The sequence below is a fragment of the Lelliottia sp. genome (assembly GCF_045627565.1).
Taxonomy (GTDB): domain Bacteria; phylum Pseudomonadota; class Gammaproteobacteria; order Enterobacterales; family Enterobacteriaceae; genus Enterobacter.
In genome coordinates, this window is record NZ_JAZQNX010000024.1 from 56,730 (window position 1) to 172,072 (window position 115,343).

Annotated in this window: 97 protein-coding genes, 1 tRNA gene and 1 pseudogene (2 of these 99 cut by a window edge); 60 read left to right on the plus strand and 39 right to left on the minus strand. The window is 53.5% G+C overall.

Annotation, left to right across the window (positions count from 1 at the left end):
- The 11 genes from nuoC to nuoN all read left to right on the plus strand — a co-directional run.
- Positions 1-974: the 3' portion of an NADH-quinone oxidoreductase subunit C/D gene (nuoC, locus tag ACKI5T_RS13360; protein WP_407438038.1), read on the plus strand. The gene continues 826 nt to the left of window position 1, outside the view; 974 of the gene's 1,800 nt are visible here — the last part of the coding sequence; the start codon falls outside the window, past its left edge; its stop codon occupies positions 972-974.
- Positions 975-976: 2 nt separating this feature from the next.
- Positions 977-1,477, plus strand: coding sequence for an NADH-quinone oxidoreductase subunit NuoE (gene nuoE / locus ACKI5T_RS13365; protein ID WP_015959827.1), 501 nt, complete (start codon positions 977-979; stop codon positions 1,475-1,477).
- Positions 1,474-2,811, plus strand: coding sequence for an NADH-quinone oxidoreductase subunit NuoF (gene nuoF, locus ACKI5T_RS13370; protein WP_407438040.1), 1,338 nt, complete (start codon positions 1,474-1,476; stop codon positions 2,809-2,811). Before nuoE ends, nuoF begins: the two co-directional genes overlap by 4 nt.
- Before the next feature lie 56 nt (positions 2,812-2,867).
- Positions 2,868-5,594, plus strand: coding sequence for an NADH-quinone oxidoreductase subunit NuoG (nuoG, locus tag ACKI5T_RS13375; RefSeq protein WP_407438042.1), 2,727 nt, complete (start codon positions 2,868-2,870; stop codon positions 5,592-5,594).
- Positions 5,591-6,568 (plus strand): NADH-quinone oxidoreductase subunit NuoH, encoded by a 978-nt coding sequence (gene nuoH, locus ACKI5T_RS13380; RefSeq protein WP_015959824.1) that lies wholly within the window; start codon positions 5,591-5,593, stop codon positions 6,566-6,568. The genes nuoG and nuoH overlap by 4 nt, the downstream gene beginning before the upstream one ends.
- 13 nt (positions 6,569-6,581) lie before the next feature.
- Positions 6,582-7,124, plus strand: a complete 543-nt coding sequence (nuoI, locus tag ACKI5T_RS13385; RefSeq protein ID WP_015959823.1) for an NADH-quinone oxidoreductase subunit NuoI — start codon at positions 6,582-6,584, stop codon at positions 7,122-7,124.
- A gap of 11 nt (positions 7,125-7,135) precedes the next feature.
- Positions 7,136-7,690, plus strand: a complete 555-nt coding sequence (gene nuoJ / locus ACKI5T_RS13390; RefSeq protein WP_015959822.1) for an NADH-quinone oxidoreductase subunit J — start codon at positions 7,136-7,138, stop codon at positions 7,688-7,690.
- Complete coding sequence (gene nuoK, locus ACKI5T_RS13395) at positions 7,687-7,989, plus strand: NADH-quinone oxidoreductase subunit NuoK (RefSeq protein ID WP_015959821.1); 303 nt, start codon at positions 7,687-7,689, stop codon at positions 7,987-7,989. Before nuoJ ends, nuoK begins: the two co-directional genes overlap by 4 nt.
- On the plus strand, positions 7,986-9,827 hold the full coding sequence (gene nuoL, locus ACKI5T_RS13400; protein ID WP_407438045.1) for an NADH-quinone oxidoreductase subunit L: 1,842 nt from the start codon (positions 7,986-7,988) through the stop codon (positions 9,825-9,827). Before nuoK ends, nuoL begins: the two co-directional genes overlap by 4 nt.
- A gap of 152 nt (positions 9,828-9,979) precedes the next feature.
- A complete protein-coding gene (nuoM, locus tag ACKI5T_RS13405) occupies positions 9,980-11,509 on the plus strand; it encodes an NADH-quinone oxidoreductase subunit M (protein WP_015959819.1) in 1,530 nt (509 codons plus the stop codon).
- A gap of 6 nt (positions 11,510-11,515) precedes the next feature.
- Positions 11,516-12,973: an NADH-quinone oxidoreductase subunit NuoN gene (gene nuoN, locus ACKI5T_RS13410; RefSeq protein WP_015959818.1), complete on the plus strand. Its 1,458-nt coding sequence runs from the start codon at positions 11,516-11,518 to the stop codon at positions 12,971-12,973.
- A gap of 111 nt (positions 12,974-13,084) precedes the next feature.
- Here nuoN and ACKI5T_RS13415 read toward each other — a convergent pair whose 3' ends face one another.
- Together ACKI5T_RS13415 and rnz are read right to left on the minus strand one after the other, a co-directional pair.
- Positions 13,085-14,077: a chemotaxis protein gene (locus tag ACKI5T_RS13415; RefSeq protein ID WP_015959817.1), complete on the minus strand. Its 993-nt coding sequence runs from the start codon at positions 14,075-14,077 to the stop codon at positions 13,085-13,087.
- A gap of 64 nt (positions 14,078-14,141) precedes the next feature.
- Positions 14,142-15,059 (minus strand): ribonuclease Z, encoded by a 918-nt coding sequence (gene rnz / locus ACKI5T_RS13420; protein WP_407438048.1) that lies wholly within the window; start codon positions 15,057-15,059, stop codon positions 14,142-14,144.
- Positions 15,060-15,130: 71 nt separating this feature from the next.
- Here rnz and ACKI5T_RS13425 point away from each other — a divergent pair, with 71 nt between their 5' ends.
- The 10 genes from ACKI5T_RS13425 to ACKI5T_RS13470 all read left to right on the plus strand — a co-directional run bounded on the left by ACKI5T_RS13425 (position 15,131) and on the right by ACKI5T_RS13470 (position 25,148).
- Positions 15,131-15,595 carry a GNAT family N-acetyltransferase gene (locus ACKI5T_RS13425; protein ID WP_407438050.1) on the plus strand — a complete coding sequence of 155 codons (465 nt, stop codon included), beginning with the start codon at positions 15,131-15,133 and terminating at the stop codon, positions 15,593-15,595.
- A 50-nt stretch (positions 15,596-15,645) separates the two neighbouring features.
- Complete coding sequence (gene elaB, locus ACKI5T_RS13430; RefSeq protein WP_015959814.1) at positions 15,646-15,951, plus strand: stress response protein ElaB; 306 nt, start codon at positions 15,646-15,648, stop codon at positions 15,949-15,951.
- Between the two features lie 97 nt (positions 15,952-16,048).
- On the plus strand, positions 16,049-17,344 hold the full coding sequence (gene menF / locus ACKI5T_RS13435; RefSeq protein WP_407438052.1) for an isochorismate synthase MenF: 1,296 nt from the start codon (positions 16,049-16,051) through the stop codon (positions 17,342-17,344).
- Between the two features lie 88 nt (positions 17,345-17,432).
- On the plus strand, positions 17,433-19,103 hold the full coding sequence (gene menD / locus ACKI5T_RS13440) for a 2-succinyl-5-enolpyruvyl-6-hydroxy-3-cyclohexene-1-carboxylic-acid synthase (RefSeq protein WP_407438054.1): 1,671 nt from the start codon (positions 17,433-17,435) through the stop codon (positions 19,101-19,103).
- On the plus strand, positions 19,100-19,876 hold the full coding sequence (gene menH, locus ACKI5T_RS13445; RefSeq protein ID WP_407438056.1) for a 2-succinyl-6-hydroxy-2,4-cyclohexadiene-1-carboxylate synthase: 777 nt from the start codon (positions 19,100-19,102) through the stop codon (positions 19,874-19,876). Before menD ends, menH begins: the two co-directional genes overlap by 4 nt.
- Positions 19,873-20,730, plus strand: a complete 858-nt coding sequence (gene menB / locus ACKI5T_RS13450) for a 1,4-dihydroxy-2-naphthoyl-CoA synthase (RefSeq protein ID WP_015959810.1) — start codon at positions 19,873-19,875, stop codon at positions 20,728-20,730. The genes menH and menB overlap by 4 nt, the downstream gene beginning before the upstream one ends.
- Positions 20,730-21,695 (plus strand): o-succinylbenzoate synthase, encoded by a 966-nt coding sequence (gene menC, locus ACKI5T_RS13455; RefSeq protein ID WP_407438059.1) that lies wholly within the window; start codon positions 20,730-20,732, stop codon positions 21,693-21,695. The genes menB and menC overlap by 1 nt, the downstream gene beginning before the upstream one ends.
- Positions 21,692-23,053, plus strand: a complete 1,362-nt coding sequence (menE, locus tag ACKI5T_RS13460) for an o-succinylbenzoate--CoA ligase (RefSeq protein WP_407438061.1) — start codon at positions 21,692-21,694, stop codon at positions 23,051-23,053. Before menC ends, menE begins: the two co-directional genes overlap by 4 nt.
- Before the next feature lie 171 nt (positions 23,054-23,224).
- Positions 23,225-23,767: a YfaZ family outer membrane protein gene (locus tag ACKI5T_RS13465; protein ID WP_015959807.1), complete on the plus strand. Its 543-nt coding sequence runs from the start codon at positions 23,225-23,227 to the stop codon at positions 23,765-23,767.
- A 181-nt stretch (positions 23,768-23,948) separates the two neighbouring features.
- Positions 23,949-25,148: a nicotinamide mononucleotide deamidase-related protein YfaY gene (locus ACKI5T_RS13470; protein ID WP_407438063.1), complete on the plus strand. Its 1,200-nt coding sequence runs from the start codon at positions 23,949-23,951 to the stop codon at positions 25,146-25,148.
- Between the two features lie 31 nt (positions 25,149-25,179).
- On the opposite strand, the gene glpC is transcribed toward ACKI5T_RS13470, so the two are convergent.
- From glpC to glpA, 3 genes are read right to left on the minus strand one after another with little or no spacing between them, the layout of a single operon-like run.
- The gene (gene glpC / locus ACKI5T_RS13475; RefSeq protein WP_407438065.1) at positions 25,180-26,370 is read right to left on the minus strand and encodes an anaerobic glycerol-3-phosphate dehydrogenase subunit GlpC; all 1,191 of its coding nucleotides are present in this window, start codon (positions 26,368-26,370) and stop codon (positions 25,180-25,182) included.
- The gene (gene glpB, locus ACKI5T_RS13480; protein ID WP_407438067.1) at positions 26,367-27,626 is read right to left on the minus strand and encodes a glycerol-3-phosphate dehydrogenase subunit GlpB; all 1,260 of its coding nucleotides are present in this window, start codon (positions 27,624-27,626) and stop codon (positions 26,367-26,369) included. The genes glpC and glpB overlap by 4 nt, the downstream gene beginning before the upstream one ends.
- Positions 27,616-29,244, minus strand: a complete 1,629-nt coding sequence (gene glpA, locus ACKI5T_RS13485) for an anaerobic glycerol-3-phosphate dehydrogenase subunit A (protein WP_407438069.1) — start codon at positions 29,242-29,244, stop codon at positions 27,616-27,618. Before glpA ends, glpB begins: the two co-directional genes overlap by 11 nt.
- 252 nt (positions 29,245-29,496) lie before the next feature.
- Between glpA and glpT the strand changes: the two genes are divergently transcribed.
- Complete coding sequence (gene glpT / locus ACKI5T_RS13490) at positions 29,497-30,849, plus strand: glycerol-3-phosphate transporter (RefSeq protein ID WP_015959802.1); 1,353 nt, start codon at positions 29,497-29,499, stop codon at positions 30,847-30,849.
- Between the two features lie 23 nt (positions 30,850-30,872).
- Here the strand turns inward: glpT and yfaE are convergent, their stop codons facing one another.
- The 4 genes from yfaE to ubiG all read right to left on the minus strand — a co-directional run bounded on the left by yfaE (position 30,873) and on the right by ubiG (position 35,674).
- On the minus strand, positions 30,873-31,127 hold the full coding sequence (gene yfaE / locus ACKI5T_RS13495) for a class I ribonucleotide reductase maintenance protein YfaE (RefSeq protein ID WP_059179300.1): 255 nt from the start codon (positions 31,125-31,127) through the stop codon (positions 30,873-30,875).
- The gene (gene nrdB, locus ACKI5T_RS13500) at positions 31,127-32,257 is read right to left on the minus strand and encodes a class Ia ribonucleoside-diphosphate reductase subunit beta (RefSeq protein WP_407438071.1); all 1,131 of its coding nucleotides are present in this window, start codon (positions 32,255-32,257) and stop codon (positions 31,127-31,129) included. Before nrdB ends, yfaE begins: the two co-directional genes overlap by 1 nt.
- A 51-nt stretch (positions 32,258-32,308) precedes the next feature.
- Positions 32,309-34,594: a class 1a ribonucleoside-diphosphate reductase subunit alpha gene (nrdA, locus tag ACKI5T_RS13505; protein WP_407438073.1), complete on the minus strand. Its 2,286-nt coding sequence runs from the start codon at positions 34,592-34,594 to the stop codon at positions 32,309-32,311.
- A gap of 351 nt (positions 34,595-34,945) precedes the next feature.
- On the minus strand, positions 34,946-35,674 hold the full coding sequence (gene ubiG / locus ACKI5T_RS13510; RefSeq protein ID WP_407438075.1) for a bifunctional 2-polyprenyl-6-hydroxyphenol methylase/3-demethylubiquinol 3-O-methyltransferase UbiG: 729 nt from the start codon (positions 35,672-35,674) through the stop codon (positions 34,946-34,948).
- Between the two features lie 146 nt (positions 35,675-35,820).
- On the opposite strand from ubiG, the gene gyrA reads away from it, so the two are divergent.
- Positions 35,821-38,487: a DNA topoisomerase (ATP-hydrolyzing) subunit A gene (gene gyrA, locus ACKI5T_RS13515; RefSeq protein WP_407438077.1), complete on the plus strand. Its 2,667-nt coding sequence runs from the start codon at positions 35,821-35,823 to the stop codon at positions 38,485-38,487.
- Positions 38,488-38,616: 129 nt separating this feature from the next.
- Positions 38,617-41,466 carry a two-component system sensor histidine kinase RcsC gene (rcsC, locus tag ACKI5T_RS13520; protein ID WP_407438078.1) on the plus strand — a complete coding sequence of 950 codons (2,850 nt, stop codon included), beginning with the start codon at positions 38,617-38,619 and terminating at the stop codon, positions 41,464-41,466.
- A 51-nt stretch (positions 41,467-41,517) separates the two neighbouring features.
- On the opposite strand, the gene rcsB is transcribed toward rcsC, so the two are convergent.
- Positions 41,518-42,168 carry a response regulator transcription factor RcsB gene (rcsB, locus tag ACKI5T_RS13525; protein ID WP_015959795.1) on the minus strand — a complete coding sequence of 217 codons (651 nt, stop codon included), beginning with the start codon at positions 42,166-42,168 and terminating at the stop codon, positions 41,518-41,520.
- Between the two features lie 15 nt (positions 42,169-42,183).
- Positions 42,184-44,856 carry a phosphotransferase RcsD gene (rcsD, locus tag ACKI5T_RS13530; protein ID WP_235133739.1) on the minus strand — a complete coding sequence of 891 codons (2,673 nt, stop codon included), beginning with the start codon at positions 44,854-44,856 and terminating at the stop codon, positions 42,184-42,186.
- Positions 44,857-45,597: 741 nt separating this feature from the next.
- Here rcsD and ACKI5T_RS13535 point away from each other — a divergent pair.
- The 6 genes from ACKI5T_RS13535 (at position 45,598) to mgtE (ending at position 52,996) form a co-directional block, all read left to right on the plus strand.
- The gene (locus tag ACKI5T_RS13535) at positions 45,598-46,716 is read left to right on the plus strand and encodes a porin OmpC (protein ID WP_407438080.1); all 1,119 of its coding nucleotides are present in this window, start codon (positions 45,598-45,600) and stop codon (positions 46,714-46,716) included.
- 115 nt (positions 46,717-46,831) lie between these two features.
- Positions 46,832-47,887 carry an FAD:protein FMN transferase ApbE gene (gene apbE, locus ACKI5T_RS13540; RefSeq protein WP_407438082.1) on the plus strand — a complete coding sequence of 352 codons (1,056 nt, stop codon included), beginning with the start codon at positions 46,832-46,834 and terminating at the stop codon, positions 47,885-47,887.
- A gap of 72 nt (positions 47,888-47,959) precedes the next feature.
- Complete coding sequence (ada, locus tag ACKI5T_RS13545) at positions 47,960-49,024, plus strand: bifunctional DNA-binding transcriptional regulator/O6-methylguanine-DNA methyltransferase Ada (protein ID WP_407438184.1); 1,065 nt, start codon at positions 47,960-47,962, stop codon at positions 49,022-49,024.
- Positions 49,024-49,674 carry a DNA oxidative demethylase AlkB gene (gene alkB / locus ACKI5T_RS13550; protein WP_407438083.1) on the plus strand — a complete coding sequence of 217 codons (651 nt, stop codon included), beginning with the start codon at positions 49,024-49,026 and terminating at the stop codon, positions 49,672-49,674. The genes ada and alkB overlap by 1 nt, the downstream gene beginning before the upstream one ends.
- 76 nt (positions 49,675-49,750) lie before the next feature.
- Positions 49,751-51,394 (plus strand): multidrug ABC transporter permease/ATP-binding protein, encoded by a 1,644-nt coding sequence (locus tag ACKI5T_RS13555; RefSeq protein ID WP_407438085.1) that lies wholly within the window; start codon positions 49,751-49,753, stop codon positions 51,392-51,394.
- A gap of 165 nt (positions 51,395-51,559) precedes the next feature.
- Positions 51,560-52,996 carry a magnesium transporter gene (mgtE, locus tag ACKI5T_RS13560; protein WP_407438087.1) on the plus strand — a complete coding sequence of 479 codons (1,437 nt, stop codon included), beginning with the start codon at positions 51,560-51,562 and terminating at the stop codon, positions 52,994-52,996.
- Here the strand turns inward: mgtE and ACKI5T_RS13565 are convergent.
- Positions 52,959-54,259: pseudogene (locus ACKI5T_RS13565) on the minus strand (SulP family inorganic anion transporter). The gene mgtE and the pseudogene ACKI5T_RS13565 overlap by 38 nt on opposite strands.
- Before the next feature lie 188 nt (positions 54,260-54,447).
- Here ACKI5T_RS13565 and mqo point away from each other — a divergent pair.
- Entirely contained in the window at positions 54,448-56,103 is a 1,656-nt protein-coding gene (gene mqo / locus ACKI5T_RS13570) for a malate dehydrogenase (quinone) (RefSeq protein WP_407438186.1), read from the plus strand.
- A gap of 38 nt (positions 56,104-56,141) precedes the next feature.
- Here the strand turns inward: mqo and eco are convergent, their stop codons facing one another.
- A complete protein-coding gene (eco, locus tag ACKI5T_RS13575; protein ID WP_407438089.1) occupies positions 56,142-56,651 on the minus strand; it encodes a serine protease inhibitor ecotin in 510 nt (169 codons plus the stop codon).
- Between the two features lie 207 nt (positions 56,652-56,858).
- Here eco and ACKI5T_RS13580 point away from each other — a divergent pair, with 207 nt between their 5' ends.
- Positions 56,859-57,119: a DUF2534 family protein gene (locus ACKI5T_RS13580; protein WP_041689699.1), complete on the plus strand. Its 261-nt coding sequence runs from the start codon at positions 56,859-56,861 to the stop codon at positions 57,117-57,119.
- A 55-nt stretch (positions 57,120-57,174) separates the two neighbouring features.
- Here the strand turns inward: ACKI5T_RS13580 and ACKI5T_RS13585 are convergent.
- The 3 genes from ACKI5T_RS13585 to ACKI5T_RS13595 form a co-directional block, all read right to left on the minus strand.
- Positions 57,175-57,252 (minus strand) — tRNA-Pro (locus ACKI5T_RS13585).
- Between the two features lie 74 nt (positions 57,253-57,326).
- Positions 57,327-59,087 carry an LPS biosynthesis-modulating metalloenzyme YejM gene (gene yejM / locus ACKI5T_RS13590; protein ID WP_407438091.1) on the minus strand — a complete coding sequence of 587 codons (1,761 nt, stop codon included), beginning with the start codon at positions 59,085-59,087 and terminating at the stop codon, positions 57,327-57,329.
- A gap of 19 nt (positions 59,088-59,106) precedes the next feature.
- Positions 59,107-59,334 (minus strand): YejL family protein, encoded by a 228-nt coding sequence (locus ACKI5T_RS13595; RefSeq protein WP_015959781.1) that lies wholly within the window; start codon positions 59,332-59,334, stop codon positions 59,107-59,109.
- A 141-nt stretch (positions 59,335-59,475) separates the two neighbouring features.
- Here ACKI5T_RS13595 and yejK point away from each other — a divergent pair, with 141 nt between their 5' ends.
- On the plus strand, positions 59,476-60,483 hold the full coding sequence (gene yejK / locus ACKI5T_RS13600; RefSeq protein ID WP_015959780.1) for a nucleoid-associated protein YejK: 1,008 nt from the start codon (positions 59,476-59,478) through the stop codon (positions 60,481-60,483).
- 51 nt (positions 60,484-60,534) lie between these two features.
- Here yejK and rplY read toward each other — a convergent pair whose 3' ends face one another.
- Together rplY and ACKI5T_RS13610 are read right to left on the minus strand one after the other, a co-directional pair.
- Positions 60,535-60,819, minus strand: coding sequence for a 50S ribosomal protein L25 (gene rplY / locus ACKI5T_RS13605; RefSeq protein ID WP_015959779.1), 285 nt, complete (start codon positions 60,817-60,819; stop codon positions 60,535-60,537).
- A gap of 124 nt (positions 60,820-60,943) precedes the next feature.
- Positions 60,944-62,704, minus strand: coding sequence for a DEAD/DEAH box helicase (locus ACKI5T_RS13610; RefSeq protein ID WP_407438094.1), 1,761 nt, complete (start codon positions 62,702-62,704; stop codon positions 60,944-60,946).
- A 151-nt stretch (positions 62,705-62,855) separates the two neighbouring features.
- On the opposite strand from ACKI5T_RS13610, the gene rsuA reads away from it, so the two are divergent.
- From rsuA to ACKI5T_RS13625, 3 genes are all read left to right on the plus strand, one after another.
- Positions 62,856-63,563: a 16S rRNA pseudouridine(516) synthase RsuA gene (gene rsuA, locus ACKI5T_RS13615; protein ID WP_407438096.1), complete on the plus strand. Its 708-nt coding sequence runs from the start codon at positions 62,856-62,858 to the stop codon at positions 63,561-63,563.
- A 15-nt stretch (positions 63,564-63,578) separates the two neighbouring features.
- Entirely contained in the window at positions 63,579-64,775 is a 1,197-nt protein-coding gene (locus tag ACKI5T_RS13620) for a Bcr/CflA family multidrug efflux MFS transporter (RefSeq protein ID WP_407438098.1), read from the plus strand.
- A gap of 332 nt (positions 64,776-65,107) precedes the next feature.
- Positions 65,108-65,452 (plus strand): YejG family protein, encoded by a 345-nt coding sequence (locus ACKI5T_RS13625; RefSeq protein WP_407438099.1) that lies wholly within the window; start codon positions 65,108-65,110, stop codon positions 65,450-65,452.
- A 3-nt stretch (positions 65,453-65,455) separates the two neighbouring features.
- Here ACKI5T_RS13625 and yejF read toward each other — a convergent pair whose 3' ends face one another.
- From yejF to ACKI5T_RS13670, 9 genes are all read right to left on the minus strand, one after another.
- On the minus strand, positions 65,456-67,045 hold the full coding sequence (gene yejF / locus ACKI5T_RS13630) for a microcin C ABC transporter ATP-binding protein YejF (protein WP_407438100.1): 1,590 nt from the start codon (positions 67,043-67,045) through the stop codon (positions 65,456-65,458).
- A gap of 1 nt (position 67,046) precedes the next feature.
- Positions 67,047-68,072 (minus strand): ABC transporter permease, encoded by a 1,026-nt coding sequence (locus ACKI5T_RS13635; protein WP_186752536.1) that lies wholly within the window; start codon positions 68,070-68,072, stop codon positions 67,047-67,049.
- Positions 68,072-69,166 carry a microcin C ABC transporter permease YejB gene (locus ACKI5T_RS13640; protein ID WP_015959772.1) on the minus strand — a complete coding sequence of 365 codons (1,095 nt, stop codon included), beginning with the start codon at positions 69,164-69,166 and terminating at the stop codon, positions 68,072-68,074. The genes ACKI5T_RS13635 and ACKI5T_RS13640 overlap by 1 nt, the downstream gene beginning before the upstream one ends.
- Before the next feature lie 9 nt (positions 69,167-69,175).
- Positions 69,176-70,978, minus strand: coding sequence for an extracellular solute-binding protein (locus ACKI5T_RS13645; protein ID WP_407438101.1), 1,803 nt, complete (start codon positions 70,976-70,978; stop codon positions 69,176-69,178).
- An 89-nt stretch (positions 70,979-71,067) separates the two neighbouring features.
- Positions 71,068-72,624 carry a cyclic di-GMP phosphodiesterase gene (locus ACKI5T_RS13650; RefSeq protein ID WP_407438102.1) on the minus strand — a complete coding sequence of 519 codons (1,557 nt, stop codon included), beginning with the start codon at positions 72,622-72,624 and terminating at the stop codon, positions 71,068-71,070.
- Positions 72,625-72,820: 196 nt separating this feature from the next.
- On the minus strand, positions 72,821-73,390 hold the full coding sequence (gene mepS / locus ACKI5T_RS13655) for a bifunctional murein DD-endopeptidase/murein LD-carboxypeptidase (protein ID WP_015959769.1): 570 nt from the start codon (positions 73,388-73,390) through the stop codon (positions 72,821-72,823).
- A gap of 410 nt (positions 73,391-73,800) precedes the next feature.
- Entirely contained in the window at positions 73,801-74,517 is a 717-nt protein-coding gene (locus ACKI5T_RS13660; protein WP_407438188.1) for a phosphatase PAP2 family protein, read from the minus strand.
- Positions 74,518-74,549: 32 nt separating this feature from the next.
- Entirely contained in the window at positions 74,550-75,536 is a 987-nt protein-coding gene (locus ACKI5T_RS13665; RefSeq protein WP_407438104.1) for a CobW family GTP-binding protein, read from the minus strand.
- A 121-nt stretch (positions 75,537-75,657) separates the two neighbouring features.
- Positions 75,658-77,124 carry a mannitol dehydrogenase family protein gene (locus ACKI5T_RS13670; RefSeq protein WP_407438106.1) on the minus strand — a complete coding sequence of 489 codons (1,467 nt, stop codon included), beginning with the start codon at positions 77,122-77,124 and terminating at the stop codon, positions 75,658-75,660.
- Positions 77,125-77,329: 205 nt separating this feature from the next.
- Here ACKI5T_RS13670 and uxuA point away from each other — a divergent pair, with 205 nt between their 5' ends.
- Positions 77,330-78,520, plus strand: a complete 1,191-nt coding sequence (gene uxuA / locus ACKI5T_RS13675) for a mannonate dehydratase (protein ID WP_407438107.1) — start codon at positions 77,330-77,332, stop codon at positions 78,518-78,520.
- Positions 78,521-78,583: 63 nt separating this feature from the next.
- On the opposite strand, the gene yeiP is transcribed toward uxuA, so the two are convergent.
- Positions 78,584-79,156 (minus strand): elongation factor P-like protein YeiP, encoded by a 573-nt coding sequence (yeiP, locus tag ACKI5T_RS13680; RefSeq protein WP_015959764.1) that lies wholly within the window; start codon positions 79,154-79,156, stop codon positions 78,584-78,586.
- Positions 79,157-79,321: 165 nt separating this feature from the next.
- On the opposite strand from yeiP, the gene ACKI5T_RS13685 reads away from it, so the two are divergent.
- The gene (locus tag ACKI5T_RS13685) at positions 79,322-79,576 is read left to right on the plus strand and encodes a YkgJ family cysteine cluster protein (RefSeq protein WP_133629774.1); all 255 of its coding nucleotides are present in this window, start codon (positions 79,322-79,324) and stop codon (positions 79,574-79,576) included.
- On the opposite strand, the gene setB is transcribed toward ACKI5T_RS13685, so the two are convergent.
- Positions 79,573-80,754 carry a sugar efflux transporter SetB gene (gene setB / locus ACKI5T_RS13690; RefSeq protein ID WP_407438108.1) on the minus strand — a complete coding sequence of 394 codons (1,182 nt, stop codon included), beginning with the start codon at positions 80,752-80,754 and terminating at the stop codon, positions 79,573-79,575. The genes ACKI5T_RS13685 and setB overlap by 4 nt on opposite strands.
- Before the next feature lie 365 nt (positions 80,755-81,119).
- On the opposite strand from setB, the gene fruB reads away from it, so the two are divergent.
- Genes fruB through fruA form a run of 3 tightly spaced genes read left to right on the plus strand, consistent with a single transcriptional unit; the run spans position 81,120 to position 84,896 of the window.
- Positions 81,120-82,250 carry a fused PTS fructose transporter subunit IIA/HPr protein gene (fruB, locus tag ACKI5T_RS13695; protein WP_407438110.1) on the plus strand — a complete coding sequence of 377 codons (1,131 nt, stop codon included), beginning with the start codon at positions 81,120-81,122 and terminating at the stop codon, positions 82,248-82,250.
- Complete coding sequence (gene fruK, locus ACKI5T_RS13700; RefSeq protein ID WP_015959760.1) at positions 82,250-83,188, plus strand: 1-phosphofructokinase; 939 nt, start codon at positions 82,250-82,252, stop codon at positions 83,186-83,188. The genes fruB and fruK overlap by 1 nt, the downstream gene beginning before the upstream one ends.
- 16 nt (positions 83,189-83,204) lie before the next feature.
- Positions 83,205-84,896 carry a PTS fructose transporter subunit IIBC gene (gene fruA, locus ACKI5T_RS13705; RefSeq protein ID WP_407438111.1) on the plus strand — a complete coding sequence of 564 codons (1,692 nt, stop codon included), beginning with the start codon at positions 83,205-83,207 and terminating at the stop codon, positions 84,894-84,896.
- Positions 84,897-84,944: 48 nt separating this feature from the next.
- Here the strand turns inward: fruA and nfo are convergent, their stop codons facing one another.
- Together nfo and ACKI5T_RS13715 are read right to left on the minus strand one after the other, a co-directional pair.
- Positions 84,945-85,802: a deoxyribonuclease IV gene (gene nfo, locus ACKI5T_RS13710; RefSeq protein ID WP_407438113.1), complete on the minus strand. Its 858-nt coding sequence runs from the start codon at positions 85,800-85,802 to the stop codon at positions 84,945-84,947.
- A gap of 64 nt (positions 85,803-85,866) precedes the next feature.
- On the minus strand, positions 85,867-86,913 hold the full coding sequence (locus tag ACKI5T_RS13715) for a YeiH family protein (RefSeq protein ID WP_407438115.1): 1,047 nt from the start codon (positions 86,911-86,913) through the stop codon (positions 85,867-85,869).
- A gap of 98 nt (positions 86,914-87,011) precedes the next feature.
- Between ACKI5T_RS13715 and yieE the strand changes: the two genes are divergently transcribed.
- From yieE to cirA, 3 genes are all read left to right on the plus strand, one after another.
- Entirely contained in the window at positions 87,012-87,878 is an 867-nt protein-coding gene (gene yieE, locus ACKI5T_RS13720; RefSeq protein WP_015959756.1) for a DNA-binding transcriptional regulator YeiE, read from the plus strand.
- 158 nt (positions 87,879-88,036) lie between these two features.
- Complete coding sequence (gene lysP, locus ACKI5T_RS13725) at positions 88,037-89,506, plus strand: lysine-specific permease (protein WP_015959755.1); 1,470 nt, start codon at positions 88,037-88,039, stop codon at positions 89,504-89,506.
- 292 nt (positions 89,507-89,798) lie between these two features.
- Complete coding sequence (cirA, locus tag ACKI5T_RS13730; RefSeq protein ID WP_407438118.1) at positions 89,799-91,769, plus strand: catecholate siderophore receptor CirA; 1,971 nt, start codon at positions 89,799-89,801, stop codon at positions 91,767-91,769.
- A 49-nt stretch (positions 91,770-91,818) separates the two neighbouring features.
- Here cirA and fghA read toward each other — a convergent pair whose 3' ends face one another.
- A complete protein-coding gene (gene fghA, locus ACKI5T_RS13735; protein WP_407438120.1) occupies positions 91,819-92,655 on the minus strand; it encodes an S-formylglutathione hydrolase in 837 nt (278 codons plus the stop codon).
- 138 nt (positions 92,656-92,793) lie between these two features.
- Here fghA and ACKI5T_RS13740 point away from each other — a divergent pair, with 138 nt between their 5' ends.
- The 7 genes from ACKI5T_RS13740 (at position 92,794) to mglC (ending at position 100,991) form a co-directional block, all read left to right on the plus strand.
- Positions 92,794-93,942, plus strand: a complete 1,149-nt coding sequence (locus tag ACKI5T_RS13740; RefSeq protein ID WP_407438121.1) for a YbfB/YjiJ family MFS transporter — start codon at positions 92,794-92,796, stop codon at positions 93,940-93,942.
- 104 nt (positions 93,943-94,046) lie between these two features.
- The gene (gene folE, locus ACKI5T_RS13745) at positions 94,047-94,715 is read left to right on the plus strand and encodes a GTP cyclohydrolase I FolE (protein WP_015959751.1); all 669 of its coding nucleotides are present in this window, start codon (positions 94,047-94,049) and stop codon (positions 94,713-94,715) included.
- Between the two features lie 16 nt (positions 94,716-94,731).
- Positions 94,732-95,889, plus strand: coding sequence for a DUF418 domain-containing protein YeiB (yeiB, locus tag ACKI5T_RS13750; protein ID WP_407438123.1), 1,158 nt, complete (start codon positions 94,732-94,734; stop codon positions 95,887-95,889).
- 155 nt (positions 95,890-96,044) lie between these two features.
- Positions 96,045-97,067 (plus strand): HTH-type transcriptional regulator GalS, encoded by a 1,023-nt coding sequence (galS, locus tag ACKI5T_RS13755; protein WP_186752521.1) that lies wholly within the window; start codon positions 96,045-96,047, stop codon positions 97,065-97,067.
- Between the two features lie 297 nt (positions 97,068-97,364).
- Positions 97,365-98,363, plus strand: a complete 999-nt coding sequence (gene mglB / locus ACKI5T_RS13760) for a galactose/glucose ABC transporter substrate-binding protein MglB (protein WP_407438124.1) — start codon at positions 97,365-97,367, stop codon at positions 98,361-98,363.
- A gap of 81 nt (positions 98,364-98,444) precedes the next feature.
- On the plus strand, positions 98,445-99,965 hold the full coding sequence (mglA, locus tag ACKI5T_RS13765; protein WP_235133716.1) for a galactose/methyl galactoside ABC transporter ATP-binding protein MglA: 1,521 nt from the start codon (positions 98,445-98,447) through the stop codon (positions 99,963-99,965).
- Positions 99,966-99,980: 15 nt separating this feature from the next.
- Positions 99,981-100,991 carry a galactose/methyl galactoside ABC transporter permease MglC gene (gene mglC, locus ACKI5T_RS13770; protein ID WP_015959746.1) on the plus strand — a complete coding sequence of 337 codons (1,011 nt, stop codon included), beginning with the start codon at positions 99,981-99,983 and terminating at the stop codon, positions 100,989-100,991.
- Between the two features lie 51 nt (positions 100,992-101,042).
- On the opposite strand, the gene sanA is transcribed toward mglC, so the two are convergent.
- The 4 genes from sanA to ACKI5T_RS13790 all read right to left on the minus strand — a co-directional run bounded on the left by sanA (position 101,043) and on the right by ACKI5T_RS13790 (position 103,993).
- On the minus strand, positions 101,043-101,762 hold the full coding sequence (gene sanA / locus ACKI5T_RS13775; RefSeq protein WP_407438127.1) for an outer membrane permeability protein SanA: 720 nt from the start codon (positions 101,760-101,762) through the stop codon (positions 101,043-101,045).
- 127 nt (positions 101,763-101,889) lie between these two features.
- A complete protein-coding gene (gene cdd, locus ACKI5T_RS13780) occupies positions 101,890-102,774 on the minus strand; it encodes a cytidine deaminase (protein ID WP_407438128.1) in 885 nt (294 codons plus the stop codon).
- Between the two features lie 128 nt (positions 102,775-102,902).
- Complete coding sequence (locus ACKI5T_RS13785) at positions 102,903-103,598, minus strand: CidB/LrgB family autolysis modulator (RefSeq protein ID WP_407438130.1); 696 nt, start codon at positions 103,596-103,598, stop codon at positions 102,903-102,905.
- Positions 103,595-103,993: a CidA/LrgA family protein gene (locus tag ACKI5T_RS13790; protein ID WP_407438132.1), complete on the minus strand. Its 399-nt coding sequence runs from the start codon at positions 103,991-103,993 to the stop codon at positions 103,595-103,597. Before ACKI5T_RS13790 ends, ACKI5T_RS13785 begins: the two co-directional genes overlap by 4 nt.
- 215 nt (positions 103,994-104,208) lie before the next feature.
- Between ACKI5T_RS13790 and ACKI5T_RS13795 the strand changes: the two genes are divergently transcribed.
- The 5 genes from ACKI5T_RS13795 to ACKI5T_RS13815 all read left to right on the plus strand — a co-directional run bounded on the left by ACKI5T_RS13795 (position 104,209) and on the right by ACKI5T_RS13815 (position 109,907).
- Complete coding sequence (locus tag ACKI5T_RS13795; RefSeq protein WP_407438134.1) at positions 104,209-104,472, plus strand: hypothetical protein; 264 nt, start codon at positions 104,209-104,211, stop codon at positions 104,470-104,472.
- Positions 104,473-104,559: 87 nt separating this feature from the next.
- Positions 104,560-105,492 (plus strand): tRNA dihydrouridine(16) synthase DusC, encoded by a 933-nt coding sequence (gene dusC / locus ACKI5T_RS13800; RefSeq protein WP_407438136.1) that lies wholly within the window; start codon positions 104,560-104,562, stop codon positions 105,490-105,492.
- 174 nt (positions 105,493-105,666) lie between these two features.
- Positions 105,667-106,500 (plus strand): transcriptional antiterminator BglG, encoded by an 834-nt coding sequence (gene bglG, locus ACKI5T_RS13805; protein ID WP_407438138.1) that lies wholly within the window; start codon positions 105,667-105,669, stop codon positions 106,498-106,500.
- A gap of 137 nt (positions 106,501-106,637) precedes the next feature.
- Positions 106,638-108,497 carry a PTS beta-glucoside transporter subunit IIABC gene (gene bglF / locus ACKI5T_RS13810; RefSeq protein ID WP_407438140.1) on the plus strand — a complete coding sequence of 620 codons (1,860 nt, stop codon included), beginning with the start codon at positions 106,638-106,640 and terminating at the stop codon, positions 108,495-108,497.
- 12 nt (positions 108,498-108,509) lie between these two features.
- Positions 108,510-109,907 (plus strand): glycoside hydrolase family 1 protein, encoded by a 1,398-nt coding sequence (locus ACKI5T_RS13815; protein ID WP_407438142.1) that lies wholly within the window; start codon positions 108,510-108,512, stop codon positions 109,905-109,907.
- A gap of 45 nt (positions 109,908-109,952) precedes the next feature.
- On the opposite strand, the gene yohP is transcribed toward ACKI5T_RS13815, so the two are convergent.
- A complete protein-coding gene (gene yohP / locus ACKI5T_RS13820; RefSeq protein ID WP_150099619.1) occupies positions 109,953-110,036 on the minus strand; it encodes a small membrane protein YohP in 84 nt (27 codons plus the stop codon).
- A gap of 220 nt (positions 110,037-110,256) precedes the next feature.
- Between yohP and mdtQ the strand changes: the two genes are divergently transcribed.
- Together mdtQ and ACKI5T_RS13830 are read left to right on the plus strand one after the other, a co-directional pair.
- On the plus strand, positions 110,257-111,675 hold the full coding sequence (mdtQ, locus tag ACKI5T_RS13825) for a multidrug resistance outer membrane protein MdtQ (protein WP_407438144.1): 1,419 nt from the start codon (positions 110,257-110,259) through the stop codon (positions 111,673-111,675).
- Positions 111,676-111,726: 51 nt separating this feature from the next.
- Positions 111,727-112,500, plus strand: a complete 774-nt coding sequence (locus ACKI5T_RS13830; RefSeq protein WP_407438146.1) for an SDR family oxidoreductase — start codon at positions 111,727-111,729, stop codon at positions 112,498-112,500.
- Between the two features lie 48 nt (positions 112,501-112,548).
- Here ACKI5T_RS13830 and ACKI5T_RS13835 read toward each other — a convergent pair whose 3' ends face one another.
- Positions 112,549-113,115: a DedA family protein gene (locus ACKI5T_RS13835; protein ID WP_235133708.1), complete on the minus strand. Its 567-nt coding sequence runs from the start codon at positions 113,113-113,115 to the stop codon at positions 112,549-112,551.
- Positions 113,116-113,289: 174 nt separating this feature from the next.
- Here ACKI5T_RS13835 and ACKI5T_RS13840 point away from each other — a divergent pair, with 174 nt between their 5' ends.
- Positions 113,290-113,877 (plus strand): Yip1 family protein, encoded by a 588-nt coding sequence (locus ACKI5T_RS13840; protein WP_407438148.1) that lies wholly within the window; start codon positions 113,290-113,292, stop codon positions 113,875-113,877.
- Positions 113,878-114,045: 168 nt separating this feature from the next.
- Complete coding sequence (gene pbpG, locus ACKI5T_RS13845; RefSeq protein ID WP_015959732.1) at positions 114,046-114,993, plus strand: D-alanyl-D-alanine endopeptidase; 948 nt, start codon at positions 114,046-114,048, stop codon at positions 114,991-114,993.
- Here pbpG and ACKI5T_RS13850 read toward each other — a convergent pair whose 3' ends face one another.
- Positions 114,994-115,343, minus strand: partial view of a GNAT family N-acetyltransferase gene (locus ACKI5T_RS13850; RefSeq protein ID WP_015959731.1) — the 3' portion only. 205 nt of this gene lie beyond the right edge of the window; 350 of the gene's 555 nt are visible here — the last part of the coding sequence; its start codon lies beyond the right edge, outside the window — the gene reads right to left on this strand; the stop codon is at positions 114,994-114,996.

A 115,343-nucleotide genomic window follows, 5' to 3' on the forward strand; every position in this document is an offset into this window, starting at 1 on the left:
ACCTCGGCGGCTGCGTGAACGAAATGCCGTACGTGCTGGCGGTTGAGAAACTGGCGGGTATTACTGTTCCGGATCGCGTGAACGTCATTCGTGTCATGCTCTCCGAACTGTTCCGCATCAACAGCCACTTGCTGTATATCTCTACGTTCATTCAGGACGTCGGTGCGATGACGCCGGTCTTCTTCGCCTTTACCGACCGTCAAAAAATCTACGATGTCGTCGAAGCCATTACCGGTTTCCGTATGCACCCGGCCTGGTTCCGTATCGGCGGTGTTGCACATGATCTGCCGCGCGGCTGGGATAAACTGCTGCGTGATTTCCTCGACTGGATGCCAAAACGTCTGGACTCTTACGAGAAAGCCGCGCTGCGTAACAGCATTCTGATTGCCCGTTCTAAGGGTGTTGCTGCCTACGGTGCAAAAGAAGCCCTGGATTGGGGTTGTACCGGTGCTGCGCTGCGTGCGACAGGAATTGATTTCGACGTGCGAAAAGCGCGTCCATACTCAGGCTACGAAAACTTCGACTTTGAAGTCCCGGTTGGCGGCGGTGTTTCTGACTGCTACACCCGCGTGATGCTGAAAGTTGAAGAGCTGCGCCAAAGCTTGCGCATTCTTGAGCAGTGTCTCAACAACATGCCGGAAGGCCCGTTCAAGGCGGATCACCCGCTGACTACGCCGCCACCGAAAGAGCGTACGCTGCAACATATCGAAACCCTGATCACCCACTTCCTGCAAGTTTCGTGGGGCCCGGTTATGCCGGCCAACGAATCCTTCCAGATGATTGAGGCGACCAAGGGTATCAACAGTTATTACCTGACCAGCGATGGCAGCACCATGAGCTACCGTACTCGTATTCGTACCCCGAGCTTTGCGCATTTACAGCAAATTCCGGTGGCGGTACGCGGCAGCCTGGTGTCCGACTTGATCGTCCATCTGGGTAGTATCGATTTTGTTATGTCAGATGTGGACCGCTAATTATGCACGAGAATCAACAACCACAAACCGAGGCTTTTGAGCTGAGTGCGGCAGAACGTGCGGCGATTGAGCACGAGATGCACCACTACGAAGACCCGCGTGCGGCGTCCATTGAAGCGCTGAAAATCGTTCAGAAACAGCGCGGTTGGGTGCCAGATGGCGCGATTTATGCGATTGCTGAAGTGCTCGGCATTCCGGCAAGTGATGTGGAAGGGGTGGCAACGTTCTACAGCCAAATCTTCCGCCAGCCGGTTGGCCGTCATGTGATCCGCTATTGCGACAGCGTGGTATGTCATATCACGGGTTATCAGGGGATTCAGGCTGCGCTCGAGAAAAAACTCGATATCAAGCCGGGGCAAACGACGTTTGATGGCCGCTTTACTCTGCTGCCGACCTGCTGCCTGGGTAACTGCGACAAGGGGCCGAGCATGATGATTGATGAGGACACTCACAGCCATCTGACGCCGGAAGCGATTCCTGACCTGCTGGAGCAGTACAAATGAAAACTGTAATTCGTACTGCTGAAACTCATCCGCTGACCTGGCGTCTACGCGATGACAAACAGCCGGTATGGCTCGATGAATATCAAAGCAAAAACGGTTACGAAGGTGCTCGCAAAGCCCTTGCTGGCATGGCGCCGGATGAAATCGTGAATGCGGTGAAAGACGCTGGCCTGAAAGGGCGCGGCGGCGCGGGCTTTTCCACGGGGCTTAAGTGGAGTCTGATGCCGAAAGACGAATCCATGAACATCCGTTACCTGCTGTGTAATGCCGATGAGATGGAACCCGGCACCTATAAAGACCGCCTGCTGATGGAACAACTGCCACACCTGCTGGTGGAAGGCATGCTGATCTCCGCGTTTGCGCTGAAAGCTTACCGCGGCTACATCTTCCTGCGCGGTGAGTACATCGAAGCGGCAGAAAATCTGCGTCGTGCGATTGCCGAAGCAACTGAAGCAGGTCTGCTTGGCAAAAATATCCTCGGCACCGGTTTTGACTTCGAACTGTTCGTGCACACCGGGGCAGGGCGTTATATCTGCGGTGAAGAAACCGCTCTGATTAACTCCCTTGAAGGCCGCCGTGCGAATCCACGCTCCAAGCCACCGTTCCCGGCAAGTTCCGGCGTGTGGGGTAAACCGACCTGTGTGAACAACGTCGAAACCCTGTGTAACGTTCCGGCTATTCTTGCTAACGGCGTGGAGTGGTATCAAAACATCTCTACCAGTAAAGACGCTGGCACAAAGTTGATGGGCTTCTCTGGTCGCGTCAAAAATCCAGGTCTTTGGGAATTACCTTTCGGTACCACCGCGCGCGAAATCCTTGAAGACTACGCTGGCGGTATGCGCGATGGACTCAAGTTCAAAGCCTGGCAGCCGGGCGGCGCAGGTACAGACTTCCTGACCGAAGCGCATCTTGACCTGCCAATGGAATTTGAAAGCATTGGTAAAGCGGGTAGCCGTCTGGGTACTGCGCTGGCGATGGCCGTTGACCATGAAATTGGGATGGTGCCGCTGGTCCGCAACCTGGAAGAATTCTTCGCTCGCGAGTCTTGTGGCTGGTGTACACCTTGCCGTGATGGCTTGCCGTGGAGTGTGAAGATCCTGCGTGCTCTTGAGCGTGGCGAAGGCCAGCCTGGTGATATCGAGACACTTGAGCAACTGTGTCGATTCCTTGGTCCGGGCAAAACTTTCTGTGCCCACGCACCTGGCGCCGTTGAGCCTCTGCAAAGCGCGATTAAATATTTCCGCGAAGAATTCGAAGCAGGCATCAAGCAGCCGTTCAGCAATACCCATGCGATCAATGGGATTCAGCCGAACCTGCTAAAAGCGCGCTGGTAGCGATATTGAATTTTGATTAACGCTCGAATTTATTCGAGCCAACTGGAAGCATGCTAATGGCTACGATTCATGTAGACGGCAAAGAATACGAAGTCAACGGGGCGGACAACTTGCTAGAAGCTTGTCTGTCTCTTGGCCTTGATATTCCGTATTTTTGCTGGCACCCGGCGCTGGGAAGCGTCGGTGCTTGCCGCCAGTGTGCGGTGAAGCAATATCAAAACGCGGAAGACACGCGTGGTCGCCTGGTGATGTCCTGTATGACACCAGCAACCGAAGGCACCTTTATTTCTATCGACGACGCAGAAGCGAAACAGTTCCGTGAAAGCGTGGTGGAATGGTTAATGACCAACCACCCGCACGACTGTCCGGTCTGCGAAGAGGGCGGTAACTGCCACCTTCAGGATATGACCGTGATGACGGGTCATAGTTTCCGTCGCTATCGTTTTACCAAACGTACCCACCGTAATCAGGATTTGGGGCCGTTCATCTCTCACGAAATGAACCGCTGCATCGCCTGTTACCGCTGCGTGCGTTACTACAAAGATTACGCCGATGGCGAAGATCTGGGCGTCTATGGCGCACATGACAACGTCTACTTTGGTCGTCCGGAAGACGGTACGCTTGAAAGCGAATTCTCCGGCAACCTGGTAGAAATCTGCCCGACCGGCGTGTTCACCGATAAAACGCACTCCGAGCGCTACAACCGTAAATGGGACATGCAGTTTGCACCAAGCATCTGCCAGCAGTGTTCCCTTGGCTGTAACACCAGCCCGGGCGAGCGTTACGGTGAACTGCGTCGTATCGAAAACCGTTATAACGGTACCGTTAACCACTACTTCCTGTGCGACCGTGGTCGTTTCGGCTATGGCTATGTAAACCTGAAAGACCGTCCGCGTCAGCCGGTTCAGCGCCGTGGCGATGATGTCATCACCCTGAACGCCGAACAGGCAATGCAGGGCGCGGCAGACATTCTGCGTCAGTCTAAGAAGGTCATCGGTATCGGCTCTCCACGTGCAAGCGTTGAAAGCAACTTTGCTCTTCGTGAGCTGGTGGGTGCAGAAAACTTCTACACCGGTATTGCTAACGGTGAGCAAGAACGTCTGCAACTGGTGCTGAAAGTGCTGCGCGAAGGCGGTATTCGTACCCCTGCGCTGCGCGAAATCGAATCCTACGATGCTGTTCTGGTGCTGGGTGAAGATCTGACACAAACGGGCGCGCGCGTTGCTTTGGCGGTTCGTCAGGCAGTGAAAGGTAAAGCGCGTGAAATGGCAGCCGCCCAGAAAGTGGCTGACTGGCAGATTGCGGCGATCATGAACATCGGCCAGCGTGCCAAACATCCGTTGTTTGTCACCAACGTCGACAACACGCGTCTCGACGACATCGCTGCGTGGACCTATCGCGCACCGGTAGAAGATCAGGCGCGTCTTGGCTTTGCGATCGCGCATGCGTTGGATAACAGCGCGCCGGCCGTTGACGGTCTGGATCGCGATTTGCAGAACAAGATCGACGTGATCGTGCAGGCGCTGGCGGGGGCGAAGAAACCACTGATTATTTCCGGTACCAACGCCGGGAGTGCTGACGTGATTCAGGCTGCAGCAAACGTTGCGAAAGCCCTGAAAGGCCGTGGTGCAGACGTTGGCGTGACCATGATTGCTCGTGCGGTGAACAGCATGGGTCTGGGTATGATCGGCGGCGGTTCTCTGGAAGAGGCCCTTAGCGAACTCGAAACTGGCGCCGCCGATGGCGTCATCGTGCTTGAGAACGACCTGCATCGTCATGCCTCTGCTGCACGCGTTGATGCTGCACTCTCCAAAGCGCCGCTGGTGATGGTTATCGACCATCAGCGTACGGCGATTATGGACAAAGCACACCTCGTGCTGTCTGCGGCAAGCTTTGCTGAAAGCGATGGTACGGTCATCAACAACGAAGGCCGCGCACAGCGTTTCTTCCAGGTTTATGACCCGTCATATTACGACAGCAACATCGTGATGCTGGAAAGCTGGCGCTGGCTGCACTCGCTGCATAGCACCGTTCAGAGCCGCGAAGTGGACTGGACGCAGCTTGACCACGTTATCGACGCGGTGGTGGAAAAACTACCTCAGTTGGCTGGCATTAAAGAAGCTGCGCCAGATGCAAGCTTCCGTATTCGCGGTCAGAAACTGGCCCGTGAGCCGCACCGTTACAGTGGCCGTACTGCGATGCGCGCCAATATCAGCGTGCATGAACCGCGCCAGCCGCAGGATAAAGACACGATGTTTGCCTTCTCAATGGAAGGTAACAACCAACCGTCTGCTCCGCGCTCTCAGGTTCCATTTGCATGGGCACCGGGCTGGAACTCCCCGCAGGCATGGAACAAATTCCAGTCTGAAGTAGGCGGTTCTCTGCGCCACGGCGATCCAGGCGTACGTCTGATTGAAGCTAGCGAAACAGGTCTGGATTACTACACGACCGTTCCGGCAAGCTTTGAGGCTCAGGAAGGCAACTGGCGTATCGCGCCGTACTACCATCTGTTTGGTAGCGATGAGATGTCCCAGCGTTCCCCTGTGTTCCAGACGCGCATGCCGCAGCCCTACATCAAACTCAATCCGGCGGATGCCGCGAAGCTTGGCGTAAACGCGGGCAGCCAAATCTCCTTTAGCTACGAAGGCCAGACAATCAGCTTGCCGCTGATTATCGCCGAAGGTCTGACAGCAGGACAGGTGGGTCTGCCGATGGGATTACCGGGTATTGCACCGGTCCTGGCGGGCGCGCGTCTTGATAATCTGCAGGAGGCACAAGCATGAGTTGGTTAACGCCGGATCTTATCGACATTCTGTTAAGCATTCTCAAGGCGGTGGTCATTCTGCTGGTGGTTGTCACCTGCGGTGCGTTCATGAGCTTTGGCGAACGTCGTCTGCTCGGTCTGTTCCAGAACCGTTACGGACCGAACCGTGTTGGCTGGGGTGGTTCACTCCAGCTAGTCGCGGACATGATCAAGATGTTCTTTAAAGAAGACTGGATCCCGAAATTCTCGGACCGCGTCATCTTTACTCTTGCGCCGATGATCGCGTTCACGTCGTTGCTGCTGGCATTCGCCATCGTTCCGGTTAGCCCTACCTGGGTTGTGGCTGACCTGAATATCGGGATTTTATTCTTCCTGATGATGGCTGGCCTGGCGGTTTACGCGGTGCTGTTCGCCGGTTGGTCCAGTAACAACAAATACTCGCTGCTGGGTGCGATGCGTGCTTCCGCGCAGACGCTGAGCTACGAAGTGTTCCTCGGACTCTCCCTGATGGGCGTAGTGGCGCAGGCCGGTTCATTCAACATGACCGACATCGTCAACAACCAGGCCGACATCTGGAACGTGATCCCGCAGTTCTTTGGTTTTGTCACCTTTGCTATCGCGGGTGTGGCTGTGTGTCACCGTCACCCATTTGACCAGCCAGAAGCCGAGCAGGAACTGGCCGACGGTTACCACATTGAATATTCCGGTATGAAATTCGGTCTGTTCTTCGTGGGCGAATACATCGGTATCGTCACCATTTCTGCGCTGATGGTCACGCTGTTCTTTGGTGGCTGGCACGGTCCGTTCTTACCGCCGTTCATCTGGTTCGCGCTGAAAACCGCGTTCTTCATGATGATGTTCATTTTGATTCGCGCCTCATTACCGCGTCCGCGTTATGACCAGGTAATGTCCTTCGGCTGGAAAGTGTGCCTGCCGCTGACGCTAGTCAACTTGTTGGTAACGGCGGCTGTCATTCTCTGGCAGGCGCAATAGGGGCGAATAGATCATGACCTTGAAAGAATTACTCGTAGGCGCCGGCACCCAGATCCGCAGTATCTGGATGATCGGGCTGCACGCGTTTGCTAAACGCGAAACCCAGATGTATCCGGAAGAGCCGGTATATCTGCCGCCGCGCTACCGTGGCCGTATCGTGCTTTCTCGCGATCCGGACGGCGAAGAGCGTTGCGTTGCCTGTAACCTGTGTGCGGTAGCGTGTCCGGTAGGCTGTATCTCTCTGCAGAAAGCAGAGACCAAAGATGGCCGCTGGTACCCTGAGTTTTTCCGCATCAACTTCTCGCGCTGCATTTTCTGCGGTCTGTGTGAAGAAGCGTGCCCAACCACGGCGATTCAGCTGACTCCCGATTTTGAAATGGGTGAGTACAAGCGCCAGGACCTGGTGTACGAGAAAGAGGATCTGCTGATTTCCGGTCCGGGCAAATACCCGGAATATAACTTCTACCGGATGGCGGGTATGGCAATCGACGGCAAAGATAAAGGCGAAGCAGAGAACGAAGCTAAGCCTATCGACGTCAAGAGCCTGTTACCGTAAGGAGAAGGGCAATGGAATTCGCTTTTTATATCTGTGGCCTCATCGCCATCCTGGCCACGCTGCGAGTGATCACGCACACCAACCCGGTGCATGCGCTGCTGTATCTGATCATCTCGCTGCTGGCTATTTCCGGCGTGTTTTTCGCGCTTGGTGCGCACTTTGCGGGCGCACTGGAAATCATCGTCTACGCGGGTGCCATTATGGTTCTCTTCGTGTTCGTCGTGATGATGCTGAACCTGGGCGGTGCTGAAATCGAACAGGAACGTCAGTGGCTGAAGCCGCAAGTGTGGATTGGTCCGGCTATTTTATCGGCCATCATGCTGGTAGTTATCGTTTACGCCATTCTGGGTGTTAACGACCAGGGCATTGACGGTACGCCAATTAGCGCTAAAGAAGTGGGTATTGCGCTGTTCGGCCCGTACGTTCTGGCGGTTGAACTGGCGTCGATGCTGCTGTTGGCGGGTCTGGTTGTGGCATTCCACGTTGGCCGCGAAGAGCGTGCTGGCGAAGTGCTGAGCAACCGGACTGACGATCGCGCGAAAAGAAAAACGGAGGAGCGCGCATGATTCCTTTAACACATGGACTGATCCTCGCCGCGATTTTATTCGTTCTCGGGCTGACGGGTCTGGTTATCCGCCGCAATCTGCTGTTTATGCTGATCGGTCTGGAAATCATGATTAATGCTTCCGCGCTGGCCTTTGTGGTCGCCGGTAGCTATTGGGGTCAGCCTGATGGTCAGGTTATGTACATTCTCGCGATCAGCCTTGCGGCTGCCGAAGCGAGTATTGGCCTGGCGCTGTTGCTGCAGCTCCATCGTCGCCGCCAGAACCTGAACATCGATTCAGTAAGTGAGTTGCGTGGATGAACATGCTTGCCTTAACCATTATTTTTCCATTGATTGGCTTTGTGCTGCTGGCATTTTCCCGCGGCCGCTGGTCGGAAAACGTGTCCGCAACGGTGGGCATTGGCTCAATCGGCCTTGCTGCGCTGGTCACAGCGTATGCGGGAATTGACTTCTTTAACAACGGCAAGCAGGCCTTCAGCGTCCCGCTGTGGACCTGGATGTCGGTCGGTGATTTCAACATTGGTTTCAACCTGGTCCTGGATGGTCTGTCACTGACCATGCTGTCGGTTGTCACTGGCGTCGGTTTCCTGATTCACATGTTCGCCTCCTGGTATATGCGCGGTGAAGAGGGGTACTCCCGCTTCTTCGCGTACACCAACTTGTTTATCGCGAGCATGGTGATTCTGGTGCTGGGCGATAACCTGCTGCTGATGTATCTCGGCTGGGAAGGCGTGGGGCTGTGTTCCTACTTGCTGATCGGTTTCTATTACACCGATCCGAAGAATGGCGCAGCGGCCATGAAAGCGTTCGTCGTGACCCGCGTGGGTGACGTGTTCCTCGCTTTCGCGCTGTTCATTCTTTACAACGAACTGGGCACGCTGAATTTCCGCGAAATGGTGGAACTGGCTCCGGCTCACTTCGAAGCAGGTAACAACATGCTGACGTGGGCGACGCTGATGCTGCTGGGTGGTGCTGTGGGTAAATCCGCTCAGCTGCCGTTGCAGACCTGGCTTGCCGATGCGATGGCCGGTCCAACGCCTGTCTCCGCGCTGATCCACGCTGCTACCATGGTAACTGCAGGTGTCTACCTGATTGCCCGTACGCACGGCCTGTTCCTGATGACGCCGGAAATTCTGCATCTGGTCGGTATCGTGGGTGCGGTAACGCTGGTAATGGCGGGCTTTGCTGCGCTGGTTCAGACCGACATCAAACGCGTTCTTGCGTACTCCACCATGAGCCAGATCGGGTATATGTTCCTGGCGCTGGGTGTGCAGGCGTGGGACGCGGCGATTTTCCATCTGATGACGCACGCGTTCTTTAAAGCGCTGCTGTTCCTCTCGTCTGGCTCGGTGATTCTGGCCTGCCACCACGAGCAGAACATCTTCAAGATGGGCGGTCTGCGCAAATCCATTCCGCTGGTGTATGTCTGCTTCCTGGTGGGTGGCGCAGCGTTGTCAGCGCTGCCAATCATCACCGCGGGCTTCTTCAGTAAGGACGAAATCCTTGCAGGTGCTATGGCGAATGGTCATATCAATCTGATGGTGGCAGGTCTGGTCGGTGCGTTTATGACCTCTCTGTACACCTTCCGTATGATTTTCATCGTCTTCCACGGCAAAGAACAAATTCACGCTCATGCAGGAAAGGGGATTACCCACCATCTGCCGCTGATTGTGCTGCTGGTGCTGTCTACTTTCGTCGGCGCAATGATTGTTCCGCCATTGCAGGGCGTGCTGCCAGATACCACCGAGCTTGAGCACGGCCGCGTTCTGACGCTAGAAATCACCTCGGGTGTGGTCGCGATTGCGGGCATCCTGATTGCTGCATGGCTGTGGCTGGGCAAACGTACTCTGGTGACGTCGATTACCAACAGTGCGCCAGGGCGTCTGCTGAGTACCCTGTGGTACAACGCATGGGGCTTCGACTGGCTGTACGACAAGATTTTCGTCAAGCCATTCCTGGGTATTGCGTGGCTGCTCAAACGTGACCCGATGAACTCAATGATGAACATCCCGGCGATTCTTTCCCGCTTTGCAGGTAAAGGCCTGCTGTTGAGCGAGAACGGGTATCTGCGCTGGTATGTCGCATCGATGAGCATCGGCGCGGTTGTGGTGCTGGCTCTGCTGATGGTGTTGCGTTGAGTTTGATGGTTGTGTGAATAGGCCTGGTGAAATCCCGGGCCTGTGAACTAAGAATACATTTAGATTACTTTCCTGAAGTACAGGCTTTTCGACGTTGAGTATGACGAGCGAAACAGCTTGGGCAGGAGTAAAAATAAGGGACATACTTAGCTATGTTATTGCCTTGGTTGATATTAATTCCCTTCATTGGTGGATTCCTGTGCTGGCAGACTGAACGCTTTGGCGTGAAGATGCCGCGCTGGATTGCGCTGATCACCATGGGATTGACGTTTCTGCTTGGCCTGCAACTCTGGTTGCAGGGCGGCTATTCTTTGACCCAATCTGCGGGCCTTCCGCAGTGGCAATCTGAATTTATCCTGCCGTGGATCCCACGTTTTGGCATCACAATCCATCTGGCAATCGACGGTCTGTCGCTGCTGATGGTGGTGCTGACGGGTCTGCTCGGTGTTCTGGCGGTACTGTGCTCCTGGCGAGAAATCGAAAAATACCAGGGCTTTTTCCACCTGAACCTGATGTGGATTTTGGGCGGCGTCATCGGCGTGTTCCTGGCCATCGACATGTTCCTGTTCTTCTTCTTCTGGGAAATGATGCTGGTGCCGATGTACTTCCTGATCGCGCTGTGGGGCCACAAGGCATCCGACGGTAAAACGCGTATCACGGCGGCAACCAAGTTCTTCATCTACACCCAGGCGAGTGGTCTGGTGATGTTGATTGCGATCCTGGGACTGGTCTTTGTGCATCACAATGCGACTGGCGTCTGGACCTTCAACTACGAAGAGTTGCTGAAAACGCCAATGTCACACGGTGTTGAATACCTGCTGATGCTCGGTTTCTTCATCGCGTTTGCAGTGAAAATGCCGGTTGTTCCGCTGCACGGCTGGCTGCCAGATGCGCACTCCCAGGCACCAACGGCGGGTTCTGTTGACCTGGCGGGGATTTTGCTGAAAACCGCGGCCTACGGTCTGCTGCGTTTCGCACTGCCGCTGTTCCCGAACGCTTCTGCTGAGTTCGCCCCGATTGCGATGTGGCTGGGTGTGATCGGTATTTTCTACGGCGCATGGATGGCATTCACGCAGTACGACATTAAACGTCTTATCGCGTACACCTCCGTTTCTCACATGGGCTTCGTACTGATTGCGATCTACACCGGCAGCCAGCTTGCGTACCAGGGGGCGGTTATCCAGATGATTGCACACGGTCTGTCTGCGGCAGGTCTGTTCATTCTGTGTGGTCAACTGTACGAACGTCTGCATACCCGTGACATGCGCATGATGGGCGGTCTGTGGAGCAAAATTAAATGGTTGCCAGCGCTGTCCATGTTCTTCGCGGTTGCGACGCTGGGTATGCCGGGCACCGGTAACTTTGTCGGCGAATTCATGATTCTGTTCGGCAGCTTTAAAGTGGTTCCGGTTATCACGGTTGTCTCCACTTTCGGCCTGGTCTTCGCGTCCGTTTACTCGCTGGCGATGCTGCACCGTGCTTACTTCGGTAAAGCGAAGAGTGAAATCGCGGCGCAAGAACTGCCGGGGATGTCTCTGCGCGAGCTGTCCATCGTTCTGTTGCTGGTCGTACTGCTGGTGCTGCTGGGCTTATATCCGCAGCCAATTCTGGATACCTCGCATTCCGCGATGGGTAACATCCAGCAGTGGTTTGTTAATTCTGCTTCTACTACAAGGCCGTAAATCGCCATGACAATAACTCCACAACAACTGATCGCGCTGCTACCGCTGCTGATCGTCGGATTGACGGTGGTGGTTGTGATGCTCTCCATTGCGTGGCGACGCAATCACTTCCTGAATGCCACGCTGTCGGTTCTGGGTCTGAACGCTGCGTTAGTCTCCCTCTGGTTTGTTGGCCAGGCGGGCGCCATGGATGTCACCCCGCTGATGCGTGTTGACGGCTTTGCCATGCTGTACACCGGACTGGTGCTTCTGGCGAGCCTGGCAACCTGCACTTTTGCGTACCCGTGGCTCGAAGGCTATTACGACAACAAAGAAGAGTTTTATCTGCTGGTACTGATCGCCTCACTGGGCGGTATTTTGCTGGCAAACGCTAACCATCTGGCAGCGCTGTTCCTCGGTATTGAGCTGATCTCTCTGCCGCTGTTCGGCCTGATTGGTTACGCGTACCGTCAGAAGCGCTCTCTGGAAGCGAGTATCAAGTATACGATTCTGTCTGCTGCGGCCTCGTCCTTCCTGCTGTTTGGTATTGCGCTGCTGTACGCACAGTCTGGTAATCTCTCTTTCGTCGCACTGGGTAAGAGTCTTGGCGACAACATGCTGCATGAACCGCTGCTGCTGGCGGGTCTGGGCATGATGATTGTGGGTCTGGGCTTCAAGCTTTCTCTGGTTCCGTTCCACCTGTGGACGCCGGACGTATACCAGGGCGCACCGGCTCCGGTTTCCACCTTCCTGGCGACGGCGAGTAAAATCGCTATCTTCAGCGTGGTGATGCGTCTGTTCCTGTACGCTCCAGTGGGTGACAGTGAAGCCGTACGTGTGGTGCTGGGCGTGATTGCATTCGCTTCCATCATCTTCGGTAACCTGATGGCGCTGAGCCAGACTAATATCAAGCGTCTGCTCGGTTACTCCTCTATCTCCCATCTGGGCTACCTGATGGTGGCATTGATCGCGTTGCAAAACGGCTCAATGTCGATGGAAGCAGTCGGTGTTTATCTGGCAGGTTACCTGTTCAGCAGCCTCGGCGCGTTCGGTGTGGTCAGCCTGATGTCCAGCCCGTACCGTGGCCCGGATGCCGATTCACTGTTCTCCTACCGTGGTTTGTTCTGGCACCGTCCGATTTTGTCTGCGGTCATGACCGTGATGATGCTGTCTCTGGCCGGTATCCCGATGACGCTGGGCTTTATCGGTAAATTCTACGTGCTGGCAGTCGGTGTACAGGCGGGTCTGTGGTGGCTGACCGCTGCGGTGGTTATCGGTTCCGCAATTGGTTTGTACTACTACCTGCGTGTAGCGGTCAGCTTGTATCTGAGCGCGCCGCAACAGCTTAACCGCGATGCGCCAACCAACTGGCAATACAGCGCGGGCGGTATTGTAGTGCTGATTTCTGCGCTGCTGGTGCTGATCTTCGGTATCTATCCGCAACCGCTGATCACGCTCGTGCAACACGCGATGCCGTTGATGTAAGCGATGTATGAAACAAAAAACCCGCTTCGGCGGGTTTTTTTATGGTTTGCCCCTTTTCCCCCTGGGAAAGGGGCGCGGTGAGAGCACGAGCCCGCACCGCAACGAAGCCAGCTATTTGCGGCTAATCAGCGGGCCGTCTATTTTCTTCGCTGAGCGATCCAGCACTTCTTCAATCACCGCGGACAGTTCGTTCAGTTCGAACTTAGCCACATAGCCATCCGCTTTCACCTTACGAATATGATCTTCGTTGGCATTTCCTGAAAGGGATGAGTGGATCACCACAGGAATGTGCTTGAGGATTTCGTCGGTTTTGATTTTGCGCGTCAGGGTGAAACCATCCATCTCCGGCATCTCAAGGTCGGTTAAGACCAGTGAAATTTTATCGGTGATCGGTACGCCTTCTGCCTGCGCTTGCGCGGCCAGAACGCCAATTTTTTCCCACGCTTCTTTCCCGGTGATATGCATTTCGGCAGGAATGTTCATCGCTTCCAGCCCTTTCTCCAGCATAGAGCGCGCGACTTTCGAATCTTCCGCAACAATCGCGACAGCGCCTGGCTTGATATTGAATTTGGTTGTTTTCAGGTTGGTCGCATGCAGATCGTGATTGGATGGCGTGATGTCATACAGGATCTGCTCAACGTCGAGCACCATCGCCAGATCGTTCGTATCGGTATTTTCATCAAGACACGCGATGCTGGTGATATAGCGGCCGCTGACGGCGGTCGCAGCATGAACTTGTTTCCAGTCGAGACGCATAATGTTCTCAACGGATTCCACAGCGAACGCCTGCACGCTGCGCGCGTATTCGGTAATGAGAAGAATATTCAGCCCGGTAGCCGGTTTACAACCCGCCACGGCGGCTAAATCGATAACTGGAATCACCTGATCGCGAATATTGACCATCCCCATCAGCGGCGATTTCATGCCCGCAGGTTTGGTGAATTCAGGCATAGGAACAATTTCGCGCAGTTTGAAAACGTTAATGCCAAACAGCTCAGACTTATTTTCATTTAACGACGTACCAAGACGGAACAGCAAAAGTTCGAATCGGTTTGACAGGGTGAGATTCGCCCTGTCATCAATATCTTTCTGGAAATTATCCATTCTACCCTCAAGTGAGATGCTTGCCTTTTAATCGTTATCGGCACGCGGAGGGAAAAGTGAAGGGCTAAACGCAAACCTGCATGAAATCTTGCGCCAGTTCGCATTGCGGGAATACCGCCCGGCACTCTTTCAGCAACGATTCGCAACCCTGTGCGTCGTAGCGCGAACTGACGTGGGTGACGAGCAGTTTACCCACAGATGCGTCTCGGGCGAGCAGAGCGGCCTGGCGTGTGGAACTGTGACCGCGACTGTTTGCCTTCTGCTCCATCGCCGCTTCTAGCGTGGCTTCATGGACTAACACATCCGCATTTCTGGCCAGCGCAAGCGCCGCAGGGCAGGGGGCCGTATCGCCAAAAATCACCAGCTTTTTACCCGGCAGTGGCGCTGAAAGATAATCCTGACCGTTCACAATGCGCCCGTCTTCCAGTGTCACCGTGTCGCCGTGCTTCAGACGCTGGAAAAGAGGACCGGGCTTTATGCCATCGGCGATCAGCGCAGCGGCATCCAGCGCACCGGGTTTGTCGTGTTCCTCAATGCGATAGCCGTAGCATTCCACAGGGTGATTTAACGCCCCTGCGGTCACGGTATACTGCTCATCTTCGAACACCACGCCTTCGCTAACTTCTACGATCTCAAGTGGGTAATCGGTCCAGGAACCGCTTAAACGCAACGCAGTTTCCGTAAACTCGCGAATACCCGCCGGGCCGAAGATGGTCAACGGATTGACGTTTCCGGCCATCGACCGGCTGCATAACAATCCAGGCAAACCGAACACATGATCGCCATGCAAATGGGTGATAAAAATCTTATCGAGCTTACCGGGGTGATAAGGCGTATGTAGCAGCTGATGCTGCGTCCCTTCACCGCAATCAAAAAGCCACAGCCCCGCACGCGTAGGATGCTGCAAATCCAGCAGTATTGCCGTCACGTTTCGCGATCGGGTTGGCACGCCAGCAGACGTGCCGAGAAAAATCAGTTCCATAACGCCATCAGACTCTTTGCGAACGAGAAAGTGTTTAGTATAACGGGATGATATCCAATAAGGAGCCTGACATGATTCAGTGGCAAGATTTACATCACAGCGAGCTGACCGTTCCGCTCCTGTATGACATCCTCAAATTGCGCTGTGAAGTGTTTGTCGTCGAACAGACCTGCCCGTATCAGGATATTGATGGCGATGACCTGATCGGCGAGAACCGCCATATTCTCGGCTGGAAGGATAACGAGCTGGTGGCGTATGCGAGGATTCTGAAAAGTGACGAAGATGTTGAGCCGGTGGTGATTGGCCGCGTCATTATTAGTGGCAAAGCGCGCGGCGAAAAACTGGGTTATGCGTTGATGGAACAAACGCTCTCAGTATGCGAAAAACAGTGGCCGGACAAGGCGTTATATCTCAGCGCGCAGGCCCATCTCCAGCCATTTTATGCTCACTTTGGGTTTGTGCCTGTCACTCCCGTGTACGACGAAGATGGCATTCCGCACGTCGGCATGGCGAGAGAAACGAAACAGGCGCAATGAGTTGTCGTTGTCTATAGTTACCGAACTAATGCACTCATATGGAGAAAACTATGTCATTTCAATCCTGGGATACCCGTATCGATGACGATCTGGCGCTGCTAAGTGAGACGCTGGAAGAGGTGCTGCGTTCTTCGGGCGATCCGGCCGATCAAAAATACATTGAGCTTAAAGCTCGTGCCGAACAGGCGCTGGAGGACGTGAAAAATCGCGTGAGTCATGCGTCCGATAATTATTATTATCGCGCCAAGAAAGCGGTTTATCGTGCTGATGATTATGTGCATGAAAAACCGTGGCAAGGCATCGGCGTAGGTGCCGCTGCGGGACTGGTTTTGGGGCTGTTGCTCGCCCGTCGCTAAGATTACGCACCACAGGTTGACCCCTCCCTATACGTGGGTACTGCTTTTTATTGCAAGTACCCCGTATAATATGAGGTTTTTATAGGGGGAGAACCGCGTGCACTCGATTTCCATCGCGCTGGAACGTCTTGGCGACTTTCTGCAGCAAGATATTCCCGCCACAGCCGGTCTGCGTCATTTCGACGTCTCCTTCCCCTTAAACGATGCTTTTGATCCTCTTGCCTGGCTAGGCGCGCAGATAGCATATCCCCAGTTTTACTGGCAACAGCGTAACGGCGATGAAGAACTGGCGGCACTGGGCGCAGCAGAACACTTTTCAACCCTGTCGGCCGCCCGTCAGTTTTTAAATAATTCCCACGCCTCTGCCGATACCCGCATTTGCGGTCTTAACGCCTTTACCCCCGGACAGAGCCATTTATTTTTGCCGCGCCTGCTATGGCAGCGCACGGGCGGTATGGCGAGTTTACGGCTAAACCTGTCGAGCAATGTCTCTTTGCAAGACGATGCCCGGCGTGCCCTCGAATTTTTGCAGCAGCTCCAGGCCATCAGACCGATAACTACGCTCTCATCGAAAATCGTGCGTGAAACGCATCTGCCCGCACGGCCAGAATGGTTGAGTTTGGTTTCGCAGGCGACGGACGCCATTGCACACGGTGAGTTTGAAAAAGTGGTGCTGGCGCGTGCAACCGATTTGCACGTTGACCAACGCGTCACGGCCATTGCACTGATGGCGGCCAGCCGACGTATCAATCACAACTGTTACCATTACTGCATGATTTTTGATGCGCAGAACGCTTTCTTGGGGTCATCCCCGGAGCGACTGTGGCGGCGACGTGACACACTTTTGCGTACCGAAGCGCTTGCCGGAACGGTTGCCAGCCATGCTGATGACGCGCAGAGCCATCGTTTGGGTGAATGGTTGCTTAACGACGATAAAAATCAGCGTGAAAACATGCTGGTAGTAGAAGATATTTGCCAGCGTTTACAGCATCATACTCAGGCGCTGGAGGTGCTTCCCGCACAAGTCGTGCGCCTGAGAAAGGTGCAACATTTGCGCCGATGTATCTGGACGGAACTTAACCTCGCCGACGATGAGCAATGCCTGCATTTATTGCAGCCAACCGCGGCCGTTGCAGGATTACCCCGTGATTCCGCGCGCGCGTTTATTCAGCGTAACGAGCCCTTTGAGCGCGAGTGGTATGCCGGTTCAGCGGGTTATCTTTCCCCGGAGCAAAGCGAATTCTGCGTCACGTTGCGCTGCGCGCGCGTGAGTCACACCGCGGTAAGACTCTATGCGGGAGCCGGGATTATTAGCGGATCCGTTCCCGAAGAAGAGTGGCAGGAGATAGAAAACAAAGCCGCAGGGCTGAGAACATTGCTCCTTATGGATTAATACTGAGTCGCACATTCCCGATTCATATCAAAATTCAATCTGTCTCTATTATTTATACTGTGCCTTAATATTGATACCGGACAATTTCATGTCAGTAAGTTCTTTTAACCGACGCTGGGCGGCGGTCATTCTTGAAGCCCTGACTCGCCATGGCGTCAGGCATGTGTGTATTGCACCGGGCTCACGCTCCACGCCGCTGACGCTTGCGGCGGCGGAAAACCGCGCGTTTATTCATCACACCCATTTTGATGAACGTGGCCTTGGCCATCTGGCTTTGGGGCTGGCGAAAGTTAGCAAAGCGCCCGTGGCGGTCATTGTCACGTCCGGTACGGCCGTCGCGAATCTCTATCCAGCGCTGATTGAGGCGGGGTTAACGGGCGAAAAACTGGTGCTGCTCACCGCAGACAGACCGCCTGAGCTGATCGACTGCGGTGCCAACCAGGCGATTCGTCAGCCCGGTATTTTTGCCTCGCATCCTGCCGAGGCGCTCTCGTTGCCGCGTCCCACTCAGGACATTCCAGCCAGTTGGTTGGTTTCAACGCTTGATCATGCCATGGGCGCACTCCGTCACGGCGCGCTGCACATCAACTGCCCGTTTGCTGAACCGCTGTATGGCGAGCTGAACGATACCGGCGTTGAATGGCAGCAAACCCTTGGCAACTGGTGGCAAAGCGATAAGCCGTGGCTACGTGCGCAAACGCATCTGCAAAGCGGACAGCAGCGCGACTGGTTCCACTGGCGACAGAAGCGCGGCGTGATCCTCGCCGGGCGTATGACTGCCGCTGAGGGCAAACAGGTCGCTGAATGGGCCAAAACGCTGGGCTGGCCGCTGATTGGCGATGTACTTTCGCAAACCGGTCAGCCGCTGCCGTGCGCAGATTTATGGCTGGGCAACGCAAAAGCGGTTACCGAACTTGCACAGGCGCAAATTGTGATTCAGTTAGGCTCAAGCCTCACTGGAAAACGCGTGTTGCAGTGGCAATCCACCTGCAAGCCGGAAGAGTACTGGCTGGTTGACTCGCTGGAAGGGCGGCTCGATCCGGCTCATCATCGTGGGCGTCGCCTGGTCAGTGCGATTGGCGAATGGTTGGAAGATCACCCAGCGGAAAAACGTCAAGCCTGGGCGACGGCTATCCCCGAGCTTTCTCGCCTGGCGTGGGACCTCACCACACAGCAATGCGAGCGTTTTGGCGAGGCGGAACTGGCGCATCGGATTCGTCAGTATCTGCCCGACCAGGGTCAGCTCTTTGTCGGAAACAGCCTGGTGGTCCGCCTGATTGATGCGCTTTCTAAGCTCCCAGCTGGATATCCGGTTTACAGCAACCGTGGTGCCAGCGGTATCGACGGGCTGATTTCCACCGCCGCGGGCGTTCAGCGCGCCAGTACCAAACCAACACTCGCGATTGTGGGTGATCTCTCCGCGTTATATGACCTCAACGCGCTGGCCTTGCTGCGCCAGGCGTCGGCACCGTTCGTGCTGATTGTGGTCAACAATAACGGCGGACAAATTTTCTCTCTGCTGCCAACGCCGCAAAGTGAGCGCGAACGTTTCTACCTGATGCCGCAAAATGTGCAGTTCGAGCATGCGGCAGCGATGTTCAGCCTCAAATATCATCGCCCGCAAAGTTGGTCCGAACTGGACGATGCCATGAGCACCGCCTGGCAGCAGCCGGGTGCCACGCTCATCGAGCTGGTGGTGAATGATTCTGACGGGGCGCAAAAGCTGCAACATCTCCTCGCGCAGGTGAGCCATCTATGATCCTGAACGGTAAAACGCGCGCAGGAAAACCGGGCTTTCCCTGGCTGGTTTTCCTGCACGGTTTTTCCGGTGACAGTCGGGAATGGCAGGAGGTGGGTGCGCAACTGCCCGATTATCCGCAGTTGCATCTCGATTTGCCCGGACACGGTGATTCCGCAAATATTGCCGTCGCCGGATTTGACGAGGTGAGCCAATTACTCGCCGATACGCTTGTTAGTTACAACATACTTAAGTTTTGGCTGGTGGGATACTCTCTCGGCGGCCGCATTGCGATGTTTCACGCTTGCCAGCAGCCCGCGGGATTAATTGGACTGGTCGTTGAAGGCGGACATCCCGGAATGCACGATGAACCGACCCGCAAATCGCGGGCAGAATCGGACGCCCAGTGGGCGGAGCGCTTCCGGCGCGAACCCTTAGAAAATGTCTTCAGCGCCTGGTATCAGCAACCGGTTTTCGCCGCTTTACATGACACCGAGCGTGATGCGCTGGTGGCGCTGCGCAGTCAAAATAACGGCGCGGCGCTTGGCGCAATGTTGCAGGCGACCTCGCTTGCACAGCAGCCCGATCTGCGAGCTGCTCTGCGCGCGCACGACTATCCATTCCATTATGTGTATGGCGAACACGACGATAAGTTTGGCGCAATAGCGACTGAACTTACTGCCCAACGCCATGTGATTCCCAATGCCGGACACAACGCCCATCGGGAAAACCCCGCTGCGGTTGCTGAATGTTTGGCTCAGATACTGCGTCTTCGAATAAAGGACATTCCATGATCTATCCTGATGAACAAATGCTGTACGCACCGGTTGAATGGCAAGACTGCTCCGAAGGTTACACGGATATTCGTTATCACAAGTCCGCCGACGGTATCGCCAAAATCACCATTAATCGTCCACAGGTGCGTAACGCATTTCGTCCGTTGACCGTTAAAGAGATGATTCAGGCGATGGCTGACGCGCGTTACGACGACAACATCGGCGTCATCGTCCTGACCGGCGAGGGCGATAAAGCCTTCTGCGCTGGCGGCGATCAGAAAGTCCGCGGCGATTACGGCGGATATCAGGATGATTCAGGCACCCATCACCTGAACGTGCTCGACTTCCAGCGCCAGATCCGCACCTGTCCAAAACCCGTTGTCGCGATGGTGGCCGGTTTCTCCATCGGTGGCGGTCACGTATTGCACATGATGTGTGACCTGACCATTGCTGCTGAAAACGCCGTTTTCGGCCAGACCGGCCCGAAAGTGGGTTCTTTCGACGGCGGCTGGGGCGCATCCTATATGGCGCGTATCGTGGGTCAGAAAAAAGCGCGTGAAATCTGGTTCCTGTGCCGTCAGTACAATGCACAGGAAGCGTTGGATATGGGTCTGGTCAACACCGTTGTGCCGATTGCCGATCTGGAAAAAGAGACCGTTCGCTGGTGTCGTGAAATGCTGCAAAACAGCCCAATGGCGCTGCGTTGCCTGAAAGCGGCGCTGAACGCCGACTGCGATGGTCAGGCGGGTCTGCAGGAGCTGGCCGGTAATGCGACCATGCTGTTCTACATGACGGAAGAGGGTCAGGAAGGCCGTAACGCGTTTAATGAAAAACGCCAGCCGGACTTCAGCAAATACAAGCGTAACCCGTAATGCGCGGCGCGCAGGTTTACCGCTGGCAGATCCCCATGGACGCGGGTGTGGTGCTGCGCGATCGGCGGCTCAAAACCCGTGACGGCTTGTTTGTCCATCTGCAGCAGGATGACCGTCAGGGCTGGGGCGAAATTTCGCCTCTGCCGGGCTTCAGTCTGGAATCGCTGGCTGAGGCCGAAACGGCGCTGCTGGCGTGGGCCAACGCCTGGCGGATAGGGGAATCACCGGCATTGCCGGCTATTCCATCTGCCTCTTTCGGGATTAGCTGCGCGCTCGCTGAGCTTGACGGCACTTTACCGGAGGCAGCAGATTACCGCGCTGCGCCGCTCTGTTCAGGCGATCCAGATGAGCTGTTTGAATCGCTGGCAGCGATGCCGGGTGAAAAAGTCGCCAAAGTGAAAGTGGGTCTGTACGAAGCGGTACGCGATGGGATGGTGGTCAATTTGCTGCTGGAGGCGATTCCGGATCTGCGCCTGCGTCTGGATGCCAACCGCGCCTGGACACCTCTGAAAGCGCAGCAGTTCGCGAAATACGTCAATCCCGATTATCGCGATCGTATAGCCTTTCTCGAAGAGCCGTGCAAAACCCGTGATGATTCCCGCGTTTTTGCGCAGGAAACCGGGATCGCCATCGCGTGGGACGAAAGTTTACGCGAAGCGGGTTTTGAATTTGTCGCTGAACCTGGCGTGACGGCGCTGGTGATCAAACCCACGCTCACGGGCAGCCTGGATAAAGTGTGTAAGCAGGTTGCCGCTGCGCATGCGCTGGGTTTGACGGCGGTGATCAGTTCATCGATTGAATCCAGTCTTGGTCTGACGCAGCTTGCGCGCATTGCCGCGTGGCTGACGCCGCAGACTATCCCCGGACTGGACACGCTTAACCTGATGCAAACGCAACTGGTGCGTCGTTGGCCTGGCAATCCGCTCCCGTATCTGGATATTGAGGCGCTGGAGCCGCTGCTATGAGTTTTACCGACTGGCCATGGAAGCACTGGTGCGCGCGTCATCCGGCTAAACCTGCCGTGCGGCTAAACCAGGAAATCCTGAGCTGGCAGCAGCTTTGTCAGCGAGTGGATGCTCTGGCGAAAGGATTCCATCGGCAGGGCATTCAAGAAGGCGACGGGGTGATGCTGATGGCGCAAAATCACCCCACCACGCTGCTGGCGTGGCTTGCGCTGCTGCAATGCGGCGCGCGCATTTTACCGGTCAATCCCCAGCTTCCGCGCCCGCTCCTCAATGTGCTGATCCCGCAAATGACGCTGCGCTTTGCGCTGGTGCTGGACGGCGAATTTGATGGGCTAATGCCTCTCGCCATGCAGGACGTGCCGGGCAGCCATTCAGTGACCTGGCAGCCAGAACGGCTGGCGTCGATGACGCTCACTTCCGGTTCAACCGGGCTGCCAAAAGCCGCCGTCCATACGCCTGCCGCGCATCTCGCCAGCGCGGAAGGGGTGTTGTTGTTGATGCCTTATGGCGCCCAGGACGACTGGCTGCTGTCACTGCCGCTGTTCCATGTCTCCGGGCAGGGGATTTTGTGGCGCTGGCTGTTTGCCGGTGCGCGGTTGACCGTGCGTGATAAGCAACCGCTTGAACAGATGCTGCAGGGCTGTACGCATGCATCGCTGGTGCCGACGCAGCTTTGGCGTTTACTGAATCATTGTGAGCCTCTCGCCCTCAAAGCTGTCCTGCTCGGCGGCGCGGCAATCCCGGTCGAACTCACGCAAAAGGCGAAAGCGCAAGGCATTCGCTGCTGGTGTGGCTACGGTCTTACCGAATTTGCGTCGACGGTCTGCGCGAAAGAGGCTGACGGGAAACCGGATGTTGGCAGTCCACTTCCTGGAAGGGAAGTCAAAATTGTCGAGGGTGAAATCTGGCTCAAAGCGCAGAGCATGGCTCGCGGCTACTGGCGTGATGACAACATCATCCCACTGGTTAACGAACAAGGTTGGTTTGCCACCCGCGATCGCGGTGAACTTGTCGCGGGGTCTCTGACGATTCTCGGGCGCATGGATAACCTGTTTTTTAGCGGGGGAGAAGGGATACAGCCGGAAGCGCTCGAACGCGTTATCGGGGCGCATCCGCTTATCCATCAGGTGTTTGTGGTTCCGCTGGACGACGCTGAATTTGGTCAACGGCCTGTCGCCGTGGTTGAGTGTGAAACCGGCACCGATATCACCGTTTTTCCCGAGTGGGTGCGCGATAAGCTGGCTCGCTTCCAGCAGCCGTTGCACTGGCTGGTTTTGCCCGCAGAGCTTAAAAACGGGGGGATTAAAATTTCTCGCCGCGCGTTACAGCAGTGGGTTAATACTTTTCTGAAAGGCTAAACCTGCGTCCGAGACGCGCTTTGATGTCTGTTTACCTTTGGTAAACGGTCAAGTTTCAAATCGTTACAATCTAATATCCCTACGCACGCATAGCACTTGATCCCTGACAGACTCGCGTTAGAATCACGCGGTTTGGGACATTTGACGATAAATTTGTGTGGGATCACGACAATGAAAAAAGTGGCATTATTGGGCCTTAGCGGCCTGTTTTTTGTTTCTGCGGCGGCAAACGCCATTACTGTGAGTGGCCAGGCGGGTAAAGATTACACCAATCTCGGTTTTGGTCTGGGAACGGAGACTTCCGGTCTGGCGATGACCGGCAACTGGACGCACAACGATGACGACGGCGATGCGGCAAGTCTCGGTCTGGGTCTGAATATTCCTCTGGGGCCTTTCCTGGCAACCGTCGGCGGTAAAGGTATTTATACCAACCCGAACAACGGGGACGAAGGTTACGCTGCGGCAGTGGGTGGCGGTTTGCAGTGGAAGATTGGCGATAGCTTCGGCCTGTTCGGCGAGTACTACTATTCTCCTGATTCCCTCTCCAGCGGTATCGACAGCTATGAAGAAGCCAACGCTGGCGCGCGCTGGACAATCATGCGTCCTATCACCGTCGAAGCAGGTTATCGTTATCTGAATCTGGCGGGTAAAGACGGCAACCGTGACAACGCACTGGCTGATGGCCCGTACGTTGGCGTCAGCGCCGGTTTCTGAGTTTCTGGCGCGGTATTCTGCCGCGCCTGTTTCACTCTTCTTTTTTCCTCACCTCTGGTTGCGCGAATACCCGTTATGACTCACGTTGGTGGTGCGCCACGCTCAGGTAAACGGTGCGCGGAATCCTGCAACTCGCATGATTTAGGGTATAGTGTTTTGACCATAGAAGTGGGAGAACACAATGCTAAACGTGGAAATGTTATCCACCGGCGACGAAGTGCTGCATGGACAGATCACCGATACCAATGCGGCCTGGCTCGCCAATTTTTTCTTTGAGCAGGGATTACCGTTAACGCGCCGCAATACCGTCGGCGATCGCCTTGATGATCTCGTCAGCATTTTGCGCGAGCGGAGCGAACATGCGGACGTATTGATCGTCAACGGCGGCCTTGGGCCAACCAGTGACGATCTCAGTGCGCTGGCTGCCGCAACGGCAAAAGGTGAAGGGTTGGTGCTTCATGAAGCGTGGCTCACGCATATGGAAAGCTTTTTCAACGATCGTGGCAGAGTGATGGCCCCGAGCAACCGCAAGCAGGCCGAAATCCCTGCCAGCGCAGAGCTTATCGACAACCCGGTCGGTACGGCCTGTGGATTTGCCGTCAAGCTCAACCGCTGCCTGATGTTCTTTACGCCTGGCGTTCCGTCTGAATTTAAAGTCATGGTTGAGCAGGAGATCCTGCCGCGTCTGCGCGAGCGTTTTACGCTGCCTGAGCCGCCGCTGTGCCTGCGATTAACGACGTTTGGCCGCTCAGAAAGCGATCTGGCGCAAAGCCTCGAACATCTCAAGCTGCCCGAAGGCGTGTCGATGGGCTATCGCTCCTCGATGCCGATCATTGAGCTCAAGCTCACCGGACCGGCAACGCAAAAAGCCGCGATGCTGGCGGCATGGCCTGAAGTGCAGCGCGTGGCGGGTGAGAATCTGATTTTCGAAGGCACCGAAGGGTTACCCGCGCAAATCGCCCGCTGCCTGAATGAACGCCAGCTGAGCCTGACGCTCAGCGAGCAGTTCACCGGCGGTTTGCTGGCCTTACAATTATCGCGTGAAAACGCCTCCTTGCTGGCGAGCGAAGTAGTGCCCTCGCAGGAAGAGACGCTGGCACAAACCGCGCACTGGGCGGCCGATCGTCGGGTGAAACATTTCGCCGGACTGGCGCTGGCAGTGACCGGGCTGGAAGATGAGCATCTTAACTTTGCGCTGGCGACGCCGCAGGGAACCCACGCATTGCGGGTCAAGATGAGCATAACCCGTCACAGTCTGCAGGTGCGTCAGGAAGTGTGTGCGATGATGGCGCTGAACATGCTGCGTCGCTGGTTGAACGGCAAAGATGTTGCCAGCGAACATGGCTGGATTAACGTGGTGGATACGCTGTTTATTGAGTAAAAATATCGGGGCCAAAAGGCCCCGATAGTGATCACCCCAGCGCTTTTGCGAGTAGAGAGATGGGATGTTCGCAGCGTTTGCTGGTGGACATCTCAATTTGCCATTTGCAGGTTTCGCAGTCGGTCACCACGATGTCTGCGCCGCTCTCTTCAATCTGGCGGAACAGGGGCGCACCAATCGCCTGTGACGTCGGGTAGTTTTCGCTTTTAAAGCCGTATGTACCCGCAATCCCGCAGCAGCGCGAATCCAGAACCGTCAGTTCCAGACCCGGAATCAGCCTCAGCAATTCCAGCGTGTAGATCGACCAGCCCATTTTTTCCATATGACAGGGTGTGTGATACACCACTTTCAGCGGCAACGGTTTCAAGGGCAGCGTCTGGCCGTTATCCAGTTTGCGCCACAGGAAACGCGTTGCCAGCTCAATGTGCTCGCGCAGATCGCTGTTTTCCACATCCAGCACATGCGGGTACTCATCGCGCAACGTAAAGGTACAGGTGGACGAGGTAGCAAGCACCGGAATGCCTTTCCCGACAATCGCTTCTCGAAGAGACGACACATTGCTTTGCGCCTGTTTACGCGCTTTGTTGGTAAAGCCGTTAGCGATCAGCGGCACGCCGCAGCACTTCTCTTTATTCAACAGCTGCACGCCGGTGCCCATCGCGTTTAACACCGTGATCAGATCTTTGCCCAGCTGCGGGTGGTTATAGTTCACATAACAGCCATGGAAAAAGGCCGCCTGATCGGCGTAAGTTGCCTGCGCCTCGGCGACCGATTTGTACCAGCGGCGGAAGGTGCCGTGTGAATATTTTGGCAGGCTGCGGTGATGATCGATTTTAAGCGCTACGTCGAGCAACTGACGCACCGGCTTCAGTGAGGTCGCGGCATTCACCAGTGGCGCAAACGGGGTTGAAACGCTGCCCATCAGATCCGTGTGGCTCAAAATGATATCGCGCAGTTTTGGCGTCTGTTTGCTGTATTGCGCTCGCGCACGCTGAATGATGTCACCGATTTTGACATCGGAAGGGCACGCGACTTCGCAACGTTTGCAGTTGATACAGTATTTCAGCGCCTCATCGTACAAAGCGCCATCTTTCAGGCGCAGGCGCTCGCCATCTGGCCCCGCCTGTTTCGGCCCAGGATAATGCGGATTCACGCTGCTGACCGGGCAGACCGTGGTGCACACGGTGCACTTGATGCAGCTTTCAAAACGGGTGTCGTTCATTGCTCGTCTCCTGCACGCTGGCAAATCTGTTCTGCGGCATACAGGGCGGTGATAGCGCACACGCCGCCACCGCAGCCCAGTGCGATGGGATCAAAGCCGCCCAACACGGAACCGATAGCGTAAAGATTATCGACGGGCGAGCCGGAAAGCTGCGGCCGTAGGGTGTTGTCTGTAATGACGCCAAACTGCTGCCACGGCTGCGGAGCGAAGAAATCGCTTTGATACCAGTCCGCTCGGGAGGCATTTTGCCGCACATCCAAACCCAGCACGGCTTCGCGTATTCCTTCGCGTGTGCTGATAAGGCCGTTGCTGAAAAAACTGCCGCTCGCCAGCACCACAAACTGCGGACGTAGCGGGATATCGCCATGATTTCGCGTCCAAAGGGCACTCACGACACCGTTGTCGAGCGTCACTTTTTTGACATCATCACCTGCCATCCAGACGCCGCCCTGGGCAATAAACTGGCGCTGGAGTTGATTGTGCAAGCGTATGCCCGGCACCGAAGGCGGAAGGGTCGGCAGTAAATAGAGTGCGCACGCTAGTCGGTCTGACAGCCAACGCCAGAGGCGATTATCCGCCAAACCAAAACAGGCCGGCATGTACAGCGCATCACAACCCTGGCTGAGCGGCTGTAAGGCGTCGAACAGCAGCGGCCATTTATCATCGTTATCAAGAAAACGGGCGATATTTACCGCGCGAAACTCGCTGGCGTTATCACGCAGCACGTCCAGTTCCGGCAACTCTATTTCTGCGGTATCGGCGCTGATGCCCTGATTACGCAGCGATGCGGCGGCAAGATGGGCCTGAAAATCCAGAAAACCGCTAATACCGACCACACATACGCGCTGCGATTGAATCGGGGCGACGGGAACCTCTTCAGGGCTGAGCCATGCCGGACGCAGCATGCCGAGCGGGGTGACGCGCTGATGATTTTGACGCGCATGGCCGCGCAGTCGCGCCCCGCACGTGGCGAGCAACGTTTCAGTCTCATCGGCAAGACGCGCGATGTTGTCCGTGCCCACTAGCCGGTAGGGATGCTCTGCGGGCAATGCATCGGGGTTTTGCAATGCCATTAACGGCGTGTCTACCGCGGAGCCGTCTGGCAGCGCGCCCAGCAAATCCAGCGATCCGGAAGAAAAATGCAGAGCGCTTTGGCCACGACTGACAATCGCGCATCGCAGACCGCGCTGCGTAAGCTTAAGCCCGCACAGGATCCCTGCCAGACCGCCGCCGATAATCACCGTTTCAAATTTCATCGTGCTGCTCCTTTTCCAGTCCGCATAATCCCTGATATACCCAGCGGGTGAATTCGCTTTCGCGCAGCGCATCGCCCCAGGCGACAGGCTGCACGCCTTTCCAGCGTTCGTTGAGGAACTCGCTCAACTGCGCGAGCGACTGCGCTGATGTGGTGACGTTGAAGCGCTGCAAAAGCCCGGCAGCGCGACACGCGCACAGTTCGCCCTGACAGGTCCCCATGCCGACTCGGGTCCGGCGACGTAAATCGAGCAGATTATTGACCGTCAGATTTTCAACCGCATATTGCACTTCGCCCGCCGTTACGGCTTCGCATTCGCACACCAGACTGCGGCTGAGACGGCTCTGGCCGAGCCAGGCTGGCGTGCGGTCGCCGTGGCGGTAGAGGGCCGAACCGCGCAGTGGTGCGGGGAGCGAGATGATTTTTTGCAGCGTTTTTTCGCTGGATTCCTGCGAGCCTGGCAGAGGGCGTTGCGCCGTGGAGCAGGGCTGCGTGTTGCCCAGCTTCTGGCACACGGCGTCTGTCGCCCACTCGGCCATCAATCGATAAGTCATCAATTTGCCGCCGGTGATGGTAATAAAACCTTCCATTCCATCGCGTTTGGCGTGGTCCATCAGGACAATCCCACGGCTGACGTTGCGCCCGGTGGGGTCGTCGTCACTGGCTACCAGCGGACGTACGCCTGCATACGCGCGAAGAATGCGCGTTTGCGCCATGACAGGGGCCAGTTTTTCGCCTTCGCGCAACAGGATATCCACCTCTTCGGCGGTGACGCGATTGCAGTCGATATCGTTATAGTCGATGTGCATGGACGTGGTGCCAATGAGCGAAATGGTATCGCCGGGCACCAGAATGTCCGCGTCGGACGGCTTGCGGCAACGGTTGATGACGTGATTGTTGATGCGGTGATCGAGGATCAATAGCGAGCCTTTGGCCGGGAACATACGGATGGAGAGGTCGGCATATTCTGCGATGCGCTGACCCCAAATTCCGGCGGCGTTGACCACCACGTCGGCATACAGCTCGCTGTGTTCGCCGTAAAGCGTGTCATACACGCGCACGCCCCGCACGGTATCGCCGTCGCGGATAAGGCCGGTGACTTCATGCGCCGTCAGAACGATTGCGCCATGCTCGCGCGCGTCAAGCATGTTAGCGGCGGTCAGACGGAAGGGATCGACGGTTCCATCGGGCACTTTCACTGCGCCAATGAGCGCGGGATTCACCGAAGGTTCAAGACGTCTGGCGAGCGCGGGATCGAGCATTTCGGCGCGAATACCGGCTTCGGTGCAGGCACGGACGAAGGTCTGCTGAAACGCGAGATCGTCTTCGGGCAGGGTAATAAACAGGCCGTCGGTAGGCTCAATGCAGTGGCGGGCGATGCGTTTGAGAATTTGGTTTTCTGCGATGCACTCGCGGGCGGACTCGTTGTCGGTCACCGCGTAGCGCGCCCCGCTGTGCAGCAAGCCATGGTTTCGCCCGGTCGCACCGGTGGCGATATCGTGACGCTCCAGCAGCGTAACCTTTAGTCCACGCAGGGCGCAGTCTCGTGCGATACCAGCCCCTGTTGCGCCGCCGCCGATGATAATCACATCGCTATAACGAGGATCGCGTAGTGTCATTATCTTCCCTCATGTTCGTTTTTTACTATTCAGCCACATTAATAGTGTGGTTTGTTTGATTTCGAACATAATCGAGCGCAATACGAAACTAAAGCGTGATCCCATGCGCTTATTTGCTCACGTTGTCATATTTCTGTAACAATCTGTGCGTTGATTCACAGTAACAATCGCTGTGATTTTTTAACATCGCGGCCTCTGGAATCGGGGGGCCACACGACCTCGAAAATTTATGACATGGCCACGGAGGCTCTAATGCTCAGTATCTTCAAACCTGCGCCGCATCAGGCGCGCGTGTCAGAGGCAGAAGTCGACCCGCTGTACCGTCGCCTGCGTTGGCAGATTTTCCTCGGTATTTTCTTCGGCTACGCCGCTTACTATCTGGTGCGTAAGAACTTTGCGCTGGCGATGCCGTATCTGGTTGAACAAGGATTTTCACGCGGTGATTTAGGTTTTGCCTTGTCGGGCATTTCGATTGCCTATGGGTTTTCCAAATTCATAATGGGGTCCGTTTCAGATCGCTCGAACCCGCGCGTCTTCTTGCCCGCGGGTTTGATTCTGGCGTCCGCGGTGATGTTGTTTATGGGCTTTGTGCCGTGGGCAACGTCCAGTATTGCCATCATGTTTGTTCTGCTGTTCCTGTGCGGTTGGTTCCAGGGGATGGGGTGGCCGCCGTGCGGGCGTACCATGGTGCACTGGTGGTCGCAGAAAGAGCGCGGCGGGATTGTGTCAGTGTGGAACTGCGCGCATAACGTCGGGGGTGGTATTCCTCCGCTGCTGTTCCTGCTGGGGATGGCGTGGTTTAACGACTGGAAAGCGGCGCTGTATATGCCTGCTTTTGGGGCCATCGTTATTGCGATCATTGCTTTTGCTCTGATGCGTGATACCCCGCAATCGTGCGGTCTTCCGCCGATTGAAGAGTATAAAAATGACTACCCGGACGATTACAACGAGCAGCATGAAGAAGAGCTGACGGCAAAACAGATCTTCATGAAGTACGTCCTGCCCAACAAACTGTTGTGGTACATCGCTATCGCCAACGTGTTTGTCTATCTGCTGCGTTACGGCATCCTCGACTGGTCGCCGACCTATCTGAAAGAAGTGAAGCATTTCGCACTGGATAAGTCGTCGTGGGCCTATTTCCTGTATGAATACGCCGGTATTCCAGGCACGCTAATTTGCGGCTGGATGTCGGACAAAGTGTTCAGAGGCAACCGTGGTGCAACGGGCGTGTTCTTTATGACGCTCGTGACCATCGCCACTATCGTGTACTGGCTGAATCCACCAGGAAATCCGGGCGTGGATATGGCCTGTATGATTGTGATCGGTTTCCTGATTTACGGTCCAGTGATGCTGATTGGTCTGCACGCGCTGGAACTCGCGCCGAAAAAAGCCGCAGGCACTGCAGCGGGCTTTACCGGTCTGTTCGGCTATCTTGGTGGTTCAGTCGCGGCCAGCGCCATCGTGGGTTACACGGTCGACTTCTTCGGCTGGGATGGTGGCTTTATGGTGATGATTGGCGGCAGCATTATGGCGGTATTACTGCTGATCGTCGTGATGATTGGCGAAAAACGCCATCATGCAGAGATGATGCAGAAACGAGGCTAAAAAAATGCCCGCGTAAGCGGGCATTACATTTCGATTTCGATATCGCCTTTTGCCCGGCAACAGCAGGGCAAAATTTCCCCATCGTTGATAAACGCCAGCGGTTCCGTTAGCCAGTCCACTTGTCCTGCCACTAAACGACAGCGGCATGAGCCGCAGTAGCCCGCACGGCACTGATACTCAACTTCCACCTGATGCGACTCCAGAGCCACCAGCAGGGAAGGGTGTTCTTCCCGGCACAACACTTCTGTACCGGAAAGGCTTAACGTTACGCGGCTCATCAGAGCTGGAAATCGCTCAGATCGTCAGTGTTCACTTCGGAATCGATCTGACCGACCAGATAAGAACTCACTTCCACTTCCTGCGGCGCAACCTGCACGTTATCGGACACCAGCCAGGTGTTGATCCACGGAATCGGGTTGGAGCGCGTTTTGAACGGTAGCTCAAGCCCTACAGCCTGCATGCGGATGTTGGTGATGTACTCAATGTACTGGCACAGAATATCTTTGTTCAGGCCGATCATGGAGCCATCGCGGAACAGGTAGTCTGCCCACTCTTTTTCCTGCTGGGCGGCCAGCACGAACAGGTCATAGCATTCCTGTTTGCACTCTTCGGCGATCTCCGCCATTTCCGGGTCGTCCACGCCGCTGCGCAACAGGTTCAGCATATGCTGAGTGCCGGTCAGATGCAGCGCTTCGTCACGGGCGATCAGACGAATGATTTTGGCGTTACCTTCCATCAGTTTGCGCTCGGCAAACGCAAACGAGCAGGCAAAGCTGACGTAGAAGCGGATCGCTTCCAGCGCGTTGACGCTCATCAGGCACAGGTACAGCTGTTTTTTCAGCGCCCGCAGATTGACGGTCACGGTTCTGCCGTTAACGGAGTGCGTGCCTTCACCCAGCAGATGCCAGTAGCTGGTCATCTCGATCAGCTCATCGTAATAGTGGGAAATGCCTTCCGCGCGTTTCTGGATCTGCTCGTTGGTGACGATATCGTCAAACACCACCGCCGGATCGTTAACGATGTTACGGATGATATGGGTGTAAGAACGCGAGTGGATCGTCTCGGAAAACGCCCAGGTTTCCACCCACGTTTCCAGTTCCGGAATCGAGATCAGCGGCAGCAGCGCCACGTTTGGGCTACGGCCCTGAATGGAATCCAGCAGCGTCTGGTACTTCAGGTTGCTGAGGAAAATGTGCTTTTCATGATCCGGTAACGCCTGGAAATCGATACGATCGCGAGAAACGTCTACTTCTTCCGGACGCCAGAAGAAGGAGAGTTGCTTTTCGATCAGCTTTTCGAAAATGTCATATTTTTGCTGATCGTAGCGTGCCACGTTGACCGGCTGACCAAAAAACATCGGCTCTTTGAGCTGGTCGTTTTTCGTCTGTGAAAAGGTGGTATATGCCATGAATAGATGTCCTGTCTTACGAAATAAAGGCGGGGATATCCCCGCCCTTCATTAGATCTTACATGCGCCGCTTTCGCAGCCATCGTCCTGAATTGAAGGTGCCATATCGTCCTGTGCATCTTCCGCACCGTCACGGGTGTTGTGATAGTACAGAGTTTTTACGCCAAATTTATAGGCGGTCAGCAGGTCTTTCAGCAACTGCTGCATCGGCACTTTTCCTGACGGGAAGCGCGTCGGATCGTAGTTGGTGTTAGCAGAGATAGACTGGTCGATAAACTTCTGCATGATGCCCACCAGCTGCAGGTAACCGTCATTGTTCGGCATTTCCCACAGCAGCTCGTAGCTGTCTTTCAGCAGTTCATAATCCGGTACAACCTGACGCAGCACGCCGTCTTTCGACGCTTTGATGCTAACGTGGCCGCGCGGTGGCTCAATACCGTTGGTGGCGTTGGAGATCTGCGAAGAGGTCTCTGACGGCATGAGCGCAGACAGCGTGGAGTTACGCAGGCCGTGGGTCTTGATAGACTCACGCAGCGTTTCCCAGTCAAGATGCAGCGGCTCGTTGACGATCGCATCCAGGTCTTTCTTATAGGTGTCGATCGGCAGAATGCCTTTCGCGTAGGTGGTTTCGTTGAACCACGGGCACGCGCCTTGCTCTTTCGCCAGTTCGTTAGAGGCTTTCATCAGGTAATACTGAATCGCTTCGAACGTTTCGTGCGTCAGGTTGTTGGCGCTGCCATCGGAGTAACGCTTGCCGTTTTTCGCCAGCCAGTAGGCGAAGTTGATCACGCCAATACCCAGCGTACGACGACCCATTGCGCCGCGTTTCGCCGCCGGAATTGGGTAATCCTGATAATCCAGCAGGGCATCCAACGCACGAACCGCCAGCACCGCCAGCTCTTCCAGCTCGGCCAGGCTCTTGATCGCACCCAGGTTGAATGCGGACAGCGTACACAGCGCGATTTCGCCGTTTTCGTCGTTTACGTCGTACAGCGGTTTGGTCGGCAGAGCGATTTCGAGGCACAGATTAGACTGGCGCACTGGCGCAATGGCCGGATCAAACGGGCTGTGGGTGTTGCAGTGGTCAACGTTCTGGATATAGATACGGCCAGTAGAAGCACGTTCCTGCATCATCAGAGAGAACAGGTCAACGGCTTTCACGCGCTGCTTACGGATGCTGTCATCTTGCTCGTATTGTGTATACAGACGCTCAAATTCATCCTGGTCGGCGAAGAACGCATCGTACAGGCCCGGCACGTCGGATGGGCTGAACAGGGTGATGTCCTGGCCTTTCAGCAGGCGGGTGTACATCAGTTTGTTGATCTGTACGCCGTAGTCCATATGACGAACGCGGTTGCCTTCAACGCCACGGTTGTTTTTCAGAACCAGCAGGCTTTCGACTTCCAGGTGCCACATTGGGTAGAACAGCGTGGCTGCACCGCCGCGTACGCCGCCCTGAGAGCAGGATTTCACCGCAGTCTGGAAGTGTTTGTAGAACGGGATACAGCCGGTGTGGAATGCTTCACCGCCGCGAATTGGGCTGCCCAGCGCACGAATGCGACCGGCGTTGATTCCGATACCAGCACGCTGGGAAACGTATTTTACAATGGCGCTTGAGGTGGCGTTGATGGAATCCAGGCTGTCGCCGCACTCGATCAGCACGCAGGAGCTGAACTGACGCGTCGGGGTGCGCACGCCAGACATAATTGGCGTAGGCAGAGAAATTTTAAAGGTGGATACGGCGTCGTAAAAACGCTTCACGTATTCCAGGCGCGTTTCACGCGGATAGTTCGAGAACAGGCACGCGGCGACCAGAATATACAGGAACTGCGCACTCTCGTAGATTTCGCCGGTGACGCGGTTCTGGACCAGGTATTTACCTTCCAGCTGCTTCACCGCGGCGTAGGAGAAGTTCATGTCGCGCCAGTGGTCGATAAACCCGTCCATCTGCTTGAACTCTTCTTCCGTGTAGTCTTCCAGCAGATGCGCGTCATATTTGCCCAGCTCAACCATTTTCGTGACGTGATCGAGCAGCGCTGGCGGCTCAAACTGACCGTACGCTTTTTTGCGCAGGTGGAAAATGGCAAGGCGCGCGGCCATGTACTGGTAATCCGGCGCTTCGCGGGAGATCAGGTCGGCTGCGGCTTTGATAATGGTTTCATGAATATCGGAGGTCTTAATCCCGTCGTAGAACTGAATATGTGAGCGCAGTTCAACCTGGGAGATAGATACGTTGTTCAGTCCTTCTGCTGCCCAGTCGAGAACTCGATGGATTTTGTCGAGATTGATACGCTCGGTAGTACCGTCGCGCTTTGTCACCAGCAGACTCTGATTCATGTGGGTTTTTACCTGTCCGTGAAATAAAAAAAATATCCCCCCGCTTATCCACAGAACCGTCTTGTGATTAACTCTGTGGATAAATACTACATATAGGGGGTTTGCGATAAGAGAAACGCTATATGGTGAGTATTCTAGTATCGAATCATTTCAGTACAAGGGTTGATTTTGAGGTTAAATTGAGGTTGTGAAAGGGTAAAAAAGCCTAAGTCCTCGTGCTATAAGGCCTGGACGTCATGTCAATATTTCAGAAAAAAAATTCAAAATTTGATCGAGTGCTGATTTCTTCAACGAGAGGTCAGAATTGCGCAACGTAATGTCGCGCAATCTTTATAAGAATAACGAATGACGTTAGTCGTTTTTTGCCGTCGTGTGCAACATATAGTTAACATCCACACCCGGCGCGAGCTTGAATTTGTCGGTTAATGGATTGTAATGCAAGCCGGTGATGTGTTGCTCTTTCAGCCAGGTCAGATCTACCCAGCCTAATAATTCAGCAGGCTTGATGAATTTCTTCACGTCATGGGTTCCTTTCGGCACCATGCGCAGTACGTATTCCGCCCCCACCACCGCCATCAACCACGCTTTCCCGTTACGGTTAATCGTCGAGAAGAAGACTTGCCCACCGGGTTTCACCAGAGCGGCGCAGGCGTTAACCACCGATTGCGGGTCGGGAACGTGTTCGAGCATTTCCATGCAGGTGACAATATCGTATTGATGCGCATGTTTAGCGGCGTGCTCTTCAACGGTTTCCTGAACGTAGTCAACCTGAATACCGGATTCCAGCGCATGCAGACGAGCAACCTGGAGCGGTTCAAAACCCATGTCCAGGCCGGTGACCGTTGCGCCTTCACGCGCCATGCTTTCGGCCAGAATGCCGCCGCCGCAGCCGACATCGAGCACTTTTTTACCGAACAGACCGCCGGAGCGCTCCGCGATATAGCCCAAACGCAGCGGGTTAATGCGGTGCAGAGGTTTGAACTCACCGTCGAGATCCCACCAGCGGGACGCCACCGCTTCAAATTTGGCGATCTCTGCATGGTCGACGTTGTGAGCTACCGGGGATTTTTCGGCATTCATGGGCGCTTTTACTCCTTAATTCGCAAGAGGATCGAGTATATCAGGCTCTCCCCGCGAATAAACCATACAGGTTTACCTGTATGGGAGCGATTGTGTTATAATTTGCGACCTTTGAATCCGGGATACAGTAGAGGGATAGCGGTTAGATGAGCGACCTTGCGAGAGAAATTACACCGGTTAACATCGAGGAAGAGCTTAAGAGCTCCTATCTGGATTATGCGATGTCGGTCATTGTTGGCCGTGCGCTGCCAGACGTCCGAGATGGCCTGAAGCCGGTACACCGTCGCGTACTATACGCCATGAACGTATTGGGCAATGACTGGAATAAAGCCTACAAAAAATCTGCCCGTGTCGTTGGTGACGTCATCGGTAAATATCACCCTCATGGTGATACTGCCGTATATGACACGATCGTCCGTATGGCGCAGCCTTTCTCCTTACGTTACATGCTGGTGGATGGCCAGGGTAACTTCGGTTCTGTCGATGGTGACTCCGCTGCGGCGATGCGTTATACGGAAATCCGTATGTCGAAAATCGCCCATGAGCTGATGGCCGACCTGGAAAAAGACACGGTTGATTTCGTCGATAACTACGACGGCACCGAGCGTATTCCTGATGTTATGCCGACCAAGATCCCGAACCTGTTGGTTAACGGTTCTTCCGGTATCGCCGTCGGTATGGCCACGAACATTCCGCCGCACAACATTACTGAAGTCATTAACGGCTGCCTCGCCTACATCGACGATGAAGAAATCACCGTTGAAGGGCTGATGGAACACATTCCAGGCCCGGACTTCCCAACTGCCGCCATCATCAATGGCCGCCGTGGTATAGAAGAAGCGTACCGCACCGGTCGTGGCAAGATTTACATTCGCGCCCGCGCGGAAGTGGAAGCTGACGCGAAAACCGGTCGTGAAACCATTATCGTCCATGAAATTCCATACCAGGTGAACAAAGCTCGCCTGATCGAGAAAATCGCGGAGCTGGTAAAAGAAAAACGCGTTGAAGGCATCAGCGCGCTGCGTGACGAGTCTGATAAAGACGGTATGCGCATCGTGATTGAAATCAAACGCGACGCGGTGGGTGAGGTTGTACTGAACAACCTGTACTCCCAGACTCAGCTTCAGGTTTCCTTCGGTATCAACATGGTTGCGTTGCACCATGGCCAGCCGAAGATCATGAACCTGAAAGATATCCTGAGCGCGTTCGTGCGTCACCGCCGTGAAGTGGTGACTCGCCGTACTATTTTCGAACTGCGTAAAGCGCGCGATCGTGCGCACATTCTGGAAGCGCTGGCTGTTGCACTGGCCAACATCGACCCGATCATCGAGTTGATCCGTCGTGCGCCAACGCCTGCGGAAGCAAAAGCAGGATTGGTTGCTCAGCCGTGGGCATTGGGCAACGTGTCTGCCATGCTGGAACGTGCGGGTGATGACGCGGCGCGTCCTGAGTGGCTGGAACCTGAATTTGGCGTGCGTGACGGTCAATATTACCTGACCGAACAGCAGGCACAGGCGATTCTGGATCTGCGTTTGCAGAAACTGACTGGCCTTGAGCATGAAAAACTGCTCGACGAGTACAAAGAGCTGCTGGAGCAGATTGCAGAACTTCTGCATATTCTCGGTAGCGCCGATCGTCTGATGGAAGTGATCCGCGAAGAGCTGGAGCTGGTCCGCGACCAGTTTGGTGATGCGCGTCGTACTGAAATCACGGCGAATACGTCTGATATCAACATTGAAGATCTGATCAACCGCGAAGATGTGGTTGTGACCCTGTCTCATCAGGGCTATGTGAAGTATCAGCCGTTGACCGACTACGAAGCTCAGCGTCGTGGTGGTAAAGGCAAATCGGCAGCACGTATCAAAGAAGAAGACTTTATCGACCGCCTGCTGGTGGCGAACACCCATGACACGATCCTCTGCTTCTCCAGCCGTGGTCGTTTGTACTGGATGAAAGTGTATCAGCTGCCAGAAGCGAGCCGTGGGGCACGTGGTCGTCCGATCGTCAACCTGCTTCCGCTTGAGCCAAACGAGCGTATCACCGCGATTCTGCCGGTACGCGAGTACGAAGAAGGCGTGAACGTCTTTATGGCTACCGCGAGCGGTACCGTGAAGAAAACCGCGCTGACCGGCTTCAGTCGTCCACGTTCTGCCGGGATTATCGCCATCAACCTGAACGAAGGCGATGAACTGATCGGTGTGGATCTGACTTCTGGTTCTGACGACGTCATGTTGTTCTCTGCCGCCGGTAAAGTGGTGCGCTTTAAAGAGAACGCCGTACGCGCAATGGGTCGTACTGCGACCGGTGTTCGCGGTATCCGACTGGCGGGTGAAGACAGCGTTGTTTCCCTGATTATTCCGCGCGGTGAAGGCGCTATCCTGACCGTGACGCAGAATGGTTACGGTAAACGAACTGCGGAAGGGGAATACCCAACCAAGTCTCGTGGCACGCAGGGTGTTATCTCCATCAAAGTGACCGAGCGTAACGGCTCTGTTGTGGGCGCGGTGCAGGTTGATGACTGCGACCAGATCATGATGATCACCGATGCTGGTACGTTGGTGCGTACGCGTGTGTCTGAGATCAGCGTGGTAGGGCGTAATACTCAGGGCGTGATCCTCATCCGTACTGCGGAAGACGAAAACGTGGTGGGTCTGCAACGTGTTGCTGAGCCAGTGGATGACGAAGAACTTGATTCCATCGACGGTAGCGTCGCGGAAGGTGACGATGAAATCGCACCGGAAACCGAGACCGATGAAGCTGATTCTGAAGAAGCAGATTCTGATGACGATGCGGCAGATGATGCCGAAGAGTAATGTCTCCTGACATAAAAAGGGCCGGATTCCGGCCCTTTCTTTTTTGCAGACAACTGAGCATTGCGGCACGTCGCGTTTACCGCTACCTTAACCACATTCTTTTGCCTCTGACGGCGGAGCTTCGCCCCCTTGAAATACCTCGTCTCCTTTCGCACCACTCTTAAAGTCTCTCGCTATCTTTTTCGCGCGCTGGCGTTATTGCTTTGGTTACTGGTTGCCCTTTTTTCGGTGTTTTACATCGTTAATGCGCTGCATCAGAAGGAGTCAGAGATCCGTCAGGAGTTTAATTTAAGTTCCGATCAGGCCCAGCGTTACATTCAGCGTACGACTGATGTCATGAAAGAGCTGAAGTACATTGCTGAAAACCGTCTGACGGCGGAGAACGGCATTCTGGCCACGCGCGGGCGAAATGACAAACCAGAAGTTCCGGATTTCGAACCGTTATTCCCCGACTCCGATTGCTCGACGATGGGTACAGCCTGGCGCGGCTCGCTTGAGTCACTGGCCTGGTTTATGCGCTACTGGCGCGATAATTTCTCCGCTGCCTACGATCTCAATCGGGTATTTCTCATCGGCAGCGAGAATCTCTGTTTAGCCGATTTTGGTCTGCGGGATGTGCCGGTTGAGCGCGAGGATGCGCTAAAAAGTTTGCACGAACGCATCATGAAATACCGCAGTGGTCCGCAGGACGAACGTGGCAATAATATCTTCTGGATAAGCCAGGGGCCGCGTCCGGGGGTGGGTTATTTCTACGCCCTCACGCCGGTGTATCTCGCTAATCGCCTGCAAGCACTGCTGGGTACTGAACAAACGATTCGCATGGAGAACTTCTTCACGCCGGGCAGTCTGCCTATGGGGGTGACAATCCTCGATGAAAATGGTCATACGCTGATTTCGCTGACCGGGCCTGAAAGCCGCTTAAAAATTGATCCTCGCTGGATGCAGGAACGCTCCTGGTTTGGCTATACGTCGGGCTTCCATGAGCTGGTGCTCAAGAAAAGTTTACCGCCTTCGTCACTGAGCATTGTCTATTCCGTTCCTGTTGATATGGTGCTGGAACGCATTCGGATGCTCATTCTTAACTCCATCCTGTTGAATGTGCTGGTGGGGATCGCGTTGTTCATGCTGGCGCGCATGTATGAGCGTAAAATTTTCATCCCGGCAGAGAGCGACGCTCAACGCCTGGAAGAGCACGAGCAATTTAACCGTAAAATAGTCGCCTCGGCACCCGTTGGGATTTGTATCCTCCGTACGCAGGATGGGACCAATATCCTGAGTAATGAACTGGCGCATAACTATCTGAACATGCTGACGCATGAAGACCGGCAGCGACTGACGCAGATCATCTGCGGGCAGCAGGTCAACTTTGTCGACGTGTTAACCAGTAATCACACCAACCTGCAAATAAGCTTTGTCCATTCGCGCTATCGCAATGAGAACGTGGCGATCTGCGTGCTGGTGGACGTGTCTTCACGCGTAAAAATGGAAGAGTCGTTACAAGAAATGGCGCAGGCAGCGGAACAGGCCAGCCAGTCTAAGTCGATGTTCCTCGCGACCGTGAGCCATGAGCTGCGCACGCCGCTGTACGGCATTATTGGTAACCTCGATCTGCTGCAAACGAAAGAGCTGCCGAAGGGGGTTGAGCGTCTGGTCACGGCGATGAACAACTCTTCAAGCCTGCTGCTGAAAATTATCAGCGACATTCTCGACTTCTCCAAAATTGAGTCTGAACAGCTCAAAATCGAACCGAGCGAGTTTTCACCGCGTGAAGTCATGAACCATATCAGCGCTAACTATATGCCTCTGGTGGTCCGCAAACAGCTCGGGCTGTACTGCTTTATCGAGCCGGATGTGCCGCTGACGCTGCTGGGCGATCCGATGCGTTTACAACAGGTTATTTCAAACCTGCTCAGCAACGCGATTAAGTTCACCGATGTCGGCTGTATCATTTTGCATGTTTCTCGCGCAGGGGATTATTTAAGCATTCGCATCCGCGATACCGGCGTCGGTATTCCTGCAAAAGAAGTGGTGAAACTGTTCGATCCGTTCTTCCAGGTGGGAACCGGGGTGCAGCGTAACTTCCAGGGGACCGGGCTGGGGCTGGCCATTTGCGAGCAGCTGATCAGCATGATGGATGGCGATATTTCTGTCGATACCGAACCGGGCATGGGCAGCCAGTTTACGATCCGCATCCCGCTCTATTCTGCTCAATACCCGGTGAAAAGTCCGGCGGAAGGGTTGAGCGATAAGATGTGCTGGTTGTCGGTGCACAACGCGTCGCTGTATAGCTTCCTGGAGTCATTGCTCTCGAACCGAGGCATTCGTGTCGCGCGCTTTGAAGCAGGGCAAAAAACGGACCCTGACGATACGCTGATTACAGACGTTGAGGTCGATCCTTCCTGGCGGGGCAGAGCCGTGATTACATTCTGTCGTCGCCATATTGGTATTCCCCAGGAGCGCGTTCCAGGGGAGTGGACGCACAGTGTGGCAACGCCGCATGAGATTCTGCATTTGCTGGCACATATCTACAATGTGGAAGGGGATGCCCACGACGGTGGTACCGCGCTGCCTTCGCCGCAGTCAGCTGTTGCGATGAATGATGACATGATGATTCTGGTGGTGGATGACCATCCAATCAATCGTCGTCTGCTGGCCGATCAGCTCGGCTCGCTGGGATATCAATGTCTGACTGCAAATGATGGCGTGGATGCGCTGAACGTGCTGAGTAAAAATCACATCGATATTGTGCTCAGTGACGTGAACATGCCAAACATGGACGGGTATCGTCTCACCCAGCGCATTCGCCAGCTTGGGATGACCTTGCCGGTTATCGGTGTCACCGCCAACGCGCTGGCCGAAGAGAAAGAGCGTTGTCTGGAGTCGGGCATGGACAGTTGCCTGTCAAAACCGGTGACGCTCGATGTCATTAAACAGACGTTGTCGATTTACGCGGACCGCGTCAGGAAATCGAGGGCATAAAAAAACCCGGCTAGCGCAAGCGCTGCCGGGTTTTTTATCACCAGAACGGAATCAGTCTTTATCGACTGCGCTCAGGGTAACCGAAGAGAGATAATTCAACAGGGCGATATCATTCTCCACGCCCAGCTTCATCATCGCCGATTTCTTCTGGCTACTGATGGTTTTGATACTGCGGTTCAGCTTCTTGGCAATTTCAGTGACCAGGAAACCTTCAGCGAACAGGCGCAGCACTTCACTTTCTTTCGGTGATAAACGTTTGTCACCGTAACCACCCGCGCTGATTTTCTCAAGCAGGCGAGAAACGCTTTCAGGGGTAAATTTCTTGCCTTTCTGCAATGCAGCCAGAGCCTTAGGCAGATCCGTAGGCGCGCCTTGTTTCAGGACAATCCCTTCAATGTCGAGTTCCAGCACGGCGCTCAAAATCGCCGGGTTATTGTTCATGGTCAGAACAATAATTGAAATACTCGGAAAGTGGCGCTTGATGTATTTGATCAGTGTGATCCCATCGCCGTACTTATCTCCAGGCATGGAGAGGTCAGTAATGAGCACGTGTGCATCAAGTTTCGGAAGATTATTTATAAGTGCTGTAGAGTCTTCAAATTCACCGACAACATTCACCCACTCGATCTGTTCAAGTGATTTGCGAATACCGAACAGTACAATCGGGTGGTCGTCGGCAATAATTACGTTCATATTGTTCATGTAAAGGCTACCTTGCTACAGCAAGCTTTTGACGTAGGCGTCAATGTCGCTGATGTATTTTTCTGTGCCAGAAGCATCCTTCTCACGAATAAGATGTTCCAGCGTTTCACATAACTGCTTGCCCGGAACCAGATTAAGCATGGCAAACACCCCTTTAAGCCGGTGTGCTGTCTGTGTCAGCGCGGCGAAATCCTTCGCGGCGGACTCAGTATACAACCGCTTAACATCATCTGGTACTGTATCTACAAATAGGGAATAGTATCCGCTGGCCTGGAGTTCGGCATTTTCATCGCCACCCAATGGGGACTCCAGTATCTCTTCTTGCGCCAGATTCTCTTCTATTAGTTGTAGTACAGCTTCCTGCATCGCATTGCTCATATTAAAGTTGACGCGCAGCTGACCGGGGCCGATTTTCCGCACGCCTGACTCATCATCGCTTAAAAGCAAGCCCGAGGCAGTAAGATTAGACGGATTATCAGTTAAAAAGAGATCATATTCTTGACTCGTGAGCCTTTCATCCGGGTTTATGCAGGCCGCACCCCAGTTTTCGAGTTGGCGAACCACGATGTTGCGTATTTCGCTGGACGTCACATCCACCATCACGATCACATCATCCAGCAGGCGCTCTTCGTCCTCTTCCTGAGGATTTGCGTCCATTTTGACATGCAGTGAATAGCGGGTACCCAGCGACTCCCGAGCCTTAATATTCAGGTGTCCACCAAGCTTACGCGCCAGTTGATCGCACAGCCAGAAGGTGAGGGCGTTGGCTTTTCCGTAGCTATCACTCTGCGTGTCGTTCAGGAACGGGAAGTGTAAATTATCGATTTCGCTCATCGTCACGCCTTCCCCTGTATCCAGAATACGGATTGTCAGGCGATCTTCGGCGGACTCATCCGTACCCACTTCCAGCGTAATTTTGCCGATTTGCGTGGTGGTGACGGAGTATTGAATCAGCATTAACACGATGCGACGTAACGCTTCGCGATCGCCATGACGTTCATCGTTGGCAGGCAGATTGTTGTTGATCAGCAATTGCAAGCCTTTGCGCTTGATAACGGGCAGGACTTCGGGCACCACTTCGTTAATCAGATCCTGAACCGAAAATAGCGTAGAGCTTCCTTTCCATGTGTCGTTTTCAAGCATGTTAGCTAACTGGATTTCATCAACCATGCGCACAAGCGTATCCGCCTGATTGGCCAACTGATGGCTCTCTGGCGTGCTTAAACTCGCTGCCTGGCTGGCAAGCTCTTTCAACGGACGCTTGAACGCATCACCAATGTTTTGCATAAACGCCGCGCGGCCCTGCTGATTTTTCTCATACAGCCTCTGCGCTTGTTTCAGCTTCTTGTTCACCAGCACTTCTCTGTCCTGATCACGAATGATGAAGATCTGAGTACGCGAAGCGACCTGGCTGCGGAACTGACGAATTTCGTACAGTTCATTATTAATGGTGGCCTGAATCACCCCCTGATGCTGGTCAGCCATGGTGGTGATGTTTTGCAGATTAAGATGTGGCAACAGGTGATCGGCAATCTTGTTGCTCATAATCGTGCGATTGGCCTCCTGGTCATGCACCAGAAGCCCCAGTGGTAGCACCGATACGATCTCTTCATTCAACGCGCGTAACACGCGTAATTCATTGTTAGAGCTTGAAGACGACGTATGCTCAGTCTGACGGCCAGGCTGAAAGCGGAAGGTGGTATAACCAAACAGCGCCAGCGCTAACAGAGCAATGTTGAGCAGCAGCGGCAGCAAGATGTTTTGCAGTGTGTCGAGCAATAGCGTTCCGAAGGGAACCTGCCAAACCAGGCGCATACCGGTGGAATTCAGGGATGAAGAGATCTCAATCTTCGAGCCGTTAAAGGTAATGGACGCGCTTTCCGGGCCGTCTTTTTTATCCGCTGGTGTACGCATATTTTGCACTGAAGTGTCTGGCTCAAGACGGAAACTGTCCAGCGGCATATCAGGTGGAATGAGATCGTTAATCGGCAGATCAAACGCGACAACCGTCGCCAGATGCCCGGGCTGGTTAAACGTGGTACGCAGGGTGAAGTAATGCCCGTTTTGCCAGGCAAGACGGCGAAGGGAAGAGAAACTCTCGCGTTCGTCCAGGGTATTGGCCTGCTGGAGCATTTCTGCACGGCGGGAATCCACAATCGAGCCAATGGAGGACTCTTTAAAACCTGAGGAGAGATCTTTCAACGGCAGCGTGGAGATCAGGATCATGCTGTTATCCTGGCCATTAAGATAGTACATCGACCAGGGGACCGTTTCCGCGCCCCAGAGCGTGTCGAGATACGTCGAGATTCGCTGTGTCATCTCAAGCGTTGCGCTGTCATGAGAACCAAAAATTAACGCTTCGGTTTTGCGGCGCGTTTTTTCGAGATAATAGACGTCCTGTTTGAGACGCGTTTCCTGCAAACCTTCCCCCGAGGCCGTTCCCGGCGCTGCGGCGATATTATCGTAAATCTGCCAGGTCGCGTAGCGCCAGGTATCGATACGCTTATGCACCGCATGGGTGATATCGACGATTTGATAGCTACGGTCTTTCAGCCAGGTGTTGACCGCGCTCTGCACCATCACTCCCATCGTCACTAACAGCACAACGATCAATAGAAGAAAGAAACGAGTGATGCTCCCAGGAAGAAGGGAGAATTTACCAGGTGCTGTGGTTTCAGACTGACTCATTAATGTGATTAACCCGTGATGGCCGCACGTAAAGACGATAGGGCAGTATAAAGGGTAATACCTGAATTTCCAGTATCGAGGCCCGGCGGGGAGAGACTTTTTCGCGCTATATCAACGCCGCACAAAGCCGTATCGAAAGTGTACAACCGGAACAGTATTGTACAAATAAATACCGATGGCGCGAATAAATAGCACGAATTAACAAGAAATTAGGAAGTGGATAATTATCGGAAGCGAATTTAGGCGTTATCTGAGAATTAGTTAATAGTCGTTATAATTTCAATGCGGTAGCACAAAATTATTCGCGTAACGTAAAGAAGGGTAAAAAAAAACCGAATGCATTGCACTCGGCTCAATTAGGGATAAACAGACATTCGAAAATGAATGACGGTAATAAATAAAGTTAATGATGATAGCGAGAGTTATTTTAGAGATCTCTTGTGATTTTGTTTTGACAATCAGTGCGGTAATGTAATCTTTTATAACTAATTGATTTTAAAATTAAAAATTTGATTGTTGATTTTAAGTGCTTTGTATTTTAGCTATTTGTGCTATTGAGAAGTTCCCTGATATTTACAATTTGAAATACCTTTTGGTAACAATGAAACATCTTCAAAGTTTTCGTATCATATTCGTATTGGATTATTCTGTATTTTTGCGGAGAATGAAGTAGCCGACTGGTTAAGAGGGTTAACCAGTAAGCAGTGGCAATTATAAGGCATATAACAGAGGGTTAATAAAATGAAAGTTAAAGTTCTCTCCCTCCTGGTACCAGCTCTGCTGGTAGCAGGCGCAGCAAATGCGGCTGAAATTTATAACAAAGATGGCAACAAATTAGATCTGTTCGGTAAAGTCGACGGCCTGCACTATTTCTCTGACGACAAAGGTAACGACGGCGATCAAACCTACATGCGTATCGGCTTCAAAGGCGAAACGCAGGTAAACGATCAGGTGACCGGTTATGGTCAGTGGGAATACCAGGTTCAAGGTAACACCAGCGAAAGCGAAAACCAGTCCTGGACGCGTGTTGCCTTCGCGGGGCTGAAATTCGGTGACGCAGGTTCCTTCGATTATGGTCGTAACTACGGCGTAATCTACGACGTGACTTCCTGGACCGATGTTCTGCCAGAATTTGGCGGTGATACTTACGGTGCAGATAACTTCCTGCAATCTCGTGCAAACGGCGTCGCGACTTACCGTAACCAGGATTTCTTCGGCCTGGTTGATGGCTTGAACTTTGCTCTGCAGTACCAGGGCAAAAACGGCAGCGTAAGCGGCGAAAATGACAGTGGACGCAGTACCCTGAAACAAAATGGCGACGGCTACGGTGCGTCTCTGACCTACGATCTGGGCGAAGGCTTTAGCGTCGGTGGTGCGATGGCTTCTTCTAAACGTACTGCGGACCAGAATGCAGCAGGCGTTTACGGTGAAGGCGACCACGCTGAAGTTTACAGCGGCGGCCTGAAATATGATGCGAACAACATCTATCTGGCAGCACAGTACTCCCAGACTTATAACGCAACCCGCTTTGGTAATTCTCAGGGCAGCAGCGACATCTACGGTTTTGCTAACAAAGCGCAAAACTTCGAAGTGGTTGCGCAGTATCAGTTCGACTTCGGTCTGCGTCCTTCCGTGGCTTACCTGCAGTCAAAAGGTAAGGACGTAAGCAACAACACCACTAACTTCGGCGATCAGGATCTGCTGAAATATGTTGATGTTGGCGCGACTTACTACTTCAACAAAAACATGTCCACCTACGTGGACTACAAAATCAACCTGCTGGATGAAAATAACTTCACCAAACAGGCTGGTGTAGGTACTGACGATATCGTTGCTCTGGGTCTGGTTTACCAGTTCTAAGACGCAGTCAGTCACTGAAAGGGGCCAACGGGCCCCTTTTTCTATGCTTTTTTAGGGTCTTACTGAAGACGCGTTTTGGTATACTCTTGCCGCCCAGGCATGAGGATAATAACGAATGGAAATGACTTTTTGGCGAGCCGGCATTTTGTCGGTATTTTTCTTACTTTCGGCATGCGATTCTTCTTCCCCTACCACGACAGAAAATGCGCCAGCGGCAACCGTTCTGGAAGGCAAAACCATGGGAACGTCCTGGCGCGTGAGCGTCATGAATATAGACAAAAATCGCGTGGATGAACTTCGCGGTAAAATCCAGTCCCAGCTTGATGCTGACGATCAGCTGCTTTCTACCTATAAAAATGATTCCGCGCTAATGCGCTTCAACCTGTCGAACAGCACATCGCTTTGGCCTGTGAGTGAGGCAATGGCCGATATCGTTACCGAGTCCCTGCATGTCGGCTATAAAACTAACGGGGCGATGGATATCACCGTCGGGCCCCTGGTGAATTTATGGGGCTTTGGACCAACAAAACAGCCGGAGACGGTACCGAGTCAGGCTCAGATTGACGATGCGCGCGCGCGCACTGGACTGCACCATCTGAGCGTATTGAATCAGTATGGGCAGCAGTACTTGCAAAAAGACATTCCCGACCTGTTTGTCGATCTCTCCACAGTTGGCGAGGGATACGCGGCGGATCATCTCGCCGCGCTGATGGCTCAGGAGGGGATCTCTCGTTATCTGGTTTCCGTCGGGGGCGCACTCGTGAGCCGCGGTCTCAATGCCAGCGATCAATCCTGGCGTGTCGCTATCCAAAAGCCAACAGATCAACAAAATGCGGTGCAGGCCATTGTGGATATCAACGGCCATGGCATCAGCACATCCGGCAGCTATCGCAACTATTACGAGCTGAACGGCAAGCGTCTTTCGCACGTGATCGACCCCAGGACGGGGCGCCCGATCGCACACAATCTGGTTTCCGTGACGGTGATTGCACCGACGGCACTGGAGGCTGATGCCTGGGATACCGGACTGATGGTCCTCGGGCCGGAAAAGGCCAAAGAAGTGGTGCGTCAGGAAGGGTTGGCGGTCTACTTGATTACCAAAGAGGGGGAGAATTTTAAAACCTGGATGTCGCCGCAGTTTCACGCGTTTCTGATCGAAGAACAACATTAAAAAGCAAGGTTGCGGGTTTTTGTTCAGTGGCGCTCGGGCATTGTTTGAGTATGCTTGAATGAGGAGCCTATGATGAAAAACCTGACGCTGAATACTGATGACGATCGCTGGCTGGCCGTGATGGCCCGCGATCCTGCCGCCGACAACCAGTTTGTTTTCGCTGTCCAGACAACCGGTATCTTTTGCCGCCCTTCGTGCCGGGCGCGTCATGCCCTGCGAAAAAACGTTGTGTTTTACCCCGATTCACATCATGCCCAACAGGCAGGGTTTCGCCCCTGCAAACGCTGTTTGCCCGATCGGGCAGATCCGCAAGCGCATAAGATAGCGAAAGTCGAAAAAGCCTGCCGCTTGCTCGAGCAGGAACAACCGCTGACGCTGGATGCACTGGCGGAACAGGTCGCTATGAGTGCTTTTCATTTCCATCGTCTCTTCAAATCCGTGACCGGAATGACGCCAAAAGCCTGGCAACAGGCGGCGCGTGCGCGACGTTTACGCAGCGCGCTGACGCAGGGCGAAAAAATCACCGACTCGGTGTTGGCCGCGGGATTCCCGGATAGCAGCTCCTACTATCGCAAAGCGGACGAAACGCTGGGCATGACGGCAAAACAGTATCGCAATGGCGCGAGTAATGTGTCCGTGCGCTTCGCGGTGACGGATTGTGAACTTGGCCGCTGCCTTGTGGCCGAAAGTGAACGCGGTATTTGCGCTATTTTACTCGGTGACAAAGACGATGCGCTGATTGACGAGCTGCACACGCTTTTCCCTCTGGCTCAGTCTGAATCGACCGATGGGGAATTCACGGCGCGTATCGATCGGGTTATCCGTACTCTGACGCACCATGAGAGGGCGCTGGCGTTGCCGCTGGATATTCGCGGGACCGCGTTTCAGCAGCAGGTCTGGCAGGCGTTGCGGGCGATACCTTGTGGGGAAACGGTAAGCTATCAGCAGATCGCACAAGCCATCGGAAAACCCAATGCGGTGCGCGCCGTGGCGAGTGCCTGCGCCGCCAATAAGCTGGCTATCGTGATCCCGTGCCACCGCGTGGTGCGTCGCGATGGCGCACTGGCCGGCTATCGATGGGGAGTCGAGCGCAAGGCGCAGTTACTTAAGCGTGAGGCCAACATTCAGGAGGAGTAATGCTCGATTTATTTGCTGATGAGCAGCCCTGGCAAGAGCCGTTGGCGGCGGGGGCTGTCGTTCTTCGCCGCTTTGCTGTCGCCAGTGCCGCCGCGCTTTTACACAATATTGAAGCGGTAGCGGCTATTTCACCGTTTCGTCATATGGTGACGCCGGGCGGTTACACCATGTCGGTGGCGATGACCAGCTGCGGTGGACTCGGCTGGACGACTAACGATCGTGGTTATCTCTATTCCTCCGTCGACCCAGCGACTCAGCGCCCGTGGCCGCCGATTCCTGCGGTATTCAATGCGCTTTGCCATGAAGCAACTGTCGCGGCGGGTTATCCCGATTTTAAGCCCGACGCCTGCCTGATCAACCGTTATGCACCGGGCGCAAAACTGTCGTTACACCAGGATAAAGACGAACCCAATCTGCGTGCGCCGATTGTCTCCGTGTCGTTGGGGGTGCCCGCGATCTTTCAGTTTGGCGGCTTGCAGCGTAACGATCCGCTGAAACGGCTGATGCTGGAACACGGTGATGTGGTGGTGTGGGGCGGTGAATCCAGGTTGTTTTACCATGGGATTCAACCAATTAAGCATGGTCAGCATCCATTAACAGGTGAATACCGCTACAACCTAACTTTCCGCCAGGCTTCCAATGGCGAATAAAAATAAGAATTATTCTTGATGTGAGCGTCGGGCAGTTTACACTGCTGGCTGTTTTTTCTTGCCCGGATCGCTTTGCATGCAACTACTTTTACTCGTCTGGCGTCAGTACCGTTGGCCGTTTGTCGCGGTGATGGCGCTCAGCCTTGCCAGCGCCGCGCTGGGGATTGGTTTAATCGCCTTTATCAACGTGCGTCTGATCGAAATGGTCGACTCTTCATTGTCGGTGCTGCCCGAATTTTTGGGTCTGCTACTGCTGCTGATGGCGGTGACGCTGGCGTCGCAGCTGGCGCTCACGACTCTGGGACACCACTTTGTTTATCGCCTGCGCGGTGAATTTATCAAACGTATTCTGGACACTCAGGTTGAGCGCATTGAGCAACTCGGCAGCGCGTCACTATTGGCCGGACTGACCAGCGACGTGCGTGCAATTACGATTGCTTTTGTGCGCTTACCGGAACTGGTGCAGGGGATCATTCTCACCTTCGGATCTGCGGCTTATCTTGCCTGGCTATCGACCAAAATGTTAGCCGTCACAGCGCTATGGATTGTCGTCACCATCTGGGGAGGCTACATGCTTGTGGCGCGCGTCTACAAGCATATGGCCGTGCTGCGTGAAACCGAAGACAAGCTGTATAACGATTATCAGACGGTGCTGGAAGGGCGCAAAGAGCTGACGCTTAACCGTGAACGCGCCGAACATATTTTCAACAATCTCTACATTCCCGATGCTCGCGAGTACCGTCATCATATTATTCGCGCCGATACGTTCCATTTGAGCGCCGTTAACTGGTCAAACATCATGATGCTGGGTGCGATTGGCCTGGTGTTTTGGATGGCGAACAGCCTGGGTTGGGCAGATACTAACGTGGCGGCGACGTATTCGCTGACGCTACTGTTCCTGCGTACACCGCTGCTGTCTGCGGTTGGCGCGCTGCCCACGCTGCTTAGCGCGCAAGTGGCTTTCAGAAAGCTTAATCAGTTTGCTCTGGCCCCTTTCAGACCTGAATTCCCGCGCCCTGAGGCTTTCCCTGACTGGAAAACGCTGGAACTGCGTAACGTCATGTTCCACTACCAGGACAATAATTTTGCGGTAGGTCCGGTGAACCTGACCATTAATCGCGGGGAGATGCTGTTTCTGATTGGCGGTAACGGCAGCGGAAAATCTACGCTGGCGATGCTGCTGACCGGGCTGTATCAGCCCCAGTCGGGTGAGATTTTGCTGGATGGTAAACCGATTTCCGCTCAAAAACCGGAAGACTATCGCAAGCTATTTTCCGCGGTCTTTACCGACGTGTGGCTCTTTGATCAACTGTTAGGATCGGAAGGTAAACAGGCCAATCCGGAGCTGGTCGATAAATGGCTTGAGCAGCTGAAAATGTCGCACAAGCTGGAGCTTCAGGACGGAAAAATCCTGAACCTTAAACTGTCAAAAGGGCAGAAAAAACGCGTGGCGCTGCTGCTGGCGTTAGCCGAAGAGCGCGATATCATCCTGCTGGATGAATGGGCTGCTGACCAGGACCCGCATTTCCGTCGCGAGTTCTATCAGGTGTTGCTGCCACTCATGCAGGAGATGGGCAAAACGATTTTTGCCATCAGTCACGACGATCACTACTTTATTCACGCCGACCGGTTACTCGAGATGCGTGACGGTCAGTTAAGTGAATTAACGGGTGAGGAGCGCGATGCCGCCTCGCGTGATGCGGTCGCACGTACTGCTTAACGAACGCAGGGTATCGTTCTGATGCCCTTATTTCGCCCTCCCATCCATCGAGAGGGCGAAATTTCACTTAATCGTATTTTTTTTCCCTATTTTTCCTCTGTTTATTATCATTTACATATCCCCGCGCTATTCTTACTGCCAACTCATTTCATGGATTAATGATTGATGTCTGTTATAAACAAAAACAGCGCAAGGCTGCGCGACCAGGAGCGTGCCCGACTCATCTGGCTCCTGACTACGGATAAAGCCGTTACATCGACGCTATTGGGCAAACTCACCCTGGCTGAGCAATATGACGTCGGCACGCTGGCCGACGATATTGCTGAGGTAGGGGCGTTAGTGGCTCACCTGCCACCGCCGGATCTGGCGGATACCCTCGAAGCGCTGCCTTCGGAAGAGCGCCACGCACTATGGCGGCTGGTGCAGGTTCACGAGCGTGGACAAGTCTTATTAGAAGCGTCAGAGAACGTCTGGGACGATCTTATCGATGATATGAGCGACCGCGATATTCTCGAGGCCATGCAAACGCTCGATATCGACGAGCAGATCTATCTGGTACAACACCTGCCGCGTAACCTGACGGGCCGCATGCTGGCTTCGTTGCCGGCGGAAGAGCGCGCGCGTGTGCGCCAGGTGATGAATTACGCGAAAAACAGCGTCGGGGCGATCATGGAGTTCGAGGTGATTATGGTTCGCCCGGACGTCACGCTCGCCACCGTGCAGCGCTTTTTGCGGCGTCGAGGCAAGATGCCGCAGAACACCGACAAACTGTTCGTGACGTCGCGTGATAAAACGCTGCTGGGTGAACTGACGCTGCAAACTATTTTGCTGAACGGCAGCCAGAGACGGGTGAGCGAAGTGATGGAAACGCAGCCGATGATTTTCTCCCCGGAAGATGACGCGGAAAAAGCCGCGCGAACCTTTGAGCGTGACAACCTGATCAGCGCCGCGGTGGTCGATTCGGTGGGAAAATTGATGGGCCGTGTCACCATCGATGAGATCGTTGATGTTGTCTATGAAGAGACTGATAACGACATGCGTGCGATGGGGGGCTTGAGCGCCGAAGAAGATGTCTACGCCCCCGTGAGTAAAGCGGTTAAAACGCGCTGGGCGTGGCTGGCGGTGAACTTATGCACCGCATTTATTGCGTCGCGCGTTATCGACGGGTTTGAACATACCATTTCGCAACTCGTAGCCCTTGCCTCCCTGATGCCCATTGTCGCGGGAATCGGCGGGAATACGGGCAACCAAACTATCACCATGATTGTGCGCGCGCTGGCGCTGCAGCATATTCAGCCGGGGAACTTTAGCTTCCTGATATTCAGAGAGATGGGCGTTGCGCTAATCAACGGCCTGGTCTGGGGCGGGATTATGGGCTGCGTCACCTGGTGGCTCTATGGTGACATGGCACTCGGCGGCGTGATGACGCTGGCAATGGTGCTCAATTTGCTGATGGCCGCCGTGATGGGCGTTATCATTCCTCTGACGATGACCAAACTGGGGCGCGACCCCGCAGTGGGATCGAGCGTCATGATCACCGCCATTACCGATACCGGCGGGTTCTTTATTTTCCTTGGGTTGGCGACGATTTTCCTGATGTAGCGGCGCGCTTAAGTTTTAGCCGGGCGGGAACGATCGCCATAATGACGATCCCGCCCAGCACGCCAATCGCCAGATTGCCGGTATAAACAGTGGCAGCCACGGTCACGAGCATCACCAGCGTTTCCGCAATCGGTGCGCCTTTCACCGTTGTGGGTTGAAGGCTGTGCCAGTTAAACGTCTTAAAGGCGACGACCGCCATAATCCCGGCCAGCACGGCCATCGGGATTTTCGCCATAACGTCACTCAGGGCGGTCACCAGAACGAGCAGCACCAGCCCAGCGGCCATTGTCGAAACACGGCTGCGGCCTTTGCCCATCTCGACGTTGACGATGGTTTGTCCAATCATCGCGCATCCGGCGATCCCTCCGTAACATCCCGACATGATGTTCGCCACGCCAAGGCCAATACTTTCCCGACGCTTGCTCGAAGGCGTTGCGGTCAGCTCATCCACCAGCTTTGCCGTCAACAACGACTCCATCAAACCAACGAACGCGATACTCAATGCGCATGGCCAGATGATGTTCAGCGTTTGCAGATTTAATGGCACCAGTAATTGCGTAAAACCCGGTAAGCCGCTGCTCATGGAGCCTTCGTCGCCCACGGTCGGCAGAATTTGCCCACTGAACACGGTGAAAAGCGTCAGGAGGACAATCGCAATCAGCGGCGACGGAACGCTTTTAATAAAGCGCGGTACCCACAGAACGATCAGGAGCGTCAGCACAAACAGGCCGACAATCAGCGGGCTTTTGGTCCAGAAATGGGGAACCTGCGCAAAGAAAATCAGCACGCCGAGGGCATTCACAAACCCGGTCATCACGGGCTGCGGAATAAAACGCATCAGGCGCGCCATACCCAGCACGCCAAACAGAATTTGAATGATTCCGGCCAGGATCACGGCAGGCAAAATGTACTGAACGCCATGCTGAGCCACCATCGGGCCGATGACTAACGCAACGGAACCGGCAGCGGCGGTGACCATCGCTGGACGACCGCCCATCACGGACATTGCCAGACACAGCACCACCGACGCAATCAGACTGACTTTCGGGTCAACGCCCGCGACTACCGAAAAAGAGATCACTTCGGGGATCAGGGCCAGCGCCGTAATGACGCCCGCTAAGGTTTCACGCATGAACAGTTTTGGCGAACGCAAAACGCTCGCGACGCGGCCATCATCAGGCGTCAGGGCCGTGGATTGTGGTATTGACATAAAATTCGCAGGTTAGGGCAGGCTTCCGTGCGCGCGATCACAAAGTGCAGCATAGTAGCCAGAAAAAGCACGCTTTGCCAGTCGACTAAACAATACCCTTATAAACATTCCATCATTAAATTTCACAATTACAATAATTTCGTAACCTTTAAACGCGAGTTGATAATTGATACCGTTGCCCCGCAGCTTATTTGACCTGCAATTCCACGTACAAACCAAGACAACAAGTAAGGCATAAATGATGAAAAAAATGACTGCCATGCTCTTTTCTATGGCGGTGGGGCTGAACGCTGTCTCTATGACCGCGATGGCCGATGCGCCGAAAGAGCAAGAAACGGATGTCCTTTTAATTGGCGGCGGCATCATGAGCGCCACTCTGGGAACGTATCTGCAAGAATTACAGCCGGACTGGTCGATGACCATGGTTGAACGCCTCGATGGCGTGGCAAAAGAAAGTTCGAACGGCTGGAATAACGCCGGTACGGGCCACTCGGCACTCATGGAACTGAACTATACACCGCAGAAAAAGGACGGTTCCATTAGTATCGAGAAGGCCGTTGAGATCAACGAAGCATTCCAGGTTTCGCGCCAGTTCTGGTCACATCAGGTCAACAGCGGCGTAATGCACGACCCGCACTCATTTATTAACACCGTGCCGCACATGAGCTTTGTGTGGGGCGATCAAAACGTGAACTTCCTGCGCGCACGCTACACCGCTTTGCAACAGAGCAGCCTGTTCCGCGGCATGAAGTTCTCTGAAGATCATGCTCAAATCAAAGAGTGGGCACCGCTGGTCATGGAAGGGCGCGACCCAAACCAGAAGGTGGCGGCGACACGTACTGAAATCGGCACCGACGTTAACTACGGCGAAATCACGCGTCAGCTGGTTGCCTCTTTGCAGAAAAAAGATGACTTCCATTTGCAGCTCAGCACCGAAGTCCGCGGCTTTAAGCGTAACGCGGATAACAGCTGGAGCGTGACGGTTGCCGATCTGAAAAACAACGAAGCAGAACACGTCATCAAGGCGAAATTTGTCTTTATCGGCGCGGGTGGCGCAGCGTTAAAACTGTTGCAGGAAACCGGTATTCCGGAAGCTGACGACTATGCGGGCTTCCCGGTGGGCGGACAATTCCTGGTATCCGAGAATCCGGAAGTGGTGAATCGTCACCTGGCGAAAGTGTACGGCCAGGCTTCTGTCGGTGCGCCACCAATGTCCGTACCGCATATCGATACCCGTATGCTGGACGGTAAGCGCGTGGTGCTGTTTGGGCCGTTCGCCACCTTCTCCACCAAATTCCTGAAAAACGGTTCGCTGTGGGATCTGCTCAGCTCTACCACCACGTCTAACTTTATGCCGATGGTTGATGTGGGCATGGATAACTTCGATCTGGTGAAGTATCTGATGAGCCAGGTGATGCTGTCCGATGACGATCGTTTTGCGGCGTTGCAAGAATATTATCCGCAGGCGAAAAAAGAAGACTGGCGTTTATGGCAGGCTGGCCAGCGCGTGCAAATCATCAAACGTGATCCGAAAGAAGGCGGCGTATTGCGTCTGGGCACGGAAGTGGTGAGCGATAAAGAGGGCACGATTGCTGCGCTGCTGGGGGCTTCTCCTGGTGCATCAACAGCCGCGCCTATCATGCTGCACCTGATGGAAAAAGTGTTTAAAGATAAAGTTGCCAGCCCGGAATGGCAGGTGAAACTGAAAACCATTATTCCGTCTTACGGCACCAAGCTGAACGGTAACGTGGCAGCGACGGAACAGGAGCTGGAATTCACCAGCCGCGTTCTGCAGCTCAAGTATGAAAAACCGCAAACGGCTGTTGCTGCGCCACAAGCGCAACCGCAGTTAAAACCTCAGCCGGACTCTAAACCGGTCGCGGATATCGCACTCTGAGAATAAAAAAAGCCGGGTATCATTACCCGGCTTTATTTTTAACGCACAACCGCGTTTTCGATCTTCTCTTCCGCTTTCCAGATACGATATTTCACGTCAATATTCTCAGGCGTATACACCACGATCGGCAGCTTGCTGTTATAGCGCAGCAGACTGTTATCGCCCAGATACGCCGTCACGAACTTCTGCGTTTTCGTCTTTTCCGGACAGGCCATCATGGTCGATACCGGCGAGGTGACGTTATCGAAGACGTAATAGTCATAGCCCCAGCCTTCCAGCGTTTTGCTTTCCAGTTTGCCGCCAAGACGATGCAGGTTGCAGTCCACTTCCAGATTCTGCCCAATCAGTAATTCAACCTTGTAACCTGACTCATCTTGCTGAGCAGGGAGCTGGATAACCTGGCGCTTCATCCCTTTATCGGCCTGTGGCCACGGGGCGATTTTTTCCAGCGGCGCATTTTTTGGCGTCTCACTGGCGAAAGCGCTGGTGTTCATGCAGGCAGCGGCGAGAAGGGCAATAGCAAATATAGGTGCGTTTTTCACAGTCATTCCTTGTATGTCAAACGATCGGTGCAAGGCTAGCATAGCTAATTGTGAAGGTTGATATTATTTACTCATATTTTCATATTTAGCAGAGTATGTGACTGGCGATTTTGCTCTTGTGTGGATGTAAATGCTGATATGGAATGAAAGGGGTGAACGTGTTAGGGTGAGCAGCAAATATTGTTATTCATCTGTGAAGGGGCAAGAGACATGATGGTACGCGCTAAGCTTAATACGCCTGAAGGCCGAAAGTTTTTAGTGGCACTTTTCGTTGTGTTTATGATTGCCGCGACGTGCGTTGGCCGGGCCACGATTGTCGGGGTGATCGAGCAGTACAACATTCCGCTTTCGCACTGGACGACCAGCATGTTTGTGCTGCAATCGGCGATGATCTTTGTCTACAGCCTGGTCTTTACGGTTCTCCTCGCCATCCCGTTGGGAATATTTTTCCTCGGTGGCAGTGAAAAGAAGTAACCGACTAGACATAAAAAACCAACCCTGAGCGGTTGGTTTTTTTATGAAGAAATTTTGGTCGGGCACGGAGAGATTTGAACTCTCGACCCTCGCCACCCCATGACGATGCGCTACCAGGCTGCGCTACGTGCCGTTTCCGTAGAAAATCATACTAACCATTTGCAGAATGAATGCAAGTCCGTGTCACGCTAACTGACTCATTTTTAATCAGTTAGCGATGAACCGTTTCTCGTCCGTCAGCACCTGAAGCAGCAGACTCAACTGCGGTTTCTGGTCATGTATTTTCTCACCCTGCAGGTTATACGTCTGGTAATTACCATTGCTGCCAAGCACCAATGTCAGCACTGGCGTCGTGACTGCCAGAGTATTTCCGCTGGCTGCCGTCACCCAGTTGTGACGTCGCGTGGCGCTGAAAATATCCTGACCCTGTGAGTATTCATTCGCCGGTGTGCTGACGTGCAGCAACCGCTGCATCAACGTCGTCATGACGTCTTTGTGATCGGTCAACATGCTGATGCGTTGTGCAGGCGTGCCCGGCCAGTGAACAACCAGCGGGACGTGCAGGTTAGGGCGCGACCATTCCATTTCTTTTGTCTCATCACCCAGCGGCACACCGTGGCCTGCGGTAATGATCACCACGGTATTATCCAGTTTGCCGGATTCACGGAGTGCGTTAATGACGCGCGCGATCTGCGCGTCAACATCGCCAGCCGCACGGCTGTATCGACGGGCAAAGCCTTTCTGATTGCTGTCATCCAGCGTCGTGCCGTTAAACGCTACCCAGGAGAACCAGCGGTTATCTTCCTGCGCATAGCGATTCAGCCAGTTCACCCACTGATCCGCCGTTTTATCGTCGGACTGACTCTGCGCAGCAGGCAGCGAGAAGTCGGACAACAACGCCTGTCGGTAAAGCGGGCTGCTGAACCCGTCCGATGAGAACAGCCCCAGTTGATAACCTTGCTGATTAAGCGAGGTTATCAGTGCCGCAGGCGTACGAGAAGACAACACGCCATCCATATAACCCGCAGAAATGCCATAGAACAGACCGAAAATGCCTGCATCGGTGCTATTCCCGGAGCTCATATGCTGCGTGAAGTTAATGTTTTGCTCGGCGAATTCTGCCAGCGCAGGCATCTGTTTCTCATAGCGAGAATAATTCAGACCGTCGACGGTGATGAGCAAGACGTTTTGGCCTTGTCCCATATCGCGATAGCGTAAGTCGCTCAGCGGATACTGTACCGACACGGCCTCTGGATTGCCTTGCTCGACCAGGCGACGCTGATATTCCTGCGCATCAAGCAGCCCGTGTTTTTCCAGGAAGCGACGCGCTGTCATCGGGTAGGAAAGCGGCAAGTTGGCGCGCTGCATGGTGATTGGGCGGTAGAAATTAGCATCAGCCCAAATGTACATGACATGTGAGCTGATAAACGCCACGAAAAATAGCGCGGCGACAGGTTTGGCGTAGTGACGACGACGCGTCAGGCTACGGAGTTTTTGCCAGCTCCAGGTGGCAAACAGCATCTCAATCAGCAGAATAATGGGCACGCTGATAAACATCAGCTGCCAGTCACGTGCGGTTTCGTTCTGGTCGGGGTTAATCACCAGTTCCCAGACGATGGGATTGAGATGCAGGTGGAAACGTGTGAAGACTTCGCTGTCAATAAGCAGCAGCGTCATGCCCGCAGTGGCAAGGATGGCGGATAAAAACCGCATCAGCCGCTGCGACATGACGATAAACGTCAGGGGGAAAAGAATCAGCAGGTACGTGGCGAAGACTAAAAAGCTAAAATGCCCCACCAGGCTTATCCAGGAGTAAATACGCCCGGTTAGCGTCGTCGGCCAGTCGGCCACGAACAGATAACGGCTGCCCAGCACCATGCCCAACAAAATGTTGAACAAGGCAAACCAGTGCCCCCAGCTAACCATCTGGGAGACTTTTTCGCGGTAGCGCTGACGATTCGTCACCATAAACTGTTGTTCGTTTCCCTTAATGCGCCTGATCGTTACTCACCGAGGACTGCAATGCCTGGGCGAATGATTTTGCGATCGCCTGACGTTGAGCCGGAGCAACGCTGGTATTGATAAGGTTGGTGACCATATTTCCCAAAACCATCAGAGAAAGATCGGTCGGCGTTTTGTTTTTTTCAAGTACGTTGGCCAGCTCACTGAGCAGTTGTTCAACGTGTTCATCACTATAGCGGGAATGTTGTGGCATAAATCGAAATCAGTTCGTTGATGAAAGGGCAACATATTACCGTAGCAACAGCTTTTTTTCCCCTTTTTTATCTTCTGTTCTTCTGTTGCACAGATTCGTAGGGGGTGGTTGAATACCGTCCGTCTAAAAGGAGAGTTTATCATGAGTCTGGATATCAACCAGATTGCGTTGCACCAGCTTATCAAGCGTGATGAGCAAACCCTTGAGCTGGTGCTGCGCGATTCGTTACTGGAACCAACGTCAACCGTTACGGAAATGATGGCGGAATTACACCGCGTTTACAGTGCCAAAAACAAAGCCTATGGCATGTTCAACGAAGAGAGTGAGCTGGCACAAAGCTTGCGCTTGCAGCGACAGGGTGAAGAGGATTTCCTGGCGTTTAGCCGGGCGGCGACAGGGCGTCTGCGCGACGAACTGGCGAAATATCCCTTTGCGGATGGCGGTATCGTGCTGTTCTGCCAGTATCGCTATCTGGCGGTGGAATATTTGCTGGTCACCGTGCTGAACAATCTGAGCAGTATGCGTGTGAATGAGCAGCTCGACATCAGCTCCACGCACTATCTGGATATCAACCATGCCGATATCGTAGCGCGCATTGATTTGACCGAATGGGAAACCAACCCGGAATCTACTCGCTATCTGACGTTCCTGAAAGGGCGTGTCGGGCGCAAAGTGTCGGACTTCTTTATGGACTTCCTCGGTGCCAGCGAAGGCCTGAACGCGAAAGCGCAAAATAAAGGGTTGTTGCAGGCGCTGGATGATTTCACCGCAGAGGCGCAACTTGATAAATCTGAGCGCCAGAACGTGCGTCAGCAGGTTTACAGCTATTGCAGCGAGCAGTTGCAGGCTGGCGAAGAGATTGAGCTTGAATCACTGTCAAAAGAGTTAGCGGGCGTCAGCGAAGTCAGCTTCCAGGAATTTACGGCTGATAAAGGCTATGAGCTGGAAGAGAGTTTCCCGGCGGATCGCAGTACGCTGCGCCAGTTAACCAAATTTGCTGGGAGCGGCGGTGGGTTAACCGTCAATTTTGACGCCATGCTGCTGGGTGAACGCATCTTCTGGGATCCGGCAACCGACACGCTGACCATCAAAGGGACGCCACCAAACCTGCGCGATCAGCTGCAGCGCCGTACGTCAGGCGGTAAATAGCAGCCATAAAAAAACCCCGCGCTGCGGGGTTTTTTCTCAACTTGTTGGCGATTAAGCGCGAACGAAGTCGACGTGAGACAGTTTTGGCTTGAACGGGTGACGCTGAACAGCCTGAACTTTCACTTTTTCTTCTTTACCATCGATAACGATAGTCAGAACTTCAGTGTAGAACCCTTCTTTAGTCTGCTGGTTCCAGACTTTATCCTGATCCATTTCGATAGCAACTGGAGCAGCTTCGCCACCATAAATGATAGCCGGGAACTTGTTAGCTGCGCGCAGGCGGCGGCTCGCACCCTTACCCTGCACTGCACGTACTTCTGCATTGATAGTGAACATTGATTTCTCTCTGTAAATAAGTCCTGCTACAGGCGACCCAGCAGCAGGTAAGTGTTCTGCCTCACGGATGTGAAGCGGGCGGCATTTTATACTCAAACACACTTTACATCAATCAAAAGTCCCTTTATCCCCGCAATTCATTGGCCCGGCGGAAACGCCCTTCGTAGTCGAACACCTTCTCACGCACCTGCCAGAACTGACCTTTTTTACGCGCAACAACAAAATCAGGGTGACGCAAAAACGCCTGCTGGTGGACGATATCCGCGACGGTGATCCAGCGCAACGGCACGCCAGGCGTTCGGGTATGCGGGCGGATAAACAGCTGTTCAAACGCGGTGCGCTGAGCGGGCGTGTGCAGCCGGAAGCGTTCGCTGACGTCCGCGCCGTCCTCGTCGTAATAGGTGATTTTCAGCCACTCGCCTTTGTCATCCGCGCCGGGTTGCAGCGCCATTCCGGAACAGCGCAACACCAGCGCATCTTTGAGCTTCAGCGCCGCTTTCAGCATGTCATCGGGATCGACCAAAACGGTGTCACATTCACGGCAGCGTCGCGCGGCGATATCATTTTCAGCGTTGCACTGCGGGCAGTTTTTAAAGCGGAAGCGGAAATCGCACTGTTCGCGATGGCCTTCGTCGTCCTCAAACCAGCCCTGGCAGCGGCGACCAAAATGCTCAACGAGCGTGCCTTCGGCGGTCATTTTCCCCCAAAAAGTGTTGGCAAAACCGCAGGCCGGGCAAAAAACTTGTACCGGAACGTTGCCGCTTTTGCCTTTTGGCGTCCCCACTTCCGGCGAATACAGGTCGTGCGGATTACCGGCGTAATCGAGAATCAGGCAGTCGGTTTTGCCGGGTGCCAGCCGTAACCCGCGCCCGACGATTTGCTGATACAAGCTGACGGATTCGGTGGGGCGCAAAATCGCAATCAAATCGACGTGCGGCGCGTCAAATCCGGTTGTCAATACCGAGACGTTCACCAGAAAGCGGAACTGCTGCGCTTTAAAGGCTTCGATGAGCGTATCGCGCTCCTGGCCGGGCGTTTCACCGGTAATTAATGCGGCGTCATTTTTCGGCAGCAAGCCGGTGATTTCGCGGGCATGTTCCACGGTGGCGGCGAAAATCATCACCCCTTTGCGCGTCTGAGCAAACTCTTCAATCTGGCTGATGATATGCGGTGTAATACGCTGCTGCTTTTTCAGCTCCAGATTCATGTCCGCTTCGCTAAACAACCCATTGCTCTGTGCCTGTAAGCGGCTGAAATCATACTGTACCACGGGCATGTCCAGGCGTTCAGGTGGCGTCAAATAACCATGCTTGATCATGTAGCGAAGTGGCAGTTCATAGATGCAATCGCGAAACAACGCTTTCTCATCGCCGCGAACCATACCGTGATAATGAAACTGATAAATCCAGCCTTTACCCAGACGAAACGGGGTGGCGGTCAACCCCAGCAAACGCACCTGCGGATTGACCTCTTTAAGGTGAGTGAGAATCTGCTGATACTGACTGTCGTTGTCATCGCTGATGCGATGGCACTCATCAATAATCAGCAGCGAGAACTCACTGCGGAACAGCTCAAGATTTCGCGCCACCGACTGTACGCTGCCAAAAACCACCTTGCCATGGCTCTCTTTACGCTTGAGTCCGGCGGCGAAAATATCGGCCTCCAGACCAAATGCCCGATATTTAGCGTGATTCTGCGCGACCAGCTCTTTGACGTGCGCCAGCACCAGCACGCGGCCACGCGCCAGTCGCGCCAGCTCAGCGATGACCAGGCTTTTTCCTGCGCCGGTGGGCAGCACAATCGCAGCAGGCTCTTTGTGTTTGCGAAACCAGGCAAGCGTCGCGTCAACGGCTTCTTGCTGATAGGGGCGAAGTGTAAAAGTCATAGGTTCTCGTTTTTGTTCTCTCGCATAGAGTATGCCACGAAACTTTTTCCCTTGAGTGGCGCAGATAGGCCGCTATACTGGACAGTTCTTGACTGCTTCTTTTTCGGACATGTTGTCCGACTTCCTGCACCTTTAAGGCTAATTAGATTTCATGCGACTTGATAAATTTATCGCTCAGCAACTCAGCGTCAGCCGCGCTATTGCCGGACGTGAAATTCGCGCCAGCCGCGTTACCGTGGACGGCGATATTGTGAGAGACAGCGCGTTCAAACTCCTCCCGGAACATGATGTGGAGTTCGACGGTAACACGCTGACCCAGCAAATTGGCTCACGCTATTTTATGCTCAATAAGCCGCAAGGCTACGTTTGTTCGACGGACGACCCTGATCACCCGACCGTACTCTATTTCCTTGAAGAACCGGTCGCGCATAAACTGCATGCGGCGGGGCGTCTGGATATTGATACGACCGGTCTGGTGCTGATGACCGATGATGGTCAATGGTCGCACCGAATCACGTCTCCGCGCCACCACTGTGAAAAAACCTATCTGGTGATGCTGGAGTCGCCGGTTGCGGATGACACGGCTGAACAATTCACCAAAGGCGTTCAGCTGCATAATGAAAAAGATCTCACTAAACCCGCAGTGCTTGAGGTCATTACGCCTACCGAAGTGCGTTTGACCATCATTGAAGGCCGCTACCATCAGGTGAAGAGAATGTTCGCCGCTGTGGGCAACCGTGTGGTTGGCCTGCATCGCGAACGTATTGGTGAGATTGCCCTCGATCCGGATCTTGAACCCGGTGAATATCGCCCGTTAACGGAAGAAGAAATTGCCAGCGTTGGCATGCCGCCACGCTAATTTCAGGAGCACACTGTGACCACCAGGCCACACTCATCAATCAGCATCGTCTTTATCCTTGGCCTTCTGGCCATGCTGATGCCGCTGTCAATCGACATGTACTTGCCTGCGTTGCCGGTGATTTCCGCGCAGTTCGGCGTGCCAGCAGGCAGCGCGCAAATGACACTCAGCACCTATATTCTCGGCTTTGCCGTCGGACAATTGCTGTACGGCCCAATGGCGGACAGCATCGGGCGCAAGCCGGTGATTCTGGGGGGAACGCTGGTGTTTGCCGCAGCGGCGGTGGCCTGCGCGCTGGCGCAAACAATTGAACAGCTGATCATGATGCGTTTCTTACATGGTCTGGCGGCCGCGGCGGCGAGCGTGGTGATTAACGCCCTGATGCGCGATATCTACCCGAAAGAAGAGTTCTCGCGGATGATGTCGTTCGTCATGCTGGTCACCACCATTGCGCCATTGCTGGCACCCATGATTGGTGGGGCAGTGCTGGTATGGTTAAGCTGGCATGCCATTTTCTGGATCCTGGCGATTGCTGCGCTGCTGGCGTCGGCGATGATCTTCTTCTTCATCGATGAAACCTTGCCCGTAGAACGGCGGCAGAAATTTCATATTCGCACCACCATCGGCAACTTTGCCGCGTTGTTCCGCCATAAACGCGTGTTGAGCTATATGTTGGCGAGCGGCTTTAGCTTTGCAGGGATGTTCTCATTCCTGAGCGCCGGGCCCTTCGTTTACATCGAGATCAACCACGTTTCGCCGCAGCACTTCGGTTATTACTTTGCGCTAAACATCGTGTTCCTGTTCGTTATGACCATCATCAATAGCCGCTTTGTCCGTCGTGCCGGAGCGCTGAATATGTTCCGTGCGGGCCTGAGGATCCAGTTTGTGATGGCAATTTGGATGGTGTTTACCGCCTTCTTTGATGTCGGTTTCTGGGCGCTGGTGGTGGGCGTGGCAGCGTTTGTAGGATGCGTGTCGATGGTTTCATCGAACGCGATGGCGGTTATTCTCGACGAGTTTCCGCACATGGCAGGAACCGCATCATCGCTGGCTGGGACATTCCGCTTTGGGATTGGCGCGATTGTCGGCGCGCTGCTTTCAATGGCGACGTTTAACACCGCCTGGCCGATGATTTGGTCTATCGCGTTTTGCGCGACCTGTTCGATTCTCTTCTATCTCTACGCCAGTCGGCCGAGAAAATCAGCGCATTGATAAATTTAAAGGGACCAAAACGGTCCCTTTTTTGATGCGCGTCAACCAAACAGACGTTTGTTTACCCTGTGATTGTTTCTTTTATGTAAAATCTATTTGTGTAAAAAGTCACATCGTTGTAGTTAAAAAGGTTGAGTTAGATCGCAGAAACGGGTACATATAGCGCCGAAGCGAGCCTGTAACTTACAAAATAACGCCCTGAAAAATGAGATACCAAAGCCCGTAACATAAGGCTGTAAGCGGTTTCTCATCAAAAAAAAGGCAGGTCAGCGACGATGTGTTACTATAAATGTAAATAAATTGTGAAGGCTTTTTGCTTCCGGGGAAAGAACGTGAATACATTACAGCTCTCCATAGTCCATCGCTTGCCACAGAGCTATCGCTGGTTGGCGGGTTTTGCAGGTTCGAAGGTTGAACCGATTCCGCAAAGTGGAAACGACTGCGATAATTGCCTCGTGGCGCTGAAATTACTTAGCTCCGACGATGAAAATGCGTGGCCGGTCATGGAGCGCCTGAGTCAGGCCTTGACGGATATCGAAGTGGTCAGCTCTATCGTGGAATGCGAAGGTGAACCCTGCCTGTTTGTTAACAGCCACGATGAATTTGCCGCCACCTGCCGCCTGAAGAATTTTGGCGTCGCGATCGCTGAACCGTTTTCCCGCCAACAACCTTTCTAAGCCTTAACGCAAGGCTAACAACTGGCGTGTGTATTCATGCGTCGGTGCGGAAAACACGCGCTGGCAGTCACCTTGTTCGACCACTTCTCCTTGACGCAGCACAATCACCTGATGGCACAGCGCGCGCACAACCTGCAAATCGTGGCTGATAAAGATATACGCCAGCTGATGCTTTTCCTGCAGTGCCTTCAGTAACGCCAGAATTTGTGCCTGCACGGTTTTATCGAGCGATGACGTGGGTTCATCGAGGATAATCAATTCCGGTTTCAGGATCAGCGCCCGTGAGATAGCGATACGCTGGCGTTGCCCCCCCGAAAACGAAGCCGGATAACGAAAGCGAGTTTCCGGATCCAGCCCAACTTCTTCCATCACGCGAATCACCTCTTTTTCACGCTGTCGGGCGCTCAGCTCTGGCCGATGCACGCGCAGACCTTCCTCAATAATTTGCAATACGTTGAGTCGGGGGTTAAGTGAGGAATTGGGATCCTGAAAAACCACCTGCATCCGATGACGCACGGGCAACATCTGTCGCCGGTTCAAACTGTGCAGCGGTTTTCCATCAAACAAAATGGCCCCTTGTGAAGCAATTAACCTCAGCAGCGCCAGCCCGGTGGTGCTTTTTCCCGATCCCGATTCGCCGACCAACCCGAGCGTTTCGCCTGGCTGCAGTGAAAAGCTGACGTTCTTCAGCACATGATTTTGATCGACAACACGGCGGAAAATCCCCTTGCGAACAGGGAACGAGACGCTAAGCCCCTCAACGTTCAATAACGGCGTGCTGTGAGCAGGGAGTGGCACCGGATCGCCCGACGGCTCGCTGTTAAGCAGACGTTGCGTGTAAGAGTGTTGTGGCGCGTGGAAGAGCGCTGTGGCTGTATTTTGTTCAACGCAGCGACCTTTTTGCATGACTGCCACATTATCGGCGAGTTTTTTCACAATGCTGAGATTATGGGTGATAAACAACAGGCTCATGTTCAGCTCTTCACGCAACTCTCGCAGTAACTGCAAAATTTGCGCCTGTACCGTGACATCGAGTGCAGTCGTCGGCTCATCGGCGATCAGCAGTTCTGGACGGGTCAGCAGAGCCATGGCGATCATCACACGCTGGCGCTCGCCGCCTGAAAGCTGATGCGGGAAATCCGTCAGGCGCTTAGCGGCGTTGCGAATACCTGTGCGCTCAAGGCAGTCCAGAATTTCCCCTCTGGCGGCTTCTTTACGCATGCCGCGATGCAGCGACAGCACTTCGTAGAGCTGTTTTTCCAGCGTGTGCAGCGGATTCAGCGAGACCATCGGTTCCTGAAAGATCATCGCAATTTTATTGCCGCGGATGCCACGTAACGTTTGCTCGTCTGCATGCAGCAGCGACTGGCCGTGGAACAGAATATCGCCCTGCGGATAGACAACGGGAGGGGAGGGCAACAGGCGCAGCACAGACAACGCTGACACGCTTTTTCCCGAGCCGGATTCGCCCACAAGCGCCAGCGTCTCTCCGGCTTGAATCTGCAGCGACAGGTCGCTCACTACCTCGCGAGTTTCACCTTGATGAGTAAACGCGATAGAAAGATTGTCGATACTGAGAAGAGGTTGCGTCATCTTATATCGCCTTATTGGGATCGAAGGCATCGCGGACCGCTTCGCCAATAAAAATCAGTAACGAGAGCAACACAGCAACGGAAAGGAATGCCGTAATACCCAGCCAGGGAGCCTGAAGGTTATTTTTGCCCTGCAACAGTAATTCGCCCAGTGATGGTGAGCCAAGCGGCAGCCCGAAGCCCAGAAAATCCAGCGAGGTGAGCGTGGTGATCGAACTGCACAAAATAAACGGCAGGAACGTCAGCGTCGCGACCACAGCGTTGGGCAACATATGACGAAAAATAATGCTGCGATCGCTGACGCCGAGCGCCTGAGCGGCACGAATATAATCAAAATTCCGTGTGCGTAAAAATTCAGCGCGCACGACACCGACCAGTGCCATCCAGCCAAAAATAACCGTGATACCCAGCAGCCACCAGAAATTGGGCTGAACCACGCTTGAGAGCAGAATAATCAAAAATAATGTTGGCATTCCGGACCACACTTCGATAAAGCGTTGGCCCCACAAATCAATTTTCCCGCCGTAATAGCCCTGAATCGCACCGGCTACGACGCCCATCACGCTGGAGAATAGCGTGAGCATCAGCCCGAACAAAATGGAGATCCGCGTGCCGTAGAGAATACGTGCCAGCACATCGCCACCGTTCGCATCCGTTCCGAGCCAGTTTTGAGCTGAAGGTGCGGAAGGGAAAGGGGTTGTTGTCGCAAAATTAATGCTGTTCGCGCCAAAGCGGACGGGTGCCCACAGCGCCCAGCCATGACTGTCTATCTGGTCACGAAGCCAGGGATCCTGGTAATCCGCGGGGGTCGCGAACGGACCGCCGAAATCGCTTTCGCTGTAGTTGTTCAACACTGGCGTATACCAGCGGTCATTAAAATGGACCAGCAGCGGTTTATCGTTGGCAATCAGCTCAGAGCACAGGCTCAGCACAAACAGCACGGCAAAAATCCACAGCGACCAATATCCACGACGATTGTGGCGAAAACGTGCCCAGCGGGCCTGGTTGACGGGGCTTAAATGCGGCATCAGCGGCCCTCAAAATCAATACGGGGATCGACCAGCGTATAGCTGATATCGCTGATGATATTCAACAGCAGACCGATCAGGGTGAAAATATAGAGTGTGCCAAACATCACCGGATAATCGCGTGACACGGTGGCTTCGTAGCCGAGCAGGCCCAGCCCGTTCAGGGAGAACATCACCTCAATCAGCAGCGAACCGGTGAAAAACATACTGATAAACGTGGCGGGAAAACCGGCAATCACCAGCAGCATGGCGTTTCGGAAAACGTGTTTCCACATGATCTGTTTTTCGCTGACGCCTTTTGCGCGCGCGGTGACCACGTATTGTTTGCGGATCTCATCGAGGAAAGCATTTTTAGTCAGCATCGTCAGGGCCGCAAATCCGCCAATCACCGTCGCCAGTACCGGTAGGGTAATGTGCCAGAGGTAATCGGTGATTTTTTGATACCACGGAAGCGAACTGAAATCTGCGGACACCAGCCCGCGCAGCGGGAAGATATCGAAATAGCTGCCGCCTGCAAAGAAAACAATCAACAGCACAGCGAACAGAAACGCGGGAATCGCGTAGCCAATAATAATGAACGTACTGCTCCAGATATCGAAACGACTGCCGTTGTACACCGCTTTGCGTATCCCGAGCGGGATCGACACCAGATAAATGATGAGCGTGCCCCACAAGCCGAGCGTTATAGAAACCGGCAGGCTGTCTTTGATGAGCTGTAAAACCGAGGCGCTGCGGAAGAGACTGTTACCGAAATCAAATCGGACGTAATCCCACAGCATTTTGAAATAACGCTCATGAAGGGGTTTATCAAAGCCGTAGCGTTGGGTGATCTCGGCGATCACTTCGGGGTCCAGACCACGCCCACCACGATAGCTGCTGTCGCTGATATTCCCGGTACCGGTTTGAGCGTGACTGGCGCGCAGACCCTCGCTGCCGCCTCCCGGCAAGCCATTGCTATGGCCAAACTCAACGGCGGCAATAGCCTGATCAACCGGCCCTCCCGGCGCAATTTGCACAATGAAAAAGTTGATGGTGATAATCGCCCACAGGGTAGGGATAATCAGCAATAAGCGTCGAATCAGATAAGCGCCCATCGTTATTCCTTAGCGCCGCTCTGCAGGCAGTTTTGCGGCTTTATTGACGTCGTACCACCAGTTTTCAAATCCCAGCGAATAAATAGGGCGTATGGACGGCTTAGAGAATTTGTCCCAGTAGGCCAGACGATCCTTAGCCATAAACCACATCGGCAGCATGTAGTAATTCCAGGTCAATACCCGGTCAAGCGCGCGGCCTAGCGGAAGCAATTTTTCTTTATCGCCTTGCGCCGCAATGATTTTCCCGATCAGCATGTCGATTGCCGGGCTTGAGACGCCTGGGGCGTTATATGAAGAGTTAATATATTCCGAAGCCCAAGAGATGCGTAAGTTAGCGCTGGGCCATGGCTGGGCCTGCCACAGGCGAGTCATCATATCGTAGTCACGATTGCGCATTCGGTTGGTTATCTGCGCGTTATCAACCTGACGGATTTCCAGAGTGATCCCGAGTCGTTCCAGATTGTGCTGGAATGGCAGAACCCACTGATTATTTCCGCCAGAGGAGAGCAGCAGCTCAAAGGTGAGCGGTTTGCCCTGGGCATTCACCCGTTTTTGATTTTTTAATACCCAGCCGGATTCATCCAGTAATGCGCTGGCTTTCAGCAAGTTGTCACGATCGTAACCGCTCCCTTTAGAGGTGGGCGGAACAAAAATGGTCGTGAAAACTTCAGGGGGAACTTCAGCTTTCAACGGTGCCAGCAACGTAAGCTCAGCCGCGTCGGGGTAATCGCGGGCGGCGTATTCTGTATTCTGGAAATAGCTGTTGGTCCTGCTGTAGGCATCGTAAAACAGCGCCTTGTTCATCCACTCAAAATCAAAGGCGAGCGTAATAGCCTGACGTACACGCCTGTCGGCGAAAACAGGGCGCTGTATATTAAATGCCAGCCAGCGGGTGTCCTGCGCTGATTCGTTTATTTGCTCATCTTTGACGATGTAATGATTCGCAAAATTCTTGCCGATATAGCGGGTGGCCCAGTTTTTGGCGCTGACTTCCTCGCGCATATCGAATGCACCGGCTTTGAACGCTTCGAAGGCGACGTTATCGTCGAGATAGTAGTCGTAGCGGATAGTGTCGAAATTCCAGCGGCCGCGATTGACCGGTAAATTCGCTGCCCAGTAGTCTTTCACGCGCGAGTAAACAAGATATTGCCCCATCCGCCAGCTTGTGATGCGGTAAGGGCCGCCAGCCAGTGGAGGCGTGGAAATCGGGTCACTCAGCTTGTGATCTTTCCAGAATGATTCCGGCATGACGGGCAACGAGAAAAGACTCAGCATGCTCTCTTTGCTGGGCTCCGCCAGTTGGATACGTACGGTCAATGGCGCAATCGCTTTTACCGTTGTTCCTTTGAATACAATACGGAACTGCGGAACGCCTTCGGTCATAAATTTATGAAAGGTAAAAGCGACATCGCTGGCTTTTACCGGCGACCCATCATGAAAACGCGCGCGGGGGTTGAGCGTGACTTCTGCCCACGAAAAATCATCAGCGTAGCGCACCGCTTCGGCGACGAGTGGATAGTAGCTTCCTGGCTCATCGTCTGAGGTGACAAAGAGCGTGTCATAGAGCGAATCGGTGCGCTCCGCGGCTACACCACGCAGCGCAAAGCGGTTGAAGTTATCGAACGTCCCCATTGCGGAGAGCGTGATGTTCCCCCCTTTTGGCGCACCGGGATTAACGTAATCGAAGTGGGTAAAGTTAGCGTCGTATTTGGGTTCACCCAAAACGGCAAAGGCATAGCTCTCTTTAATGGTCTGCGCCTGGCAGGTCACGCTGAACAACGCCAGCAGTAGCAAAACGAAGCGCATAGTCATGTGCAGCGTATCCCTCTTTTATTCTGACTCACCCGCAGTGAGGCTTTCGGTGTAGCTGAATAATAAGTGACTAAGGTGCCCTTGTGAAATTATTCACTGTCTTTAACGAAATCTGGCTGCCATTTCAGAAATTGACCCAGCGGCATTGGGCGACTAATCCAGTAGCCCTGCAGGTAATTTACTCCGTGTTCACGCAACCAGGTCGCCTGTTCTGGCGTTTCGACACCTTCCGCAACCGTGACCATATTGAGCCGCCGTGCCAGCGTCAGTACGGCGTCAAGCACCGGCGAGGTGACCGTTTCTGTTCCGATGGCGTTCACAAAGCCGCGATCGATCTTAAGATAATCCATCGTAAAACGTTCCAGATAAATTAATGCACTGTGGCCTGTCCCGAAATCGTCGATGGCAATCTCAAACCCTTCGTGCTGTAGCCATTCAAATAATGGCGCGGCTTCGAGCTGATTGATCATGTCGCGTTCGGTGATTTCCAGCACCACCTGGAAGTGATCCGGGGGTAGCGACGCGCCAAATTGGCGCATGTCATCTTTAAAACTGTCGGCATGCAGATGCCCAGGCGCAATGTTAACGCCGAGTTTTGCACCTGCGGGTAGCACCTTTTGTAACTGTGGGGCATCGCGACTAATAAGGTCAAAGAGATGCAACGTCAGGGGCACAATCAGTTTCTGCGCTTCGGCAAAATTGATAAACGCATCTGGCGGGATTTCACCCATGGTCGGATGTTTCCAGCGCATCAGCACTTCGGCTCCCGACATTTCAAGTTTTGCAGCATCAACAACAGGCTGATAGACCACATAAAATTGACCTTGCTTGATGGCCGTCAGGATCTCTTTGCCAGGACTCAGTCGAATGGAGAGGATGTAATAGGAAAGCGTTCCCGCGGCAATGCCGCTTATCAAACCAAAAAATAACGCAAACAGGATTTCGTCACTGGTCCACGCTTGCCCGTAGAGATTGATTGTAAGCGGCACGTCTTTAAGCGTCGTAGTGCGGGTGGCCGTTTCATGCAAATCGTGAATATTGACCAGGCGGTTTGAGTCGGTGGATAACGCCGTATCGCCAATAATAATCGCAATACCCGCGAATTCGTCCTGGCGTGCGGCATAAAGGAGATACGGCGTCATATTGATATTGATCGACGTGAAGACACCGCCGCCTTTCACCAGTGGATTTTGGTACCAGATAGCGATAGCGGGATTGTGCGGCAGCATGGGCGTTCCGGGCAAAAGCGCCATGTCGATGGGTTTATTAACATCCAGTGCGGGTATGAGTTCAGCCAAAGGAGTATTCATGGCACCTGTCGCTGAAGAACAAAACGCGACGTTGTCTTTTACCAATAGAAAGGCACGAACGTTGAGGCTAAACGCGGCACGCGAGGTTAACTCATCGCGCACCTCCTGACAGCTATCCAGAATAAAGGGCTGCAAGGTATCAATGGACGTTTTAAGCTCGGAGAAGTAGCTCTCCATGTACACACGAAGGTCGACGATGAGGGTGTCGAATCTCACTTCCCGCTTATGATAGCTAAGGAAAAATTGCAGCATTCCGCAGAGGAGGGCGACGAGTAAGCCCGCCAGAATACTGCCTGTCAGGACTTTACGGCTGGTGGAAAAGTAACGGGTGAACATAAACGTCAGTATTCCTGAATGACCGTCAGTTGCGGCACGACGGCTAAACTTACGAATTTACAAGACTATAGCCTGGATTATCTCGCCTCCCCCCACTTGCAGGGGCGTGATATTACACAGGCAAAAAAAAACACTGCCGAAGCAGTGCTTTTTTTTATTATGTCGCCAGCCAAGGGATAACCAACGACATAACAGATTAACTGCGGGTCAGAACACGGCGCGCTTCGTTATAGCGCTTCTTCCAGTATGGCTCGTTCATGCTGGAAATTGTCACACCGCTGCTGGTGGATGCATGAACAAACTGGTCGTTGCCGATGTAAATCCCAACGTGTCGACCGGTTGAACCCGCACGGAACAGCACTAAATCACCGGTACGCAGTTTCGTGCGTGAAATGGATTTACCTGTTTCCTGCTGTTCGTAGGTAGAACGCGGAAGGTCTAACCCGAATTGCTCACGGAACGTACGCTGTACAAAACCGGAACAATCGATGCCTTTTTTGGTGCTGCCGCCAAGACGATAACGCACGCCTTTCCAGTCAGCATACTGGTCCATAATTCGAGACTTAACGTCCAGATTACGTACCATATTCTCAAATTCATCCTGAGAGGCTTGCAGTGACGAGGCATCTTCCATGCCCACAACACGCGTCTCAGGATGCATATTCTTTGCAGTGTTTGTCGAACTACATGCAGACAGCAGTACTGCAACTGCTATTGCCGGGATTCCCCGCAAGATATATCTCAAAATCGGTTGAGATTTGACCATGTTAATTATTTTCCCTTGAAGTCCTTAACGATAAAAGTCGTTATAAAATGCCAAACGTGACGAGACTAAATATCTGCGCACAATGAGACAATTCTTTATGGTCAAATCTGTGGTCTAACGCACAAACTTATTCACTCTGAGAATAATTATCTCTGTGAGGCAAAACGAGTTCGAGATTAACTGATCGGCTTAGTCAATGCGAGCAATAATATTGCTTTTTTTATAAGAAATTGTGATAGACAAAGCGATTAACCGGGATTGCGCAAAATACCGCCAATTTGGCTTAAGTTGTATGCAATGCATTCATTTACAACATGAATGATATTACGCAGAGAGGACAATGTAGCAAAAAAATAGCGGGGAATGTTCAGGGATCTAAAATGATCCCTGATGGATAGCGTTAATTTAAGTTAGTTAATTGTTTTATCTTTGTTGCATTTCCGGGGCAGGTACCGGTCGAAAAGGGCAATCAGGCGATCGCTCAACGGTGTCATTAAGCACCAGGGTAAACCAATCAGCACGGCAGAAAGTGAACCGACAACAATATCTGTCAGCCAGTGAGCGCCGATCATTACGCGTGGGAAAACAAAAACCACAACAATAATCAGGGCAACCCCGAACGCCTTTTTGCCAAAATAGCGCAGCATGAATGCCGAAAAAATAAGCAGCATCATTCCGTGATCCCCAGGGAAACTGTCCTTCGACGCATCCTTAGTCGAAATGTGCAGTAATTCGCTGACGCGATTGATATTGGGGAAATAGAGCGATGGACTGGATCGCTTAACCGGCATCAGCCCTTGGGCCAGTTGGTTCACCACCACGGCAATCAGCAACATCACCAGCCCAATGGCGATGATGCGGCGTTGACCAGCGGTGTCTTCTTTTCGCCAGAAGGAGAGCATCAGGCAGCCCATAGCGAGCAATGAAAACCCATCGAAGGCGCGGTTGTTGGTGATGGCCACCAGCCACAAAAAGGCCTGGCTCTTTGCCAACAACTGATTAAAGAAGTGGAAAATACCGGAGTCCAGCGGGAACCAGAAGCCATGATTCGCTGGCAGATACCAGGACAAAAACAGCGCAAAACCGGCAGCATTAAGCAGTAAAATGTATGGAAGTCTTTTAATCATCATCATCTTGAATAGTTTAGTCGCTGGCAACGTTAGTCCCCCGAACTTAAACGAAGCTTCAACAAGCTGGCCTGAAGCAGGTTCCAGTCGGTGTTAACCGCACTAATTAACTCTATTCGGCTATCTGGCGGTGCAACGTTCTGCGTTTCGATAAAGAAATCTGCGCCCTGACGATTGATCCGCACCAGCCCATCCTGAGTTCGCATCACACCTTTTACGCGTTCGACCGGCGCGAGCCTGGCCCATTCCAGAATACCGATTGTATCAAAGCGCGTATCAGCATCAAAAATCCAGCCACAGGCCTGATGTCCTTGCCCGCTATTGAGACTGCGGCGCCAGCGCTGATGAGCAGGTAAACTCAGTGCAGCCAGGCCTTTTTTGTCTGCATGACTGTGCGAATGGGCTGCGCTGGCAGGCAGTTCAGCTGAGTTCAGACGCGGAAGATCCAGCAGCGCATTATCGATATGACCCTGGGTTGTCTGCACAAACTGGCGGTCGCCGCCAAAATGCTGCCACCACAGGTCAAATGCTGCTCGACTCTCGTCTGTAGCACGGTCTTCTTTATTCACCACGATGATATCTGCGCTGGCAAGCTGATCACGGAAGTTTTCATTTTGCACGGATTTCTCATCCAGCAACTGGCGCGGATCCAGAACACAAAGCGTGGCCCGCAGCTCGATCCACGGCTCATATACCGGCGCGGTGAGCAGGTCGAGGATCTGCTTGGGATGGCCTAAACCGGTGGGTTCGATGATTAACCGGTCAGGCTTACCCTGACGCAACAGCGTATTTAGCCCCACCTGCATCGGTAAGCCATTGACGCAGCACATGCAGCCGCCTGGGATTTCTTTGACCATCGCGCCGCTGTCAGCCAGCAATGCGCCATCAATCCCGACTTCGCCGAATTCATTGACCAACACGGCCCATTTTTCTGCCGGATCTTTATTAGCCAGCAAATGAAGGATGGAAGTGGTTTTACCGCTGCCGAGAAAGCCGGTTATGAGGTTGGTTTTGGTCACATGCGCTCCAGGAAAAATTGTAATACATAACAATTATCAATAATCCTGGCGAAAAATGACAGCGGTGAGAAGGGGGAGGGCGAACTGAGGGTCTCTCCATACGCCCTTTACAGCAAAAAAGTTAAATCGCGAGGGTGTCGATGACGGCCTGACGTGCACCACGCTCTGAAATACGCTGGTAAGCATGAGTTATTGCATCGACAAACTGAGCCTGCTGCGGCAATTCGTTGCCAAAAATTTCTGCAAGGGCCAGTAACGCATCTACGCGGTCTGTTTCGCTGCTGGTTTCAACAATTGCCCGAATTTTTTCGCTAAGCGGATCGCGAACATCGATGGTATTCCCTGCATCGTCAACGCCGCTCACATAACGCATCCACCCAGCGATACCGAGTGCCAGCAGTGGCCAGGCGCTTTCACGTTGCAAATGTACGCGAACGCCTTCCAGCATGCGCTGCGGCAATTTTTGGCTGCCGTCCATCGCGATTTGCCAGGTACGATGCTGTAACGCCGGATTGGCAAATCGGTCGATCAGGCTGTCAGCATACGCCGTTAAGTCGACATCCGTGATACGCAATGTCGGAGCTTGTTCATCCAGCATCAGGCGACGAGCGGCCTCGCGAAATGCGTCGTCCTGCATGCAATCACTCATATGTGCGAAACCCGCGAGGTAACCCAGATAGGCCAGGAACGAGTGGCTACCGTTGAGCATACGTAATTTCATCTGCTCCCACGGCAGAACGTCCTGAACCATCTGAACGCCAGCGATTTCCCATTCCGGGCGGCCGGCCACAAAATTATCTTCCACTACCCACTGGATAAACGGCTCGCAGCTGATCGCACAGGGATCTTCCACGCCTAACGCCTGGGTGATTTCTGCCAGCGACGCTTCCGTCGCGGCGGGCACGATGCGGTCAACCATGGTGCCCGGGAAACTCACATGCGTCGCAATCCATTTGGCCAACTCTGGCGAGCGTTTTTCTGCCATCCCCAGCACCGCGTTTTTAACGACATGTCCATTATCAGGAATGTTGTCGCACGACAGAACGGTGAAAGGGGTGAGTCCGCGTTCGCGGCGGCGATGGAGGGCTTCAACCAGAATGCCGGGCGCTGAGTGCGGTTCGGTTGGGTTTTCGAGATCGTGAAGGATACGTGCGTTCTGCGTATCCAGCTTGCCCGTCGCCGGATCGATGCAATAGCCTTTCTCGGTTATGGTCAGCGAAACAATGGCTACCTGCGGTTCGCAAAATTTCTCAATAATGGCCGCCAGCGAATCGAGTTTGGCATTCAGGCATTCATGCACAGCGCCGATAACAATCGACTGATTTCCGTCAGCGCCTTTTTCCAGCACGGTAAACAGGTGATCCTGTGCGCGAAGCTGGCTCATCAGCACATCTCCACTGAACAGGCTAATCTCACAGATACCCCAGTCGCCCCCTTTGGCGTTTAGCACACGGTTTGTTAACAACGCCTGATGCGCACGATGAAAAGCGCCAAAACCGAAATGAACAATTCGGGAGCGCAGTTGCTGGCGATCGTACTGCGGCAGTTGCACGTGCGGAGGAAGAGAAGCGGAGGCAATTGTCTTCATGTAATACACACCTGATTAACCATTAATTAACAACGGTAGTGTAAAGTTATATGACAGCAAATTGAATTGGTAAGCCGTAAATATCCAGATTCTGTGAGTTGGATCAATCAATGCTGCCGAGCGCGTTGACCGGTACTATCAAACATGTATGGTAGTCGTCATTGCAGTAACACATATTGGTATAACAACTTTAGAGGGTGAAGCGATGGAACAAACCTGGCGTTGGTACGGGCCGAATGATCCGGTTTCTCTTGATGATGTGCGTCAGGCTGGCGCAACAGGCGTCGTGACCGCATTGCACCATATTCCAAACGGTGAAGTTTGGCCGGTGGAAGAGATCAAAAAACGTCAGGCGGTGCTGGCAGATAAAGGGCTGACCTGGTCAGTTGTCGAAAGTATTCCTGTGCATGAGGATATCAAAACGCATTCAGGACAATTTGAAACCTGGATCGCCAACTATCAGCAGAGTATTCGTAACCTGGCGACCTGCGGTATCGACACCGTGTGCTACAATTTCATGCCAATTCTGGACTGGACGCGTACCGATCTCGAATATCAAATGCCAGACGGTTCCAGAGCGCTGCGCTTTGATCAGATAGCCTTTGCGGCATTTGAACTACACATTCTAAAACGTCCGGGCGCAGAAGCGGATTACTCCGCAGAAGAGCAGCAGCAGGCGCTGAAATGGTTTGAAGACGCTTCTGACGCTGATATCCAAAAGCTGACGCGTAATATTATCGCGGGTCTGCCGGGTGCTGAAGAGGGTTACACCCTGGATCAGTTCCGCGCGCGTTTGGCGGAATACGGCGACATCGATAAAAATCAGCTCCGTGAAAATATGGCATATTTCCTGCGGGCGATTGTGCCGGTGGCGGAAGCCTGTGGTTTACGCCTGGCCGTTCATCCGGATGATCCACCGCGCCCGATTCTCGGTCTGCCACGCATTGTTTCTACCATTGAAGATATGGAGTGGCTGAAAGAGACCGTTGATAGTATTAACAACGGCTTCACGATGTGTACGGGTTCGTACGGTGTACGTGAAGATAACGATCTGGTGAAGATGATTGAAGCCTTCGGCGATCGCATTCACTTCACCCATCTGCGCGCGACCTGTCGTGAAAATAACCCTAATACCTTCCATGAAGCGGCTCATTTGGGTGGCGACGTGAATATGGTGGCGGTAGTGGATGCGATTCTGAGCGAAGAGCAGCGCCGTAAGCACGCTGGAGATGTGCGTCCGATTCCATTCCGTCCGGATCATGGGCATCAAATGCTAGACGATTTACGTAAGAAAACGAATCCGGGTTATTCTGCGATTGGCCGTCTGAAAGGGATGGCGGAAGTGCGGGGCGTGGAACTGGCGCTGAAGATGCTGAAGTATCCAGAATTGTTATAACCAGAATTGTTGTAACCAGAATTGTTGTAAAAAGAAACCCGGCAAAAGCCGGGTTTTTTTGTATCAGTCTGCGCGACCCATATAACGTTTTTCTTCAATATGGATGCGAATTTTTTCACCTGCGGAAAGGTATTCTGGAACCTGAACGACCAAACCCGTAGTCAGCGTCGCGGGTTTGTTACGCGCACTTGCAGATGCGCCTTTGATGCCCGGTGACGTTTCTACGATTTCCAGATCAACCGTCTGCGGCAGTTCAAGCGCCAGCAGTTGGCCATCCCAGGTCAGAACCTGCATATCCGGCATGCCGCCTTCAGGAATAAACAGCAGCTCGTCTTCAATCTGATCTTTGGTGAAGATATACGGCGTGTAATCTTCTTTATCCATGAACACATATTCGTTGCCGTCAATGTAGGAGAAATCGACGAAGCGACGTGTCAGGGTCACGGTATCAACAATATCATCACCTTTAAAACGCTCTTCAACCTTCAGGCCGGTACGGACATCGGCAAAGCGCATTTTGTACAGCGTTGCTGCGCCACGGGCGCTAGGCGACTGAACATCAATGTCTTTCACAATCAGCAGCTTGCCGTTGTAGTTCAGCACCATACCTTTCTTAATTTCATTCGCTCTTGGCATTGCAGTAATCCTGTTTACTGTGAGGTAAAAAATATCGCGTCAAATTACTCGCGCGCAGCCTTTCAGGCAAGCGGAATTCGTGGCTTTTGCTATCAATACGCAAAAGGTGTTACTGTGCGCGGCATGCCTGACTGCACGGGCCTTAGTGACTTATAGAGAGCGTTTATGGATTGCCGCCCAGATTGTGGCGCGTGTTGCACCGCACCGTCCATTTCAAGTCCTATTCCTGGCATGCCCAATGGCAAGCCTGCCAACACCCGTTGCGTTCAGCTTTCTGACAATAATCTGTGTAAAATCTTCGGCTCATCGTCACGCCCAAAGGTGTGCGCAGGGCTGCAACCCGCGAAAGAGATGTGCGGTAGTACGCGTGCACAAGCGATGACCTGGCTTCTTGAACTGGAAACGCTGACCGCGCCTTAGATATCTTTAATGCGCGTCAGGCAGCCCACTGTGATGATGCACATCACCAGTGCGAACCAAAAGACCGTGTGATAACTCCAGATTTCCGCCACAATCCCTGCCAACGATCCGGCAATTATCCAGCCCACGCGTGTAGTATTGGTATAAAGCGTCGTGGCTGCGCCAGCCTGTCCGGGCATCAAATCCTGAAAATAGAGCATGCCAATACCCGCGAGAATGCCGATATAGATCGCGTTCAGTAATTGTAAAGCCAGCAGCAGGGCCGGTTCTTTTACCGTAAGCATTCCGATATAAAATAGCAGACCTGCCACCACCGCGATTCGCATCAGGAAACGCTTTCCGAAGCGTTTGGCATAATATCCCGCGATCAGCATGGTCGGGATTTCCAGCCCTGCCGCCGTCCCCATCATGATTCCCGCCAGTTTTTCCGGCAGGTGCAGCTCATCAATAATAAACAGCGGCATATTAATGATGTAGAGACTGTTGGTGCCCCACATCAGCGTACAGATGATAAACAGGAGCAAGGCGTCGCGACGGTTACGCCGTGGCGCTTCCAGCGTGCCGGTTGCCAGTTTTGGTTCTTTGCGCATCGACGGCAGGAAAAACCACACCATCGCACCGCACACGATAAAAGCGGCCGCTGCACTGAGATACATCACGGTAAAGCCAAACCCCATCGCCAACGCGTAAGCCAGCGGGGGGCCGATAACCCACGCCAGCGAGACCTGAGCACGTAAAATGGAGCTGAACATCACTGCTTCACGGCCCGTACGATCGGCATGTTCACGTGCGAGGGCAAACATTTGCGGGTTGGCTGTCGATCCAAAGCTACTGAGAAATACGCCGACAAACAGCAAGACAAAATAGTTGCGGTTCCAGGCGAACAGTACGCAAGCGAACACGCCCAGCAGGCAGCAAAAAACGATCAGACTTTTGCGGTCACCTTTTCTGTCCGAGCGGCCTGCCAGGAACTGGCTGACCAGAATGCCAATAATCGCGCTCCCGGTAAAAAAGAAGCCGACCATAGCCGGACGGGCATGGACTTCATTGGTCAGAAATAAGCTCAGCGTTGGCGTTTGCAATGCACCGGCAATACCGGTGAGAAAGGCAACAATCAAAAACGCCGATGACGTCAGATCAAATGGCTTTGGTGAGGCGGCAACGGGGGTGTTGTGCATGTTTCTATATCAGTGATGTGAAGAGGGGCGGAGTTTACGCCGCTTGTCAAAAAATAAACAGGTGATGCGGTCAATTATCCCACAACTAAATCAAAATAGCATTTCAAAAATATATGTTGCTGAACGGTGCTGAAGCGAAGCGGTAGACGTCACCCATCCATCAGCAAATGTAAGTCAATCGTTGAAGAAATGTGCTGCACTTCTAAATTCTGAAACAGAAAAGGTAACTTTCCTTGCAAGCTCTAGCATAAAGCGCAAGACTCCTTGAAACGTTTCAGCGCTATCTTATCTACCTGACAGAACAAGTTAGCGCATTTTTTCTCATTAAGGCTGAAACGATTCAAGTTCAGCGAGAGAGGAGAACCATGTTCCAGTTAACAGTGCAAGACATCCATCCGGGCGAACAGGCCGGTAATAAAGAAGAGGCCATTCGCAAGATTGCGGCGAGCCTTGTGCAGACAGGTAACGTTGCTGAAGGCTACGTTGATGGCATGCTGGCGCGTGAGCAACAGACCTCAACCTTCCTCGGTAATGGTATCGCGATTCCTCACGGCACCACGGATACCCGCGATCAGGTACTGAAAACCGGTGTTCAGGTTTATCAGTTCCCACAGGGCATTTTGTGGGGCGAAGGACAGGTGGCATACGTCGCCATCGGTATCGCCGCAAGTGGTGATGAACACTTGGGCTTACTGCGTCAACTGACGCATGTGCTGAGCGACGACGCTGTGGCTGAACAGCTGCAGTCAGCGACCACGGCTGAAGAGCTGCGTGCGCTGCTGATGGGGGAAAAGCAGAGCGAAGCGCTGAAACTGGATAACGATACGCTGACGCTTGATGTTATCGCCACCGACCTGGTGACGTTACAGGCCTTGAACGCGGGTCGCCTGAAAGAAGCCGGTGTGGTTGAGACCGCCTTTGTAGCTCGCGTGATCAATGACAAGCCGTTGAATCTCGGTCAGGGCGTCTGGCTGAACGACAGCGCAGAAGGCAATGTCCGCAGCGCAATCGCGGTGAGCCGTGCAGCAACCGCTTTCGATGTGGATGGCGAGCAGGCTGCGTTGCTGGTGACGGTCGCGATGGCGGATGAACAGCCGGTTGCGGTGCTTAAGCGCCTCAGCGACTTGCTGCTTAACAGTAAAGCTGACCGCTTGCTGAACGCAGATGCTGCCACCTTGTTGGCCCTGCTGACCAGCGACGACGTATCAACCGATGACGTACTCAGCGCCGAATTTGTGGTGCGTAACGAGCACGGTCTGCATGCCCGTCCGGGCACCATGCTGGTCAACACGATCAAACAGTTCGACAGTGAAATCACCGTGACCAATCTTGATGGTTCCGGCAAACCGGCTAATGGGCGCAGCCTGATGAAAGTGGTCGCGCTGGGTGTCAAAAAAGGGCATCGCCTGCGCTTCACAGCACAAGGGGCTGATGCTGAACAGGCGCTGAAAGCAGTTGGCGACGCCATCGCGGCCGGTCTGGGGGAGGGCGCATAATGAGCAGACGTGTCGCCACCATTACATTGAATCCCGCTTACGATCTGGTTGGTTTTACGCCAGAAGTGGAACGCGGTGAAGTCAACCTCGTGCGAACCACTGGCCTGCACGCCGCGGGTAAAGGCATCAACGTTGCGAAGGTGCTCAAAGATTTAGGCATCGATGTCACCGTGGGCGGTTTCCTGGGAAAAGACAACCAGGATGGTTTTCAGCAGCTGTTCAGCGAGCTGGGCATTGCGAACCGTTTCCAGGTCGTTCAAGGCCGTACCCGTATTAACGTTAAGTTGACAGAGAAAGACGGTGAAGTGACCGACTTCAACTTCTCCGGCTTTGAAGTAACGCCTGCCGACTGGGAGCGCTTTGTTAACGACTCTCTGACCTGGCTTGGTCAGTTTGACATGGTGTGCGTGAGTGGCAGTTTGCCGTCTGGCGTGAGCCCGGAAGCGTTCACCGAATGGATGCTGCGTCTGCGTAGCCAATGTCCATGCATTATCTTCGACAGCAGCCGCGAAGCGCTGGTTGCCGGTCTTAAAGCGTCTCCGTGGTTGGTAAAACCTAACCGTCGCGAGCTTGAGATCTGGGCGGGTCGTAAACTGCCAGAATTAAAAGATGTTATTGAAGCCGCTCATGCGCTGCGTGAACAAGGTATCGCTCACGTCGTGATTTCTCTGGGTGCGGAAGGTGCGTTGTGGGTTAACGCGTCTGGCGAATGGATTGCCAAACCACCGTCGGTGGAAGTTGTGAGTACCGTGGGCGCAGGGGATTCCATGGTTGGCGGCCTGATCTATGGCCTGCTGATGCGTGAATCCAGTGAACATACTTTACGTCTTGCAACCGCTGTTGCTGCTCTGGCCGTAAGCCAGAGCAATGTTGGTATTACCGAACGTACCCAGTTGGCCGCGATGATGGCGCGCGTCGACTTACAACCTTTTAACTAACAGCAGGAGAGGCATAATGAAAACGCTGCTGATCATTGATTCCAGTCTTGGACAGGCTCGCGCCTATATGGCGAAAACGCTGCTGGGCGCGGCGGCACACAAAGCGCATGTTGAAATTGTCGATAACCCAAATGACGCTGAACTGGCGATTGTACTGGGTGACAAAATGCCAGCTGACAGTGCGCTGAACGGCAAAAAAGTGTGGCTGGGCGATATTAATCGCGCCGTGGCACATCCAGAATTATTCCTGAGCGAAGCAAAAGGCCATGCGGCGATTTACAGCGCGCCGGTCGCCGATGCAGTTGTCTCTGCAACGGGTACTAAACGCGTTGTGGCAATCACCGCCTGCCCAACCGGCGTGGCGCATACCTTTATGGCTGCTGAAGCCATCGAAACCGAAGCGAAAAAACGCGGCTGGTGGGTGAAGGTTGAAACCCGTGGTTCTGTGGGCGCTGGCAATGCGATTACAGCTGAAGAAGTGGCTGAAGCGGATCTGGTGATTGTGGCGGCAGATATTGAAGTGGACCTGGCAAAATTTGCCGGTAAGCCGATGTATCGCACCTCAACCGGCCTGGCGCTGAAGAAAACGGCACAGGAGTTTGATAAGGCGCTGGCCGAAGCCAAACCGTATCAGGCTTCTGCAAAATCACAGTCTGCAACTGAAGGTAAGAAAGAGTCAGCGGGCGCCTATCGTCACCTGCTGACGGGGGTTTCTTACATGCTGCCGATGGTGGTGGCGGGTGGTTTGTGTATCGCGCTCTCTTTTGCCTTCGGTATCGAAGCGTTTAAAGAGCCGGGCACGCTGGCTGCAGCACTGATGCAGATTGGTGGCGGTTCAGCGTTTGCGCTAATGGTGCCAGTGCTGGCGGGTTACATTGCATTTTCCATCGCTGACCGTCCAGGTCTGACGCCAGGTCTTATCGGCGGCATGCTGGCAGTGAGCACCGGCTCCGGCTTCATCGGCGGTATTATCGCCGGTTTCCTGGCGGGTTATGTAGCGAAAGCGATCAGCTCTAAGCTGAAGCTGCCGCAAAGTATGGAAGCGCTGAAACCGATTCTGATCATTCCACTGATTTCCAGCCTCGTGGTGGGTCTGGGCATGATCTACCTGATTGGTAAGCCGGTTGCCGGCATCCTTGAGGGTCTGACCCACTGGCTGCAAACCATGGGTACTGCGAACGCGGTACTGCTGGGCGCAATCCTGGGCGGCATGATGTGTACCGACATGGGCGGTCCGGTAAACAAAGCGGCATATGCCTTTGGTGTTGGCCTGCTGAGTACCCAGACCTACGCGCCAATGGCGGCAATCATGGCGGCGGGTATGGTGCCACCACTGGCTTTAGGCCTGGCAACGATTATCGCACGCCGTAAGTTTGATAAAGCGCAGCAGGAAGGGGGCAAAGCGGCTCTGGTTCTCGGTTTGTGCTTCATCACTGAAGGTGCCATTCCGTTTGCCGCACGTGACCCAATGCGCGTCCTGCCTTGCTGTATCGTTGGCGGCGCGGTGACGGGGGCTATCTCCATGGCAATCGGCGCAAAACTGATGGCACCACACGGTGGTCTGTTCGTTCTGCTGATTCCTGGTGCGATTACGCCGGTGCTGGGTTATCTGTTCGCGATTATTGCGGGTACGCTGATTGCTGGTCTGTCTTACGCGGTGCTGAAGCGCCCGGAAGTGGAATCAGCAGCGGTAGCTAAAGCAGCATAAGATCATTGAACCAATAAAAAGCCGGGCGCTAATGCGACCCGGCTTTTTTTATGCCGCTTGTTCAGCGGTCTGCTGTGCTTTCAGCCAGGCGATTTCTTCTGCCCAGATATCCGGATTAACCGTCTCCAGCACCATTGGAATGCCGTCAAAACGCGGGTCCTGCATAATAAAGCGGAACGCATCGTGACCAATATTGCCTTCGCCGAGGCTGTGGTGGCGGTCAACACGGCTGCCAAACGCGCTTTTCGCATCGTTTAGATGCATACCGCGCAGATACTTGAAGCCGACAATACGCTCAAATTCTGCAAAGGTTTTCTCGCACGCTTCCTGACTGCGCAGATCGTATCCTGCTGCAAAGGCATGACAGGTATCGATACACACGCCCACGCGCGTTTTATCTTCCACACCATCGATAATTGCCGCCAGATGTTCAAATTTGAACCCCAGATTACTGCCTTGCCCGGCAGTATTTTCGATAACTGCCGTGACGCCTTCCGTTTGTGCCAGCGCAATGTTGATGGATTCCGCAATGCGTGCCAGACAGGCGTCTTCATCGATTTGCATCAGATGGCTGCCCGGATGGAAATTCAGCAGCGTCAGGTCAAGCTGTTCGCAACGCTGTAATTCATCCAGAAACGCCTCACGTGATTTATCCAGCGCTTCCTGAACCGGATGGCCCAGATTGATGAGATAACTGTCGTGCGGCAGGATCTGCCCCGGCCCGAAGTTGTACTTTTCACAGGCGGCTTTGAAATCATTAATTATTTCAGGGGTGAGCGGCGCAGCGCGCCACTGGCGCTGATTTTTGGTGAACAGGGCGAAAGCGGTCGCCTCGATTTCGGCGGCACGGATGGCGGCATTCGCAAGACCGCCTGCTGCGCTGACGTGCGCTCCAACATATTTCATAAAGGGACTCCTGTTAACCCGAAACGCTTATGATAGCGGGTTAACAGGAGAAGGATGAAGTGCTTTATGCCATCACACTATGCACGGCCAGGTTGATAGCGCCCCCGCCGACAATCAGCCAGACAAAGAGTATTAATGCCATCAGCAGGGGTTTTGCACCTGCTTTTTTCAGTGCGCTGACGTGCGTGGTGACGCCGAGCGCCGCCATCGCCATCGCCAGCAGCACGGTATCCAGCGTGACCAGCATATCAACGAATGTTTTTGGCAGCAGATGGAAGGAGTTAAACACCGCCACGGCGATAAACAGAATCGCAAACCATGGAATGGTGATTTTACTTTTTTCCCCTTTCCCGGCGGGCGTCAGTTGTTTAACGCGCGCGGCCAGAATAATCAGGAACGGTGCCAGCATCATCACGCGCAGCATTTTGGCAATGACCGCTGAATTTTCCGCCTCAGGGCTAATGGCGTGACCTGCAGCGACAACCTGCGCCACTTCGTGCATCGTTGAGCCGATATAAATGCCGTACGTTTCAGGCGTAAACCAGTGCGCAACAAGCGGATACATCGCCGGATAAAGGAAAATCGCCAGTGTACCGAAGATAACCACGGTCGCGACAGCAACCGTCACTTTGCTGGATTCCGCTTTGACCACCGGTTCCGTCGCGAGCACTGCCGCGGCCCCGCAAATACTGCTGCCCGCACCAATCAGCCAGCTGGTTTTTTTATCCAGACCGAAGACTTTTTGGCCGATAAAGCATGCCAGTAAAAAGGTGCTGGTCAGCGTCAGCACATCAATAGTAATCCCGCTGACGCCGACGTCCGCAATCTGCGAAAAGGTGAGGCGGAAACCATAAAGAATAATGCCCAGACGCAGCAGGTGCTGCTTGGCGAAAATCACACCGCCATCGCAAGATTGTGAAATCTGCGGATAAACCGTATTACCGACCACCATGCCGAGCAGAATAGCCAGCGTGAGCGCGCTAAACCCTGCGCCAGCAACGGCGGCAATACTCCCGCCCCATAATGCCGCGCCGGTGATGGCGGCGCTGAGCGCAAGCCCCGGAACGTAATGCCACACTGAACGATGATTGTGTAGGGTGATTGCTGTCATAACCTTCTCCTCTCTCTGGTTAAAAGATTACGGCGCTCTGGCTTAAAAATAAAATTGATTATATATTTATAATTAATCTTTATAAGTGGTAAGTAACCATGCACATTACATTGCGTCAGCTGGAGGTTTTTGCCGAAGTGCTGAAAAGTGGGTCGACGACTCAGGCCTCTGTGCGCCTGGCGTTGTCACAGTCTGCGGTGAGCGCGGCGCTGACCGATCTCGAAGGCCAGCTTCGCGTACAGCTTTTTGACCGGGTAGGCAAACGCCTGGTGGTGAATGAACATGGGCGATTGCTGTACCCGCGCGCGCTGGCGCTACTGGAGCAAGCGGTTGAAATCGAGCAGTTATTCCGCGAGGAAAACGGTGCCATTCGTGTATTCGCCAGTAGCACCATCGGGAACTATATTCTCCCGGAAGTGATTGCCCGCTATCGTCGCGATTTCCCGACGCTGCCGCTGGAGATGAGCGTCGGCAATAGTCAGGACGTGATTAACGCTATTATTGATTTCCGCGTGGATATTGGGCTTATCGAAGGGCCGTGTCATAACGTCGATATTATTGCCGAGCCGTGGCTGGAAGATGAACTGGTGGTCTTTGCTTCTCCGGCTTCTGCGTTGTTGCAGGGGGACGTCACCCTGGAACGCCTCGCACAAGCCCCGTGGATATTACGTGAACACGGTTCCGGCACGCGCGAGATCGTCGATTATCTGCTGCTTTCGCATTTGCCGCAGTTTCATCTGGGGATGGAATTAGGGAACTCCGAAGCCATTAAACACGCCGTGCGACACGGTCTGGGAATCAGCTGTTTGTCGCGCCGGGTGATTGCTGAACAGCTTGAAAGCGGCTCGCTGGTGGAAATCCCTGTCCCGTTACCTAAGCTGGTGCGCACGTTGTGGTGTATTCATCATCGCCAGAAGCATCTCTCCAGCTCTCTTCAGCGTTTTCTGCGTTACTGCAACAATTAGCCATCTCCTTCTCCACTCGGAGGAGGGGAGGCCTCTCAGCGTTACTTATAATCCTGGGCCAGTCATGAAGCTCTCTTATAACTGCGCATTTCTGCCGGAAGGAACGCGGATCGTCTGCTACAATCGCGCCTCATTTTTAAAATGGACAGCATTTTCACATGGTTTCAGAAAATAAAACCACAGAAGCGCCCGCGCTACGTCGCGAACTCAAGGCGCGTCACCTGACAATGATCGCCATTGGCGGATCGATTGGTACAGGTCTTTTTGTTGCATCCGGTGCAACCATTTCAGCGGCAGGTCCTGGCGGCGCGCTGTTTTCGTATATGTTGATTGGCCTGATGGTGTACTTCCTGATGACCAGCCTGGGCGAACTGGCGGCATACATGCCGGTTTCCGGCTCCTTTTCGACTTACGGTCAAAAATATGTAGAAGAAGGCTTCGGCTTCGCGCTGGGCTGGAACTACTGGTACAACTGGGCGGTGACTATCGCTGTTGACCTCGTGGCCGCGCAGCTGGTGATGAACTGGTGGTTCCCGGATACGCCGGGCTGGATCTGGAGCGCTATCTTCCTGGCGGTGATTTTCCTGCTGAACTACATCTCCGTACGTGGTTTTGGTGAGGCAGAATACTGGTTCTCCCTGATCAAAGTGACGACCGTGATTATCTTCATCATCGTCGGCGTGGCGATGATTGTGGGCATCTTTAAAGGCGCGGAACCTGCGGGCTGGAGCAACTGGGAAATTGGCGATGCGCCGTTTGCCGGGGGTTTTGCGGCCATGATTGGCGTGGCCATGATTGTTGGTTTCTCTTTCCAGGGAACAGAACTGATTGGTATTGCTGCCGGTGAATCCGAAGATCCGGAGAAGAACATTCCGCGCGCAGTGCGTCAGGTGTTCTGGCGTATTCTGCTGTTTTACGTGTTCGCGATCCTGATTATCAGCCTGATCATTCCTTACACCGACCCGAGTCTGCTGCGTAACGATGTGAAAGACATCAGCGTTAGTCCGTTCACGCTGGTCTTCCAGCATGCTGGTCTGCTCTCAGCGGCGGCGGTGATGAACGCGGTTATCCTGACGGCGGTGCTTTCTGCGGGTAACTCCGGCATGTACGCCTCAACGCGTATGCTGTACACCCTGGCGTGCGACGGTAAAGCGCCACGCATTTTCGCCAAACTGTCACGCGGCGGTGTGCCGCGCAATGCGCTGTACGCCACAACGGTGGTCGCGGGTCTGTGCTTCCTGACCTCCATGTTTGGTAATAAGACAGTCTATCTTTGGTTACTGAATACATCCGGGATGACGGGCTTCATCGCCTGGCTGGGGATTGCCATCAGTCACTATCGTTTCCGTCGCGGTTACGTTATGCAAGGGCACGATATTAACGACCTGCCGTACCGCTCAGGATTCTTCCCGATTGGGCCGATCTTCGCGTTCATTCTGTGTCTGATCATCACGCTCGGCCAGAACTACGAAGCCTTCCTGTCAGACACCATTGACTGGGGCGGCGTGATGGCGACGTATATCGGAATTCCGCTGTTCCTGATTATCTGGTTTGGTTACAAACTGACAAAAGGCACGCGGTTCGTCAGCTACAGTGAAATGGACTTCCCAGGACGATTCAAAAAATAATCGCATTGCCTCTCTTTCGAACCCGCTCAACTGAGCGGGTTTTTTTATGTCCATAGTATGGAGAAAAGACATAATTGTTAACAATTTAATTGATAATGGTTATCGTTTGCTTTATCGTTACGGCGATTTTGAAAAGGATGAAGCGTCAACGTCGCGGGCTGTTTAGACGAGGACGTGACTGCCGCACCTGCACAGAAACACACTTCCGACCGGCCAAAGAAGCAGGCGGAGCGCAATGCATTGTGAGCAATAACGATTTGATATTGTTGTTTTTACCTCATGGAGAAATGGAATGTTTAGGTTGAATCCCTTCGTAAGGGGAGGACTTTGTGCGTCCGCACTGTCCCTTGCCCTGCCTGTTATTGCTGCGGAATCTGGCGACACGATGGTTGTTACTGCGTCGGCCACCGAACAGAATCTCAAAGATGCACCCGCCAGTATCAGCGTCATTACTCAGCAGGATCTGCAACGTAAGCCGGTCAATAATCTGAAAGATGTCCTGCGAGAAGTGCCTGGCGTGCAATTAACCAGCGAAGGGGATAACCGTAAAGGCGTGAGTATCCGTGGACTGGACAGCAGCTATACGTTGATTCTGGTTGACGGCAAACGTGTAAGCTCGCGCAATGCCGTATTCCGCCACAACGATTTCGATCTCAACTGGATCCCGGTTGACGCCATTGAGCGTATCGAAGTGGTGCGCGGGCCAATGTCATCGCTGTATGGTTCCGATGCGCTGGGCGGCGTGGTGAATATCATCACCAAAAAAATTGGTCAAAAATGGACGGGTACGCTGACGGCGGACACCACTATCCAGCATCACCGCGACCGTGGTGATACCTACAACGGCCAGTTCTTTACCAGCGGTCCGCTGGTGGACGGCGTGCTGGGCCTAAAGGCCTACGGAAGCCTGTCTAAGCGTGAAAAAGACGATCAGCAAAAATCGTCCACTACCGCGACCGGCGAAACGCCGCGCATCGAAGGCTTTACCAGCCGCAACGGGAATGTGGAATTCGCCTGGACGCCAGACGAAAATCATGATTTTACCGCAGGCTACGGCTACGACCGTCAGGATCGCGACTCCGACTCGCTTAACAAGAACCGTCTGGATCGCCAGAACTATTCTCTGAGCCACAATGGCCGCTGGGATGTGGGTAACAGTGAGCTGAAAGTTTACGGCGAAAAAGTCGATAATAAAAACCCGGGAAATAGCAGCCCGATTACCTCAGAAAGCAATGCCGTAGACGGCAAGTACGTGTTGCCGCTGGGTGAAATCAACCAGTTGCTGACTCTGGGCGGCGAGTGGCGTCACGATAAGCTCGAGGATCCGGTCAACCTGACGGGCGGCAACAGCAGTAACACCTCGGCCAGCCAGTATGCGCTCTTTATCGAAGACGAATGGCGTATTTTCGAGCCGCTGGCGCTGACCACCGGCGTGCGTATGGACGACCACGAAACTTACGGCGATCACTGGAGCCCGCGTGCCTATCTGGTCTATAACGCGACCGATACGATGACGGTGAAAGGGGGCTGGGCGACGGCCTTTAAAGCGCCGTCATTACTGCAGCTTAGCCCTGACTGGACCACCGGGTCATGCCGCGGCGCATGCGAAATTGTGGGTAGCCCGGATCTGAAACCGGAAACCAGCGAAAGCTTTGAACTCGGCCTTTATTACGCCGGAGAAGAGGGCTGGTTAGAAGGCGTTCAGGCCAGCATCACCACCTTCCAGAACAACGTGGATGACCGTATCAGCATTACCCGTACCGCCAACGTTAATGATGCGCAAAGTTATCCGAACTATGTTGGGCTGAACGGCGACGGCGAACCGATTTTCCGCTATTACAACGTCAATAAAGCGCGTATTCGTGGGGTAGAAACTGAGCTGAAATTCCCGCTGGCAGAAGACTGGAAAATGACGCTGAATTACACCTATAACGATGGGCGTGATATCAGCAACGGCGGTAATAAGCCACTGTCCGAACTGCCGTTCCATACGGCTAACGGTACGGTTGACTGGCAGGCGACCCAGGCATGGTCATTCTACGTGCAGGGTAACTACACGGGTGAGAAGCGTGCTGTTACCGACGGTGGAACCACGCCTGGTGGTTACGTGGTCTGGAATACGGGCGGAGCGTGGCAGGCAACGAAAAGCGTTAAGCTGCGTGCCGGAGTGCAAAACCTGCTGGATAAAGACCTCAGCCGCGACGATTACAGCTATACGGAAGATGGCCGTCGTTACTTTATGGCCGTCGATTATCAGTTCTGATGGGGGAATTGCCCGGCGAGCGAAAGGCTACCGGGCATAATGCTAGCGCTTACTTGAACAAATGCTCCGCATGGAAGCGGAGATGATCTTCAATATACGATGCGATGAAATAGTAACTGTGATCGTGACCCGGCTGAATGCGTAACGTCAGCGGCCAGGCTTTCTGGCGTGCCACTTCTGCCAGTACGGCTGGCTGGAGCTGGTTAGCGAGGAACTGATCCGCATCGCCCTGATCGATAAGCGTTGGGATGGCGTCTCCCGGCTGGCTCGCCTGCATCAGTGCGCAACTGTCCCACGCCTGCCATGTATCCGCATCATCACCCAGATAGTGTGAAAACGCTTTTTGTCCCCACGGCACCTGAGTCGGGTTCACTATTGGGGCAAACGCCGAGACGCTGGTGAACGTGCCAGGATTTTTGAGCGCCATAATGAGCGCACCGTGCCCGCCCATCGAATGCCCGCTGATCGCACTCCGGTCACCGACATCAAATTCAGCAGTAATCAGCGCAGGCAGCTCATCACGAAGGTAATCATACATCCGGTAATGGCTTGCCCACGGCTGCTGCGTGGCATTCAGATAAAACCCTGCGCCTTTACCTAAGTCGTAGCCTGCGTCATCGGCGACATCATCGCCACGGGGACTGGTGTCCGGCATAACAAGAGCAATGCCCAGCTCGGCTGCAACACGCTGCGCACCTGCTTTGGTGGTGAAGTTTTCATCGTTGCAGGTCAGGCCAGAAAGCCAGTACAGCACCGGCGGTTTTGCCTTCCCGTTGGTCGGCGGCAGAAAAATACTGAACGTCATCGCGCAATTCAGTGCTGTGGAGTCGTGCCGCCAGCGCTGCTGCCGACCTTCAAAACAACGGTGCTCTTCGAGCAGTTCCATGCAAGGCTCCTTAATGCATACAGGTATTCATTAAACCCATAATACATATTATTCATTCACCTGTGAGTAACTTTCACTTCCGCTGTTGCCCGATATACTGCATCATAAATTTACTTAAATTTAACATTTGGAGCGATCATGGCGCTGCGTATTGCGCTCAGTGGATTTGTGGTGCTTGTCGTCGCGATGGGAATAGGGCGTTTTGCCTTTACGCCCCAGGTTCCGCTGATGATCGCGGCTGGACAACTTACGCTGACCAGCGCCGGATTAGTCGCAGCCATGAATTATCTTGGCTACCTGGTCGGTGCATGGGATGCCATGCGTGCGCATCGTTTTGTCGAAGGGCGCTTGTATCTGGGGATCGTGGGGGCCGTGGCGCTGACGCTGCTCTCCGCCGTGGCGGATAACGCCATTGTTCATGGAATAATACGCTTTGTTATCGGCTGCATGAGTGGCTGGTCCATGGTGTTGATCGCCGCCTGGACCAACGAACGGCTGGCGCATTACGGTAAGCCCGGTCTGAGCGCGGCGGTGTTTGCGGGTCCAGGTGCGGGCATTGCGCTCAGCGGCTTACTGGCCGTTTATATTCAGGCGCGATCGCTTTCAGCGGGTGCCGCGTGGCAAATTTATGGCGTACTGGCGCTGATTTTAATTGTGCTGGTGGCGCGCTATTTACCGCGCGGCGGTCAGCTGCATCGGCCCGGTACCGCCCCCGAACCGCTGTTATTGACAGCGGATTTGCGCCGTCTGGTCTGGAGCTACAGCCTGGCCGGATTCGGGTATATTCTGCCAGCGACCTTTTTGTCGCAGATGGCGGCGCTGCGTTTTCCGGGTAGCCTGTTTGCCCAGTTTGTCTGGCCGATTTTTGGTGTAGCGGCAGTTGTGGGGATCGCGTTGAGTATCGCGCTGCGCCATGTCTCGACTTCAAATCGGCGTTTGTCCATCGTGCTTTGGTTACAGGGGTTAGGCGTTTTTGCCGCCTGGCTAATGCCGGGGATTGCCGGTCTGGTGACAGGCGCGTTGCTGGTCGGTGGCGGGTTTCTCTGCGCCGTTCAACTCTCGCTGCTGTGTGGCCGCGAGCTGGCCCCCACACATACTCGTTACATGGCGGGACTCTTGACCACGGGTTACGCAATAGGCCAACTGGTAGGCCCTGTGACTTCCGCGATTTCCACCTGGCTGACTCACCAACTGGAGCCTGCGCTGGGGCTAGCGGGTGTCGCCCTTTTTGTTGGCGGGGCACTGGTCTGGAACCGTCAGGCTGAAAGGCAACGACAATCGCAATAATTATCGCCGTGAATACTGGATTATGTGCGCCACCTCACGCACAATGAGCGCACACTTTTGCCTCAATGAGGGTAAAAGGCAGCCACACCTGCAGGAGTAAAATAATGCCATCACTCAGTAAAGAAGCCGCTCTGGTCCACGAAGCGCTGGTAGCGCGTGGTCTTGAAACCCCGCTGCGTCCACCGGTCAACGAGCTGGACAATGAAACACGTAAACGTCTTATTGCCGGGCACATGACCGAGATTATGCAGTTGCTGAATCTCGACCTGAGCGACGACAGCCTGATGGAGACGCCGCAACGCATCGCCAAAATGTATGTCGATGAGATTTTCTCCGGCCTGGATTACGCAAATTTCCCAAAAATCACCGTCATCGAAAATAAAATGAACGTCGATGAAATGGTGACCGTGCGCGATATTACGTTGACCAGCACCTGCGAACACCACTTTGTTACCATCGATGGTAAAGCGACGGTGGCGTATATCCCTAAAGATACGGTGATTGGGCTGTCTAAAATTAACCGCATTGTGCAGTTCTTTGCCCAGCGTCCGCAGGTTCAGGAACGTTTGACGCAGCAAATTCTGACGGCGCTGCAAACGCTGTTGGGGACCAACAATGTGGCTGTATCCATTGATGCCGTGCATTATTGCGTGAAAGCGCGCGGCGTTCGTGACGCTACCAGCGCGACGACCACGACCTCTCTTGGCGGCCTGTTTAAGTCGAGCCAGAATACCCGTCAGGAATTTCTGCGCGCAGTGCGTCACCACAACTGATCGGAAGGCAGGATAAATGGAGCGTAATGTCACGCTGGATTTTGTACGTGGCGTTGCCATTCTCGGTATCCTGCTGCTCAACATTAGCGCCTTTGGCCTGCCAAAGGCGGCGTATCTCAACCCGGCCTGGTATGGCGAGATCACCCGCAGCGACGCCTGGATCTGGGCGATTTTAGACCTGTTTGCGCAGGTCAAATTCCTCACGCTTTTTGCGTTACTTTTTGGTGCGGGTCTACAGATTTTGCTCAAGCGTGGCAAACGCTGGATTCAGTCTCGCCTCACGCTGCTGGTCCTCCTCGGGTTTATCCACGGTCTGTTTTTGTGGGATGGTGACATTCTGCTCGCCTATGGTTTAGTCGGGCTGATTTGCTGGCGCATGATCCGCGACGCGCAGGATGTTAAAAGCCTGTTTAACACCGGCGTGATGCTGTATGTCATTGGCATTGGCGTCCTGCTGCTGCTGGGGATGATTTCAGGCGGCACCACTAATCGTTCGTGGATCCCTGGCGTGGCATCGCTCCAGTATGAGCAATACTGGAAGCTGAAAGGCGGCGTCGAAGCTATCAGCAACCGGGCGGATATGCTCGGAGACAATCTGCTCGCATTAGGGGCGCAATACGGCTGGCAGCTGGCAGGCATGATGCTGATTGGTGCCGCGCTGATGCGCAGCGGTTGGCTGAAAGGGGAGTTTAGCCTCAGGCATTATCGCCTCACGGGAGCTGGACTGGTTCTGCTGGGCGTGGCGATTAATTTGCCTGCCGTGATTGCGCAATGGCTGTTGGGCTGGGATTATCGCTGGTGTGCCTTTCTGTTACAGGCCCCGCGAGAGCTGAGTGCGCCGTTCCAGACCATCGGCTATGCATCGCTTATTTTCGGGTTCTGGCCGCAGATAGCGCGCTTCAAATTAGCCGCTGCCGTCGCATGCGTTGGACGCATGGCCCTCAGTAACTACCTGCTGCAAACCTTAATTTGCACGACGCTTTTCTATCGATTAGGCCTGTTTATGAAATTCGACAGGTTCCAGCTCATGGCGTTTGTGATCCCCGTGTGGATGGTCAACATGCTATTTTCCGTTATCTGGCTGCGCTATTTCCGTCAGGGCCCGGTGGAATGGGTATGGCGTCATTTAACCGCACTTGCTTCGGGTGTCGCATTGACTAATACATCCAGATAACGATCTGGATCACAATCATTAACAAAACGGATGTAACCGTTTTCATCTGTGTGAGCTTCTTCACGTAGTCCCCTCTCCGTCGCTGCCAAAATAGCCTCCTTGCTAAACACAGGGGGTGTCTGTGAGTTGCTGCAATCCTACAAAGTGTGGTGAATATGATCACCATTCGTGACGTGGCCCGCATCGCGGGTGTTTCTGTTGCTACCGTTTCTCGCGTCCTGAACAACAGCGCGCTGGTGAGTCCTGAAACGCGTGAAAACGTGATGAAAGCGGTCACGCAGCTGGGCTATCGCCCTAACGCTAACGCGCAGGCGCTCGCGACTCAGGTGAGTGACACCATCGGCGTCGTGGTGATGGATGTTTCCGATGCGTTTTTTGGCGCATTGGTCAAAGCCGTGGACGTTGTCGCCCAGCAGCACAATAAATATGTGCTGATCGGCAACAGCTATCATGAAGCTGAAAAAGAGCGTCATGCCATTGAGGTGCTGATACGTCAGAGATGTAACGCCCTGATTGTTCACTCAAAAGCATTGAGCGATGAAGAGCTTGCTGGGTTCATGGATCAAATCGACGGGATGGTGTTGATTAACCGCGTTGTGCCGGGCTACGCCCATCGCTGCGTGGCGCTGGATAACGTCAGCGGTGCCATGATGGCCACGCGAATGCTGTTAAGTAACGGCCACCAGCGCATCGGTTATCTGGCCTCAAGCCATCACATTGAAGATGACGACATGCGGCGCGAGGGCTGGCAGAACGCGCTGAAAGAAGCGGGGATTATGCCTCTCGATAGCTGGATAGGCACCGGATCACCGGATATGCAGGGTGGGGAGGCCGCTATGGTCGAACTGCTCGGACGCAATTTGCAGCTCACGGCGGTATTTGCCTACAACGACAGCATGGCCGCAGGGGCGCTTACCGCGCTAAAAGACAATGGAATTGCGGTGCCACAGCATTTGTCATTGATTGGTTTCGATGATATCCCGATTGCACGCTACACAGATCCTCAGTTGACCACGGTGCGATACCCCATTGCATCGATGGCGCGCCTTGCCACTGAGTTAGCGTTACAGGGCGCCGCAGGGCAGCTCGATCCGAGCGCAACACACTGTTTCATGCCAACTTTAGTGCGTCGTCATTCAGTTGCTATTCGGCAAATTGTGGCTCCGATCACTAACTGATAACGATGAGTGATGTAACCGTTTTCAATCTGTGAGTAAATTCACAGTATCTTAACAAGGCGCTGACTATGATGTCAGCGTTTTAGGAACTGAAACGCTATGTAACGGTGATTAATCACTTTCACCATAGTCAAAGTGCCGCAAACAACCATAAAGCGCATTTCTGGAGCGTTACCGAACACGGAAGAGAGAAATTTTATAAGTGAACTTCGGCGGCCAGTAACGTTTATTTAACACCTGCCTGCCGATTGTTATTCACAAGAAGAACTACCCTGCATAAAAAAAACCGGAGATACCATGAATAAGAAGGTGTTGACTCTGTCTGCTGTGATGGCAAGCATGCTTTTTGGCGCAGCAGCGCACGCTGCGGATACCCGTATTGGCGTGACTATCTATAAATACGACGACAACTTTATGTCAGTTGTGCGTAAAGCAATCGAAAAAGATGCTAAAGCAGCGCCAGACGTCCAGCTGCTGATGAACGACTCCCAGAACGACCAGTCCAAACAGAACGACCAGATCGACGTTCTGCTGGCGAAAGGCGTTAAAGCCCTGGCAATCAACCTGGTTGACCCGGCTGCGGCAGGTACGGTTATCGAGAAAGCGCGTGGCCAGAATGTGCCAATCGTCTTCTTCAACAAAGAACCTTCTCGCAAAGCGCTGGACAGCTACGACAAAGCCTTCTATGTGGGTACTGACTCTAAAGAGTCCGGTATTATTCAGGGCGATCTGATCGCTAAACATTGGGCAGCAAACCCGAACTGGGATCTGAACAAAGATGGTCAGGTTCAGTTTGTTCTGCTGAAAGGCGAGCCGGGTCACCCGGATGCTGAAGCGCGTACCACTTACGTTATCAAAGAGCTGAACGACAAAGGGCTGAAAACTCAGCAACTGGCGCTTGATACCGCGATGTGGGATACCGCAATGGCGAAAGACAAGATGGACGCATGGCTGTCTGGTCCAAACGCTAACAAAATCGAAGTGGTTATCGCGAACAACGATGCGATGGCAATGGGTGCAGTTGAAGCGCTGAAAGCGCACAACAAATCCTCTATTCCGGTCTTCGGTGTGGATGCATTGCCAGAAGCGCTGGCGCTGGTGAAATCTGGCGCAATGGCCGGTACGGTTCTGAACGATGCTAACAACCAGGCGAAAGCCACCTTCGACCTGGCTAAAAACCTGGCCGCTGGCAAAGGTGCTGCAGATGGCACTACCTGGAAAATTGAGAACAAAATTGTACGTATCCCTTACGTGGGCGTAGATCAGTCGAACCTGGCTGAGTTTATCGGTAAATAAGTTATTGATTGCATGTTCTCACAGGGCGCAATTCGTTGCGCCCTTTTATAACGCGATATGCGAGGCCGTCAAGGTATAATTATGGTCAGCACAACTACTCAGTCGTCACGCGAATTCTTGTTAGAAATGAGCGGTATTAACAAGTCGTTTCCGGGCGTTAAGGCTCTCGATAATGTTAATTTAAAAGTGCGTCCTCACTCTATTCATGCGTTGATGGGAGAGAACGGTGCAGGTAAATCGACATTATTAAAATGCCTTTTTGGAATCTATCAAAAAGATTCTGGTAGCATCCTTTTTCAGGGGAAAGAGATCGACTTCCATTCAGCCAAAGAAGCGCTGGAAAATGGTATTTCGATGGTTCACCAGGAACTGAACCTGGTACTTCAGCGTTCTGTTATGGACAATATGTGGTTGGGGCGTTATCCAACCAAAGGCGTATTTGTCGATCAGGACAAAATGTACCGTGATACAAAAGCAATTTTCGATGAGCTGGATATTGAAATTGACCCACGCGCACGCGTAGGGACATTATCTGTTTCACAGATGCAGATGATCGAAATTGCAAAAGCGTTCTCCTATGATGCGAAAATAGTCATCATGGATGAGCCAACATCTTCATTAACGGAAAAAGAGGTCAATCACCTTTTCACTATTATCCGTAAACTGAAAGATCGTGGCTGCGGCATTGTTTATATCTCGCACAAAATGGAAGAAATTTTCCAGCTGTGCGATGAAATCACTATCCTGCGTGACGGTCAGTGGATCACCACCCAGCCTCTTGAAGGGCTGGACATGGATAAAATCATTGCCATGATGGTGGGGCGTTCTTTGAACCAGCGCTTCCCGGACAAAGAGAACACGCCAGGCGAAGTGATTCTTGAGGTGCGTAACCTCACGTCGCTGCGTCAACCGTCTATTCGTGATGTCTCTTTCGATCTGCACAAAGGCGAAATTCTGGGTATTGCCGGTCTGGTCGGTGCAAAGCGTACTGACATTGTGGAAACCCTGTTTGGTATCCGTGAGAAAGCCGATGGCACCATCACGCTGCACGGTAAAAAAATTAATAACCATAATGCCAACGAAGCCATTAACCATGGTTTTGCACTGGTGACTGAAGAGCGTCGTTCGACGGGTATTTACGCGTATCTCGATATTAACTTTAACTCGTTAATTTCTAATATTCGTAACTATAAGAACAAAGTCGGTCTGCTGGATACGTCCCGAATGAAAAGCGATACCCAATGGGTTATCGATTCAATGCGCGTGAAGACCCCAGGACATCAGACGCAAATTGGTTCGCTGTCCGGCGGTAACCAACAGAAAGTCATTATCGGTCGCTGGTTATTAACCCAACCAGAAATTTTAATGCTGGATGAACCCACGCGCGGTATTGACGTGGGCGCCAAATTTGAAATTTATCAGCTGATTGCTGAGCTGGCCAAAAAGAATAAAGGGATCATTATTATATCTTCCGAAATGCCGGAATTGTTAGGGATCACAGATCGTATTCTGGTTATGAGCAATGGTCTCGTCGCCGGAATTGTTGACACCAAAACGACAACGCAAAACGAAATTCTCCGTCTTGCGTCTTTGCACCTTTAAGATCAGGGGCTCCTCATGAGTGCGTTAAATAAAAAAAGTTTTCTCACTTATCTGAAAGAAGGCGGAATTTACGTCGTACTTTTAGTATTACTGGCCATTATTATTTTCCAGGACCCTACGTTCTTAAGTTTATTAAACTTGAGTAACATTCTGACCCAGTCCTCAGTGCGTATTATTATCGCATTGGGTGTGGCGGGTCTGATTGTGACTCAGGGTACTGACCTGTCAGCGGGACGTCAGGTGGGCTTAGCGGCTGTTATCGCGGCGACTTTATTACAGTCCATTGATAATGCGAACAAAGTATTCCCGGAAATGGCCACCATGCCTATCATTCTGGTGGTGCTGATTGTGTGCGTTATCGGTGCCATTATCGGTCTGATTAACGGCATCATCATCGCGTATCTGAACGTCACCCCGTTCATTACGACGCTGGGTACGATGATTATCGTTTACGGTATCAACTCCCTGTATTACGACTTCGTGGGCGCATCACCGATTTCTGGTTTCGACAGCGGCTTCTCTACCTTCGCGCAAGGCTTTGTCGCGCTGGGCAGCTTCCGCCTGTCATACATCACCTTCTATGCGCTGATTGCGGTCGCGTTCGTCTGGGTGCTGTGGAACAAAACGCGCTTCGGTAAAAACATCTTCGCTATCGGCGGTAACCCTGAAGCCGCGAAAGTGTCTGGCGTTAACGTTGCGCTGAACCTGCTGATGATTTACGCATTGTCCGGTGTGTTCTACGCATTCGGTGGTTTGCTTGAAGCGGGTCGTATCGGCTCTGCAACGAATAACCTCGGCTTCATGTACGAGCTGGATGCAATCGCAGCCTGCGTCGTGGGTGGCGTTTCCTTCAGCGGTGGTGTGGGTACGGTAGTGGGCGTGGTCACCGGTGTTATCATCTTTACCGTTATCAACTACGGCCTGACGTATATCGGCGTAAACCCTTACTGGCAGTACATCATCAAAGGCGCGATCATCATCTTCGCCGTCGCCCTGGATTCACTGAAATACGCTCGTAAAAAGTAATCGCAGAAGTCCAAAAAAAAGCCCGCTGAGATAGCGGGCTTTTTTGTTTTCTTATTTCTTGTCTTTTATCTGTAGATCCAGAAGTTGCTCGGGTGCCACTGCCGGATAATCCTGCGCGCCTTCGGGCACTTCGTGCAACTCCGGAATGGGCACCAGCGGACCTAAGAAGCGTGGTTCACGCTTGAAGAGATACAGGTCGGCGAGCGCACCAAAGCGAGCGCCAAACTCACGTACGCGGACGCTGAGCATATCTTTTGGAGACGGTACGGCGTAGCACTGGGCCTGAATGCCCATATGTAGCGCAATAAAGAGCGCGCGCTCGCAGTGGAAACGCTGAGTGATGATAATGAAATCGTTGGTATCAAATACTTTGCGGGTACGCACGATAGAATCCAGCGTACGGAAACCGGCATAATCCAGAACGATATCAGCGGGGTCGACACCTGCGGCAATCAAATCTTTGCGCATGGTCATGGGTTCGTTATAGCTCTGCTGGGCATTGTCGCCGCTTAACAGCAGGTAATTCACTTTGCCGCTGTTGTAGGCATTTAGCGCGCCCTGAATACGGTAGCGGTAATACTGATTGATCACGCCGGTACGATAATATTTTGCCGTCCCCAGCACCACGCCAACCTGTCGATAAGGCAGGTCCTGCAAATCGTCAAAAATATAAGGGGCGGTTTTCCAGCTCATCCAGCGGTCGAGGCCGAGCGCAGCCAACAGCAGTATGCCGACCAGGACAGACAGGCTGTAAAACACACGCTTTAACATGAAGATGACTCGTCCGTGGGTGAAATTTCACTCAGGCTACTTTACCCGCCTGGGAAGCGCAAGAAACTGCGATTTGATTGAGGGGATTTTCATCAGTTTCGCGGGCATTTCTGCCCGCAAAGAAGGATTACGCCAACAAGGTGCGATCAATGTTAGAACAGCCCAGCGCTTTCAGGGTTGCCGCGGTGGCATCCCACTGAATCAGAGGCGCATCAGCTTTTTCAGCGAGGATCGCGCGCTGAATATCTGGATAATCGTAGCCGTTCAGGCTCAGTAAATTCAGGGCGCCTTGCAGCGGTGGCAGGGTTGGGTTAAATGCGGCGTTCTCGGCATAACTGCCAGAGAAAATACGGCCATCACGGCACTCCAGCGCAACGCCACTCGGTGACTGGCTGTACGGCGCGTGACTTTTATTGGCGGCGGCAATGGCAGACTGCGTCAGTTCATCGCCCGTTAACGCATAACCGTGGTTCTGCTCATCCATCAGCAGCGTTTTGATGTCGAGGTCTTTCGGACCAAAGGCATCCGGCAGGTAATCACTCAGGGTATGCGGCTCACGACCCGGCAGGTTAATGCGCAGTTCCAGACCACTGTTCAGCTCATTCATAAACTGGCGACAGTGACCGCAAGGGGTGTAGTTAACGGTGATGGCTTTCAGAGCGAGCTCACCGCGAAGCCAGGCGTGACTGATCGCGCTCTGCTCGGCGTGGACTGTTTGCTGCATCGTCGCACCCAGGAACTCCATGTTCCCGCCGAAATACCAGGCGCCACTTACGCCGCGCGCGATGGCGCCAACGTTGAAGTGGGAAAGGTCGGCTCTTGCGCAGGCGGCAGCCAGCGGGAGCAGTGCGAAAGCCAGCGCGTCTTCGTCCAGTCCCGTAGCCTGTTTAAGCATCGTGACCTGCTCAGCCGTCAGCAGGGCGGGGAAGTGCTCATCCGCTAGAACCGGAGCCAGGGCTGATTGCAAATTCTCGGCGAGCTGGGCGAAAGCAGATTGAAAACGTGGGTGCATGGCAATGCCTCATAAAGGTTAATGGATCGGTAGTTTACGGAGCCACTACCGCTTTATATGTGATCCAGTTCTCATTATGTATGCAACTTATGAAATCAAAATGAAAATTGCGCGACGCATCGCAAATTTTAACCCATCACGGCCAGAATGATCGGGAATAAGAACGGCGCAATGAGCGATGTCATGATCCCACATATCACCAGGGCTAAAGAGCTAAACGCGCCTTCCTGATAATCCAGTTCCGCGCAACGCGCTGTGCCGAGCGCATGCGATGCGGTTCCCATTGCCAGCCCACGCGCCGCTTTGGTTCGAATGCGCATCAAATTCAGCAGCGTGTGTCCAAATACGGCGCCCAAAATACCGACAAAAATGACGCACATCGCGCTAATAGCGGGAATGCCACCAATGCTGCCACCCACGGCCATCGCAATTGGCGTGGTCACGGATTTCGGTAATATTGAGGCGGCGATCTGCGGCGAAGCGCCCATCAGCAGGGCAACAGATGTCCCTGTCACCATCGCGACTACGCTGCCAATCAGGCAGATCGTGATGATGGATTTCCAGCGTGCGCGGATCTGGTGGAGTTGTTCGTAGAGCGGTAACGCCAGAGCAACGACCGCAGGCTGCAACAGATCGTTCAAAATTTTGCTGCCCGCAAAGTAGCGCTCGTAAGGAATATGGGTGATCAGCAGGAAGGGAATAATCACCACCATGGCGACCAGCAGCGGGTTGAGTAGCGGCATTTTAAAACGGGCGGCAAGTTTCCGGGCGGCGAAGAAAACCACCAGCGTCAACGGCAGTGACCACCAGATATTGGCCATCATTTTTGGTTTCCTTTTTGCCCTACCACTTTACGTTCACCATGCACCAGATGTGAACTCCAACTCACCACCAGGAACACCACCAGCGTGCTGATGGCGCATGAGACCACAATCGGACCAAACTGGGCCTTTAGCACATCGTAATACTGCATCACCCCCACGCCGATCGGCACGAACAGCAGCGCCATATAGCGAATCAGCACAAAGCATCCCGGGTTGACCCACTTTGCGGGCAGAATTTGCAGTGCCAGCAGCAAAAACATAATCAGCATGCCGATTATGCTGCCCGGAATGGTGATAGGCAGCAGGGATGCGACGAAAATTCCTGCATAGAGGCAAGCGTAAATAAGGATAAACGCGCGCAGATATTGCCAGACAGTATTGAGTGCTTTGATCATGGTGAAAGTCCTTGATGAAACGCATTCATCATACAATTAAACCTGGAAACGTGCTACGGATCACATCATGAAATTTGAGCATACCAGACATTCCAATTTGGAACGTCGGGCATTTCCCCAGAATTAAGGGTAAAGGCGATAGAAAACAGTGTAGTACCGGGTGGTTTTTCGGCGGTAATGATATGATAAATCTCCCCCTCAGGCAGGAGATCACCATGCCAGAATATTTCATTTTCAAAAAGGGCAGCACGGTTCACGCACGACCAGCAGCAGATATTGACGCCGCGTCTACATTGAAAGAGCAGGGCTACGAAAAGCAGTTCGAAGAAATTATTGCTTCTGATGAGAAAAGCGCCCTTGCGCGATTTGCTTCCATTAAGAAAGAAGAAAAACTGACAGTGCACGCATTTATGACGGGGCCCGCCATCATTTCGCTGGTGCTTGCCATCGTGGTGATTATTGGTTTTGTATTTACGTGATATAGCCTCGGGACGCGCATTAATCAACCCTTTCCACGCGCCAGGAGAGCGGCTACCATAGCGCGTCTTTTTTCACAGGTATTGAGAATGCGTGTATTACTGGCGCCGATGGAAGGTGTGCTCGACTCACTGGTGCGCGAGCTGCTGACCGAGGTTAATGATTACGATCTCTGCGTCACCGAATTTTTGCGTGTGGTCGATATGCTGTTGCCCGCAAAGTCGTTTTATCGACTCTGCCCGGAATTGCATCGTCAGAGTCGGACGACGTCAGGCACGCTGGTTCGCATTCAGCTTTTAGGCCAATACCCCGAGTGGCTGGCGGAAAACGCTGCGCGCGCCGTGGAGCTGGGCTCTTATGGCGTGGATCTCAACTGCGGCTGCCCGTCAAAAATGGTTAACGGTAGCGGGGGCGGCGCAACGCTGCTTAAAGATCCTGAGCTGATTTATCGCGGCGCGAAAGCGATGCGTGAAGCCGTACCTTCTCATCTGCCCGTAACGGTAAAAGTGCGTTTGGGCTGGGACAGTGGCGATCGCCAGTTTGAGATTGCGGATGCTGTTCAGCAGGCTGGTGCGACCGAACTGGTCGTTCACGGGCGTACCAAAGAAGACGGCTACAAAGCGGAGCGCATTAACTGGCAGGCGATCCGCGACATTCGTCAACGGCTGGATATTCCTGTTATCGCCAACGGTGAAATTTGGGATTACGAAAGTGCGCAAGCCTGTCTAAAAGAAACCGGCTGTGACTCGGTGATGATCGGGCGCGGTGCCCTCAACATTCCAAATCTGAGCCGGGTGATAAAATATAACGAACCGCGTATGGCATGGCCTGACGTGGTGACACTGCTGCAAAAATATACCCGCCTCGAAAAACAGGGTGATACCGGGCTATATCACGTTGCGCGTATCAAACAGTGGCTGAGTTATTTACGCAAAGAATACGATGAGGCGCTGGGTTTATTTCAGGAAATCCGCACGTTGCAAACGTCAGCGGATATTGCCCGCGTCATCCAGTCCAAATAAAACCCTCATTCTGGTGAGACTGATCACGATCTAAATCACATTTTTACGCGTGACGCATTGAGGCCATGAATGAAAGTGATAGAGTGACGAAACTGGATTGTTACTGCTACGGCAGGCAAAACCTGATTTTCTGGCATTTGTCGGAGGTCAGGTTTTTTTGTTTCTAGGGTTCCAATGAAAATCGCCAAAATTCTTAATAATAATGTGGTGGTTGTTCTGGATGAGCATGGGCGTGAGCAGGTCGTGATGGGCCGTGGGCTGGCCTTCCAGAAACGCGTCGGTGAAGATCTGGACACAGATAAAATAGAGAAAGTGTTCGCGCTGCAAAGCGATGAACTGGTCGGGAGACTTGGGGAATTACTCAGTCAAATTCCTCTTGAAGTGATGACCACCTGCGATCGCATTATTGGGCTGGCGGCGCAGAGACTCGGAAAATTGCAGGATAGCCTCTACATCACGTTAACGGACCACTGTAACTTTGCCATCGAGCGGCAAAAGAAAGGGGTCGCTATCAAGAACGTATTGTTGTGGGAAATTCGACGTCTGTATCCGAAAGAATTCGCACTGGGCCAGGAGGCTCGCGCCATTATCGCTACACGGTTGGGTGTTGAACTTGCCGAAGATGAAGCCGGTTTTATTGCCCTGCATCTGGTGACGGCACAGCTCAACAGCGAAATGCCGGAAGTCATGCACGTGACCCGCGTGATGCAGGAAATCTTGCAGCTGGTGAAATATCAGCTGCAGCTGGAGTACGACGAAGAGTCACTCAGCTATCAACGTTTTGTGACACATTTGAAGTTCTTTGCCCAACGAATGCTGACCCGTACCGTGGTGCAGGACGACGATGTGTCGCTGCATGCAGCGGTGAAGGATAACTACGCTAAAGCGTGGAAGTGTGCTGAGAAAATTGGGCAGCACTTGCAGCACAGCTATCAGCGCGAGCTGACGACTGAAGAAATTATGTTCCTCGCCATTCATATTGAACGGGTGAGAAAAGAAGGGCGTTAAGCCCCCAAAACTGGATTGTTACTGCATAACGCAGGCAAAACCTGAGCGCGGCTTCTGAGAGGAAGACGTTCTCGGGTTTTTTTATTTTTATACTCAGTCAACCGGTGCCTGCGGGCATCAGATGTAAGGAAATCGACATGGAATACCAAGCTTTGGCGAAGGATATTCTTGCCCACGTTGGGGGGAAAGAGAATATCGTCAGTCTGGTTCATTGCGCCACCCGGCTTCGTTTCAAATTAAAAGAGAATCAAAAGGCAGATGCGCAAGGACTGAAGAAAAACCCGGGCGTCATTATGGTTGTCGAAAGTGGCGGTCAGTTTCAGGTTGTCATCGGTAATCACGTTCACGACGCCTGGCAGGCGGTGCGGGCGGAAGCAGGCCTGACGGATGATACCCCCGCTGCGGCTGATGAACAGGGTGACAAAGGCAATCTGCTGGGTCGTCTGATTGATATTGTTTCCGGTATTTTTACGCCTTTTATCGGCGTTCTGGCGGCCTCCGGTATTCTGAAAGGGTTACTGGCGCTGGCAGTAGTCTGCGGCTGGCTCACGACCGACAGCGGAACGTACAAAATCTGGTTCGCAGCAAGCGATGCGCTGTTCTTCTTCTTCCCACTGGTGCTGGGCTACACCGCCGGTAAAAAGTTTGGCGGCAATCCGTTTATCACCATGGTTATCGGCGGGGCGCTCACGCATCCGATGATGATTCAGGCGTTTGAAGCCAGCCAACAGGTGGGGGCGGTTTCAGAGGTATTCATGGGGATTCCCGTGACCTGGTTTAACTACAGCTCCTCGGTGATTCCCATCATTCTTGCCGCGTGGGTGAGTTGCTGGCTGGAAAAGCAGAGCAGCAGATTGTTACCGCCGTCGATGAAAAACTTCTTCGCGCCGCTCATCTGTTTAGTCGTGACCGTCCCGCTAACGTTCCTGATTATTGGTCCCGTCGCAACCTGGCTGAGCCAGATACTGGCGAACGGCTATCAGTGGATTTATGTTCTGGCACCGTGGCTGGCTGGGGCGGCAATGGGGGCACTGTGGCAGGTCTGCGTGATCTTCGGGCTGCACTGGGGGCTGGTACCATTGATGATCAATAACCTGGCCGTACTGGGCCACGACTCAATGCTGCCAATGCTGCTGCCTGCGGTGATGGGGCAGGTGGGGGCCGCGCTGGGTATATTCCTGCGTACCAGGGACGCGCGACAAAAGATGATAGCGGGTTCCTCCGTCACCGCAGGAATTTTCGGCATCACCGAACCGGCTGTGTATGGCGTAAACCTGCCTCTGCGACGCCCGTTTATCTTCGGCTGCGTAGCGGGCGCAGTGGGTGGCGCGATTGTAGGCTTTAGCGATACGCACGTTTACTCATTTGGCTTTGCCAATATCTTTACCGTGGCGCAGATGATCCCGCCGGGTGGCGTGAATGCCACGCTTTGGGGCGGCATTATCGGCACTTTGGTGGCGCTGGTCTTGAGCTGCGTCATGACCCTGGTCGCAGGAATTCCTAAAAGTGCAGCACAGGATGATCAGGTGATAACCGCAGACGATAACGAAGTTTTGGCCCCAATGAGCGGAACTGTGTTGGCGCTTGATCAGGTGCCCGACTCCACCTTTGCCAGCGGCTTACTGGGGCAAGGTGTGGCGATTATTCCTTCCGACAACAAAGTTATTGCCCCGTTTGCGGGTGAAGTGGCGTCGTTGTTCCAGACCAAACATGCCATTGGCCTGCTGAGCGAGAGCGGGATTGAGGTGCTGATCCATGTTGGTATCGACACCGTGAAGCTCGACGGCAAGCCCTTCACCGCGCATGTCACCGTGGGAGACAAGGTTCAGCCCGGCGATCTGCTGCTGGAGTTTGATCGTCAGGCCATTATCGATGCCGGATACGATCTGGCGACCCCCATTATTATCAGTAACAGTGACGATTACCGTGATGTGGTGACCGTGGCGGCAACGTCCGTCAGTGCCGGAACACCGCTATTAAACGTAAGCCATCAATAACAGGAGAACGTGATGAAAACTTTCCCGGAAACATTTTTGTGGGGCGGCGCGGTTGCCGCAAACCAGGTAGAAGGCGCTTATCTGGAGGAGGGTAAAGGCCTGTCGACCTCTGACGTACAGCCGCAAGGTGTATTTGGCAAGGTGGTCGAGCGCGTGGAGGGCGACAGCGGCATTAAAGATGTGGCGATTGATTTTTATCATCGCTACCCGGACGATATCAAACTGTTTGCCGAAATGGGCTTTAGCTGCCTGCGCGTGTCGATCGCCTGGACACGTATCTTCCCGAACGGTGACGAGCAACAGCCGAACGAAGCTGGACTGGTATTTTACGACAAGCTGTTTGACGAACTGGCGGCGCACAACATCACGCCGCTAGTGACGCTGTCGCATTATGAAATGCCGTGGGGGTTGGTGAAGCAATACGGCGGCTGGGGCAGTCGTCAGACCATAGGCTTCTTTGAGCGCTACGCGCGTACGGTATTTGCGCGTTACAAAGAGAAAGTAAAGCTGTGGCTCACGTTCAATGAAATCAATATGTCCCTGCATGCGCCAATGACCGGCGTCGGCTTGCCGGAAACCAGCAGCAAAGCGGACGTTTATCAAGCGATTCACCATCAGCTGGTGGCGAGCGCGCTGGCAGTGAAAGCCTGCCATGAGATTATCCCGGATGCCAAAATCGGCAACATGCTGCTCGGCGGCCTGGTTTATCCTCTGACCTGTAAGCCAGAAGACATGCTGGAAGCCTTACAGGAAAACCGCGCGTGGCAGTTCTTTGGCGACGTACAGTGTCGTGGGGCGTATCCGGGCTATATGCTGCGATTCTTCCGCGATAATGGGATGACGCTTGAAATCACTGATGCCGATCGCGAAGCGCTGAAAGCCACCGTCGATTTTATCTCCTTCAGCTACTATATGACCGGCTGCGTGACCACCGACGAGGAACTCAACCAGCAGGCGCGCGGCAATATTTTGAGCATGGTGCCGAACCCGCATCTGGCGAGTTCCGAATGGGGCTGGCAAATTGACCCTATTGGCCTGCGTACGCTGCTGAACGTGCTGTGGGATCGCTATCAGAAGCCGCTGTTTATCGTTGAAAACGGTTTGGGTGCGAAGGATAAGCCGGACGCTGACGGCGTGGTGCAGGACGACTATCGCATTCGCTATCTCAACGACCATCTGGTGCAGGTGCGCGAGGCGATCGACGACGGCGTGGAGGTGATGGGCTATACCAGCTGGGGACCGATTGATCTGGTGAGCGCATCGAAAGCTGAGCTATCTAAGCGTTATGGTTTTATCTATGTCGATCGTGATGACAGTGGCAACGGTACGCTGGCGCGCAGCCGTAAGAAAAGTTTCTACTGGTATCAAGAAGTGATTGCAACCAACGGGGCGTCGCTGAAAGCCCAGTGATCGTAGGACATGCCCGTCAGGCGCAATACCTGACGGGCAAAATCATCAGAAAATCATCTTAAAGACGCCCGTCACGACCAGTAAACCAATCAAGAAAATAATCAGAACCACCCACAGTAATATCTTCATTCCCTTCTCCCTCGCCAATTGAGCTTAAGTGAATAAAGTGTAGCAGCCTGAACGGAAGGCTGACTTATAACTGCCATAAATAATGGATTTTCATCCATTTAGAACGTGTATATTTTTCTGGTTATGTGAATGTATGACAAAGTGCGGATTGCCACGGGTTACTAAAAAAAAGGAAAGCATCAAGCGTAATTTGCGCCTTTCTTTTTATGTGAATGACGTCATGAAGCGTTCAATTGTTTTATCTTTAAGCTTGCCTCTCTCTTGCATCCTTGCCGCCTGTGCGCCGCACCACGACACGTCGGCATCGCTGGCTCAGCAAATGCCGGCAACGACAATCAACACTCAACTGGCGCAGAGCCAGTGGCCACAAAACACGTGGTGGAAGGCGTATAACGATCCGCAACTGGATTCGCTGATCGCTCAGGCTCAGGCCGATGCACCGGATATGCAAATTGCTCGTCAACGCATTGCGCTGGCGGAGGCGCAGGCAAAACTGGCCGCAGCGGCGGATGGTCCTCAGCTTGATTTCTCCGCGAATGCCGAGCGCCAAAAAATGTCGGCAGAAGGATTAATGGGGCCTTTTGCCACTACCGACCCGGCCGCGGGAACGACGGGCCCGTGGTATACCAACGGTACGTTTGGCTTAACCGCTGGATGGGATTTGGATCTGTGGGGGAAAAATCGCGATCGGGTTGAGGCTCGCATCGGTAAAGTGAACGCACAGAAAGCCGAGATGGAGCAAACCCGGCAATTGCTCGCGAGCAGCGTTGCCCGTCTTTACTGGGAGTGGCAGACGCAGAATGCGATGGGTCACGTATTGGCGGCGATTAAACAAGAGCAGGACAATATCATCGGTGCCGATCGTGAGCTTTATCAGAACGGAATCACGTCGTCCGTGGAAGGGGTGGAAACAGACATCAATTCCAGTAAAACGGATGAACATCTGGCGGAAGTGAACGGCAAAATGAAAACCATTGAAGCCCGCCTGCAGGCGCTCACCCACTCCTCATCAATAGCGTTAAAACCGCACGCATTGCCGACGGTGGAGGCTTCTCTGCCCGCGACGCTGGGATATGAACTGCTGGCACGCCGTCCCGATCTTCAGGAGGCGCACTGGTATATCGAAGCGTCGCTAAGTGAAGTTGATGCCGCAAAAGCGGCCTATTATCCGGATGTAAATCTGATGGCTTTTCTGCAACAGGACGCGTTGCACTTAAGCGATCTGTTCCGCTCATCGGCACAGCAAATGGGCGTTACGGCAGGGCTGACGCTGCCGATTTTCGACAGCGGAAGGCTCAACGCCAATCTGGATATCGCTCAGGCGCAAAGCAACCTGAGCGTGGCAAATTACAATAAAGCCGTGATCGACGCGGTAAACCAGGTTGAGCATGCAGCCAGTGAAGTCGAAACATTGATGCATAAAAACCAGCAACAGCAGCACGTCGAAGCCGACGCCGCACGCGTGGTCGCGCTCGCGCAGGCCCGTTTTAACGCCGGGATCATTGCCGGTTCACGCGTCAGCGAAGCGAAGATCCCTGCGCTGCAGGAGCAAATCGCCGGGCTGGCGCTGAAGGGACAATATGTCGATGCGACGCTGCAACTGACGGCGGCCCTGGGCGGCGGCTATCACCAGAGTTAATCAGTGAGCATTATCTATACTTAACTCTTTGTGATTTCTCCGGAGGTGAGTATGGCTGCAACAAATCGAGTCGCTATTGTGACCGCATCAGATTCAGGGATAGGCAAAACCACGGCGTTGATGCTGGCTGAGCGTGGTTTTGACATTGGTGTGACCTGGCATTCCGATGAAGAGGGGGCGCTGAAAACCTGCCGCGAAATTGAGGCACGGGGTCAGCGTGCCGAAGCTATCCACCTGGATCTAAGCGAACTTCCACAGGGTGCAAAGGCGATCGAATCTCTCATCACCCGGTTTGGTCGCCTGGATGTGCTGGTCAACAACGCCGGGGCAATGACCAAAGCGCCGTTTCTGGATATGGCATTTGATGACTGGCGGGCGATATTCACCGTCGACGTGGATGGGGCGTTTTTGTGCTCGCAAATAGCGGCCAGGCAGATGGTGAAACAGGGGCAGGGCGGGCGGATCGTCAATATTACGTCCGTGCACGAACACACGCCGCTGCCTGATGCCAGCGCCTACACGGCGGCGAAACACGCGCTGGGGGGCTTAACTAAATCAATGGCAATGGAACTGGTGCAGCACAAAATTCTGGTGAACGCCGTCGCGCCTGGGGCGATAGCGACGCCGATGAACGACATGGATGACAGCGAAGTTGAGGAAGGGTCAATGCCAGAAATCCCGCTTGGACGCCCGGGGCACACCAAAGAGATCGCCAGCCTGGTGGCCTGGCTCTGCGACACCGACGCCAGTTACACCACCGGACAATCATTTGTTGTCGATGGCGGGTTTATGATCGCAAACCCGCAGTTTAAACCGGCAGAATGATATTTCCCCCTCTCTCACCGGGAGAGGGGAATACCTCACTGCACTGATTTACTCACGCTCTTTATCCCGGTATTTCAGCCACAGCCGAACCGCAATCACCGCCACCGCGAACACAATCACCCAAATCCAGTGTTTCAAATGCTGATCGAGATCGTGCAGCCAGGGGCCGATCACTTCACCACCGACGTAACCCAGCGAGGTAAAAATCAACGCCCAGGCGATGGCACCAATGATATTCAGCGGCAGGAAGATTTTCGGTGGCAATCGGCTGGCCCCAATCAGCATCGGGCCGATAATGCGAAAGCCGTACATAAACCGCGTTCCGATAACGAACAGATAAGGGTGGCGCTGAATCAGGCGTTGCGCGCGGTTAATCTTCTTTTGATGTTTCTTAAAACGTTTCAAAAGCGCAGGACCAAAGCGTAGTCCCAGCAGATAAAGCAATTGATCGCCAATCATTCCGCCTAGCGCAACAGCGGCAACCACCAGTGGGAAGCGCAGTAATCCCTGATGGGCAGCCACACCGCCAAGCAGGGTAATGGTTTCACCTTCTGCCACGCTGCCAATCACCAGGGCAACATATCCGTACTGTTCAATCAGATTATTGATATCCATAAGATAAGCGTAGTCTCCCTCAATGAATCCGCTTTAATCATACACCCTGTCAATCAATGGTGTCGTAACCAACGCCGTTCCGTATCCGTGGCATTTTTTAAGCTGTACAGAAAATAATCGAAACCCTGCATTATACTGACAGTATCGCTTGCGGGCTGACAATGAGGGGGCTGTATGAACCATGTCTGGGGACTTTTTTCCCATCCCAATCGTGAAATGCACGTTATCAGAAGTGAGAACGAAACGGTCGCGCATCATTACACGCACCATGTCCTGCTCATGGCGGCAGTCCCGGTGATATGCGCTTTTATCGGTACCACGCAAATCGGCTGGAATTTTGGCGATGGCAACATCGTAAAACTGTCCTTGGTGACCGGCCTGGCACTTGCGGTGATCTTCTACGGCATCATGCTGGCGGGCGTGGCGATCATGGGGCGCGTTATTTACTGGATGGCGCGTAACTATCCGCAGCGCCCATCATTAACGCTGTGTATGGTTTTTGCGGGTTACGTGGCAACACCGCTGTTTATGAGTGGTATCGTGGCGCTCTATCCGCTGGTCTGGCTGTGCGCGCTTATCGGCACTCTTGCGCTGTTTTACACCGGTTATCTGCTGTTTGTCGGTATCCCGACCTTCCTGAATATTAATAAAGAGGAAGGGTTAAGTTTCTCGGGATCGACGCTGGCAATCGGCGTACTGGTGCTCGAGGCGCTGCTGGCGCTGACGGTGATCCTGTGGGGTTACGGCTATCGCCTGTTCTAACCTGAATGCATTGCTGGCGTAAATGCCAGCAATGCAGCATCTGTTCACGATTCTTCGCTGGCGACATGCGTCCGGCACAGCTATGATGCCTTTGCCAGCCTGTGTCCGCGCGTTTTCACAGGAGGCGTACGTCATAACGTGCATGAATAATTATCAGAAGTTTCCCCCATGCTGAAATTCCGAGTTTCATTACTTAGCCTTGCGCTGATCCTGGCGGTGCCCGTTGCCGTACCTGCGATCGCGAAAACACCTGCACTGACGACTGCCGCTCAACCGGAAATAGCTTCTGGTAGCGCGATGATTGTTGATCTGAACACCAACAAAGTGATCTATTCCAGTCACCCGGATCTGGTGCGTCCGATTGCATCGATTACCAAATTAATGACCGCGATGGTGGTGCTGGATGCACGGCTGCCGCTGGATGAGAAACTTAAGGTTGATATCAGCCACACGCCGGAAATGAAGGGAATTTACTCTCGCGTGCGTTTGAACAGCGAAATCAGCCGTAAAAATATGCTGCTGCTGGCATTGATGTCCTCGGAAAACCGTGCGGCAGCAAGCCTGGCACATCATTATCCTGGCGGTTACGACGCGTTTATCCGCGCGATGAACGCGAAAGCGAAATCACTGGGAATGAAAAATACGCGTTTTGTGGAGCCGACGGGTCTGTCGATTCACAACGTGTCGACCGCGCGCGATCTGACCCAAATGCTGATCGCCAGCAAACAGTATCCGCTGATCGGACAGCTCAGCACCACGCGTGAAGAGATGGCCACGTTTGCGAATCCGGCTTACACGCTGCCGTTTCGCAATACTAACCATCTGGTTTATCGGGAGAACTGGAACATCCAGTTAACCAAAACGGGCTTTACCAATGCGGCGGGTCACTGTCTGGTGATGCGTACCGTATTCAACGGTAAACCGGTGGCGCTGGTGGTGATGGATGCCTTTGGTAAATACACCCACTTTGCAGATGCGAGCCGTCTGCGGACGTGGATCGAAACCGGCAAAGCCCAGCCAGTACCGGCGGCAGCGCTGAGCTATAAAAAGCAAAAAGCCGCGCAAATGGCCTCGGCTTCATCTTCAGCGGGTGAACAAACCGCGCAGAACGATTAATTATTCCGGCAGCGTCCAGTCACCGTCGTTGAGTGGACGCTGCATGATCAGCGTATCCCGCCAGTTCCCTTTCTTGTAGCCCACGCTCCTGAGCTGTCCGGCCACTTCAAAACCATGCTTTTTGTGCAGGCGAATAGAGCCTGAATTGTTGTGCCCGTCACCCACCACCGCGATGATTTGTCGCCAGTGACCTTGTTCGCAGCGGGCAATCAACGCATCCATTAGCGCGCTGCCAAAACCCCGGCCGGTAGCGCTGGCATCGACATAAATCGACTCTTCAAGCGTATAGCGATAGGCAGGGCGAGCGCGATACAGCGAGGCATAGCAATAACCCACCACCACACCACGAT

Excerpts from the sequence above, each read along its gene's own strand:
- nuoE (WP_015959827.1), top strand. The coding sequence starts at position 977 with ATGCACGAGAATCAACAACCACAAACCGAGGCTTTTGAGCTGAGTGCG.
- nuoF (WP_407438040.1), top strand. The coding sequence starts at position 1,474 with ATGAAAACTGTAATTCGTACTGCTGAAACTCATCCGCTGACCTGGCGT.
- nuoG (WP_407438042.1), top strand. The coding sequence starts at position 2,868 with ATGGCTACGATTCATGTAGACGGCAAAGAATACGAAGTCAACGGGGCG.
- nuoH (WP_015959824.1), top strand. The coding sequence starts at position 5,591 with ATGAGTTGGTTAACGCCGGATCTTATCGACATTCTGTTAAGCATTCTC.
- nuoI (WP_015959823.1), top strand. The coding sequence starts at position 6,582 with ATGACCTTGAAAGAATTACTCGTAGGCGCCGGCACCCAGATCCGCAGT.
- nuoJ (WP_015959822.1), top strand. The coding sequence starts at position 7,136 with ATGGAATTCGCTTTTTATATCTGTGGCCTCATCGCCATCCTGGCCACG.
- nuoK (WP_015959821.1), top strand. The coding sequence starts at position 7,687 with ATGATTCCTTTAACACATGGACTGATCCTCGCCGCGATTTTATTCGTT.
- nuoL (WP_407438045.1), top strand. The coding sequence starts at position 7,986 with ATGAACATGCTTGCCTTAACCATTATTTTTCCATTGATTGGCTTTGTG.
- nuoM (WP_015959819.1), top strand. The coding sequence starts at position 9,980 with ATGTTATTGCCTTGGTTGATATTAATTCCCTTCATTGGTGGATTCCTG.
- nuoN (WP_015959818.1), top strand. The coding sequence starts at position 11,516 with ATGACAATAACTCCACAACAACTGATCGCGCTGCTACCGCTGCTGATC.
- ACKI5T_RS13415 (WP_015959817.1), bottom strand. The coding sequence starts at position 14,077 with ATGGATAATTTCCAGAAAGATATTGATGACAGGGCGAATCTCACCCTG.
- rnz (WP_407438048.1), bottom strand. The coding sequence starts at position 15,059 with ATGGAACTGATTTTTCTCGGCACGTCTGCTGGCGTGCCAACCCGATCG.
- ACKI5T_RS13425 (WP_407438050.1), top strand. The coding sequence starts at position 15,131 with ATGATTCAGTGGCAAGATTTACATCACAGCGAGCTGACCGTTCCGCTC.
- elaB (WP_015959814.1), top strand. The coding sequence starts at position 15,646 with ATGTCATTTCAATCCTGGGATACCCGTATCGATGACGATCTGGCGCTG.
- menD (WP_407438054.1), top strand. The coding sequence starts at position 17,433 with ATGTCAGTAAGTTCTTTTAACCGACGCTGGGCGGCGGTCATTCTTGAA.
- menH (WP_407438056.1), top strand. The coding sequence starts at position 19,100 with ATGATCCTGAACGGTAAAACGCGCGCAGGAAAACCGGGCTTTCCCTGG.
- menB (WP_015959810.1), top strand. The coding sequence starts at position 19,873 with ATGATCTATCCTGATGAACAAATGCTGTACGCACCGGTTGAATGGCAA.
- menC (WP_407438059.1), top strand. The coding sequence starts at position 20,730 with ATGCGCGGCGCGCAGGTTTACCGCTGGCAGATCCCCATGGACGCGGGT.
- menE (WP_407438061.1), top strand. The coding sequence starts at position 21,692 with ATGAGTTTTACCGACTGGCCATGGAAGCACTGGTGCGCGCGTCATCCG.
- ACKI5T_RS13465 (WP_015959807.1), top strand. The coding sequence starts at position 23,225 with ATGAAAAAAGTGGCATTATTGGGCCTTAGCGGCCTGTTTTTTGTTTCT.
- ACKI5T_RS13470 (WP_407438063.1), top strand. The coding sequence starts at position 23,949 with ATGCTAAACGTGGAAATGTTATCCACCGGCGACGAAGTGCTGCATGGA.
- glpC (WP_407438065.1), bottom strand. The coding sequence starts at position 26,370 with ATGAACGACACCCGTTTTGAAAGCTGCATCAAGTGCACCGTGTGCACC.
- glpB (WP_407438067.1), bottom strand. The coding sequence starts at position 27,626 with ATGAAATTTGAAACGGTGATTATCGGCGGCGGTCTGGCAGGGATCCTG.
- glpA (WP_407438069.1), bottom strand. The coding sequence starts at position 29,244 with ATGACACTACGCGATCCTCGTTATAGCGATGTGATTATCATCGGCGGC.
- glpT (WP_015959802.1), top strand. The coding sequence starts at position 29,497 with ATGCTCAGTATCTTCAAACCTGCGCCGCATCAGGCGCGCGTGTCAGAG.
- yfaE (WP_059179300.1), bottom strand. The coding sequence starts at position 31,127 with ATGAGCCGCGTAACGTTAAGCCTTTCCGGTACAGAAGTGTTGTGCCGG.
- nrdB (WP_407438071.1), bottom strand. The coding sequence starts at position 32,257 with ATGGCATATACCACCTTTTCACAGACGAAAAACGACCAGCTCAAAGAG.
- nrdA (WP_407438073.1), bottom strand. The coding sequence starts at position 34,594 with ATGAATCAGAGTCTGCTGGTGACAAAGCGCGACGGTACTACCGAGCGT.
- ubiG (WP_407438075.1), bottom strand. The coding sequence starts at position 35,674 with ATGAATGCCGAAAAATCCCCGGTAGCTCACAACGTCGACCATGCAGAG.
- gyrA (WP_407438077.1), top strand. The coding sequence starts at position 35,821 with ATGAGCGACCTTGCGAGAGAAATTACACCGGTTAACATCGAGGAAGAG.
- rcsB (WP_015959795.1), bottom strand. The coding sequence starts at position 42,168 with ATGAACAATATGAACGTAATTATTGCCGACGACCACCCGATTGTACTG.
- rcsD (WP_235133739.1), bottom strand. The coding sequence starts at position 44,856 with ATGAGTCAGTCTGAAACCACAGCACCTGGTAAATTCTCCCTTCTTCCT.
- ACKI5T_RS13535 (WP_407438080.1), top strand. The coding sequence starts at position 45,598 with ATGAAAGTTAAAGTTCTCTCCCTCCTGGTACCAGCTCTGCTGGTAGCA.
- apbE (WP_407438082.1), top strand. The coding sequence starts at position 46,832 with ATGGAAATGACTTTTTGGCGAGCCGGCATTTTGTCGGTATTTTTCTTA.
- ada (WP_407438184.1), top strand. The coding sequence starts at position 47,960 with ATGAAAAACCTGACGCTGAATACTGATGACGATCGCTGGCTGGCCGTG.
- alkB (WP_407438083.1), top strand. The coding sequence starts at position 49,024 with ATGCTCGATTTATTTGCTGATGAGCAGCCCTGGCAAGAGCCGTTGGCG.
- ACKI5T_RS13555 (WP_407438085.1), top strand. The coding sequence starts at position 49,751 with ATGCAACTACTTTTACTCGTCTGGCGTCAGTACCGTTGGCCGTTTGTC.
- mgtE (WP_407438087.1), top strand. The coding sequence starts at position 51,560 with ATGTCTGTTATAAACAAAAACAGCGCAAGGCTGCGCGACCAGGAGCGT.
- mqo (WP_407438186.1), top strand. The coding sequence starts at position 54,448 with ATGAAAAAAATGACTGCCATGCTCTTTTCTATGGCGGTGGGGCTGAAC.
- eco (WP_407438089.1), bottom strand. The coding sequence starts at position 56,651 with ATGACTGTGAAAAACGCACCTATATTTGCTATTGCCCTTCTCGCCGCT.
- ACKI5T_RS13580 (WP_041689699.1), top strand. The coding sequence starts at position 56,859 with ATGGTACGCGCTAAGCTTAATACGCCTGAAGGCCGAAAGTTTTTAGTG.
- yejM (WP_407438091.1), bottom strand. The coding sequence starts at position 59,087 with ATGGTGACGAATCGTCAGCGCTACCGCGAAAAAGTCTCCCAGATGGTT.
- ACKI5T_RS13595 (WP_015959781.1), bottom strand. The coding sequence starts at position 59,334 with ATGCCACAACATTCCCGCTATAGTGATGAACACGTTGAACAACTGCTC.
- yejK (WP_015959780.1), top strand. The coding sequence starts at position 59,476 with ATGAGTCTGGATATCAACCAGATTGCGTTGCACCAGCTTATCAAGCGT.
- rplY (WP_015959779.1), bottom strand. The coding sequence starts at position 60,819 with ATGTTCACTATCAATGCAGAAGTACGTGCAGTGCAGGGTAAGGGTGCG.
- ACKI5T_RS13610 (WP_407438094.1), bottom strand. The coding sequence starts at position 62,704 with ATGACTTTTACACTTCGCCCCTATCAGCAAGAAGCCGTTGACGCGACG.
- rsuA (WP_407438096.1), top strand. The coding sequence starts at position 62,856 with ATGCGACTTGATAAATTTATCGCTCAGCAACTCAGCGTCAGCCGCGCT.
- yejF (WP_407438100.1), bottom strand. The coding sequence starts at position 67,045 with ATGACGCAACCTCTTCTCAGTATCGACAATCTTTCTATCGCGTTTACT.
- ACKI5T_RS13635 (WP_186752536.1), bottom strand. The coding sequence starts at position 68,072 with ATGCCGCATTTAAGCCCCGTCAACCAGGCCCGCTGGGCACGTTTTCGC.
- ACKI5T_RS13640 (WP_015959772.1), bottom strand. The coding sequence starts at position 69,166 with ATGGGCGCTTATCTGATTCGACGCTTATTGCTGATTATCCCTACCCTG.
- ACKI5T_RS13645 (WP_407438101.1), bottom strand. The coding sequence starts at position 70,978 with ATGACTATGCGCTTCGTTTTGCTACTGCTGGCGTTGTTCAGCGTGACC.
- ACKI5T_RS13650 (WP_407438102.1), bottom strand. The coding sequence starts at position 72,624 with ATGTTCACCCGTTACTTTTCCACCAGCCGTAAAGTCCTGACAGGCAGT.
- mepS (WP_015959769.1), bottom strand. The coding sequence starts at position 73,390 with ATGGTCAAATCTCAACCGATTTTGAGATATATCTTGCGGGGAATCCCG.
- ACKI5T_RS13660 (WP_407438188.1), bottom strand. The coding sequence starts at position 74,517 with ATGATTAAAAGACTTCCATACATTTTACTGCTTAATGCTGCCGGTTTT.
- ACKI5T_RS13670 (WP_407438106.1), bottom strand. The coding sequence starts at position 77,124 with ATGAAGACAATTGCCTCCGCTTCTCTTCCTCCGCACGTGCAACTGCCG.
- uxuA (WP_407438107.1), top strand. The coding sequence starts at position 77,330 with ATGGAACAAACCTGGCGTTGGTACGGGCCGAATGATCCGGTTTCTCTT.
- yeiP (WP_015959764.1), bottom strand. The coding sequence starts at position 79,156 with ATGCCAAGAGCGAATGAAATTAAGAAAGGTATGGTGCTGAACTACAAC.
- ACKI5T_RS13685 (WP_133629774.1), top strand. The coding sequence starts at position 79,322 with ATGGATTGCCGCCCAGATTGTGGCGCGTGTTGCACCGCACCGTCCATT.
- setB (WP_407438108.1), bottom strand. The coding sequence starts at position 80,754 with ATGCACAACACCCCCGTTGCCGCCTCACCAAAGCCATTTGATCTGACG.
- fruB (WP_407438110.1), top strand. The coding sequence starts at position 81,120 with ATGTTCCAGTTAACAGTGCAAGACATCCATCCGGGCGAACAGGCCGGT.
- fruK (WP_015959760.1), top strand. The coding sequence starts at position 82,250 with ATGAGCAGACGTGTCGCCACCATTACATTGAATCCCGCTTACGATCTG.
- fruA (WP_407438111.1), top strand. The coding sequence starts at position 83,205 with ATGAAAACGCTGCTGATCATTGATTCCAGTCTTGGACAGGCTCGCGCC.
- nfo (WP_407438113.1), bottom strand. The coding sequence starts at position 85,802 with ATGAAATATGTTGGAGCGCACGTCAGCGCAGCAGGCGGTCTTGCGAAT.
- ACKI5T_RS13715 (WP_407438115.1), bottom strand. The coding sequence starts at position 86,913 with ATGACAGCAATCACCCTACACAATCATCGTTCAGTGTGGCATTACGTT.
- yieE (WP_015959756.1), top strand. The coding sequence starts at position 87,012 with ATGCACATTACATTGCGTCAGCTGGAGGTTTTTGCCGAAGTGCTGAAA.
- lysP (WP_015959755.1), top strand. The coding sequence starts at position 88,037 with ATGGTTTCAGAAAATAAAACCACAGAAGCGCCCGCGCTACGTCGCGAA.
- cirA (WP_407438118.1), top strand. The coding sequence starts at position 89,799 with ATGTTTAGGTTGAATCCCTTCGTAAGGGGAGGACTTTGTGCGTCCGCA.
- fghA (WP_407438120.1), bottom strand. The coding sequence starts at position 92,655 with ATGGAACTGCTCGAAGAGCACCGTTGTTTTGAAGGTCGGCAGCAGCGC.
- ACKI5T_RS13740 (WP_407438121.1), top strand. The coding sequence starts at position 92,794 with ATGGCGCTGCGTATTGCGCTCAGTGGATTTGTGGTGCTTGTCGTCGCG.
- folE (WP_015959751.1), top strand. The coding sequence starts at position 94,047 with ATGCCATCACTCAGTAAAGAAGCCGCTCTGGTCCACGAAGCGCTGGTA.
- yeiB (WP_407438123.1), top strand. The coding sequence starts at position 94,732 with ATGGAGCGTAATGTCACGCTGGATTTTGTACGTGGCGTTGCCATTCTC.
- galS (WP_186752521.1), top strand. The coding sequence starts at position 96,045 with ATGATCACCATTCGTGACGTGGCCCGCATCGCGGGTGTTTCTGTTGCT.
- mglB (WP_407438124.1), top strand. The coding sequence starts at position 97,365 with ATGAATAAGAAGGTGTTGACTCTGTCTGCTGTGATGGCAAGCATGCTT.
- mglA (WP_235133716.1), top strand. The coding sequence starts at position 98,445 with ATGGTCAGCACAACTACTCAGTCGTCACGCGAATTCTTGTTAGAAATG.
- mglC (WP_015959746.1), top strand. The coding sequence starts at position 99,981 with ATGAGTGCGTTAAATAAAAAAAGTTTTCTCACTTATCTGAAAGAAGGC.
- sanA (WP_407438127.1), bottom strand. The coding sequence starts at position 101,762 with ATGTTAAAGCGTGTGTTTTACAGCCTGTCTGTCCTGGTCGGCATACTG.
- cdd (WP_407438128.1), bottom strand. The coding sequence starts at position 102,774 with ATGCACCCACGTTTTCAATCTGCTTTCGCCCAGCTCGCCGAGAATTTG.
- ACKI5T_RS13785 (WP_407438130.1), bottom strand. The coding sequence starts at position 103,598 with ATGATGGCCAATATCTGGTGGTCACTGCCGTTGACGCTGGTGGTTTTC.
- ACKI5T_RS13790 (WP_407438132.1), bottom strand. The coding sequence starts at position 103,993 with ATGATCAAAGCACTCAATACTGTCTGGCAATATCTGCGCGCGTTTATC.
- ACKI5T_RS13795 (WP_407438134.1), top strand. The coding sequence starts at position 104,209 with ATGCCAGAATATTTCATTTTCAAAAAGGGCAGCACGGTTCACGCACGA.
- dusC (WP_407438136.1), top strand. The coding sequence starts at position 104,560 with ATGCGTGTATTACTGGCGCCGATGGAAGGTGTGCTCGACTCACTGGTG.
- bglG (WP_407438138.1), top strand. The coding sequence starts at position 105,667 with ATGAAAATCGCCAAAATTCTTAATAATAATGTGGTGGTTGTTCTGGAT.
- bglF (WP_407438140.1), top strand. The coding sequence starts at position 106,638 with ATGGAATACCAAGCTTTGGCGAAGGATATTCTTGCCCACGTTGGGGGG.
- ACKI5T_RS13815 (WP_407438142.1), top strand. The coding sequence starts at position 108,510 with ATGAAAACTTTCCCGGAAACATTTTTGTGGGGCGGCGCGGTTGCCGCA.
- yohP (WP_150099619.1), bottom strand. The coding sequence starts at position 110,036 with ATGAAGATATTACTGTGGGTGGTTCTGATTATTTTCTTGATTGGTTTA.
- mdtQ (WP_407438144.1), top strand. The coding sequence starts at position 110,257 with ATGAAGCGTTCAATTGTTTTATCTTTAAGCTTGCCTCTCTCTTGCATC.
- ACKI5T_RS13830 (WP_407438146.1), top strand. The coding sequence starts at position 111,727 with ATGGCTGCAACAAATCGAGTCGCTATTGTGACCGCATCAGATTCAGGG.
- ACKI5T_RS13835 (WP_235133708.1), bottom strand. The coding sequence starts at position 113,115 with ATGGATATCAATAATCTGATTGAACAGTACGGATATGTTGCCCTGGTG.
- ACKI5T_RS13840 (WP_407438148.1), top strand. The coding sequence starts at position 113,290 with ATGAACCATGTCTGGGGACTTTTTTCCCATCCCAATCGTGAAATGCAC.
- pbpG (WP_015959732.1), top strand. The coding sequence starts at position 114,046 with ATGCTGAAATTCCGAGTTTCATTACTTAGCCTTGCGCTGATCCTGGCG.